We start from the raw sequence: 114,931 nt of genomic DNA, 5'->3' as shown, positions 1-114,931 counted from the left end.
CGAGCAGCTCAAGGATCCCCGCTGCCGCCTGTACGCCAATGGCGGTGACGTTCGCGAGATCGACCTGCTGAACGACGCCATGCAAGGCATGGACGGCGTCATCCACCTGGCCGCCATGTGGCTGCTGCACTGCAAGGACTTCCCACGCACGGCCTTCCACGTCAACGTCGAAGGCACCTTCAACGTTCTTGAAGCCTGCGTGAAGAACAACATCAAGCGTCTGGTCTACTCCTCGTCCGCCTCGGTCTATGGCGACGCAGTGGAAGTACCGATGACCGAAGACCATCCGTTCAACAACCGCAACTTCTACGGTTCCACCAAGATTGCCGGTGAAGCCATGTGCCACGCGTTCCACGACCGCTACGGCCTGAGCTATGTCGGCCTGCGCTACATGAACGTCTACGGCCCGCACCAGGATCAGACAGCCGCCTACACCGGCGTGATTCCGATCATGCTGAACAAGATCGATGCCAACGAAGGCCCGGTGATCAACGGCGACGGCAGCCAGGCTTACGACTTCATCTATGTCGAAGACGTTGCTCGCTGCAACGTCAAGGCGTTGGAAGCGGACGTCACCGACCAGTTCTACAACGTTGGTACTGGCGTACAGACCAGCATCAAGGAACTGTGCGACACCATTCTCGACATGAAAGAGTCCGACCTGGTCGTCCAGTATCGTCCCTACAGCGCTGACGATGCCCGTCGCATGGTACAGAACCGTATCGGCTGCCCGAAAAAAGCGGCTGAAGAACTGGGGTTCACCTACCAGTACGAGCTGCGTGAAGGCCTGCAGAAACTTATCGATTGGCGCACCACGCACGGGGCGGAGTAAACACAATGGAAAAGCGCAACATTGCTATCTCGTTACCCAGCACCGGCGAAGAAGAATGGCAGGCAGCACGTGAGCCGCTGATGACCGGCTGGTTGACCCAAGGCCCCAAAGTGGCAGCCTTTGAAGAAGCCTTTGCCAAGCGCCATCAGGTTCCTCACGCACTGGCAGTGACCTCTTGCACCACGGGTCTGCACCTGGCGCTCGCCGGCCTGGATATCGGTCCGGGCGACGAAGTCATCGTTCCGACCTTTACCTGGATCGCCACCGCCAACGTGGTGCTGTACTGCGGCGCCACTCCGGTATTCGTCGACATCGACCCCCTGACCTACAACCTGGATATCAGCCAGGTCGCCGCCAAGGTCACCGACAAGACTCGGGCCGTCATTGCCGTGCACCTGTTCGGCCGTTGCCTGGATATCGATGCTCTGCGAGCGGCGCTGCCGGCGCAGGTCGCCATTATCGAAGACGCCGCCTGTGCCGCAGGCGCTGACTGGAAAGGCCGCCCTGCCGGCAGCCTGGGCGATGCCGCGGCATTTTCCTTCCACCCGCGCAAGTCGGTGACTACCGGCGAAGGCGGCATGGTAACCACCAGCAACCCGGAGCTGGCTGAACGCATGAGCCAGTTGCGCAGCCACGGTGCCTCGCTCTCCGAAGAACAGCGCCATCTGGGCCCACGCCCCTATCTGCTGCCGGAGTTCAACCTGCTGGGCTTCAACTACCGGATGACCGACCTGCAAGGTGCAATCGGCCTGGTACAGCTGGGCAAGCTGGACGGCTTTATCGACGAACGTGCGCGCTGGGCCCAGTACTACTGCGAACAACTGGCCGATATCGACTGGCTGCGACTCCCTACCACTCCGGAAGGCAGCCGCCACGGCTGGCAGGCATTCGTTACCTACATCGACCCGCAAAAAGCCCCGATGCCGCGTAACGACATGATGGAAATTCTCCAGGCCAAGGGCATCTCCACCCGTCCTGGCACCCACGCCGTGCACATGCTGGCTTACTACCGTGAACGTTTCGGCCTCAAACCCGAAGACTTCCCGGGCGCCCGCGACTGCAACGACCACACCATGGCGATTCCGCTGCACAACAGGATGAGCGAAGAAGACTACGCCTACGTAGTCGAGGCCATTCGCCAACTGCGCTGAGTAACAGCACCTGCATCCCGCTCACTCGAGCGGGATGACCTTTTTCAGGCAACGGAACTGCGCAGACCTGCGCATTTCCTACTGCACTCCCCCCGATCCAAAGGAGCATCAAAACGCATGTGCGGCATTACCGGCCTCATCCATCTCGATAACAACCCGGTATCGCCTGCAGTTCTGCAGCGCATGACGGATGCCATTGCCCATCGCGGTCCCGATGGCGAAGGGCATTGGATTGAAGGCAATGTGGGCCTGGGCCATCGGCGCCTGGCAATCATCGACTTGTCTCCTGCCGGCCACCAGCCGGCCGCCTCCCTCTCCCAGCGCCATGTACTGGTCTACAACGGCGAGGTCTACAACTTCCGTGAGCTGCGCACCGAACTGGAAACCCTGGGCTACCAGTTCCGTTCACGCACTGACACTGAAGTGGTTCTCAATGCCTTGATCGCCTGGGGGGCACAAGCACTGGAGCGCTTCAACGGCATGTTCGGCCTGGCCCTGTGGGATCGCCAGGAACAAACGCTGTTGCTGGCCCGGGATCGCTATGGCATCAAGCCGCTGTATTACGCACATCAAGGGCAGACCCTAGCCTTCGGCTCTGAACAGAAAGCCATCCTGGCGATGCCCCAGTTTCAGCGCAGCCTGGACAAGGAAGCCCTGCTGGAATACTTCACCTTCCAGAACATCTTTACCGACAAGACATTGCTCAACGATGTGAAGCTGCTGCCCGCCGGCCACTATGCCGTGCTGGACATGAAGCGGCGCACGCCGGCCCTGCAATTCACCCAGTACTGGGATTACAACTTCCAGGAACCCAAGGTCAAAGCCAGCGACGAAGAGTACCGTGAAGAGCTGGACCGTTTGTTCCAGCAGGCCGTCAACCGGCAGCTGGTGACTGACGTTGAATTGGGCAGTTATCTGAGTGGCGGAATGGATTCCGGCTCGATCACTGCGATCGCGGCCAAGTCCTATCCCTACATGAAAACCTTTACCTGTGGTTTCGATCTCAACTCCGCCTCGGGTATCGAAATGGGGTTCGATGAGCGCAGTAAAGCCGAATACATGTCCTACCACTTCAAGACCGAACATTACCAAATGGTCCTGAAAGCCGGAGACATGGAAAGAGCCCTGCCCAAACTGGCCTGGCACCTGGAAGAACCCAGAGTGGGCCAGAGCTACCCGAACTACTACGCCGCCCAATTGGCATCGAAATTCGTCAAGGTAGTCATGTCCGGAGCCGGCGGGGACGAGTTGTTTGGCGGCTATCCATGGCGCTACTACCGTGCCGTGGTCAACGATGACTTCGAACACTACATCGATAAGTACTACGCATTCTGGCAGCGGCTGATTCCCAACAATGAGATCAAGCAGGTCTTTGCGCCGATCTGGAAAGATGTAAAGCATGTGTGGACCCGGGACATCTTCCGTGATGTCTTCAAACACCACGCAGACAATCTGTACACCCCGGAAGACTATATCAACCACTCGCTGTACTTCGAAGCCAAGACCTTCCTTCATGGTTTGCTGGTAGTCGAAGACAAACTCAGCATGGCCCATGGCCTGGAAAGCCGTGTGCCATTCCTGGATAACGATCTGGTTGATTTCGCCATGCGCTGCCCGGTTCATTTGAAGCTGAACAATCTGGCCGATGTGATAAGAGTCAACGAGAACGATCAGGGCGATAAAGTCAGCAAGTACTTTGAAAAAGCTCGAGACGGCAAGCAGATCTTCCGCGATGTCATGAAACGATACATTCCGGACGATATCGCCCGGGCTGAGAAACAAGGCTTCTCCGCGCCGGACTCCAGCTGGTTCAAAGGCGAGAGCATGGAGTTTGTCAGAAGGAAACTGCTGAATAAAAACGCACATATCTATGACGTTTTTGACCAGTCCGCACTGACTTCGCTTGTCGAGGAACATCTTTCAGGAAAACAGAACAGAAGGCTGTTGATCTGGTCCCTGTTGAATATGGAAGAGTATATGCAAGGCTGCTTTGCATGATCTTGTTGTACCAGCCTTGACCCGTCATATATAAAGCCGCCGTGTGAAACATCACGATCAAGATCCGGCCATAGCAGCACTGACCCAGCGCTGCTATGGCTGCAGAGTCAGCATGAAAGAAGCAATGCACAGGACGTAAAATGAAAATCATCTTCAAAATAGCCCAATCTGCATGCTTCTTTTTATTCTCGTTTTTTTGCTTTGCCTTATTCCTGCTGCCGGCCCTGGCCATGAGAATCAAGCGCAGTTGCAGCAAGCGGCCGGCAAAACCTGAATATGTCTTTGTCGGCATACACGAGATTGCCAACAACATCAGCGAACTGTCTGCCGCATTGGCAAAACAGCACATTACCGTGCGCAGTGCTCGCTCCCACGCTGGGGTCTTCTACGGAGAAACCGACGCACAAGGCGCCTCTGCCCTGGCCCTGAAAATCCGCCTGTTCAGCGAACCACTCTGTCGTTCCCGACATTTACCCTGGATCCTTTTACGCGCCGATCAGGCCTGGTTCATCTGGTGCACCAGCCTACTCGCGCTGAACCTCGACTACATCCTCTATCGCCTCGCCGGGGTTGACCTGGTTGTTCAGCACTGCGGAGATGATGTGCGTTGCCGCCACCTGCATGACGCATTGTTTGAAAAGTACACGCCCGGTATAGCGATTGGTTCCTATCCCGCACTCCCCCTGGTGGACATGCTGAGAAAGTACTATCGCCAGTTCATGGCCGAGCGCTTTGCCAAGACGATTTCCTCAAGGAACCAGGCGACCTTCCAGACTGGGATGCTGGGACACTTCACGTTCAGCCAGACGTCGCTACTGACCGGCCCGCGTCGTCCGGGAGAGATCCCGGTTCTCGTTCACGCCCCCTCGAACCGGGCAGTAAAACGAACCGACCTCGTGCTGGAGGCAGTGGAAACGCTCCGACAAAAGGGCTACGCGTTCGAGTTTCACCTGCTGGAGCACATCCCCAATCACCAAGTGGTCAGCATGTTGCTGGCAGCGGACATAGTTGTCGACCAGCCAGCCACCTGGCCAGGTCGATTCGGCATCGAAGGCGCTGCCGCATCCTGTGCAATCGTTTCAGGAAACTATGATGTTTTTACTGGCTTGCCGGCCTCTCCCATCATCCAGTTTCCTGTTGATGCGAACCTGCTGACCTCTTGCCTGGAAAAACTGCTGGCCGATCGTGCTTATCTGGAAAGCGTCATGGCCGCGTGCTGGGGGTTCTGGAAGGAAAAGTACAGCGAAGAAGCATTTATCAAAAATTACTTCAAAATCTGGAACAACCAACACGATACATTCCCACCATTACCTGAGCAGAAGGCAATACTCCTGGCTGCCGCAAAAGGCAAACTTCAACGCCTGTTCATCAAGTACTTTTACTTTCCTTCAAACCAGGATAACCGCTAGGGTTTTGCCGACATATGTTCAAGCTCTTTATTCGAGACAGTGTCATTTACGCAATCCCCGCACTGCTTTCGAAGGGGCTCGCGCTATTTCTGGTGCCGTTGTACACCCGAGTGCTGAGCCCGGAAGACTACGGTTCTCTGGACTTGTTGCTGGTTTTCTCAGGCCTTATCGCACTGACCATTGCCCTGGAGGTGTCCCAGGGCATAGCGCGCTTCTATTCAGCGGAAACAGACCCTGATCGCCGTTGCGCCTATGCATCGTCCGCCTTCTGGTTCACTGCCGGGTGCTACTCGCTGTTCGCCGTGATCACCCTGGCCTATGCCGATGATCTGTCCACCTGGATCATGGGGCGCGAAGGACTGACTGGCGCCTTCAAGGTCGGCATTGTCTACATTTTCTTCAACGGTCTGTTCAACCTCATCCAGAACCAGTTCCGCTGGGAATTGCGCAGCAAGCACTATGCACTCGTCAGCATCATTGTCTCCCTGGTCACTGCTGGAGCTGCAGTACTCCTCACCTACGGTGCAGGAATGGGCTTGCAAGGGCTGCTATGGGGCATGAGCGCCGGAGTCATCATTGGCACTGTCTACGGGCTGTATCACCTGCGGCAGAGCTTTCGCTTTCGCTTTGATTGGGCCCGGCTCAAGGAGATGCTGGCGTTCTCCATCCCCTTGGTCCCTGCCAGTGTGACGGTCCTTGCCAGCATTTATATCGACCGTTTGCTGATCAACCACTTTGTGTCGATCGGCGAGGTCGGGCTGTATGGAGTCGCTGTCCGGTTGGCCAGTGCCGTCAGCCTGGTCATGGTCGGTTTCCAAGGGGCCCTGACACCATTGATCTATACCTACTACCGCGAAGCCGATACTCCCAGGCAGTTGGCGCGTATTTTCAGGGTGTTCTGCTGCTTTGCATTACTGACTTACCTGACACTTGGGCTGTTTGCCCATGACGTCCTGGTACTGATGACAACCTCAGACTACTACTCAGCCTCCAAGCTGATTGTCTTCCTGGTACCGTCAATTCTCCTGGCCCAGATGTACATTTTTGCCCCTGGCATCAGCATCGCCAAGAAAACCCACATGACCATCTGGATCAATCTCGCGGGGCTGATTGCCAACATTGCCCTGGGACTGATCTTGATTCCTCGTTTGGGAGGCAGCGGCGCCGCCATTGCAATGCTCCTGGGAAGTTCGCTGACGTTCGTCATCTATATGCTGTGCAGTCAAAGGCTGTATCCCGTGCCGCATAAGTGGTGGCCGCTTTGCGGCTCAATGACTGCAACGGTCGTGGCGCTGTTTCTGGCACTGCGATTGGGTTCAGAACTGGACAGCTACTTGCGTTGGTTGGTCAACCTGATGTTCATCAGCAGCACGGCAGTGATTTTTGTGGCCTTGGGGCTTGTTCAGGTTTCCGAGCTGCGTAAAGCCGGACAGATGGTCCGCAGCCGCCTTAAACTTTTTTCGCAAAGAAGTAGCTAATTTATGTGTGGAATACTCGGTTTCTTCTCCGTCAGCGAAACCCACTCTTACTCCCAGAGTATCGACGCGGCCATTCAGACCTTGCGCCATCGTGGACCGAATGACTTCGGCTACGAAGAGATGCCGGTTGCCTCCAACAAACTAGTGCTGGGTCACACGCGCCTATCCATTATTGACTTGTCCTTAGCCGGCCATCAGCCGATGCACTCCAAGGACCAGCTTTTTTCCATCGTCTTCAATGGCGAAATCTACAACTACCGCGAATTGCGTACTGAGTTGCAAGCCCTGGGGCACGTGTTCCATTCAGACTCCGACACCGAGGTGTTGCTAGCGGCCTGGATTCAATGGGGAGCCGACTCCCTTGCACGCTTGCGCGGAATGTTTGCGTTCGCGGTTTTTGACCGAGTGGCCAACAGGCTCTCCTGCATTCGCGATCCCTTCGGGATCAAGCCGTTCTACTACACCCGTGAAGGCGACAACTTCCTTTTCGCCTCAGAAATGCCAGCATTGAAAGCGTTGAAGCAGAACAAGGTTCAGCTCAACTGGCAACGCGCCTACGACTACCTGGTGCATGGCGATTACGATTCCCAGGCCTCGACCTTTTTCGAAGGCGTGCATCAGCTGATGCCCGGGCACTTGTTGCACCTTGATCTATCCAACGGCCAGCTCAGTGCACCGCAACAGTGGTGGCGACCGAAGGTAGAACAGACGTCAACCCTGAGCTTCTCGGCAGCCGCTGATGAGTTGCGTGAACGTTTCCTGCATAACATCAAGCTGCATCTGCGCAGCGACGTTCCCCTGGGAGCGGCATTGTCCGGTGGACTGGACTCTTCGGCAGTGGTTTGCGCCATGCGCAAGATCGAACCGGATGCAGCCATCAATACATTCAGCTATATCGCCCGCGATAGCGCCGTATCAGAGGAATCCTGGGTCGACCTGGTCAACGCCAAGGTCAACGCCAAGGCTCACAAGGTACTGGTCAGCCCCCAGGAACTGTCCAATGACCTGGATGACATGATTCGCGCTCAAGGTGAGCCCTTTGGCAGCACCAGCATCTACGCCCAGTACCGGGTCTTCAAGCTGGCCAAAGACAACGCCATCACGGTAACGCTCGATGGTCAGGGAGCCGATGAGTTACTGGCCGGCTATCACGGCTACCCAGGAAAACGCATCAAGAGCATGCTCGAACAGGGCCATTACCGGCAGGCTCTGAACTTCGCAAGGCAGTGGTCAAAATGGCCAGACAGAAGTTTGAAGCACTGCTTCAAGACGGTCGTTGCCGAGTGCGCCGAAGGCCCCGTGTACGACTTGCTCAGACGTGGAAACGGCATGCAGGCCAGCCCTTCGTGGATAGATACACAGATGCTGCGTGACGCCGGTGTGCACATCGGTTATCCACAACAGAAATCACCCTACGATCTGCCCGGACGCAAACTGGCCTCCGAGCTGGCATTCTCACTGACCCACCGCGGGCTACAGTCACTGTTGCGCCATGGCGATCGGAATTCGATGCGTTTTTCCATCGAGAGTCGGGTGCCTTTCCTCACCTCCGACATGGCCGACTTCCTGCTTTCCTTGCCAGAAAACTATCTGATCTCGCAATCAGGAGAAACCAAGTCCGTCTTCCGGGCAGCGATGCGTGGAATAGTTCCAGACGCCATCCTGGACCGAAGGGACAAGATCGGCTTCTCTACCCCCGAACAGGTGTGGCTGGTACAACTGGCCGAGCAGATCCGAGGCTGGCTGAAGATTGATCTTGGACTGCCATTCCTGAACCAGCCACAAATCCTTGAAGAGTTCGAGAAAATCATTTCAGGGAAAGCTGCTTTCTCCTGGCAAGTCTGGCGCTGGATCAACTTCACCCGGTGGTATCAACATAACTTTGAACTGCGCTGATTGAGGCAACCCGGCCAAAGCTCGATTAACCCACCGGGGATGGCAGCCAAGTCTTGAGATTGAAAAAGTGAGAACAGTGATGACGATTAAAACTGATTCGCCTAAAGACCCGGGAGCTTCACCAAAGGCTGACGAAGCACTTTTGCAACAGGTAAAAAGAGTAATCAACCAATTACGCGCCGATATATTCTCCAAGTTCAAGAGGCATGTCTCGATAAACGACCTGCTCTCGGATCGCTGGGAGACGGCCAGGTTCTACGGATTTGGAGAAGGGACATCCTGCTACAACAACGTGCTGATCCTGGGTGATGTAAAGGTTGGAAAAAACACCTGGATTGGCCCCAATGTGGTGCTGGACGGCTCCGGCGGGTTGGAGATCGGCAGCTACGTGTCCGTCAGCTGCGGTGTACAGATATACACCCACCACACCGTGGAATGGAGTACATCCTTGGGGCAAGTTGAAGCCAGCCGAAAACCTACGAAAATAGGCGACGGAGTCTACATCGGCCCCAACTCGATCATTCAGATGGGTGTCAGCATTGGTGACGGTGCGATTATCGGCGCCATGAGTTTTGTAAACCGCGATGTTCCTGCGGGTGCAAAATTCTACGGTGCTCCGGCTCGGCAACAGGGGTAATAAGCCGCCTGGGTCAGCATACGTATGTACCCCATTACTGACCGATTGCTGCGCGATAGAACGGTTCTTGATTCTGGATATTTTCCCTCTCCAATGGCAAAATAATGCGTCTGTGCAGCTATTGAGTGCAAGCTATAATAGAGCTCTAAAGTTTGAGTACTCAACAAAGCCTCATATTGATATTCAGAAACTAAACATTAACGTAACGCAATACTGCATACGCCCCATCCAGGACTTGACGACCAGAAGATGAATATAGTTTTTATCGTGCATTATTTCCCACCTATTAATAGTGCAGGTGCGAAACGAATTGAAGCCATCTCCAAATACTTGGCTGCAGAAGGTCATGCAGTCACAGTCATCACGACCAAGAAAACCTCTGCGGATGGGGATTTCAGTGAGTCCCTTCCCGACAAGGTCAACGTTCTGGAACTCGACAAGATGGGGCGAATTTCCACGTCGGAAAAAGCCGATGTAGCTTTTGAGCCCATGTATGTAGGCACTCCCTCCTGGCGGAGAAAACTGAAAAACTATATTCAAAACATACTGGGACAGGTTCCGGACCCAAGACTACCTTTTGCTTTTTCATTCTTGAGTCCATGGTTAGACCCTCAAGCAAAGGCAGCCTTGGCTGCCGCGGATATCGTTGTCGGATCATCGCCCCCATGGCCCATGTTGCTGGCTGCACTGTTCTGTAAAAAAAGATTCAATGTGCCTTGCGTCCTCGACTACAGGGATCAGTTCAGCGAATGTCACGGTATGCCAGGCGGTCCATTTGCCAAATGGCTGGAGTTACGTATCGATCGTTGGTTGGCCCGCAGTGCTGATCATGTGGTTACCATTTCAGAGCCCATGGCCTCTTACTATAAAGCTATGACTACCAATGTGTCGGTCATCATGAACGGCTATGATCATCTGGTCCTAAGTCAGGCTCGATCAACTCCGGTAGTACGTTCGGCCGATAAAGTAACTATCCGCTACATGGGAGTAGTCTCTCCTGAAAGAGTTCCTCACAACATTATGAAGGCACTGGTTCAGTTAAAAAAAGACATTCCTGAAAATTATGAGAAGTTTAATATCGAATATTATGGTCGCGCAGAACTGGTCAAGCAGGCCATTAAAAATCAATACCCATCAATTGCATCCGCATTCAGCTTCAACTCTGCGGTGGCTTACACTCGTTCACTAGAGTTGATTATCCACTCGGACTATCTTTTGTTCGCTGAAACCTCTGTCCGCAGCTCATTGAGCGCACAAGGAATTTTGACAACCAAGCTGTTTGAGTACATCGGCTCAGGGCGCCCGGTGCTCGCAGATATTTCCGCTGACACACTGGCAGGATCGATATTGAAGAGGGCCCATCCCTCAAGTCTTGTAGACGATAACCAGGACAGTTTCCTCAGCGCCTTTAGCCATCCTGACTTTTATCCAAGACAAGAGGATTCACTCTCAGAGTTTTCCCAAGGCTTTTCTCGTCAGTCACAAGCCCTTCAATATGCTGATCTGCTGACCTCCGTAATTAACGGAAAATGAGCTGACGCAAACACACTAGCGGCTTGGAGAACCCTCTCCAGGCCTCTAGTCCTAAGTAACTGCCCTGTATCGTCAGTGGCATCACTCACTGCCACGCAGACCAACGCAAAAGACGTCAGCCCCCATCCACATACTCGTGCAGGCGCCTTCAACTTTCTCCGAAAGTCCATGTTTGCCAGGATGGTTTCAGTGTCCAGACAATGGATAAAGCCTTCCCTCCTCCCACCGCCCTCGCAAGGACGCTCCATGACCGATACACCCCCCCCAGAACAATGGCCTCCCGCCGGCTGCCCTCCCCTGGCCTGGCCGGACCTGCCCGATCAGGCTGCACGGCTGAGCTGGTATCTGGCGGTCATCGGCGCCTACGGTGCGCTGTGGGAAGGCCACGTCAACGAGCCGGAATTGACCCCTGTCAGCGAGGACGCCTTGCAGGCGCTGGAGCAACGCCTGGGCTGCCCGTTGCCGCGGTCGCTGCGCGACTACCATCGGCAACTGGGGGTGCTGTCCCTGGCGGAAATCCTCTGTAGCGTCGAGCCCGGCACTATCCCCATCCAGCCACTGCTGAAAGCCTATCCCGGCATCGTGGACATTCCCGGGACCGATCTGGACCTGTCCCTGGCCCAACAGCTGATCGCCTTCGGCGACTACTTGGGCAACGGCAATATGTTCTGTTTTGAACGCAACAGCGGCGTGGTGTACTACTTCGATCACGACACAGGCATAGCGCTGACACGCTTCTTCGACTCCCCCGAGGAGTACCTGGATGCGCTGATGCTGTTCTGCCTGGCGGAGGTGTATGACGACGATGATGCTGCCGAAGCATTGATCAGCCAGCGCTACGGAGAGGACCTGGTGCGCAAGTGGCGCTACTGAATAACAAGGCCCTCGGTCTCTGCTGAGGCTGATGCCCGTGCACAATCTGCGACTCCTACCCTCGAACAAGGATGCTCCATGCTTCAGCGTGCCCTGATCTGCACACTCCTGGCACTGATTGCCTTACCCGCCAGCGCCGCGCCAGCCAAGGTCGAACGCCGTTGTGGCTGGTTCGAGAATCCGACCCCGGCCAATGCCACCCTCACCGACCGCGACGGCGTCTGGGAAATAGCCACCCAAGGCGGCTATCAGGCCGAGGGCGACTGGCCCACCTTCAACGACCAGCAATGGGTACGCACCAACAACCACTACGGCTACGGCTGTGCCTGCGTCAGCGCCAGTGCTGATCCACAGACCCATCGCCTCGACCAATTGCACAAGGCCCAGGCCCGCCCGCTGTCCGCCTGTCGCAGCGATCCCAGCCTGTATGAACCCTTGCGGGAGGAAGACGGGATACCGGTATTACCCAAGGATTCGCCACGCTTCAACGGACCGGGATTCAGCCTGCAGTACCCCCAAGGTTGGAAGCTCAGCCAGACGCAAAACTGCCTCACCCTGGACCACCCGAAAAAACGCCCGAACGAGGAATACACCCTCCACCTGTGCCTGCGGCAGGGCAGCCTGGAACAGGCCGCCGAAGAGCTGTTTTTCTATCAGGAAAGCGGCGTCTGGATGCGCAGCGCCGGAAGGGATGCACCCAGCCCGGTGCAGGACATCTCAGGCCACGGCTGGAAAGGCTTGCGGGCCTATCAGACCTGCGGCATCAGCGATGAGGAAACCGGCTTTCACGCCTATGGTGGCACCTGCCTGATGGCGTTGCTCGACAGTGGTCGGCGTCAGGTGGTGGCTGACAGCGTGGGGTTCTTCCAGGACTTCGCGACCCTGGATGCGATCCTGCACTCGATCCGCTTCGACCCGGTGCCAGCGGCGCAACAGAACCCGCACTAAGGCACGGCCCTATAGAGGGTCTGCAGGTGGCACAGGCGCAAGCCGCAGTGCTCCAGGTTGCGCCGGCTTTGCGAGTTCACCAGTGCGGTGGCCGCCACACTCTGGGCGCCGAGGGCGACGGCCTGCTGCAGGCGATGGGCGATCAGGGCCCGGTGATACCCCTGGCCCCGGGCGGCCTTGGTGGTAAAGGCGGTGCCCAGGTAGGCCACGCCGTTGTCGGCAATGAATAGCGCCGCACCAGCCACCGCAGCGCCCTGGTCCCGTAGCAGGTACAGATGCCCACGCCCATCCTTGAGCAAGCCGCCGAAGGCCGCCTGGTTGACTGGGCGGGCGGCCGCTGGGGTATTGAAGCCTTCGCGGTGCAGAACGCAGAAACCTTCCAGGGTCGATGCGCTCACCAGCTCGATATCCAGCACCGAAGGCGGCACCACCAACTCGTCCACCGAGGCGAACAGCTGTCCGTGGGTCCAGCCCTTGAGGCGCTGCAAGCGCTGCCCCTCCAGATCCAAGGTGGGCGTCACCTTGGCTGACTCGGTGATCAAGGCGATCGCCGGGGCGTAGGCCGCGCAGGTCTGTAGCAGATCGACAAGACTGCGGGGCTGTTGCGTCCTGTCGCCGTGCACCCGGTTCATCATCGGACTGGGATTGCCGCCCACGACAAAGGCTCCGCAATCCTGATCACCATAGAGCTGCGCCTGATAAGGGTTTCCCGGCAGACTCGCCACGCCCTGGACCCGGGCCCGCAGGTATTGGTGCTCCGCGTATTCAAGCGCCAGGGCGCGGCGGCGATCCATATCAGCGACCGCCTATCGGGGTTTCGCTGACCCAGGGCACCCGAACCTGTTCAGCAATGCTCGCAGCCTGCTGCTGCAGGACCTCGAGTTTGGCTCGACGCCCAAACAACCCGCTGAAGTGCAGCAGCAGGCGCCCGGCAAACCCCAGGGCATCGCCACGCTTGCGCGGGATCAGGTGCAGATGGGCATGGGGGATGTGCTGGTTGGTGGCCCGACCATCATTGACCAGCAGGTGAGTGCCTTCGACGCCGTAGCCGGCACGCCGCTGCGCGGCCACCAATCCATCGAACACCTGATACAGATGCTGACGGACGAAGCCGGGCAATTGATCGAGCTTTTCCACGTGGGGCTGGGGAATCAGCAGGACATGACCCGCCCCCAGGGGATGCACGTCCATGAAGGCCATGCAGTGTTCATCGCGGTAAACCACGGCCGCCGGCAGGGTGCCGGCGACGATCTGACAGAAAATGCAGTTCATCCATGAATCCTCAAGTGACAAGGTGCGTCCTGGCGGGCTACGTCAATGTAACCCACCTTGTCCCTTGAAGGCCTGTCCCTTGAAGCCCGATCTCTCGAGAGTCCGTCCGCAGAACAGTCCTGCGGATCAGTCCAGGGCCAGATAGGCGCCGGCGTCGACTTCGATCATCACCGGCTGTTGGATATCCCTGAGACTCTGCAGCAGTTCCTGCAACTGCGCCGGGCTGTCGGCGCGATGGTGCGCCACATGGAAGCTTTGGGCCATGGCCTGGAAGTCCGGGGTGAGGATGTCCACCCCCAGCGGCGCGATGTCCCGGGCCTGCATGTAGTCGCGGATCTCGCCGTAGCACTGGTTGTTCCACACCAGCAGGATCACGCCGATCTGCGCTTCCCGGGCGGCGATCAGTTCGCTGCTGGCGAACTGCAAGCCGCCGTCCCCCACCAACGCCACCACCGGACGCTCGGGCTGTGCCAGCTTGGCGCCCATGGCTGCCGGCAGGCCGTAGCCCAGGGTGCCGTAACCGCTGCCGGCGTTGAACCAGCTGGCCGGGGCCGGGGCCTGGTAGCCGCAGGCGCCCTGATACACCGGCTGGGTCGAATCCCCCACCAGGATCGGGCTGCCCAGGGTGTCCCGCAGCAGGTCGAGCAAGCCCTGCAAGCCTTGTTGCTTGGGCGTCCAGCCGGTGCGTTCGGCCTGGTTGACCCGCTGTACACTGTCCACCGCCCAACGACCGCGAGAGCTGGGTTGCGTCACTTTGCCGAGCAAGGCTTGCAAGCCTTCCAGGGCGTCGCCCACCAGGCCGACATGGGCCCGTTGCACGCCCATGACTTGCATCGGGTCGATGTCCAGGCGGATCAACGAGCCTTTGAAACGCAGGGGGCCCAGGCCGAAGAAGTCGTAGTCGGTTTCCCCCAGCTCAGTGCCCACGGCCAGCACCACGTCGGCTTCATCGATCAACGCCCGGCCATGGGTCGAAGACTGTACGCCGTCGAGCAACAGCGGGTGGGCGCAGGGCAGCAGACCCCGGGCGTTGGTGGTCAGCGCTACCGGCGCTTGCAGGCGTTCGGCCAACTGACGCAGCGCCTCGGCGCAACCTCGGGCACCGCCGCCGGCCAGGATCAACGGCCGGTGGGCGCTGTTGAGCAAGGTCGCGGCCGCCTCGATCGAGGCTCCGGCCGGGGCCGGAGCACCGGGCAGGCTACGGGGCATCAGGTTGAGGTCAGCAGCGGGCATGTCCAGCACGTCCAGGGGAATCTCGATATGCACCGGTCGTGGCCGCGCGCACTTGAACACGGCAAAGGCCCGGGCCAGAAGCTCCGGCAGTTCCGCAGGCGACTGCAGGGTGTGACTGAAGGCGCAGACCCCGGCCACCATCGCCCGCTGGTCCGGCAGTTCATGCAGATGGCCATGGCCCAGGCGCAGGTGTTCGCGACGGTTGACCGTGGAGATCACCAGCATCGGCACCGAGTCGGCGTAGGCCTGGCCCATGGCGGTGAGGATATTGGTCATGCCAGGGCCGGTGATGATGAAGCAGACCCCGGGTTTGCCACTGGCCCGGGCGTAGCCGTCGGCCATGAACCCGGCGCCCTGTTCGTGCCGCGGGCTGACATGCCGCAGGCGACTGCCGTGCAGGCCGCGATAGAGCTCGACGGTGTGCACGCCGGGAATCCCGAACACCGTGTCCACGCCATAACCTTCCAGCAAACGAACCAGCGACTGCGCACAGGTGGTCATCGACTACTCCTCTTGTTCTTATGCGTCCGGACGACACCCTGCGCCCGGCTGATGTCGAGGGACATTAGTCGCTGCACCCAAGGAGCAACAATCGAAAAAAATCGCGGCGATTGCTCAATAAAATTCACGCTTTGCCGTTGCGTCGCGGCTCCGGGTGCAAGCGAGTGATGCCCTGCAGCTGGGATTTGACCCATTCGCTGAAGGCCAGCACCACCGGGCGCTCGGCCTTGAGCAGATCGGCCACCAGGTAGTAGCCGCGATTGGATTCGATCTCGGTGCCGAAGGGCTGCACCAGTTGCCCCCGAGCCAGGGCCTCGCCGCTGATCAGGTTGTCGCCCATGGCGATGCCCTGGCCGGCGATGCAGGCCGACTGCACGAAGTGCGCGTCGGCGAAGATGATGCCCCGGCGCACATCGACATTCGGCGCCCCGGCCGCTGCCAGCCAGACCCGCCAGTCGGAGTAGTCGATCATGTGCAGGAGCAAAGCGTGATCGAGCGCGTCGAGGGTTTTCAGGCCCCCCATGGCGTTCACCAGGCTCGGGCTGCACACCGGGAAATAACGCAGGGAGACGATCTTCTGTACATGCTGGTTGGGCCAATCGCCCATGCCGTAGGCGACGAACAGATCGACACCGCTGTCACTGGTGTCACCTGGCGTGCGAGGTGACACCAACTGCAGTTCCACCTGGGGATACAGCGCCTGGAACTCGGCGATATGGGTGCACAGCCAGTAGGTGGCGAACCCCGGCGGGCTGCTGATGCACAGCCGACCACTGACCTGCTGGCCATCGGAACGCTGCCCGGCCTCGAGGATGTTGGCCAGCAGCAAGTGAATGTCCCGAGCGTAGCGCTCACCCTGGTAGGTGATGCGAATGCTGCGGCCCAGGCGCTCGGTCAGGGCAAAACCCAGGGTCTGCTCCAGGCTCTTGATCTGGTGACTGATGGCGCTGGGGGTCAGGTTCAGCTCATTGGCGGCTTCGGCGACACTGCCCAGGCGGGCCACCGCGTCCAGCGCGCGCAGGGCGGTCATGGAGGGATAACGCATACCGATCAGGCCTCGACTGCAAAAAAACGAGTGCAAGCACCATAGCTGCAAACGCGATCCGGCAATAGCCTTGTCGGTCGCCGAAAAAAACGTCCATTGCTGAAAAAAATTACCGGGTCCGGCTAAAAATGCTCGATTGACCCCAGGCCATCGATGGCTAATTCTCCAGTCCTACCCTGTGCCGGGTACTGCCCGGCCATCGCACAATAACAAGAGGGTCGACCCTTGCAATCGCAGCCCAACTCCGTCAATCCCGTGGTGGCGATCGATGACTTGCACAAGAGCTACGCCGACCACCACGTGCTCAAGGGCATTGCCCTGCGCGCCAATGAAGGCGAAGTGGTCTCGCTGATCGGTTCCAGCGGCTCGGGCAAAAGCACCCTGCTGCGCTGCATCAATCTGCTGGAGATTCCCTGCAGCGGCAGCTTGCGCATCAATGGCGAAGAGGTGCGCATCAAGACCGATCGCGCCGGCAATCCCCAGGTCGCCGACCCGGCCCAGGTTGCACGCCTGCGCACTCAACTGAGCATGGTGTTTCAGAGTTTCAACTTGTGGCCCCATCGCACCGTGCTGGAAAACGTCATCGAGGCGCCGGTGTATGTCCTCGGTGAAGACCGCAAGGACGCCATCGCCCACGCCGAGCACCTGCTGGAAAAAGTCGGCCTGGCCAACAAGCGTGACGCTTTCCCCTCCTTTCTCTCCGGTGGCCAGCAGCAACGGGTGGCCATCGCCCGGGCCCTGGCCATGCGCCCCCAGGTGCTGTTGATGGACGAACCGACCTCGGCCCTGGACCCGGAACTGGTGGGCGAAGTACTCAAGGTTATCCAAGGCATCGCCGAGGAAGGCCGGACCATGATCCTGGTGACCCACGAGATGGCCTTCGCCCGGGATGTGTCGAGCAAGGTGATGTTCCTCCACCAGGGGTTGGTGGAAGAGGAAGGCCCGCCGCAGCAAGTGTTCCTCGACCCGGTCAGCGAACGCTGCCGGCAATTCGTCATGGCTCAGGAAAACCGCGTCTGACGTCCCGCTTCAATCCTTGAAAACAACAACTTCGATAAAGGGTAAAGCCATGAAAAACCTGCTCAAGGTGCTTGCCACCGGTTGCCTGTTCAGTGCACTGGCCAGCCACGCCGTGGCCGCCGACAAGATCGTCTTCGGCATCGCCCTGGAACCCTACCCGCCGTTCTCGATGAAAAGCGGTAACGGTGACTGGAGCGGCTTCGAACCGGAGCTGATCAAGGCGCTGTGCGAACGCATGCAGGCCCAGTGCCCGCTCAAGGAGGTGGCCTGGGACGGCTTGATCCCGGCCCTGCAATCGAGCCAGATCGACGCCATCCTCAATTCCCTGAGCATCACCGATGAACGCGAGAAGGTCATCGACTTCTCCGCGCCCTACTACCAGACCCCGGCCATGTGGGTCGCCGACCAGAGCCTGGAGCTTGCGACCACCCCCGAAGGCCTCAAGGGCAAGCTGATCGGCGTGCAGGGTTCCACGTCCAACGCCACCTTCGCCAAGACCTACTACGGCAAGACCTCGACCCTGCGCTACTACACCACCCAGGACGACATGATCGCCGACCTGCAGAGCGGGCGCATCGACGTAATGCTGGCCGATGCCCTGACCATCGAGCCGATCCTCAAGACCGCGGCCGGTGCCGGTCTGGCGGACAAGGGCCTGGCGCCGAAAGACCCGCTGTTCGGCTCGGGCATCGGCGTCGGCCTGCGCAAGGGCGACAGCGCCCTGCAGCAGCGGATCAACACCGCCCTGGCTTCGCTCAAGGCTGACGGCACTTACGACAAGATCCGCAGCCGCTACTTCAGCGTCGACATTTCTGCCAACTAAGCCGTCCGGCGAGCCCGCTGCGGCGGGCCGCCGGCGTTGACTGGATACGTCATGATTTCTCTGTCCGACCTTTCCCAACTGTTCGTCGCCGACGGCTGGCTCGGTGCCCTGGCCCAGGGCGCGCTGGTGTCCCTGCAGATTTCCGCCGGGGCCTTCGTCCTCGGCCTGGGCATCGGCTTGCTGGTGGCGATGATCAAGCTCAAGGGGCCGCGCTGGCTGGTGAAGCTGGCCAACGTCTACACCACCCTGTACCGGGCCATGCCCGAGCTGCTGCTGATCCTGCTCCTCTACTACGCCGGTACCGACCTGTTGAACATGGCCATGGCCGCCATGGACCGTCCGAGTGTCACGGTCAACGGCTTTATCGCTGCGGTTCTGGTGCTGGGCATTGTCCAGGGCGCCTATTCGGCGGAGATCATCCGTGGCGCGATCCAGGCCATTCCCCACGGCCAGATCGAAGCGGCGCGCGCCTACGGCATCGAGCGCTGGCTGCTGGTGCGGCGCATCCTGCTGCCGAGCATGCTGCCCTACGCCATGGCCGGGCTGTCGAACCTGTGGCTGGTACTGGTCAAGGACAGTGCGCTGATCAGCATTGTCGGCTACAGCGAACTGCTTTCAGTAGGCAAGCAGGCGGCGGGTTCCACCAAGCATTACCTGGTGTTCTACCTCGCGGTCGCGGCTTTCTACTTCGTCATCACCCTGGTGTCCGGCAGCGTGTTCCGCGTGCTCGAACGACGCACCAACCGCTGGCTGCCCCAGCACTAGGAGACTCGGATGGACTTTTCCTGGATCAACGGTTTTTCCAGCGAGCTGCTGCGCGGCCTGGGTATCACCCTCAAGCTCCTGCTGCTGAGCGGAATCTGCGGCTTTGCCCTGGCAGTAGTGGTGGGCCTGGGCCGGGTGTCGCGCAACCCTCTGATTCGCGCACCGATGCAGTTCTATATCAGTGTGTTCCGCGGTACGCCGCTGCTGGTGCAGATCTACATCCTCTATTACGGGGTAGGCAGCCTGTTCGCCGCCTACCCGCCAATTCGCGGCAGCTTTCTCTGGCCCTACCTGCGCGAAGGTTTCTGGTATGTCGCCCTGGCCCTGACCCTGAGCGTCGGCGCCTATGTCGGCGAAGTACTGCGCGGCGGCCTGCGGGCCGTGCCCCGGGGCGAGCTGGAAGCAGCCCGTGCCTATGGCATGGGTCACTGGCTGACCCTGCGCCGGGTCTGGCTGCCCCGGGCCCTGGAACTGGTGCGCCCGACCCTGGTGGGGGAATGCGTGCTGTTGCTCAAGGCCACTGCGCTGGCGTCCACCGTGGCGGTCACTGATTTACTCGGCGCGGCCAACCTGGTACGCGCCCAGACCCTGAAGGTCTACGAGCCGCTGCTGGCGGTGGCGCTGATCTACATCGTCCTGGCCTTTGTCATCGAACATCTGTGCGCACGCTTGGGCACCGCTTCTCAGAATCAGCGGCCGCAGCGTCAGGCCTGAACCCATTTATTGCGCGGGCAACGAGGCCCGTGAGGAGAACAGCATGCGTTACTCACCTTTCGTTCAGCGCATCAGCGGCGAATCCGTCAGCGCCTGGGATATTCACTACGCAGCCATCGAGGCCCGGGGTCGCGGCGAGGATGTGATCGTCCTCAGCGTCGGTGATCCGGACTTCGCCACCGATGCACGCATCAGTGCCGCTGCCAGCGCTGCCCTGGAGCAGGGCGACACCCATTACACCCACGTCCTTGGCCGCCCGGCCCTGCGTGAGGCCATCGCCGCCAAACAGCGGCGCCTGCTGGGTATCGACGTCAGCGCCGACAACGTGGCCCTGGTGGCTGGCGCCCAGAACGGCCTGTTCGCCACGTCGCTGTGCCTGTTCAGCAGTGGCGACGAAGTGCTGGTGCCGGAACCCATGTACCTGACCTATGAGGCCTGCATCCACGCCTCGGGGGCCAAGATCGCCTGCGTCCAGCAACCGGCGGCCAACGGCTTTCGCCTGACCGCGGCAGCCCTGGAAGCGGCGCTCACCGACAAGACCCGCGGCATCGCCCTGGCTACGCCCTGCAACCCCACCGGCAACGTCTACAGCCGCGAGGAGCTGGAAGCCGTGGCCGAGGTGGCGCGCAAGCATGACCTGTGGGTGATCTCCGATGAGGTCTACGGGCAACTGACCTACGACCGCGAACACCTGAGCATCGCCTCGATGCCGGGCATGGCCGAACGCACTGTGATCCTCAACAGCCTGTCGAAAACCCACGCCATGACCGGCTGGCGCGTGGGCTGGGTCATCGCCCCGCCGGCATTGGTCGGGCACCTGGACAACCTGCTGCTGTGCATGCTCTACGGCCTGCCCGGGTTTATCCAGGAAGCCGCGCTCAAGGCCCTGGAGCTGGATGAAGAAGTGATCGGCAGTGCCCGCGAGGTCTATCGCCGTCGCCGCGACTTGGTGGTGGCCGGGCTCAAGCCGGTGCAGTTGCTCGATTGCCGCGAGCCGGAAGCCGGGATGTTCATGCTGGTGGACGTGCGCCGCACCGGGCTGTCGAGCATGGATTTCGCCTGGCAGCTGTTCCGCGCCACCGGGGTCTCGGTGCTCGATGCCCAGGCCTTTGGTGCCAGCGCCGAGGGCTTCGTGCGGATCTCCTTCACCGTCGCCGACGACGTGCTCAAGGACGCCTGCCAACGCATTGCCGGCTTTGTCGAAACCCTGGGCGCCACCCGCTGAGCGCATTACCCGGGCCGCCCCGCGGCCCTCGTACCTCTGACAAGAACACTGCTGCGCCTTACTTTTTTGCCCACCTTTGAAGGGCCCCCTGCTTGAGAGGTTGACCCCGTGACCGCTTCCGACCAATTCAACTCCACCCATAGCGCCGTCGATCAATATGCCGAACTGGTGCTGCACAACGGCCGGATGTACACCCTCGATCCGGCCCAGCCCTGGGCCGATGCCGTGGCCATCCGCCAGGGCAAGCTGATCGCGGTGGGCAGCCTCGCTTCCCTGGCCTCTCTGATCGGCCCCAACACCCGCCAGCACGATCTGGACGGGGCCTTCTGCATGCCCGGCCTGCACGACATGCACACTCACCCGGACCTGGCCCTGGCGCCGCGCTACGCCGACGACCTGGATGTAGGCATCGAAGACCCGACCCCGGAGCAGCTGACCGCGGCGATCCACGCCTACGCCGACAGCCACCCCGGCGATGGCTGGATCTACGGCCAGTACTGGGTGCGCTACACCTTCCGCGAAGCCGGCCTGACCCCGGGCCGTGAGTGGCTCGACAGCGTCATGCCAGACCGCCCGGTGGCCCTGCTGGATCGCATGTGGGGGACCATGATGGTCAACTCCAAGGCCCTGGAACTGGCCGGTATCGACCGTCACACCAGCGATCCGCGCAACGGTTACCTGGAGCGCGATGAACTCACCGGCGAACCCAACGGCCTGCTGATCGACGGCGCCTACGCACTGATCCACGCCGCCATGCCGCCGACCCCAGTGTCGGTGCTGCGCCGCGCCTATCGTGATGGTGTGCACTTCCAGACCTCGCGCGGGGTCACGGCCACCAAGTACGTGCACGTCTGCGAGAACCGTCTGCAGGCCCTCAAGGAACTGGACGATGCCGGCGAACTGACCCTGCGAGTAGAAGCCGCCATCAGTTGGCAGGACGATATCTTCCCGGTGCGTCGGCGCTGGGAGCTGCTCAGCGGCGAACGGCATTTCTATCGCAGCGCCCGCCTGAGCGCCAACGCGGTGAAGTTCCACTTCGACGGCACCGTGGAACCCAAGTCTTCCTATCTGCTGACGCCCTGGCCGGAAGAGTCGAGCTGGCGCGGCAAGCTCAACCTGACCCCGGAACACATCACCGACATGGTGGTGGACATGGACAAGCGCGGCCTGCGAGTGATCGCCCACTGCACCGGCGACGGCGCCTCCGACGTGTTCCTCGACGCCGTGGCCGAAGCCCGTCGGCGCAACGGCAACAGCGGTATCCGTCACCAATGCGCCCACAGCACCCTGCTGCACCCGGGCAACCTCAAGCGCTTCCAGAGCCTGGACGTGATTGCCGAGTTCTCCCCGGCGGCCTGGTATCCGACCCCATTCGCCAGCGGTGCCCGCTCCGGCTACGGCCAGGAGCGCCTCAAGCGTATCTATGACTTCAAGGGCGTACTGGCAGCCGGTGGCATCGCGGTGTTCGGCACCGACTGGCCGGTGGCGTCCATCGACCCGTGGCTGGCCCTGGAAACCATGGTTACCCGACAGAATCCTTGGAACCAGGAACCCGATACCTTCGGTGACCCCATCAGCCTGGAACAGGCCCTGCAAGTGGCGACCCTCAACGGCGCCCATGCCATGGGCCTGGAACACCTGACCGGCAGCCTGGAGGCCGGCAAGTCGGCGGACCTGATCGTCCTCGACCGTGACCTGTTCGCCCAGGGTGCGCGCAACTACATCCACCACACCCAGGTGCAACTGACCTTCGTCGAAGGGCAACTGGTCTACGACCGCCAGGGCACCTTCAGCGACACACCGCTGCAAGCGGTCTGGGAAGGCCTGCCGCCAGTGATCGAGGGCAAGGAATAATGAACAGCACCCCGAGCATTCCAGTGACCGTGGTTGCCGGCTTTCTCGGCGCCGGCAAGACCACCCTGCTCAACCGCATGGTGCAGCGCGCCGACAGCGGCCGACTGGCAGTGATCGTCAACGATTTCGGTGAGCTGAACATCGATGCGGCGATCATCGCCGAGGTCACCGACGCGGTGTACAGCCTGCAGAACGGCTGCATCTGCTGCACCGTGCAGGAGGACCTGCTGGCGCAGCTGGTGAGCCTGTCCAAGCTGCGCCCGGCCCTGGAACGGATCGTCATCGAGTGCAGCGGTGTCTCCGACCCGCAGCGCATCGTGCAGACCATCGGCTACCCGCAACTGCGCAACCGCCTGCACCTGGACGCAGTGATCACCCTGGTGGACGCCAGCGGCTACCAGGAACTGGAAGGGGAAATGGCTCGGCTGTCCCGGGCCCAGGTGGCCTGCGCCGACTGGGTGCTGCTGAACAAGGCCGACCTGGTGAGTGCCGAGCAGTTGCAGAGCATTCGCGCCAGCCTCGGCGGCCGCGCCCCGGTGTTCGATACGGTGCAAGCCGAGCTGCCGGCGGAGTTGCTGCTGACCCCGCCGGTGCGTTCCACCGAGGTGCTGTTCAAGGCCCTGCCCCAGGCTCACGACCAGTTGTTCGAAAGCTGGGTGTGGAAAAGCTCGCGGCCGCTGCAACCCAAGGCCCTGCGGGACTGGCTGGCGCGCCTGCCCGCCGACCTGCTGCGCCTCAAGGGCCTGGTGCGCCTGGAAGGCAATGAACAACCCTATTGGTTGCAGCATGTGGGCAACCGCAGCCAGTTCACCCTGGCGGCCGATCAGCCCACCGAGCATGCCGCGCAGCTGGTGTTCATCGCTCGCCGGGGCAGCGATCTGCGCCAGGAACTGGAGGCCGGGGTCAGCGATACCCAAGTGATGTAAACGGCGAGCACCGGGAAGCTTCACGGCACGACGGGCCTGGCGCATCATGAGCCGCCCGTTTTCCGCTGAAGCAAGGACGCAGCACATGCTCGACATCCTCCAAGGCACGCCCCTTTGGGTGTACGCCGTCTTCGCCCTGATCTGTTATTACGGCCTTCGCGCAAGAGCCACCACCCGTGAGAGTCGCCGCTCGCTGATGATTGCCCCGGTGATTCTGCTGATCTGGTCGCTGTGGTCAGTGAACCTTGGCCTGCACCCGTTACTCGCACTGGGAGCCTGGATCGGTGGTGCCGTGTTGGGCAGCCTGCTGGCCATGCTGCTGTTTTCCAGCGCCGGGGTGATACTGGAGTCGGGCGGCGAGGCCATTCTGGTTCCCGGCACCCTGAAGATCCTTGGCATCTCACTACTGTTCTTCGCGGTTAAATACTGGATCGGCTATCAGACCGCGGTGCACCCCGAGCACGTTGCCAGCGTCCAGATGCTGAGCATCAGCGGCGCTGCGGCGGGCTTCACCGTGGGTCTGTTCTGCGGCCGGGCCCTGAAGTTGTACCGCCACTGGCTAACCCTCCAGGTCAAGGCCTGAAGGCGCCGGGAGAACGGCGGCGGACGCTGGGGAATCTTCCTCGCAAATGCCGGTCTTTAGGGACAGCGCGGTTGGCTGGTCGCTTGGTCCGTGACAATAGGCCCCGGGTCCAATAGATTAGGCGCCCCCGAAAATCCCCCTGGGCCTTTCGCGCCTCAAACCTGTTAAACCAAGTAGTGGATGTTCAATGCCTGATTCCAACACCGAAGAATCCGTGATCGCCCTGTCCAACAAGGCCGAATACGAAAACGCCATTCATCTTTCCCAGCACGTGTCCCAGGCCAAGACCATCAGCGAGATGGTGCTCGACGCCTTCCACAGCTCGAAAGAAAGTGACCAGATTCGCGAACTGCGTGCTGCGATTCGCCAGGCCCACGACCGCTTTGACGACGACACTGCCTATGAACTCATGGGCCAGCTCAAGCAACTCAAAGACGCCGAGGCCGCCGACCTGGCCGCCCTGGAAGACCTGAGCAAGAAATTCCCCATCAGCCGGATCCTCTCCAGCTACAAGGACGACCCGGACTTCCAGGAGCTGGTCTACGGCCTGGCCCTGAAAGTGCTGAACCAGACTCACCAGGCCATCAGCAACCCCAGCGGCGGCAAGAGCAAGGCACGGCCGAAGAAGGAAATGGAAGTGTTTGCCATCAGCAAGGACGGCATCAGCGTCACCCTGCCGATGCGCCCGCGCTCCAAGGCCAACGTCGACCGTGAAGCCTTTGAGTTTCTCGGCTTCAGCTTTGTGGGTGAAGGCGACGAGGCGGAGCTGGAAAGCGAGACCTTCCTCGACAGCAACGGCAACGAACAGCAAGCGACCCGCAAGAACATCGTCACCGCGATCCAACAGCAGACCGCATTTGCCGGCTACAGCGCGCAACAACAGCTGTAACCCGGCCCTGTAGCGAGCTTGCTCGCGAAGCCGCCAGCCCTGCCTGAACGGCCAAGAAAAAGCCCCGCGCTTCAACCTGAAGTCGGGGCTTTTTCTTGGCCTGCTCCTCAGCTATCCCGATAATCCGCAATGGGATACCGCAAGCACAACGCCTCCACCTCTAGACGGAACATCTCCTGCAACGCCGGCGCGAGGCTGTACTTGTGCTCGCCGAGGGGCGCCACCTTGTCCAGGATCCGGCAAACCAGATCGACGACCTGGCGGCACCCTTGGGAATCGATGTGGCGTTGGGCGATAGAACCGGCGCCGATGCACAAACCATCACCGACAAAGGACGATCGGGTTTCCCCCGGCGCGCGTTTTTTGTTCACGATGATGCCGCACGCCTCCAATGCCGACTCAGCAATGGAGCCGGTGATGCCCCCTCGCAACTGAAGCAGAATCGTGTGGTTCTCCGTCCCGTCGCCCACGACCTCATAGTCCTGGGCCATGAAGGCGCTGGCCATTTCATCCGCGGTGCTCCGAACCCGGCCCATGCAGGCATCGAATCGGGGAGACATGGCATAACCCAGCGCGGCTGCCTTGGCCGCAATCATGTTGACCGCCGGTGCCCCCTGTATTCCCGGGAATACGGCTTGGTCGAGGACAACGCGGAAAGTTGACCTCAAGCCGGGAACCTTGGTGTCCGCATCGCGCCCCGACAGAATCAGGCCTCCGCGCGGCCCCGCGAGCTGCTTGTGGGTGCAGGTCGTAGTGACGTGTGCCGCGTCGATGGGGCTTGGATGCCGCCCCGTGGCCACCAGACCGGCAATATGTGAAATGTCCGCGAGCAGGATCGCCCCGGCTTCATCGGCGATTGCACGGAATCGCTGAAAATCCAGTGCCCGCGAATAGGCAGTCGCACCGCAGATGATGATGCGCGGACGATGGGCGAGCGCCAGCTTGCGCACCTCATCGTAGTCAATGACGCCCTGGGATGTGGTGCCGTAACGAATCGCCTTGTAGTTGGCCCCCGTGAAGGCGAGAGCGCTACTGTGGGTAAGGTGCCCGCCATGATCGAGGGCCATGCTGAGGATCGTATCCCCTGGCTCGGCCAGGGCTGTGAGCACCTGGTAGTTGGCATTGGAGGCCGAGTGCGACTGCACACCGGCATATTGGGCAGCGAACAGTTCCTGGGCCCGACGAATCGCCAGGGATTCAACCCGATCGGCGTTCTCGCACCCGGCGTGATGACGCCGGCCTGGAGTGCCCTCTACGGTGACGTTGAGCAACGCCGATGCCGAAGCCGCCAAGGTCCGTGGGCCGGCCGCGCAGGACGATGAACCCAAGGACAGTGTGCAGTGTTGGCGCGTGACTTCCGCGTCCAGGATGCTTGCCAGTTCGGCGTCTTCAGTACGCAGATCGGCCAAGCCTCGTCGCAGCAGGTCGGCCTGGGTCCTGAGTGGTTCAGTATCAGCTGCCATTATTCTGTGTCCCTTCCTTGTGTATTGCGCGCCACGAACGACAGCACGCTTCCTGAGTTTCACGTTCGTTTATGCGGATCAGGCTCATCCAAGCCTTGGTCCAGACTGTATAAGGCACAACAGGATTAATCAAAGAATTAAACATTTTCCAAATTAAATGATTCTTTTTTTAAGACGAAAGGACACCCGCCTTGCCTCGCTGTGGGGTCTTGGCCGGCGAAGGGCCATCACTACAGTCCTGAGGGGCTTTATTGTGATGGCTGGCGCATGCAACACTTGTCCATTGCGGCGTCCCCCCCGGAATCGGCCCCTTCCACGATTCCAACGCCCTCAATACCGACGGCGAAGTATCCCTGGACGGATGCAGCTGACTAAAGGAGCACTAGCAAGTTGGTACATATCCGTAAAAAGTCTGAAAAAAATCTGCTGCAGTAACCCAGTCACTGGTGCCGAACATCAAGTACGGCACGACCGCTATAAAAATCAATATGTGGCGACTATAAGGAAATGGTGAGCATTTGATGCACAGAAGAGAAAGAACAGAGTATTTAAAGAGCAACATTAAATACCTGATAAAAAGTCGCGGTGAGACGCAACTGTCTTTGTGCAATGCCAGCGGCCTGACCAGAACAACTATTTATAATATTCTGGAAGGTAAGGTAACCAATGTACAGCAGTCCACCATTCGAAAGATTTCCGATTTCTTCGGCGTTTCCTATGAAGAGATCGAAACCATCGACTTTGAAGAGAAGGAGATCATCGAGAGCAGTATCTCCCCTCAAGGCAACATGAATCCGGCTGCCGTACCGATCATCAAGGAGAGTTTGCTGATAGCCAATATGGATAGACGGATCGGTGAACTGGCCACGCTTTACCCATTGACCTATTACTTCGGCACATCCTACAACTTGATAGCGGTGTTGCTGGAGCATGCAATCAATGGCTTGAATGAACCTGGCGATCTCCTGATCGTACAAAAGGGATCCTCGACTGACGATAAAGAGAAGCTGGTTTACGACAGGCTGACAAAGAAGCTGCTCATCATCAATGGCCCGTACTCCGATACCGATCGCCTATCTGTAGTAGGCGACATCATCGAGGAGCGATTCAATGACAGCCTATGAAGCAGAAGCCGAGAACAGCAAGTACAAGTTACTGGGGTTTGAAAATAACAAAAGCCTGGCCGTAATCATGATTATCGCCACAGGCAAGGTCATCAGAATCAAGTTAAGTGAAGTGCTGAACAGCGAAATAATGGACAATCTAAATAAAATGGAAATCAAAAATCTTTACAAGAAATTCTATTCCCAAGGAGGGGCCCTGACTGCGTACGACCTGAACGACCGACACGAGAACTCATGGATGATTTACATCATCCTGAACCTGCTGCTCTTTACGTTCTACATTTTCACCAGTATTGCTGCGACCAAGCCGATTTACCTGGAGACGCTCGATATCATTATCACTCCAGGCACCTTCCTCTATCCTCTGACATTTTTAATCGTTGACTTGCTGAACGAAAACTTCGGGCTCAGGCTTGCAAGAAGAGCCATTTTGTTCGCCTTTGCAAGCAACGCCATGATTATCATCCTGCTCTATGGATCGACCTTTCTCCCCGGACTACCGGGCTGGAAACTCGACACGCCCTACAATGACGTCATCATTCATGTGTCGTCTGTATTGGTAGCCTCCTCCGTCTCTTTCCTTGTTTCTGAGAATATAAATTCATACTTGCTGTGCAAGATAAAAGAGCTGACGAATTCCAGATTTCTATTTCTGCGAATATTTTTGAGCACCTTGTTTGCAGTCATCATCGACAGCTTTGTATTTTGCTACATCGCATTTTATGGAGCGATGCAAAACAGCGACATCCTGAACATGATCTATGTTCAAATCGCGATTAAAGTATGTTTTGCCTTCTTCAACATCCTGCCAGCTTATGGTGCCAGGTCATTGTTCAAGAGATACATCCCGGACGGCCAGAACAAGCAACAGAGTGCCTGATTGTCTCAAGGCATTGGATTCAACACTCATCTGACAGCCAGACGCAGTGTTGAATCCCATTGGCCAGCAATCAAGCCTTTAGCTGAGACTCAACTTGCCTTTCAAGCTATTCATGACCTCTGTCTTGTTCTCCAGATAGCTGTTCAAGCCTCTTGCGCGAAGATTGCACGCATCGCAATTAGCGCAGCCACTGCCCATGATCCCGTTATAGCAAGTCAGTGTTTGTTCACGAATCAGGTCCAGTTGGCTGTGGTAGTCAGCCAACGCCCAGGTTTCTGCCTTGTTCAGCCACATCAGTGGAGTTTCAAGCTGCAGCTTGTACTCCATGCCCAGCTCCAGCGCCTTGTTCAAGGCCTTTACAAACTCATCGCGACAATCAGGATAACCAGAGAAGTCCGTCTCACAGACACCGGTGATGACAGTCTCGGCTTTTACCTGATAGGCATAAATGGATGCCAGGGTTAAAAACAGAATATTGCGTCCCGGCACAAAGGTACTGGGCAGGCTCTCACCTGAACTGTTCACCGTCGGCACCGGGATATTGTCCCGAGTGAGACTGCTGATTGCCAACTCGTTCAGCAGCGAAGCATCCAGCACCTTGTGAACTGTCGCTCCCAGTTGTTTTGCAAGCCGCTGCGCCGTTTCTATCTCTGCGTGGTGCCGCTGACCATAGTCAAACGTAATGCAGTGCACCTCGTCATAAAGCGGCAATGCGTGGATCAAACAGGTTGTCGAGTCCTGCCCGCCACTAAAAACGACGACGGCTATTTTCTTCATCATTCTGCTTCCTGCATAAGTAGAGTCATTTCATGAGTTAAACGGCCCATTGACGGGCTCTGAATAAAATACCCCGCACTTCTCTCGAAGGCGGGGCTTTTTTGTCTAGGACAAAAAATCAAGCCGAGGGGCTGCTACCGGCCATGCGCCGCAGGATATGCGCCTGGCCTTTGACACAGTGCAGGATCACCGCCGCGACATGGCCCACGATCAGTACCAGCAAGGTCCAGCCCAGCAAGCTGTGGAAGTTGTTGCCCAGGTCGGTCATCCACTGGATTTTCGCCCCCTCGAAGCCGCTCATCACCGGCAGGCCAAAGGCGGAAAATGCCCGCCCCGATCCGTACTGGCGCAGCAGTCCGAGAAACGGAATGGCGAACATGCCGACATACAGCAACCCGTGCCCCAGACGCGCGGCGAAGTTCAGGCTCGGCGGCCGGCGATGACGGTTCAACAGGCTCCAGAGCACACGCACCAGCAACAGGCCCATCAACAGCAGCCCCACTTGCTTGTGGGTCGGCCAGAGAAATTCATCCAATGCCGATTCGGCCAGCAGGTAATGTGCACCGGTGGTGCTGTAGATCCAGACAAAGGCCAATGCCATGGCCCAGTGCAATCCGCGACTGATAACGCCATAACGCGCCTGCGAATCGTACATTTCGATACGGCTTTCCATTACATCCACTCAGGTTCATCCACGAGCGAGGCATTTTACCCGGCCATGCAAAGTCATCGGGCCGAAAAGCTTTAAATGATGTGACGGTCCCCCCGAGCGGTATAAAAAAGCCCCGCGCTTCTCTCGAAGGCGGGGCTTTTCTGTGGCCTGGACAGCTTAGTGTGCGTAGGTCAGCAAGAGCTCGGTCGGGGCCTTGAAATCCACCGACATCATCACGCTCAGGGCGGTGATGGTGAAGATCGAGAACACGAAGAGCTTGCGCGCCCACACAGTGTCATCCACTGCCTTGTAGCCGGTCCAGGCCATGTACAACCAGTACATGCCCATCGCCGCCGCTACCGCCAGGTAGCTCATGCCGGCGTAACCGCTGAAGGTCAGCATCAGGGTCGCCACCAGGAATGCCAGGATGTAGAGCAGGATGTGCTTCTTGGCCACGCGAATGCCACGCTTCACGGGCAGCACCGGAATCGATGCGGCCAGGTAATCGTTGAAGCGGAAGATCGCGATGGCGTAGGAATGCGGCATCTGCCACAGGCTGAACATCACCAGCAGGGTCAATGCGGCCATGTCGAAGCTGTTGCTCACAGCCACATAACCGATCACCGGCGGCATGGCCCCGGACAGACTGCCCACCAGCGTGCCGTGAACCGACTTGCGCTTGAGGTACAGGCTGTAGAGACCGACGTAGATGACAAAGCCGATTACCGCGAACAACGCAGCCAACGGGTTGGCCACGTAGTACAGCAGGGCGACGCCGGCGACACCGAGGATGGAGGCATAGACCAGGGCCGCTTCCAGGGAGATCAAGCCCTGGACCAGCACGCGGTTCTTGGTGCGCTCCATCTTCAGGTCGATGTCACGGTCGATGCAGTTGTTGAACACGCAACCGGACGCTACCACCAGCGAGGTGCCGATCATGGCGGCCAGGAAAATGGCCAGATCGACATGCCCTTTCGAGGCCAGGAAAAACCCGCCTGCCACAGAAAGCACGTTACCGAAAATGATCCCCGGTTTGGTGATTTGGATAAAGTGCTTGAGCGACATCGGGTTTACCTCACTTGGCCATCATGACGGTGTGGATGCTGAACATGATCCACAACGACAGACCAACCAGCAGAACAATGACCAACGCGGCGAAGATGAACGCCACCACGTTGTTGCGCTGTGCCGCGGAACGGTCCAGGTGCAGGAAGTACACCAGGTGTACCAGCACCTGGATCACTGCGAATGCCAGGACGATCCACAGGGTCACGTCTTTAGGCAGCGACGGGTACATCACCAGGCCGAACGGGATCAGTGTCAGGATGACCGACAGGATGAAGCCGATGGCGTAGGACTTGACGCTGCCGTGACCGGCTTCGTCGTGGGAGTGTGTGTTGGCCATTTACATAGTCCCCATCAGGTAAACAACGGTGAATACGCAGATCCACACCACGTCCAGGAAGTGCCAGAACAGGCTCAGGCAGCTCAGACGGGTCTTGTTGGTCGCCGTCAGGCCGTTTTTCTGCACCTGATACATCATGATCGCCATCCAGATCAGACCGCTGGTCACGTGCAGACCGTGGGTACCAACCAGGGTGAAGAAGCCGGACAGGAAGCCGGAACGGCTAGGGCCGTAGCCTTCGGAGATCAGCAGGTGGAACTCGTTGATCTCCATGCCGATGAAGCCCAGGCCGAACAGGAACGTCATGCCCAGCCAGCCCAGTACCTGCTTCTTGTTACCCCGGAAGAACGCCAGCATGGCGAAGCCATAGGTGATCGAACTGAACAGCAGCAGAGCGGTTTCGCCCAGTACGTAAGGCAGTTCGAAGATGTCGTGGCCCGATGGGCCACCCGCTACGTTATTAACCAGTACCGCGTATACCGCGAAGATCGACGCAAACAGAATGCAGTCGGTCATCAGGTAGAGCCAGAAACCGAATACGGTCATCTCGCCCGAGTCGTGGTGATGGTCATCGTGCCCATGGTCATCGACATGGGCGTGTCCAGCATTGGTCACTAAGTTCGACATGGATTAAGCCTGTTCCAACGAGGTTTCAACACGGGTAGCCGGGATCTTGTTCTCCGATACCAGACGCTTGTGCTGCTCGGCTTCGATGCGTTCGATCGTCTCGACCGGCACCATGTAGCCTTGATCATCACGGGCAGCGTGGATCGCGAAATAGATCACGGTGCCGGCCAGGCTTGCGATGGCCAGCCACCAGATGTGCCAGATCATGGCGAAACCGAACACGGTCAGCAGTGCCCCCATGACCACACCGGTAGCGGTGTTGTTGGGCATGTGGATCGGCTGATAGCGGCCTGGCTTCGCGTAGGCAGTGCCGTCTTCCTTGGCTTCGGTGAACGGGTCGATGCCTTCGGCTTTCGGCAGTACAGCGAAGTTGTAGAACGGCGGTGGCGACGAGGTCGACCATTCCAGGGTGTGGGCGTTCCATGGGTCGCCGGAGACACACATGTTCTGCTTGCGGTCACGCACACTGACATACAGCTGGATCAGCTGGCAGGCGATACCCACAGCGATCATCAGTGCACCCACCATGGCGACGTACAGGTACGGCACCCACTCAGGGTTGGTAGTGGCGTTCAGACGACGGGTCATGCCCATGAAGCCCAGTGCATAGAGCGGCATGAAGGCGACGAAGAAGCCCGAGATCCAGAACCAGAATGCTGCCTTGCCCCAACCTTCATGCAGCTTGAAGCCGAAGGCTTTCGGGAAGTAGAAGCTGAAGCCGGCGATGTAGCCGAATACCGCGCCGCCGATGATCACGTTGTGGAAGTGAGCGATCACGAACAGGCTGTTGTGCAGGACGAAGTCCGCACCCGGGATGGCCAGCAGTACGCCGGTCATGCCGCCGATGGCGAAGGTCACCATGAAGCCCAGGGTCCACAGAACCTGGCTGGTGATGCGCAGACGGCCGTGGTAGATGGTGAACAGCCAGTTGAATAGCTTCACCCCCGTCGGGATCGAGATCAGCATGGTTGCCAGGCCGAAGAAGGCGTTGACGCTGGCACCCGAACCCATGGTGAAGAAGTGGTGCAGCCAAACCATGAAGCCCAGGATCGAGATCGCGCCGGAAGCGTAGATCATCGAGTGGTGGCCGAACAGGCGCTTGCCCGAGAAGGTCGAGATGACTTCGGAGAAGATACCGAACGCCGGCAGGATCAGGATGTACACCTCGGGGTGACCCCAAGCCCAGAACAGGTTCACGTACATCATCGGATTGCCACCAAGTTCATTGGTGAAAATGTGGAAATCCATGTAACGGTCAAGCGTCAGCAGTGCCAGGGTAGCAGTGAGGATCGGGAACGAAGCCACGATCAGCACGTTGGCCCAGGTGCAGGTCCAGGTGAAGATCGGCATGTCCATCATCTTCATGCCCGGGGTACGCATTTTCAGCACGGTGGCCAGGAAGTTGACCCCCGTCAGCGTTGTCCCCAGACCCGATAGCTGTAGCGCCCAGATGTAGTAGTCCACACCCACGCCCGGACTGTATTGCAAGCCCGACAGCGGCGGATAGGCAACCCAGCCGGTCTTGGCGAATTCACCAACGCCCAGGGACAGGTTGATCAGCACCACGCCCGATACCAGCAGCCAGAAGCTCAGGGAGTTGAGGAACGGATAGGCCACGTCACGCGCGCCGATCTGCAGCGGCACGACAAGGTTCATCAGGCCGGTGAAGAATGGCATCGCCATGAAGATGATCATGATCACACCGTGGGCGGTGAAGATCTGGTCATAGTGTTCAGGTGGCAGGTAGCCAGGCGAACCCTCGGTGGCCATGGCCAACTGGGTACGCATCATGATGGCGTCAGCGAAGCCACGCAGCAGCATGACCATGGCGACGATGATGTACATCACACCGATTTTCTTGTGGTCGACGGACGTCAGCCACTCGGTCCACAGGTAAGTCCACTTCTTGAAGTAGGTGATTGCCGCGAACAGCGCCAGACCACCGAGCGCGATCATGGCAATGGTCACCATGACAATCGGCTCGTGGAACGGAATCGCTTCCAGACTTAATTTACCAAACATCGTTTACTCCTCTGCCCCGGCAGCTGAATGCGAACTCACGTCCATCCCTTCGGTTGCGGCCACTTCCTTTTCTTTCTTCTCGTGCTTGAGCGGCTTGCCCGGTTTCATGCCTTCATACTTGTCGATGATGGTCTGGAACAGGTTCGGCGCGTACGCGGAGTAGAGCTCTACAGGATTGTTCTGGCTCGCCTTGGAAAGGGCTTCGTATTCAGCGGTGTCCAGCTGTTTAGGTGCCTTCTTGACTTCGTTTACCCAGGCGTCGAAATCTTCCTGACTGGTTGCGATCGCTTTGAATTTCATGCCGGTAAAGCCCGCGCCGCTGTAGTTGGCGGAGATACCTTCAAGTTCGGTGTTCTGGTTGGCAATCAAGTGCAGCTTGGTGGTCATGCCCGCCATCGCGTAGATCTGGCCGCCCAGGCCCGGGATGAAGAACGAGTTCATCACGGTGTCGGAGGTCACGCGGAAGTTCACCGGGGTATGGGCCGGGAAAACGATCTTGTTGACGGTGGCGATCCCTTGGTCGGGATAGATGAACAGCCACTTCCAGTCCATGGCGACCACTTCGATGGTGACCGGCTTGGCGTCGGATTCCAGCGGACGGTAAGGGTCCAGGGCGTGGGTCGACTTGTAGGTGACATAACCCAGGGCAATGATGATCAGCACCGGAACCAGCCACACCGCAATTTCGATCTTGGTGGAGTGGGACCACTTCGGCGCGTAGGTCGCGTCCTTGTTCGAGGCGCGGTATTTCCAGGCGAAGGCGAAGGTCATGATGATGACCGGCACAACCACCAGCAGCATCAGAATGGTTGCCGTGATGATCAGGTTTCGTTCATCCAGACCGACCTGACCCTTAGGATCGAGCAAGGTCCATTTGCAGCCTCCCAGCATCAACATGCCGAGCAGCGGCAATAAGCCTAGTAATCTGGGGTACCTGTTTTTACTCATCTCACGACCTCTAAAGCAGCTTGCGCAATGCAGTTGGGTTTTGATCGCCAACACTTCACCCTGCCAAGGGTTGGCATTTTTCTTCAATTGAATAAGGGCCTGCCCGTTGGGTTAAACGCTCAACGACACATCCCGGGCTAGCAGTGGTTCTTATTCGATCTCGTGGTCAAAGGCCTTGTTACAGACCAATTCCATTTGGTGCGGAAGTTTGGAAGGCGCCGACACCCGCAGTCGCATGGAGCGCTCTATCCGCCCCTCGACCGTCCTCGTGTGCTCAGGGATGAGCAGCGTCGGAAATTCAGTGCGGGCGATTGTAGATATGTCGCGTTTTATAAACCATGTCTTATCCCGAAATAATTTTTATCGCTGAGCGCAACAATCGCTCATGATTGTTGCGAAGGATCGCAATCATAACGATTTTCATTATCAACAAAAAGCCCCAAAAAGGACTCCACAGCGCCCGGCTACCGGGCCTCCGCCCGCCCCTGAAAGCCGTCTTTCATATGGCTTCACCCCTTGTAAAACGGGGTCTGTGAAGAATTGTATAGATAGCAGGCTATGGGTTTTCCCCAACAGCGCGGCTTACACAAACTGACAGACTTGCATGGAACCAGTTGCTCGGAATGCAGTCTGTTGCAAGCCCCCGATCGCCCCTCTGCGACTGCGACAGTGTGACAACATGTCGCACTTTTGCCGCACCCCGACTTGCCGCAAATCACGGACTTTTCAGGTGTCGAATGAACGGCATGAAAAAGCCCCGGCCTCTGTTGGGAGACCGGGGCTTTTCCGGGTGGATCAGTAGGTTTTCTTGCGATTGCGGACAATGCCCAGCGGCACCAGGATCACCGTCAGCACGAACGCCAGCAGTGCCCACTGGGCCAGGGACAGCCCAAGAATCGGCGGATATGGCGTGGAGCAGAAGCCATCTACCTGAAAGCCCAGGGGAAAGATCGTCGCCAAGGGCAGGCTGTCGACAATCGGCTGCAGCACGTCAATGCCGCAGCTCACCGCCGGATAGAACTGGGTGTACACATGGTGCCCGGCGACTCCCGCGCCGGCGATGGCACTGATGACCACCAGGGCCTCCATGATGGTGATGCCCCGTCGCGAGCTCAGGGCTGCGCCGATGAAAGCGAACAGTGCAATCAGCAGCAAGGCGTAGCGCTGCAGGATGCACAGCGGACAAGGCGCCTCGCCCAATACCACCTGCATGTACAGGGCCCCGCCGATCAGTGCCAGGCAGATAACCCCCAGCAGCACCAGGAAGCGCCGTTCACGTCCCAAACGCAGTCTGTCGTCACTCATCCCTATTCCTTTTTTCTGTTGTCTGTCCAACCGGGCCGCCAGTGCTGGTCACGGCAGCCCGCGGTTGAATTGCGAAGTTGATCTGATTGCCATCGGGTGCCCGGAAGTCTACACGCTGATCATGACCTTTGAATGCATTGCATCGAAGGCAACACCCCAAGGTTTACGGGCCTGGAGGACGCACAATGAAAGGGCCGGCATGGCACTGCCATGCCAGCATCGAGGGGAATTAACGACAGGCAGGTTAAGCACGGATTAACAGCCCTGCCCCATTGCAGGGCTGACGTTTGTAGGAGCTGGCTTGTGTAGGAGCTGGCTTGCCAGCGAAGGCATCGGTGCCGATAGCACTTGGGTCACCGACGGATGCACCGGCAAGCCGGCTCCTGCAGGCAGGAGCCGGTGACAGGGTTACTCCAGGGCCGCCGCCGGGCCGAAGAACTCATAGCGACTTTGTTGCTCGGGGATGCCCAGGGCCTTCAGGTGGCGCTTGATGGCCGCCATGAACCCCTTGGGACCGAGGAAATAGGCATCCAGGTCACGCTGCTCCGGCAACCAGTCGGCCAACTGCTCCCGGGTCAGCAGCCCCAGTTTGTCCGCCGCGGGGCTGACGCCGTCGTCCTCGGCATAGCAGTAGAAACGCTTGAGCTGTGGATAACGTTGCGCCAACTCGTCGACCCAGTGACGGAACGCGTGCACTTGACCGTTGCGTGCACAGTGGATGAAATGCACCGGGCGTTCGGTAGCCAGCGCTGCCTCCAGCATCGGCAGGGTCGGGGTGATACCGACCCCGCCGCTGATCAGCACCAGGGGCTTGTCGCTGGCCACCAGGGTGAACTCACCCGCCGGCGGAAACAGCATGATGCGCGCGCCCACCGGGCACTGGTCATGCAGGTAATTGGACGCCAAGCCTCCGGCCTCGCGCTTGACACTGATGCGGTACTGGCCCTGGCTGGAAAGCGCCGACAGGGAATAATTGCGCCGCACTTCCTCGCCCTCTATGAAGAGCTGCAAGCCAATGTACTGCCCAGGCTCGGCGGCGAGGATCGGCCCCTGGTCCGATGGTTCGAAATAGAAGGAGGTGATTTCCGCACTTTCCTCGACCTTATCCACCAATTTGAATTCCCGCGCGCCACGCCAGCCACCGGGGGCCTGGGCCTTCTCGTCGTAGATGGCCGACTCGGCGCCGATCAGGATATCCGCCAGCTGGTTGTAAGCCGCGCCCCAGGCATTGATCACTTCAGGAGTGGCGATCTCGCTGCCCAGCACCTGCGAAATGGCCCGCAACAGGCAGGTGCCGACAATGGGGTAATGCTCCGGCAGGATCTGCAGGGCCACATGCTTGTTGATGATCTTGGCCACCAGATCCCCCAGTTGATCCAACTGGTCGATATGCCGGGCATACATCAGTACGCCGTTGGCCAGGGCCCGGGGCTGATCACCGCTGGCCTGGTGTGCCTGGTTGAACAGCGGACGCACCTCGGGGTACTCGGAGAGCATCATCCGGTAGAAATGGGTAATCAGGGCTTCGCCACCGCTTTCCAGCAGGGGCACAGTGGATTTGATGATGGCGCGATCTTGAACGCTTAGCATAGGGACAACTCCTGGACTTTTTGACTGCTTGCAGGTTGCCCTTGTCTAATCAGTTTTCATGCCAGAAATTAAATCCTTATAAATCAATAACTTGAAATATATATGGTCATAAAGACACTTATGCATTTATAGTCATTAGGACAACATGGAGTCCTTATGACTGCAAAATCCCTACTCATGACCCTGCTGCCCCTGGTGACCGACCTGTCTCGGGAACTGCCCGAGGGCGAGCGTTACCGCCGCCTGCTGGAAGCCCTGCGCGCCCTGCTGCCCTGCGATGCCACTGCGCTGCTGCGCCTGGATGGCGAATGGCTGGTGCCGCTGGCGGTCAACGGCCTGAGTACCGATACCCTGGGCCGGCGCTTCAAGGTCAGCGAGCACCCGCGCTTTGCCGCCCTGCTCAGCAGCCCGGGGCCGACCCGTTTTGCCAGCGACAGTGAACTGCCCGATCCCTATGACGGCCTGGTGGAAGGTCTCGACGATCACCTGGAAGTCCACGACTGCATGGGATGTCCGCTGTTTGTCGATGAGCGCCCCTGGGGCCTGCTGACCCTCGACGCCCTCGATCCGCAGCGCTTCGAACCTATTGAGCTGGACGCCCTGCAAGCCTTCGCCAGCCTCGCAGCGGCCACTGTCAGCGCAGCCGAACGCATCGAGCGCCTGGCACTGCGCGCCGAAAACGAGCATCAACGGGCCGAGGTCTTCCGCCAGGCCAGCGGACAGAACCGCGAGATGATCGGCCAAAGCAAGGCCCACAAGCGATTGCTGGAAGAGATCAGCCTGGTTGGCGGCAGCGACCTGACCGTGCTGATCACCGGTGAAACCGGCGTTGGCAAGGAGTTGGTGGCCCAAGCCATTCACGCTGCCTCACCCCGGGCTGAGCAACCGATTATCAGCCTCAACTGCGCGGCCTTGCCCGACACCCTGGTGGAGAGTGAGCTGTTTGGCCACGTGCGCGGCGCCTTTACCGGGGCCACCCAGGATCGTCGGGGTAAATTCGAGCTGGCCAATGGCGGCACCCTGTTTCTCGATGAAGTCGGCGAGCTGTCGCTGACGGTGCAGGCCAAACTGCTGCGGGTGCTGCAAAGCGGTCAGTTGCAGCGCCTGGGCTCGGACAAGGAACATCAGGTAGACGTGCGCCTGATCGCCGCCACCAACCGTGACCTGGCAGAAGAAGTACGCAACGGTCGCTATCGCGCCGACTTCTACCATCGCCTCAGCGTTTATCCGCTGCGGGTGCCGGCCCTGCGGGATCGGGGCCGGGACGTGCTGCTGCTCAGCGGCTACTTCCTGGAACAAAACCGCTCGCGCATGGGCCTGGGCAGCCTGCGCCTGAGCGTCGATGCGCAACAGGCGCTGCTGGCCTACAGCTGGCCGGGCAACGTCCGCGAGCTGGAGCACTTGATAGGCCGCAGCGCCCTCAAGGCCTTGGGCAACTGCCGTGAACGGCCGAAGATCCTCAGCCTGGATGCAACGGACCTGGACCTGCCACGGGTCAGCGAAAAGGCGCCTGCCGTGCCTGAGCAAGCCCTAGAAAGCACGCCCCTGGCCCTCGCCAACGGCGATCTGCGCCAGGCCACCGAGCACTATCAGCGCCAGCTGATCAACGCCTGCCTTGAACGGCACCAGCACAACTGGGCCAGCGCCGCCCGTGAGCTAGGCTTGGACAGGGCCAACCTCAGCCGTCTGGCCAAGCGCCTGGGCCTGCGGTAGACGCCAGGGGCAGGCTCGCAGGAGCCGGCTTGCCAGCGAAGGGCACGCCGCCAATCCAGGGACCTGCGCACCGGCCGACGGAAAGCAGCCTCGCCGCTAAAGCCCGCCCTGAATACGTCGATAACCCGTTATCAAGGGTTATCCGTGGGTCGAGCCACAAGCCAATTTTTTCCAGAGAAGGTTTTTATGTCCTCCAACAAAGCCCGCGCAGACTCGCTTTCGCTTCTGCTGTTTACCTTGCGCAGCGGCAAGCTGATGGCAATCAACCTGCTTAAAGTCAGTGAAATCATCCCCTGCCCGCCGCTGACCAAGCTGCCGGAATCCCACCCCCATGTGAAAGGCATCGCCACCTTGCGGGGCAACTCCCTGTCAGTGATCGACCTCAGCCGGGCCATCGGCGAGCGCCCCTTGGCAGACCCGGACAGCGGCTGCCTGATCGTCACCGACGTCAGCCGTTCCAAACAGGGCCTGCACGTACAGGCGGTGAGCAAGATCGTCCATTGCCTGACCACCGATATCCGCCCGCCACCCTTTGGCTCCGGCGGTATCAAGTCCTACATCACCGGGGTAACCCAGGTGGACGGCACGCTGGTGCAAGTGCTGGATATCGAGAAAGTGATCCACGGCATCGCCCCGGCGCAGATCGAGATGGCGCCCACCGAACTGAGCATGGAAGACGCCGAAGCCCTGGGCAATGCACGCATCCTGGTGGTGGACGACAGCCAGGTAGCGCTGCAGCAATCGGTGCACACCCTGCGTAACCTGGGCCTGCAATGTCACACCGCCCGCAGCGCCAAAGAGGCCATCGACTGCCTGCTGGAGCTGCAAGGCACGGCCAACGAGATCAACCTGATCGTCTCGGACATCGAGATGTCGGAAATGGATGGCTATGCCCTGACCCGGACCCTGCGGGAAACCCCGGACTTCGCCCATCTGTATGTGTTGCTGCACACCTCGCTGGACAGCGCCATGAACAGCGAGAAAGCCCGCCTGGCCGGAGCCAATGCGGTGCTCACCAAGTTTTCCTCGCCGGAACTGACCCGCTGCCTGATCGACGCCGCCAAGGCCATCGCCAGCCAGGCGGCCTGAGCCATGAGCGAGATCCACTGCCTGCTGCTGCGCCGCGATCTCAGCGCTCCCCAGACCACGCCACAGTGGCCGGCGGGTATCACCCTGGAGCACTACAGCCCGGAACTGGCCGAAGCCGTGCATCAACTGATGCACCTGGGCTACCAGGACGGCGGTGGCCGGGTGCCGCCCCTGGAAGACTGGCGCCGGGCCTTCGAAACCGATGCCGAGTACGACCCCCAGCTGTGCCTGGTGGTGCGGGATGCGGAGGGCGTGGTGGCGGTGGCCCAGTGCTGGACCAGCACCTATATCAAGGATCTGGTGGTGCACCCTCGGGCCCGTGGTCAAGGACTGGGCCGCGCCTTGCTGCTACAAGCCTTCCTGATGTTCGCCGAACGCCGGGAAGGCTTTGTCGATCTCAGGGTACTGGAGGACAACCTGCGGGCGCGGCGCTTGTATGAAAGCGTCGGCATGCATATCGTGCGTCGCGAAGTCGTGCCCTAGACGACAGCCATCAAGACCCGACAGCTGGCGTGCAACTTGCTTCGACACGCTCCCTGGCCGCGTCAATAACAGCATTTATGGCGCTATCCCTGTCGACCCAGAACGGTTTACTCGCTCCATGAATACTCAGTTTTCCTGCGTTGGTTGCGGCAAGTGCTGCAACGATCACCATGTGCCCCTGACCCTCACCGAAGCCCGGGCCTGGGCCGCCGACGGCGGTCAGGTGATCGTTCTGGTGGAGGCCTTCCTCGGCAATGGCCTGGGGCTGCCGACGCAACAGCGCGAACACGCCGAGCGCCGTTCCTGCCGGGTCACCAGTGGCAGTACCGAAGCCTACGTGGCGATCACCTTTGCCGCCTACAACGTCGGCCCCTGCCGGAATCTTGACGAAGACCAGCTGTGCCGCATCTATGAGCGTCGCCCCCTGGTGTGCCGCATCTACCCCATGGAGATCAACCCCCATATCCCCCTCAACCCACTGGCCAAGGAGTGCCCGCCGGAATCCTGGGAACAGGGACCGCAACTGATTCTGGGGGGAGCACTGGTGGATAGGGAACTGGCCGAGCTGATCGACCGCTCGCGCCAGGCCGACCGCGATGATATCCATACCAAGGAAGCCATTTGCGCCCTGTTGGGCATTCGCACCACGGCCCTCAAGGGCGACGGCTTCACCGCCTACTTGCCCGACATGAATGCCCTGGCCAGGGCCATCGATCAGGTTCAGGCAGCGCCACCCGCGGCATCGAATCAACCCTGGCGCTTTCACCTGTCCGGAAACGACATCGCCGGCCAGGTCCAGGCTGCCGGCGCCCTGGTGGTCAGCGAAGCCGCCCTGGACTATGCCTTCATCTCGCTGCGCGCCGCCTGACTCCGCAGGATCAGGCTTGCCGGCGAACCGGTGCCCCGCGAACCGGCCTATCCACGCTTGTGCCAGAACTCCTGGGCCAGTTGCCGCAAGTCCCCCGCCAGCCCGGCCACGTCGCCTGAATTGACATGACTGAGCTGGCCGGCACTGACCGTCACTTCACAGGCATTGCGAATACCGATGATGTTGCGGTTGATGTCCTCGCTCACCGCGCTCTGCTCCTCCACCGCTGCGGCAATCTGCAGGCTCATTTCGGTGATCTGGTTGACCCGCTGGCTGATGCCGTCCAGCGCCACCGCGGCGCGCTGGGCCTGATCGACGCTGCTTTCCACATGCTGACTGCTGTGCTGCATGGCCTCCACGGCATTGCGCGCCGCATTTTGCAGGGTGCTGATCATGCGCTGGATTTCGTTGGTGGAATCCTGGGTCCGCTGGGCCAGCCCGCGCACCTCATCGGCCACTACGGCAAAGCCGCGTCCCTGCTCACCGGCCCGCGCCGCCTCGATCGCAGCGTTCAGAGCCAACAGGTTGGTTTGCTCGGCGATGCTGCGGATCACCTCCAGCACACCGGAAATGTCCGCGCTGTGGTTTTCCAACTGATGAATGACCTCGGTGGCCCGCTCCAGCTCACTGGCCAGGCGCAACACCGCACTGCGGCTTTCACCCACCAATAGATGACCTTCGCGGGTTTCGCTTTCCGCCTGATCCGCCGCCACCGATGCCTGCTGGGCATGGGTGGCGACTTCCGCCACGCTGGCGGCCATCTGGTGAATGGCGGCCGCCACCTGATCGGTTTCCGCCTGCTGCTCCAGGGTGCTGTTGTGACTGCTGTGCAGATGCTCCACCAGCTCCGCGGCATGCCCGGCCAATCGCTGGGACGCATCGCCGATCCGCCCCACCACTGCCCCCACCTGGGCCTCGAGCATCTGCAAGGCGAACTCGATACGCCCGAACTCATCGGCACGACCGGTGTAGATGCCCTGGCTCAACGGGTTGTCGCCGATCTGCCGGGCCCGCTCGGTCAGCCGATCCAGCGGCCGCAGCTGGGCACCGACCGCGACCAGGCTCAGGCACCAGCCCATGGCCATCACCGCCCCCTGGACCATCCAGGATTCGGGCAGCAACCACACCGAAACACCGTAGGTACCAACGAAACCGGCGCTGATCGATGCCCACAAGCGCAGACGCAGACTCATGACCGGCAACAGACTCCACCAGGAAGCTCCCGCCCCGTTGAGCCGGGCATAAGCCCGTTGCGCAGCCTCGATCTGCTGTGCACTGGGCTTGGTGCGCACCGACTGGTATTCCACCGCCTGCCCGTCGCGGGTCACCGGCGTGACGTAAGCGCTGACCCAGTAGTGATCGCCGTTCTTGCAACGGTTCTTCACCAGGCCCATCCACGAACGACCGCGCTTGAGGGTACGCCACATGTGGCCGAACGCTGCCGCAGGCATGTCCGGATGGCGCATCAGGTGGTGGGGCGAGCCCAGCAACTCCTCGCGGCTGTAACCGCTGATCTCGATGAAATCAGGATTGGCGTAGGTGATCGCGCTGGTCAGATCGGTGGTCGAGAGGATGTTCGCATCAGGGGCAAAGTCCACGTTTCGCCCAGTAACCGGAAGGTTGATCTTCATGGGAAGCGCGCTCGTAATTGTTAGGAGGAGTCGGCAGGGCTGCTGACTCTAAGCGCACTGATGCCACGAATACTGATCCAGCTCAGGTTTAAAGCAATTAGCCATCATTGCGATTAAAAAGCGCAAATCGAGGCAATGTCTTCGATTGTCGGCGATATCAACGTTTGCCCATGGAGCGCCGAGTGCCGGGAGGCGCTGCGCCGGGGGTCTTGGTGTGGCCATTGCTGGCGCCGTTCTTGTACCAGGGCTGCTGAACGTTTTTTGCCGCGGCGAATTCGGACGGTTTGAAGGGAAACTTGAACGCCGGGATCGCAGCCTTGCCCTCGGTTTCAGGGGTGACCGGCTCGGCCGCAGGATCAACGCTCAGGGCGTCATCCGCAGCAGGTTGTGCAGGGGAAGTCATGGAAACTCCAAGAGAGAAAGAAAAGCCGGGCCGAGGGACGGGCCACAGTGGCCGGCAGTATACCTGTGTGCCTGCGATCTTTGACCTGGATCGCAACGGCTGGCAGGTACTTTTCTGACAGGGCTGACAGCTGGCCGTCACCCTGCTGACCGAGTTAGCGGACTATAACTGTGCACAGATCATGGCCACCCTTCCGACATTACTGCCCGGCGCCCTCCCCTCATGTCCATTGCCAAGAAAACCGTCGTGACCGCAACGCTTCTCCTGGCTGTCGCCGCCGCTGCGATCTGGTTCCTCAACAAACCCACGAGCCCCAGGCTCGCCGCGCCCACGGCGATACCGGTACGAGTGGTGCAAGTGATCCAGCAGGACGTACCGCGCTACACCAGCGGCATCGGCTCGGTGCTGTCGCTGCACAGTGTGGTCATTCGCCCCCAGGTGGACGGCATCCTCACCCGGTTGCTGGTCAAGGAAGGGCAACTGGTGAAAGCAGGTGACCTGCTGGCCACTATCGATGACCGTTCGATCCGCGCCAACCTGGATCAGGCACGGGCCCAACTGGCGCAAAATCAGGCCCAGTTGCAGGTGGCGCAGATCAATCTCAAGCGCTACAAGCTGCTGTCGGTGGATGACGGCATCTCGAAGCAGACGTACGACCAACAGGTGGCCCTGGTCAATCAGCTCAATGCCACAGCCCAGGGTAACCAGGCCGCCATCGACGCCACCCAGGTACAACTCTCCTACACCCAGATCCGCTCTCCCGTCACTGGCCGAGTGGGTATTCGTACCGTGGATGAGGGCAACTTCCTGCGCATGACCGACACCCAGGGCCTATTTTCGGTCACCCAGATTGACCCCATCGCCGTGGAGTTCTCCCTGCCCCAGCAAATGCTGCCGACCCTGCAACAACTGATCCGCGCCCCCGAGCCGGCGACGGTCCAGGCCTACCTGGGCGCCGACAGCAACAACCCCAGCGCTCTGCTGGGCAACGGCCACCTGACGCTGATCGACAACCAGATCAATGCTGGTACCGGCACCATTCGCGTCAAGGCCGAGTTCGACAACGCTCAGCAAAAGCTCTGGCCCGGACAATTGGTGTCGGTGAAGATCCAGACCGCGCTGGACCAGGCCGCGCTCACCGTACCGCCTACCGTGGTCCAGCGCGGCCTGGATCAGCACTTCGTGTTCAGGGTCAAAGGCCGGCAAGTGGAAAGCGTGCCGGTGCAGGTGGTGTATCAGGACAGTGGCCTGAACATCATCTCCGGCGTCCAGGCCGGAGATGTGCTGGTCAGTGACGGTCAGTCGCGGCTCAAGCCCGGCTCCCAGGTCCAGGTGCTGAGCGACCCGCCGCCCCTGGTGCAGGCTTCGGAGTCCAAGCCATGAAGGGCCGTGGCTCGGTGTCCGCCTGGTGCATCGACCATCCGGTCGCCACCGTGTTGCTGACGTTTGCGCTGGTACTGCTGGGGTTGATCGCATTTCCGCGCCTGCCAGTGGCGCCGCTGCCGGAAGCCGAGTTTCCCACTATCCAGGTTTCCGCCGCCTTGCCCGGGGCCAGCCCGGACACCATGGCTTCCTCGGTGGCCACGCCCCTGGAAGTGCAGTTCAGCGCCATCCCCGGCATGACCCAGATGACCTCCAGCAGCGCCCTGGGCTCGTCCCTGCTGACCCTGCAGTTCACCTTGAACAAAAGCATCGACACCGCCGCCCAGGAAGTCCAGGCGGCCATCAACACCGCCGCCGGCAAGCTGCCCAAGGACATGCCCACCCTGCCGACCTGGAAGAAGGTCAACCCGGCGGACAGCCCGGTGCTGATCCTCAGCATCAGTTCAACGCAGATGCCTGGCACCGAACTGAGCGACTACGCGGAAACCCTGCTGGCCCGGCAGATCAGCCAGATCGACGGCGTTGGTCAGATCAACATCACCGGCCAGCAGCGCCCGGCGATCCGGGTCCAGGCGTCGGCAGACAAGCTGGCCGCCATCGGCCTGACCCTGGCCGACATCCGCCTGGCGATCCAGCAGACCAGCCTCAACCTGGCCAAGGGCGCGCTGTATGGCGAGTCGAGCATCTCCACCCTGTCCACCAACGACCAGCTGTTCCATCCCGAGGAATACGGCCAGTTGATCGTTTCTTACAAAAACGGCGCGCCGGTGCATCTGCAGGACGTGGCGCGTGTGGTCAACGGTTCGGAAGATGCCTACGTCCAGGCCTGGTCCGGTGACCAGCCAGGGGTCAACCTGGTGATCTCGCGCCAGCCGGGGGCCAATATCGTCGACACCGTGGACCGTATCCAGGCCGCGCTGCCGGGCCTTGAGGCCATGCTGCCGGCGTCGGTGCAGGTCAAGGTGCTGGTGGACCGCACCCAGACCATCCGGGCCTCGCTGCACGAGGTGGAGATCACTCTGCTGATCGCCGTGCTGCTGGTGGTGGCAGTCATGGCGCTGTTCCTGCGCCAGTGGTCGGCGACCCTGATCGTCTCTGCGGTGCTGGGGGTATCGCTGACCGCCAGCTTCGCCCTGATGTATGTGATGGGCTTCAGCCTGAACAACCTGACCCTGGTGGCCATCGTCATCGCCGTGGGGTTTGTGGTGGACGATGCCATCGTGGTGGTGGAGAACATCCACCGCCATCTGGAGGCCGGCGACGGCATGCGCGAGGCGGCGATCAAGGGCGCCGGAGAAATCGGCTTCACCGTGGTCTCCATCAGCTTTTCCCTGGTGGCAGCGTTCATTCCCCTGCTGTTCATGGGCGGCGTGGTGGGGCGGCTGTTTAAGGAATTCGCCCTGACCGCCACCTCCACCATCATGATTTCGGTGGTGGTTTCGCTGACCCTGGCGCCCACCCTGGCGGCCCTGTTCATGCGCACCCCGGTGCACCCGGCCCATGCCCAGCCGGGCTTCGGCGAGCGCCTGCTGGCCTTCTATGAACGCGGCCTGCGCAAGGCCCTGGCCCATCAGAAACTGATGCTGGGGATTTTCGGCCTGACCCTGGGCATGGCCATTGCCGGCTATATCCTGATCCCCAAGGGCTTCTTCCCGGTGCAGGACACCGGCTTCGTGCTCGGCACTACTGAAGCGGCGGCGGACATCTCCTACCCGGACATGGTGAAAAAACACCAGGCCCTGGCGGAAATCGTCGCTGCCGACCCGGCGGTGCAAGCCTTCTCCCACTCGGTGGGTGTCTCCGGCAGCAACCAGACCATCGCCAACGGCCGCTTCTGGATCTCACTGAAAAAACGTGGCGACCGGGATGTTTCCGCCAGCGCTTTCATCGATCGCATCCGCCCGCAACTGATGCAGGTGCCCGGCATCGTGCTCTACCTGCGGGCCGGCCAGGACATCAACCTCAGTTCCGGACCGAGCCGTGCCCAGTACCAGTACGTGATCAAAAGCAACGACGGCCCGACCCTGAGTACCTGGACCCAGCGCCTGACCGAGAAGCTGCGCAGCAACCCGGCGTTCCGGGATGTTTCCAACGACCTGCAACTGGGCGGCAGCATTACCCACATCAACATCGATCGGACCGCCGCCGCGCGCTTCGGCCTCACCGCCAGCGATGTCGACGAAGCGCTGTACGATGCCTTCGGCCAGCGTCAGATCAACGAGTTCCAGACCGAGATCAACCAGTACAACGTGATCCTCGAACTCGACACCCAGCAACGGGGCAAGGCCGAGAGCCTCAACTACTTCTACCTGCGCTCGCCGCTGACCGGGGAAATGGTCCCGCTGTCGGCCCTGGCACGCTTCGATGCCCCCAGCATCGGTCCTTTGTCGATCGCCCACGACGGCATGTTTCCGGCGGCCAACCTGTCGTTCAACCTGGCCCCCGGCGTGGCGCTGGGGGACGCGGTGATCCTGCTTGACCAGGCCAAGAGCGAGATCGGCATGCCGGCGGCCATCAGCGGCAACTTTCAGGGCGCGGCCCAGGCCTTCCAGAGTTCCCTGGCCAGCCAGCCGTACCTGATTCTCGCCGCGCTGGTGGCGGTCTACATCATTCTCGGGGTGCTGTACGAAAGCTTCGTGCATCCGCTGACGATCATTTCCACCCTGCCTTCGGCCGGGCTCGGCGCCTTGTTGATGCTCTGGCTCTGCGGCCAGGATTTTTCCATCATGGCGTTGATCGGCCTGGTGCTGCTGATCGGCATCGTCAAGAAAAACGGCATCCTGATGATCGACTTCGCCCTGGAGGCCCAGCGCAACCGTGGCTTGCCGCCCGAAGAAGCGATCTACCAGGCCTGTATCACCCGTTTCCGGCCCATCATCATGACCACTCTGGCCGCACTGCTCGGCGCCCTGCCGCTGATGCTCGGCTACGGCACCGGCGCCGAACTGCGCCAGCCCCTGGGCATCGCCGTGGTCGGCGGGTTGCTGGTGAGCCAGGCCCTGACGCTGTTCACCACGCCGGTCATATACTTGTGGCTCGAGCGGCTGTTCCACCGGCCCCAGCCGGCCCTTTCGCCGGCCACCAACACCTGAGGCGGGTCATGCGCGTTCTGATTATCGAAGACGAAGAAAAAACTGCGGACTACCTGCATCGCGGGTTGACCGAACAGGGCTATACCGTCGACCTGGCCCGAGAGGGCATCGAGGGTCTGCACCTGGCCCTGGAAGGCGATTATGCGGTGATCGTGCTGGATGTGATGCTCCCCGGCCTGGACGGCTTTGGCGTGCTGCGGGCCCTGCGTGCGCGCAAGCAGACCCCGGTGATCATGCTCACCGCCCGGGAGCGCGTGGAGGACCGGATTCGCGGCCTGCGCGATGGCGCCGACGACTACCTGGGCAAGCCCTTCTCCTTCCTTGAACTGGTGGCCCGCCTGCAAGCCCTGACCCGCCGCAGCGGCGGTCACGAGCCGGTGCAGATCAGCATCGCCGACCTGTGGATCGACCTCATCAGCCGCAAGGCCAGCCGCGCCGGCACTCGCCTGGACCTGACCGCCAAGGAGTTCTCCCTGCTCAGCGTGCTGGCCCGACGCCAGGGCGAGATCCTGTCCAAGACCTCGATTGCCGAGATGGTCTGGGACATCAATTTCGACAGCGACGCCAATGTCGTCGAAGTGGCGATCAAGCGCCTGCGGGCCAAACTCGATGGCCCTTTCGAACACAAGCTGCTGCACACCATCCGCGGCATGGGTTATGTGCTGGAGAGCCGCAGTGCCGAGTAACTCCATTGCCCTGCGCCTGAGCGGGCTGTTCACCCTGGTGGCACTGCTGATCTTCCTGCTGATTGGCGGTGCTCTCTATCAACAGGTGGACAAGGGCCTGGGCCTGCTGCCGGAAGCCGAGCTGGATGCGCGCTACAGCGTGCTGGAGTCGGCCCTGAATCGTTACGGCACCCCTGAGCACTGGGCCAAGATCAACGCCAAGCTCAAGCTGCTCAGCGAGGAGGACAAACGCATCCGCTTCTGGGCAGTGAGCGGTGACCCCGGTTATGAATACGGCAACCCGGACCCACAGATCCGCGCATTCGCCCAAGGTCCGCTGGGCATGCGCGATCTGATTCTGAGCGATCATCCCTACCCACTGAGGGTACTGGTCAGCCAGTTGCCGGCCAAGGAACAGCGGCCGGCCCTGCGCTTTCTGATTGCCATCGATACCGATACCTTCCACCAGACCCAGCACCAGTTGCTGATCGCCCTGATCGGCCTGGCCATCGTCGGTGTTCTACTGGCCTCGGCCCTGGGTTACTGGGTGGCGCGGATCGGCCTCAAGCCGCTGATCAAGCTGTCCCAGGAGGCGCAGCGCCTGGCTCCGCCGCGCCTCTCCGGACGCCTGCAGCTCTCGCCCCTGCCGCCGGAACTGAGCCAGTTCGTCAACTCCTTCAACTCCACCTTGGAACGGGTCGAGCAGGCCTACTCGCGCCTGGAGTCGTTCAACGCCGACGTCGCCCATGAACTGCGCTCGCCCCTGACCAACCTCATTGGCCAGACCCAGGTGGCCCTGACCCGCGGCCGCTCGGCGGAGCATTACTTCGAGGTGCTGCAATCCAACCTTGAAGAGCTGGAACGGCTGCGTTCCATCGTCAACGACATGCTGTTCCTGGCCAGCGCCGACCAGGGCAGCAAGGCCACCAAGCTCACCAGCACCTCCTTGGCGACGGAAGTGGCCACAACCCTGGACTACCTGGACTTCATCCTCGAAGACGCGCAAGTCAGGGTCGAGGTCCAGGGCGATGCCCAGGTGCGGATCGAGATTGCCCACCTGCGCCGAGCCCTGATCAACCTGCTGAGCAATGCCGTGCAGCACACGGCGGCAGGGGAAGTGATCCAGGTGCGGATTGAAGTGCAGGAGCAGCAAGTGGCGATCGCCGTCAGCAACCCGGGCCAAGGCATCGCCAGCGAACACCTGCCTCGCTTGTTCGAGCGCTTCTACCGGGTCGATGCATCCCGCAGCAATAGCGGCGCCAACCACGGCCTGGGACTGGCCATCGTCAAGGCCATCGCCCTGATGCACGGCGGCGACGTGTTCGTGCGCAGTGACCGGGGCATCAACACCTTCGGCCTGTACCTGCCTCTCTGACTCGGGATTCTCGGATTCTCGGATTCTCGGATTCTCGGATTCTCGGATTCTCGGATTCTCGGATTCTCGGATTCTCGGATTCTGTAGGAGCCGGCTTGCCGGCGAAGGCGTCAACACATCCGGCGCATGACGATATGGCGCGTTCGCTGGCAAGCCAGCCCCTACAAGCCAGCGCCTACTGTTGTTTTTTTGGTAACAGTCCTTATCCTGTTCGGCTCTTTTTCCAGCAGCCTCATGGTTATATTTTTGTCGCACCGAATTGAACTTGCTCAGCAAGAAGGTCTTCAGAAATGTCCAACAGTATGGGTATGGCCAGCGCCTTTGTTTTGTCTTCCCTGTTCGTGGTGCCAATGGCCATGGCCGAAGAATCCCAGGGATTCGTGGCGAGAAATGCCGCACGCGCCGCCGCGTTCGAACAAGCACAGATTGCCCAGGCCGCCCAGCAGCAAAACACTCAGCAAGCCCAGAAGATCACCGCCGAGCACAGTAAGAGCGACGCTCAGAAAGACAGTTGATCCGCGCTACCGACTTGCTTCCCTCGACAACTTCTCTGCTTTCAACCCGGGAGTAAGTTGTCTTAAAGCCGCTGAGTTCAGCGGCTTTTTTTTGCTGTGGAGAAACCCATGGCAAATACGTCATACCCAGAACAAGAAACACCCGAATTCACAATAAAAAACCATGTTCATTCACCAAAGGAGCTACACGTTGTTCAGGACCACGCTGAGAATCAGCCCGCTATTCATTGCAATCGCTGCAACTATTCCCGCCTTGGGCCAAGCGGCCGAAGAGAGCGACAACCAGGGCTTCGTCGCCGGCTCGAGCCTCAAGCTCAACGCCCGCAACTACTACATGAACCGCAATCGCCAGCAGCAGAACAAAGACAACATCGAATGGGGCCAGGGTTTCCTCGGTGTCTTCGAGTCCGGCTATACCCAAGGCACTGTGGGCTTTGGTATCGATGCCAACGCTATGCTCGGCCTCAAGCTGGACGGCGGAGGCGGCACCACCAAGTCGAGCATCCTGCCCCTCAGCGAAGATGGCCGGCACAAGGCGCCCGGCTCGTTCTCAACCACCGGTGCCACCTTGAAGATGCGAGCCTTCGACACCGAGCTCAAGGCCGGCGACCTGTTCCTCAACAACCCGGTGATCGCCGGGGGCATGAGCCGCATGCTGCCGCAGACCTTCCGCGGCGTCAGCCTGACCAACCACAGCTTCGACGGCTGGTTGATCGAAGGCGGCCAGGCCAGCTTCACCAAGCCCTACAACCAGAGCGGTCACAAGCGCATCGGCACCTCCTACGGCGCCCTGCAAAAAGGTGACGAAAGCCTGCACCTGAATTGGACCGGGGTGGCCTGGAGCGGTGTTCCAGGCTTGACCAGCAGCCTGTATGCCTCCGAGCTCAAGGACATCTGGAACCAGTACTACTACGACCTGGACTACACCTACGCGCTCAACGATCTGGTCAGCCTCAATCCGGGCCTGCACTTCTATCACACCCAGGACACGGGCCAGGCGCTGCTGGGCAATATCGACAACAACACCTACAGCCTGCACTTCACCGTGGGCGTGGGCAGCCACAGCGTCACTGCGGCCTACCAGCGGGTCAACGGCAACACGCCATTCGACTACATCGCCCAGGGCGACAGCATCTACCTGGATAACTCCCAGCAGTACTCGGACTTCAACGGTCCCAACGAGCGCTCCTGGAAGCTCAAGTACGCCTACGATTTTGCCGGCGTCGGCCTGCCGGGCCTGACCTCGGCCCTGTCTTACTCCCGGGGCGAGCTGGACCTGACCAAGGTCGATCCGGCCAGCCGCGGCTATGCCAGCTGGTACAGCGCCGACGGCAAGAATGCCAAGCACTGGGAACGTGACCTCGACCTCAAATACGTGGTGCAGGGCGGCACCGCCAAGGACCTGGCCGTGCGCTTGCAATGGGCTACCAACCGTGGTGGCAACGGCTACGGCGCACTGGACAACGACACCGATGAGTACCGGGTGATCGTCGACTATCCGATCAACGTGTTCTAAGCCGATATAAGCAAAAGGCCAGCATGTTTTGCTGGCCTTTTTTTTATTCGGGATTTATACAGGCGCGAAGGCGTGACCGATTTCTGTAGCCCACGTCCACACTAGACTTAAATCTGTCGACGTAGCAGAAATCAAAATCATGAGCGTGAGTAGTGCGACACCCCGCACAGGGAAAATCGCGTCAAATCCGGAACGTCTGTTGGTCCTGGCCAGTTCGCTGATCGTCGTGGCCATTCTCAGTATCGTCACCTACCTGTTGATCCGTGAACACGCTGCTGCCGAACAGGCTGCCACCCGTGCCGCGAACAACATCGTGCAACTGATCGACGCTGATGTACTGCGCAACGTCGAACTCTACGACCTGTCCCTCAAGGGACTGATCAGTGCGGCGCAACGCAACGACCTGAAGGACGTTTCGCTGCCCATCCGCCATCTGGCGCTGTTCGACCGCGCCACCGCAGCGCCCTACAAGGGCGATATCCTGTTGCTGGACAAGCACGGCGATGTGCTGGCCGACTCGGCTTCGCTCGTACCCCGTACGGGCAACTACGCCGATCGCGAGTACTTTCGATCGCACATCGACAATCCAGACCCGAGGATGATGATCAGCCCGCCGTTCCGCGCCCGCACCGCCGAGCATGACTGGCGGATCAGCTTCAGTCGTCGGCTCAGCAACGAGAATGGCGAGTTCATTGGCGTCGCCGAAGCGGCGATGCGCCTGAGCTACTTCAATGAGCTGTTCAAGAATCTGGATATCGGGCGCAACGGCTCGATCAACCTGATCAGCCGCGATGGGGTTCTGCTGGCCCAGCAGCCGCCCCTGGCAGACGACCTGATTGGCAAGAGTTTCAGTAACCGCCCCAACTTCGTCCGCATCCTGCGCGAAGGCAATGGCAGCTTCAGCAGCGTGTCCAGCGTGGATCGGATGCAACGGCTGTACACCTTTTCCCAGGTGGGCGACCTGCCGCTGATCGTGGTCGTGGCACTGTCCATCGATGAGGTCTTTGCTGCCTGGCAACGCACAGCGTTGCTGATCAGCGGCGCCACTGGGGCGCTGTGCATCGCCCTGTTCTGGCTGACCTGGCAACTGTGTCGCGAACTGCGGCGCCGGCAGAATGCCGAGCAGGAGCTGGCGCGCCTGGCAGCCGTCGATGCCCTCACCGGCCTGGCCAATCGTCGTACCCTGGACCAGGTATTGAACAATGAGTGGGCCCGGGCCCGGCGCGCAAACCTGCCCCTGTCACTGCTGATGATCGACGTCGACCACTTCAAGTCGTTCAACGACCGCTTTGGTCATCCGCTGGGGGACCAGGCATTGCGTGTGGTGGCGCAGAACATTGGCGCTTGCGCAGGACGCCCGGCTGACCTGGCGGCACGCTATGGGGGCGAAGAGTTCGCGGTGATCCTGCCGGGGACCGACAGCGCCGGCGCCGCCGTACTCGCCGAGAGAATCCGCGCCAGCATCGCCGCATTGCCGTCCGTCAGCGAACAGGCCACGCCCTTGACGGTAAGCATTGGCATCAACACCTGGTCGGGCAATCCGGATATCAGCCTCGACCAATGGGTGAGCGACGCCGACAAAGCCCTGTATCAAGCCAAGTACAGCGGCCGCAACCGAGTGGTTTCCAACATGTCACGGCGCAGCGCCTGAACCTTGCGGCATAAAAAAAGGCCATCCGGGGGGATGGCCTTCAAAAACAAAAGGAAAGAGAGAGTAATTACACGGCCGCGACCGGACGCATGTAAGAGATCGGTGCAGTGCTGGCATCTTCGAAGGTCACGACTTCCCAGGCATCTTTCTGCTCAATCAACTTGCGCAGTAGCTGGTTGTTCAGTGCGTGGCCCGACTTGAAGCCCTTGAACTCGCCTATCAGGCTGTTGCCCAGCAGGTAGAGGTCACCAATTGCATCCAGGATCTTGTGCTTGACGAATTCGTCTTCGTAGCGAAGACCGTCTTCATTCAGTACGCCATCCGAATCGACCACAATGGCGTTTTCCACGCTGCCGCCGAGTGCGAGGTTGTGCTTGCGCAGGTACTCGATATCACTCATGAAACCAAAGGTACGGGCGCGACTGACTTCTTTTACAAACGAAGTACTGGAGAAGTCCACGCTTGCACTCTGGGTGCGGTCACGGAAAACCGGGTGATCGAAATCGATCTCGAAGCTCACTTTAAAACCATCGAAAGGCACGAAAGTGGCGCGCTTGTCGCCGTCTTCCACGGTCACTTCACGAAGGATGCGGATGAACTTTTTAGCTGCGTCCTGTTCTTCGAGGCCAGCAGATTGAATCAGGAATACGAAGGGTCCGGCACTGCCATCCATGATCGGGACTTCGGACGCGGAGAGCTCGACGTAGGCGTTATCGATGCCCAGGCCAGCCATGGCCGAGAGCAAGTGCTCCACCGTGTCCACTTTGACGTCACCGTTGACCAACGTGGTCGACATCGTGGTTTCGCCAACATTTTCCGCGCGAGCAGGAATCTGCACCACAGGGTCCAGGTCGGCACGACAAAACACAATGCCGGTGTCGACAGGCGCAGGCTTGAGGGTCAGGTAAACCTTCTCCCCGGAATGCAGGCCTACACCTGTGGCACGGATAATATTCTTCAGGGTGCGTTGTTTAATCATGGCTTGGGCCGCTTCAGCGCAAATTGCGAACTGGTATCAACAAAGGCTGGCGATAATAGCAGACCATGCCTTTGCTGAACACCAATCACCCTAATACCCCTGATACATTCCATCAATCGGCCTGACGACGCAGGAATGCCGGGATGTCCAGGTAGTCCAGATCATCTTGCGGATTCAGCTTCGCCGCGGTCGCCGCGTTCGACTGCGCCTGATTGCGCATAACGGTCGGACGATCCAGGTCACGGTAGTTCACCGACGGCAGTTCCTGACGAGCAGCAGCTGGCGCTTGCGATTGTGCGGACATGGAAGTCTGAACGGTGTTGTCGATGACCTTCACAGGCTTCTCGATTTTCGCGCCCAGGCCGGTGGCCACTACGGTTACATGCAGCTCGTCACGCATGTCCGGATCGATAACGGTACCGACCTTGACCATGGCGTGTTCGGAAGCGAAGGCTTCGATGATGCTACCCACGTCGGAGTACTCACCCAGGGACAGGTCAGGACCGGCGGTGATGTTCACCAGGATGCCGCGTGCACCTTCCAGGTTCACGTCTTCCAGCAGCGGGTTGCGGATGGCCGCTTCAGTGGCTTCACGCGCACGGTTCGGACCGCTGGCGCAGCCAGTGCCCATCATCGCCATGCCCATTTCGCTCATCACGGTACGTACGTCGGCAAAGTCGACGTTGATCATGCCCGGACGCTTGATGATGTCGGAGATACCGCGAACGGCACCAGCCAACACGTCGTCAGCCTTGGCAAACGCCGACAGCAGGCTGGCGTCCTTGCCGAGGATGGTCAGCAGCTTCTCGTTGGGAATGGTGATCAACGAGTCGACGCTTTCGCTCAGCGCGCGGATGCCCTCATCGGCGATCTGCATGCGCTTGCGGCCTTCGAACGGGAACGGACGGGTGACCACCGCAACGGTGAGGATGCCCATTTCCTTGGCCACTTCAGCGATGATCGGCGCCGCACCGGTACCGGTACCGCCGCCCATGCCAGTGGTGATGAACACCATGTTGGTGCCCGCCAGTACTTCGGCGATGCGCTCGCGGTCTTCCAGAGCGGCTTGACGGCCGACTTCCGGATTGGCACCCGCACCCAGGCCCTTGGTCACACCGGTACCCAGTTGCAGGATGGTCCGCGCGCCGATGTTTTTCAGCGCTTGAGCATCAGTGTTGGCGCAGATGAACTCGACGCCTTCGATGTTGCTCTTGACCATGTGATTGACCGCGTTGCCGCCGCCACCGCCAACACCGATAACCTTGATTACCGGACTCTGCGGGATGTTGTCTACGAGTTCGAACATTTTCCCTCTCCTTTCATTTCTCTAGTTTTTCGCCTACTGCCTACTGCTTTGAAACGGTGTTGCGGTAAATCTTTAGAAGTTGCCCTGGACCCAGCTCTTGATGCGGTCCAGCAACGCGGTCTTGGGCTCGTCGCTGCTGTAGCTGTCGCGGCTGCCGATGCCGGAGAACGAGATGCCGTCGGACTGTTTCTGCAGTCCGTACAGCAGCAAGCCAACGCCGGTGGAATAGATCGGGTTGCGCACCACGTCGGACAGGCCCTTGACACTGTGGGGCACGCCCAGACGAACCGGCATGTGGAAAATTTCCTCGGCCAGTTCCACCGCGCCTTCCATCTTCGAGGTGCCACCAGTGAGCACGATGCCCGCCGGGATCAGGTCTTCGTAGCCGCTACGACGCAGCTCGGCCTGAATCAGGGTGAACAATTCGTCGTAACGCGGCTCGACTACTTCGGCCAGGGCCTGACGCGACAGCTCACGCGGCGGACGATCGCCAACGCTCGGCACCTTGATGGTTTCGCCGGCACCGGCCAGCTTGGCCAGGGCGCAGGCGTAACGGATCTTGATTTCCTCGGCGTACTGGGTCGGTGTGCGCAAAGCCATGGCGATGTCGTTGGTCACCTGATCGCCGGCAATCGGGATCACCGCGGTGTGACGGATCGCGCCTTCGGTGAAGATCGCCATGTCGGTGGTGCCGCCGCCGATGTCCACCAGGCACACGCCCAACTCTTTCTCGTCGTCGGTGAGTACCGAGTAGGCGGAGGCCAGTTGCTCGAGGATGATGTCGTCGATTTCCAGGCCGCAGCGGCGCACGCACTTCTCGATGTTCTGTGCCGCATTCACCGCGCAGGTCACCACGTGCACCTTGGCTTCCAGACGCACGCCGGACATGCCCAGGGGCTCGCGCACGCCTTCCTGGTTATCGATCACGTAATCCTGCGGCAGGGTATGCAGGACTCGCTGGTCAGCCGGGATCGCCACAGCCTGGGCTGCATCCAATACCCGCTCCAGGTCCGCCGAGCTGACTTCCCGATCGCGGATCGCCACGATGCCGTGGGAGTTCAGGCTGCGAATGTGATTGCCCGCCACACCAACGAACGCCGAGTGAATACGGCAGCCCGCCATCAGTTGCGCCTCTTCCACCGCGCGCTGGATCGACTGCACAGTGGATTCGATATTCACCACCACGCCCTTCTTCAGGCCGCGGGAAGGATGGGTGCCGATGCCGACGATTTCCAGCGAGCCATCGGCCGCGACTTCGCCTACCAGCGCCACAACCTTGGAGGTGCCGATATCCAGGCCGACGATCATTTTGCCGCTTTGCACATTTGCCATGGTCCTGCCTCTTCTTAATTCTTCGCGACGGCAGGTTGCGCCGTCGTGGGTGCCGCCGGATCGCGCCAGCCCACGGCCAGGCCGTTGGCATAACGCAGATCGATGCGCGCGATATTCGTGATCTGTTCTTTCAGCGTTTTTTCATAAATGGCAATGAAGCGGCGCATCTTCTCCACCAGATGATCGCGACCCAGGAGCAACTCGATACCCGGACCGGCACTGCCGGCACCGGTGGTCAGGAACCAGCTGCCGCGCTCGCGCAGCTCCAGACGGGCGATCGAAAAGCCCAGCGGCCGCAGCATCTGGCTCAACACCTGATACTGCTGCATCACTTGCTGCTGGGCCCGCTGCGGCCCGAACAACTGCGGCAAGTGTTCATAGTTCGCCAGCTCACGCGGAGTGAAGGCCTGGCCCTGGTTGTTCAACAGTGCCTCGTCGCCCCAACGGGCTACCGGCAGTTGCTCTTCCAGGCGAATCACCACTTGGTCCGGCCACACCCGACGAACTTCGGCGTGGGCGATCCAGGGCATCTGTTCCAGCTCGGTGCGCATGCTCGCCAGGTCGATGGTGAAGAAGCTCGCCGCGACATAAGGCGCGATCCGCTGCTGCACCGCCTGCTGGCTGATGTAGCTCAAGTCCCCCTGCACCGCGATCTTGGTGATCGGGCGGTCGGCGTACGGCAACAGACGCTGGGCACCTTCATAGGTGCCAAACCCCAGAGCCACCAGCAGCACCGGCCAGAACAGGCTTTTCAGAAAACCAAAGTTGGCTTTCGGCAGGCGCACCGACATCGGCTCTTTAGCCACCATTCGGCTGGCACCCCGCGGCACCGGCTTGCGGCCGGGTGCGGGTTGCTGATGACGAAGCGACGCGCCTTGCATGGACTTAACCTCTCGCCTCAAGACTGGCTGCCAGGATGGCCAGGACCAACTGCTGGAAATCCAGACCGGCCGCACGAGCGGCCATCGGCACCAGACTGTGGTCGGTCATCCCCGGAGCGGTGTTCACTTCCAGGAACCAGAACTGTCCCTGGGCATCCTGCATCACATCGGCACGCGCCCAACCGGCAATACCGAGCGCCTCACAGGCTTTCGCCGTGAGGTCCATGAGTTCCTGTTCCTTGGCGCTATCGAGGCCGCACGGAATCCGGTACTGAGTATCGGAAGCCAGATACTTGGCGTCGTAGTCGTAAAAAGTGTGGGGAGTACCCAGGGCGATCGGGGGCAACACCTGATCACGCAGGGTCGCGATGGTGAACTCCGGACCTTGGATCCATTGTTCGACCAACACTTGCGAATCGTAGGTACTGGCCGCCTTCCATGCGTCGATCAATTCGGGCGCGGAAGTCACCTTGGCCATACCGATACTGGAGCCTTCATGAGCCGGTTTGACGATCAAAGGCAGGCCCAGTTCCGCCACTGCGGAAATACAGTCGGCCTCGGAGCTCAATACTGCGTGGCGCGGCGTCGGAATCCCCAGGCTGTGCCAGACCTGCTTGGTGCGCAGTTTGTCCATGGCCAGAGCCGAAGCAAGGATGCCGCTACCGGTGTAGGGAATCCCCAGGCACTCGAGCAGGCCTTGCATGCTGCCGTCTTCACCGCCACGACCGTGGAGAATGATGAAGGCGCGATCAATCTTCTCGCTCAAGAGGCGCTGCAGCAGGTCGTCGCCGACATCAATGCCGAAGGCGTTCACACCGCCACTCTGCAAGGCTTCAATTACGGCCTTGCCGGACTTCAGCGACACTTCGCGCTCGGCGCTCTTGCCGCCGTAGAGCACGGCAACGCGACCGAAATCGCTCGGCTTCACGGTGGAGAACAGATTGGCGTAGGCAGCGGTCATTTCGCCCCCTTGCCAGCGGCCACAGCACCGGCGAACAGCGGGCTGCTGAGCAATTTAGGCGCAAGACCGCCGATATCACCGGCACCTTGGCACAACAGGATGTCACCGGCGCGCAGCAACGGCTTGACCAGCGGCGCCAGATCGACGCCACGTTCGATGTAGATCGGATCCAGCTGGCCACGCTGACGAATGCTGTGGCATAGCTGGCGACTGTCGGCGCCGGGGATCGGCTCTTCGCCGGCCGGGTAGACCTCCATCAACAGCAGGACGTTGGCATCGGCCAGCACCTGCACGAAGTCGTCGTACAGGTCACGGGTACGGCTGAAGCGGTGCGGCTGGTAGACCATCACCAGGCGGCGCTCAGGCCAGCCACCACGCACGGCCTTGATTACTGCCGCGACCTCGGTCGGGTGGTGCCCGTAGTCGTCCACCAGCATGACGTTGCCGCCTTCCACCGGCAGCTCACCGTAAACCTGGAAGCGCCGGCCCACACCCTGGAAGCCCGACAGGCCCTGGACAATGGCTTCGTCGCTGATGCCTTCGTCGGTGGCGATACAGATGGTCGCCAGGGAGTTGAGCACATTGTGGTTGCCCGGCATGTTCACCGACACATCCAGCGGCTCGCGGTCGCGACGCAGCACGGTGAAGAAGGTCTGCATGCCTTGCTGGCGTACATTGATGGCGCGCACGTCGGCTTCTTCGCTGAAGCCATAGGTCACGGTCGGACGCTTGACCAGCGGCAGGATATCGCGCACCACCGGATCGTCCAGGCACATCACCGCCAGCCCATAGAACGGCAGGTTGTGCAGGAAGTCGACGAAGGTTTTCTTCAGTTTGTTGAAGTCACCGTCGTAGGTCGCCATATGGTCGGCGTCAATATTGGTGACTACGGCTACCAGCGGCTGCAGGTGCAGGAAGCTGGCATCGCTTTCGTCGGCTTCGGCAATCAGGTAACGGCTGGTGCCCAGCTGTGCATTGGTACCCGCTGCATTGAGCCGGCCACCGATGACAAAAGTCGGGTCCAGGCCACCAGCGGCGAACACCGAGGCCAGCAGGCTGGTGGTGGTGGTCTTGCCATGGGTACCAGCCACGGCCACGCCATGACGGTAGCGCATCAGCTCGGCGAGCATCTCCGCCCGCGGCACCACCGGAATACGGCGTTCCAGGGCAGTGGCGACTTCCGGGTTCGAGGTATTCACGGCGCTGGACACCACCAGCACATCGGCATTGGCAGCGTTTTCAGCGCGATGGCCGATGAAAATCTGCGCGCCAAAGGACTCCAGGCGCTCAGTGACCGGCGACGCCTTGAGATCGGAACCGGAGACCTGGTAACCCAGGTTCAGCAGCACCTCGGCAATCCCGCACATGCCCACGCCGCCGATGCCGACGAAGTGGATACGGCGGATGCGGCGCATTTCCGGTTGCGGCATGGCTTTTTGATTCTCAACCATGGGCCACCTCCAGGCAGATATTCACCACATCACGGGTGGCGTCGGGTTTGGCCAGGCGGCGTGCGGCCTGGGCCATGTTGTCGAGTCGTTCTGGTTGCATCAAAACCTCTGTCAGGCGAGCGGCAAGGTCCGCTGCACCAGTCGTTCTTTGCGGCATCAGGAAGGCAGCACCTTCACGAGCCAAATATTCGGCATTGCGGGTCTGGTGATCGTCGATCGCATGGGGCAAAGGCACCAGCATCGAAGGCAGACCGGCGGCAGCCAGTTCGCTGACAGTCAACGCGCCTGCGCGACAGACCACCAGGTCGGCCCAGCCATAGGCTTGAGCCATGTCTTTGATAAAGGGCTGCACCTGCGCCTCGACGCCGGCGGCGCGATAGCGGTCTGCAGTGACTTCATCGTGGTTTTTACCGGCCTGATGGAACACCTCCGGGCGCAGCTCGGGGGCGACCTGTGCCAGGGCTTCCGGCAGTAATTTGTTCAACGGCTCTGCCCCCAGGCTTCCGCCCAGGATCAGCAAACGCGCCTTGCGTCCGGCCAGGGCCTCGCGCGGTGTTTCGAGGAACAGTTCGGTACGCACCGGATTGCCCGTGGTGCGGCGGCTGTCCGAGGCCCCGAAGGTGTCCGGGAAAGCTTCGCAGACTCGGGCGGCCAACGGCACCAGCAGCCGATTGGCGGTACCGGCCACGGCATTCTGTTCATGAACGATGACCGGCACCCCGGACAACTTGGCGGCAACACCACCAGGGCCGGTCACATAACCACCAAAACCCAGCACACAGACCGGATTGAGTTGGCGAATGATCCGCCGCGCCTGGAGCACCGCCTTGATCAGGACGAACGGCGCCTTGAGCAGCGACAGCTTGCCCTTGCCCCGCAGCCCGGTGACGTTGATCAGATGCAGCGGCAAGCCGGCCGCCGGTACCAGTTCGTTCTCGATCCCACGGGGAGTACCCAGCCAGTGCACGCTGTAGCCACGGGCCTGGAACTCGCGGGCACACGCCAGCGCCGGGAACACGTGGCCACCGGTGCCGCCCGCCATGATCAGCACGTTAGCGCCCATGGACTGGATCCTCGGCAAAGTCACTCTCACTGAACTCCATCTCTTCACTGCCCAGGTGGGTTCTGCTCTCCCATTCGATACGCAGCAACAATCCGAGGCAGGCGCAGCAGATCACCAACGAACTACCGCCATAACTGAGGAACGGTAGGGTCAGCCCCTTGGTCGGCAGCAGACCGACGTTCACCCCGATATTGATCAAGAACTGACCAATCCATAGGAACGACAAGCCATAAGCCACATAGGCGGCAAAGAACTGCTTGGCTTTCTCGGCCCACAGACCGATGTACATGCCGCGAATACAGACGAATACGAACAGTGCCACCGTGCACAAGGAGCCCACGGCACCCAGCTCTTCGGCCAATACCGAGAACACGAAATCGGTGTGAGCCTCCGGCAGATAAAACTGCTTCTGCACGCTGTTACCCAGTCCAACCCCCAGCCACTCGCCGCGACCAAACGCAATCAGTGCCTGGGACAATTGATATCCGGCACCGAACTGGTCCGCCCAGGGGTCGGCAAAGTTGGTCAGACGCGCCATTCGATAGGGCTGCATCTGAATCAGCAAGACAACCGCTGCCACTGCCAGGACCACCATCAGGGAAAACCGGAACAGCCCGACACCGCCGAGGAACAGCATCGCCGCTGCGGCCCCCATCATCACCACGGTGGCACCGAAGTCCGGTTCCATCAGCAGCAGGCCCGCCATTGGGAGCAGAACGATGAATGGCTTGAAGAAGCCCATCCAGCTTTCACGCACTTCCTTCTGGCGCCGCACCAAGTAGCCGGCGAGGTAGATCACCACGAACACCTTGGCAATCTCGGAGGGCTGAACGTTAAAGAAGCTGAAACCGATCCAGCGCATCGAACCGTTCACTTCACGGCCGATCCCCGGAATGATCACCATCACCAGCAAACCGAAGGCACCAATTAGCATCATCCAGCCCAGGCGCTGCCAGGTGGCGATGGGAATCATCATGGTAACAATGCAGGCCCCCAGGCCCAGCACGATGTAGATCAGGTGGCGAATCATGTAGTACAGGGCACTGCCCGACTGCGCCGCCGCCACTTCGGTAGAGGCCGATGCAATCATGACCAGCCCCAGGCCGAGCAGCGTCAGGCAGCCGGCGAGCATCGGGAAATCCAGGTCGATGCCACGCCCGGTGATAAGCGGCGACGGATACGGCTTGATGAAATTCCTCAAGTTCATGCCAGCTCCTCCACGACACGGACGAACTGGTGACCCCGGTCTTCGTAATTCTTGAACATGTCGAAACTGGCGCAGGCGGGCGACAGCAACACCACGTCACCAGGCTGTGCAGCGGCGCGGCATTGAGCCACAGCGTCGGCCAGCGAATCGACACGAATCAGCGGCACAGCATCGCCAACCGCCTCACCGATCTTGTCGGAGTCACGGCCCATCAAGATCACCGCGCGGCAGTTGGCCGCTACCGGATCCCGTAGATCCTTGAACTCGGCGCCCTTGCCGTCGCCACCGGCGATCAGCACGATCTTGCCATCGATGTCCGCGCCCAGGCCTTCGATGGCAGCCAAGGCGGCGCCGACGTTGGTGGCTTTGGAATCGTTGTAATAACCCACGCCATCCACGTCGCGAACCCACTGGCAACGGTGCTCCAGGCCGGCGAAGGTGCGCAGAGCCGAAAGCATGGCGTCGAACGGCAAGCCGACCGCATGCCCCAGGGCCAATGCCGCCAGGGCGTTGGACTGGTTATGGGCACCACGGATCTTCAGTTCGCGCACCGGCATCAGGTTCTGGAACTCGAAGGCCAGGTACTTCTCACCCTTTTCTTCCCGCAGGCCAAAGCCCTTGAAATCGGGCTTACCCAGGCCAAAGGTCCAGCACGGCAGGTTCTCACTCAGCAACGGCCGGGACAGCGCATCCTGGCGATTGACCACCACTTGCCGCGCGCCCCGGAAGATCCGGTGCTTGGCCAGGTGATAGGCCGGCAGGCCGCTGTAGCGGTCCATATGGTCTTCGCTGATGTTCAGCACGGTGGCCACTTCGGCGCACAACTGGTCGGTGGTCTCCAGCTGGAAGCTGGACAGCTCCATCACGTACAGCTCGACGTCGTCGCTGAGCAGATCCAGGGCCGGAGTGCCCAGGTTGCCGCCCACGGCGACCCGCTTGCCCGCCGCAGCGGCCATCTCGCCCACCAGGGTGGTCACGGTGCTTTTCGCGTTGGAACCGCTGATGGCGACAATCGGCGCCTTCGCGTTACGCGCGAACAGCTCGATGTCACCGGACAATTTCACGCCACGGGCAGCAGCGGCCTGCAGGGCCGGGGTCGCCAGGGCCAGGCCTGGGCTCACGTAGAGCTCGTCGGCACGGCACAGGAACTCGACATCCAGCTCGCCACAACGCACGTCCACCTGCGGGTAGTCACGACGCAGCGTGGCCAGCTCAGGTGGATTCTCCCGCGTATCGGCCACCGCAAAGGCAACGCCCCGGTTCGCCAGGAAGCGAACCAGGGACATGCCGCTCTTGCCGAGGCCGACAACGATGCGGAAGTGGTCAGAAGCGATCAGAGACACTCGTTCTACCTCAGCTTCAGGGTGGCAAGGCCGATCAACACGAGAATCACGGTGATGATCCAGAAACGGACGATCACACGAGGCTCGGGCCAGCCCTTGAGTTCAAAGTGGTGGTGAATAGGTGCCATGCGGAACACACGGCGACCAGTCAATTTGAAGGAAGCCACCTGGATCACCACCGACAGGGTCTCCATCACGAACACGCCGCCCATGATGAACAGGACGATTTCCTGACGGACGATCACGGCGATGGTGCCCAGGGCCGCGCCCAGCGCCAGCGCGCCGACGTCGCCCATGAAAACTTGTGCCGGATAGGTGTTGAACCACAAGAAGCCCAGGCCGGCACCGATCAGCGCACCGCAGAAGACGATCAGCTCGCCCGCCCCCGGTACATAAGGAATCAGCAGGTATTCGGCGAACTTCACGTTACCCGACAGGTAGCAGAAGATCCCCAGCGCGCCGCCGACCATCACCGTCGGCATGATCGCCAGGCCATCGAGGCCGTCGGTCAGGTTGACCGCGTTGCTCGAACCGACGATGACGAAGTAGGTCAGGACCACGAAACCGATGCCCAGAGGAATGCTCACGTCCTTGAGCATCGGGATCAGCAAGGTGGTTTCCACCGGGCTCTGCGCGGTCATATAAAGGAAGATCGCAGCGCCCAGGCCGAACACCGATTGCCAGAAATACTTCCAGCGGCTGGGCAAGCCACGGGAGTTCTTCTCGATCACCTTGCGGTAGTCATCGACCCAACCGATGGCGCCAAACGCCAGGGTCACCACCAGCACTACCCACACATAGTGGTTGCGCAGGTCGGCCCAGAGCAGGGTGCTGATACCGATGGCGGAAAGAATCAGCGCGCCCCCCATGGTCGGTGTACCCGACTTGGACAGGTGAGATTGCGGACCGTCATTACGCACGGCCTGGCCGATCTGCCGGTTTTGCAGAGTACGGATCATCCACGGACCCAGGCACAGCGCCAAAGACAGCGCAGTCAGTACCCCGAGAATCCCGCGCAGGGTCAGGTACTGAAAGACCGCGAAGCCTTTGTAGAACTGTTGCAGGTACTCCGCTAGCAGCAGCAGCATCAATGTTTCTCCGTGCTCGAGCCGCACAAAGCCGCGACGATGTTTTCCATCACCGCGCTGCGCGATCCCTTGATCAAAATGGTGGTATTTGGGTCTTGCTCGACGTCCAGGGCAGCAATCAGATCAGCCTGGCTGGCGAAGTGGCGCGCGTGTTCGCCGAAGGCGGCGACAGCATGAGCCATCATCGGGCCTACGGCGTAGAGGGCCGAAACCTTGCCAGCGGCATACGCACCTACTTCGCGGTGCCCCTGCTCCGCCCACTCGCCCAACTCGCCGATGTCTCCGAGCACCAGGACGGTGCGGCCGGAAAAGCCGGCGAGTATATCAACGGCGGCACACATTGAGGTGGGGTTTGCGTTGTAAGTGTCATCAATCACCCGCATGCCGTTCTTGGCCAGTTGGGCAACGGTGCGGCCCTTGACCGGCTGCACCGCATTCAGGCCGGTGACGATGCCGAACAGCGAGACGCCCATGGCATGGGCCGCGGCTGCGGCGGCCAAGGCGTTGGCCACGTTATGGGTGCCAAGCAGGTTCAATTGCACCCTATCCACGCCCTTTGGGCTGTGCAATGTGAAGGACGGGCAACCACGGGCATCACGACCGATATCCGAGGCATGAAAATCTGCTGCGCTGTTGTCCAGAGCAAAGCTCAGCACCTGACGACCGGAGGCGCGGGTCTTCCAGATCGGGAAGGCCTTGTCGTCCAGATTCAGCACGGCAATCCCGGCGCTATCGAGCCCCTCGAGAATTTCGCCCTTGGCTTCGACGATTTTCTCCGGGCCGCCGAACTCACCGACGTGAGCGGTACCAGCGTTATTGATGATCGCCACATGGGGACGAGTCATGGCCACGGTGTAGGCGATTTCGCCGATGCGCGACGCGCCAAGCTCGATCACGGCAGCGGTGTGTTCGGGGGCCAGCTCCAGAAGTGTCAGCGGCGCGCCCAGGTCATTGTTCAGGTTGCCCCGGGTTGCCAGCACCGGACCACGGGTACGCAGGATGCTGGCCAGCATCTCCTTGACCGTGGTCTTGCCGCTGGAACCCGTCACCGCAGCCACCGGCCGGGTAAAGGCGCCACGATTCAGAGCGCCCAATTGGCCGAGGGCCAGACGGGTGTCCTTGACCAGCAACTGAGGCAGCGCGCTGTCGGGAACTTCACGTTCGACCAACGCGGCTACGGCACCTTTGCCCGCCACTTCGTTCAAGTAGTCGTGACCGTCAAAACGGGGGCCGGTCAAGGCAACGAACAACTGACCCGCCTGAATCGCCCGGCTATCGATACTGACACCACTGAAACGCACATCGCCCGCGATCAGGCGGGCGTCCAATGGGGCCGATACTTCACTGAGCAGCAAGGCTTTAAGCATGTGCCACCTCCCATGCAGTCAAGGCCTTGTCGGCTTCAGCAAGGTCGGAGAAGTCATGGCGCTGGCCATTGATCTCCTGATAATCCTCATGGCCCTTGCCCGCCAGAACCACCACATCGTCTGCCGACGCGGCGGCGATCAATCGAGCAATGGCGAGACCACGACCGGCTACAAAATCGACCTTGTCTACCGCGCTGAAACCAGCACGGATATCGTCGAAAATCTGCGCTGGGTCTTCGCTGCGTGGATTGTCATCGGTGACTAGCACGCCATCTGCCAGGCGCTCTACCACTTCTGCCATCAGCGGACGCTTGCCGCGATCGCGGTCACCGCCGCAGCCGAACAGGCAGAGCAGGCGCCCCTTGGCGTGAGGGCGCAGGGCCAGCAATACTTTCTCCAGAGCATCCGGAGTGTGGGCGTAATCCACGACCACCAAGGGTTGAGTACCACCCCCCAGGCGTTGCATGCGCCCAGCAGGACCTTCGAGCTTGGGCAGCACGGCGAGAATTTCATCCAGTGCGTACTCCAGGCCCAACAAAGCACCGACCGCCGCCAGCACATTGCTCAGGTTGAAGCGTCCGAGCAAGGTGCTGCGCAGATGGTGTTCACCCTGCGGAGTCACCAGGGTTGCGCGCACGCCGTCGTCATCAAAGTTCGCCTCACGGCAGTACAGATAAGCAGAGGCATCCTCGAGGCTGTAGGTTATCAACCGCGATTCGTGCTTGTCCGCTGCCAGTTGCCGACCGAACTCATCATCGAGATTGATCACCCGGCAACGCAGGTCAGTCCAGTTGAAGAGCTTCGCCTTGGCTGCGCCATAGGCTTGCATGGTTCCGTGGTAATCCAGATGGTCGCGGGACAGATTGGTCAGCACCGCAACATCGAAAGCCAGGGCCGCCACGCGCCCCTGATCCAGACCATGGGACGAGACCTCCATGGCCACCGCCTTGGCACCGGCGTTCTTCAGATCAGCCAGGGTCGCCTGCACCGCGATAGGGTTAGGCGTGGTGTGCAAGCCACTTTCCAGCGCGCCATAGAAGCCAGTACCCAGCGTGCCTACCAAACCGCAACGCTGGCCCAAAAGATCCAGCGCCTGGGCCACCAACTGGGTGACGCTGGTCTTGCCGTTGGTACCGGTCACGCCCACCAGATTCAGCTGGCGGCTTGGATCCCCATAAAAGCGCCCGGCAATATCCGACAACTGCGCCGCCAGGCCCTTGACTGGAATCAGCGGCACATCGGTCAGCGGCAGCACGGTTGCACCTTCCACCTCATAGGCCACTGCAGCAGCACCGCGCTGCAAGGCGTCGGCAATATGTGCACGGCCGTCAAACTTGGCGCCGGGTACCGCCAGGAACAAATCACCGGCACGTACATTGCGGCTGTCCAGCGTCAACTCGCGGATCAGCAGATCGCGGCCGGCGTGGGCGAAAATCTTGTTCAGGCTAAGAGACATTAGCCGCGCCCTCCATTGGCTCGTACTGGGGTACCGGGCGCCGCATTGGCCTGTTGCGTGGCCGGCAGATTATCCGGAGTGATGTTCATCAGGCGCAGGGTGCCGGACATCACTTTGCTGAACACCGGAGCCGATACCAGGCCACCGAAGTAACCGGCCTTGCTCGGCTCGTCGATCACTACCACGATGGCGTAGCGCGGATCGCTCATCGGGCCGAAACCGGCAAATAGCGAACGATAGGAGTTCTCGGCATAGCCCTTGGTGCCTACCGACGTCTTGCGCGCGGTACCACTCTTGCCAGCCACGTGATAGGCCGGGACCTGGGCACGGAACACGCCCCGGGGAGCCTCGATCACCTGCTGCAGCATGCCCTGCATGGTTTTAGCGACGTTTTCCGGAATCACCTGAGCGGTTTGCGGCGTCTTGTCGGATTTGATCAGCGTCAGCGGAGCAATCCGACCATTGTTGGCCAACGCGGAAAACGCGTGGACCAGTTGGATCGCGGTCACCGAGAGGCCGTAGCCATAAGACAGAGTTGCGGTTTCAGCCTTGCGCCACTCACGGTAGTTCGGCAGGTTGCCGACTCGCTCGCCAGGGAAGCCGAGGCCTGTGTCCTGACCCAGACCGATCTTCTGCGCCAGACGGAAAATGGTTTCGCCACCGATATCGAAGGCGACCTTACTCATGCCGACGTTACTGGAGTTGATCAGAATACCGGTCAGATCGAGCACCGGCCCTTCGGTCTTCGACACGTCACGAATGGTGTACTTGCCCAACTGCAGGGTGCCCGGATAAACCTCGACAGTATCGCTGGGCTTCCAGCGTCCGGTTTCCAGGGCGGCACTCATGGAGATCGCCTTCATGGTCGAGCCGGGCTCGAATACGTCGATCATCGCGCGGTTACGCATCATCGCCGGCTGCAGATTGCGGCGATTGTTCGGGTTGTAGGTCGGCTGGTTGACCATGGCCAGGATCTCGCCGGTCTTCACGTCCATGATCACCAGGCTGCCGGCCTTGGCGCCGTTTTCGACAATGGCATTGCGCAGTTCACGGTTGGCCAGGTATTGCAGGCGCAGGTCAATCGACAACGCCAAGGGCTTGCCGGCCTTGGCGTTCTTGGTGACCTGGACATCCTTGATCAATCTGCCTCGCCGGTCCTTGATCACCTGGCGCTTGCCGGGAACGCCGGCGAGCCATTCGTCATAGGCCAGCTCGACCCCTTCGCGGCCACGGTCGTCAATGTCGGTAAAACCAACCATGTGCGCAGTCACTTCGCCAGCCGGATAGAAACGCCGGAATTCCTCGATGCCATAGACGCCCGGCACCTTCAGATCGAGCACCGCCTGGCCCTGCTCCGGAGTCAGGCCCCGGACCAGGTAGATGAATTCTTTATTGGCCTGAGCTTCGAGACGCTCAGCCAGCGCCTTGGGGTCCTGACCAAGGGCCATGGCCAATGCTGGCCAGCGGTCCTTGGCCAATTGCATTTCCTTGGCATTGGCCCAAAGCGTGGTCACTGGCGTACTTACGGCCAGAGGCTCGCCATTGCGGTCGGTGATCAGGCCACGATGGGCAGGGATAGGAATATGCCGGACACTGCGCGCATCGCCCTGCCCCTTGAGGAAGTCACGGTCGACCACCTGCAAATCGATAATGCGCCAGCCAATCGCCGACACCATGATCGCCAGCAAGCCCAGCACCACACGGAAACGCCAAGGGTAGAGAGCGCCTTCAAGTTTCATGGCGCCACCATGCGAACTTCAGCCGCGCCCGGGATGTGCATCTTCAGCTGTTCAGTGGCCAGCACTTCGATCCGGCTATGAGCGGTCCAGGTGCTTTGCTCAAGAATCAACCGTCCCCATTCGGCCTGGGCCTTGTCACGCACACTCAACTCGCCATACAGCGTATTGAGTAATTGACGATTCCAGTGAGCGCTGTAGGACACCGCAATCGCGGAGACCAAAACGCCAACGAATAGCAGAAGCATGAAAAAGCTTCCGCCTGGAAGAGGCTTGGCGAAGAGCTTGCTCACCGAAGCTTCTCCGCAACACGCATCACCGCACTACGGGAACGGGGATTGGCTTTGAGCTCGGCCTCGGAGGCGAACTGCGCTTTGCCATGAATCTTGATTTTCGGCACGAAGGCTTCAAAACGTACCGGCAGGTTGCGCGGCAGATTGTCGGACTCGCCCTTCACCAGGCGCCGCATGAATAATTTGACGATGCGATCTTCCAGGGAGTGAAAGCTGATCACCACCAAGCGACCGCCCACTTCCAGCGACTCCAGCGCCGCCTCAAGGCCGGCCTCGAGATCGCCCAGTTCGTTATTCACATGGATGCGCAATCCCTGGAAAGCCCGGGTAGCAGGATTCTTGCCCTTCTCCCAGGCAGGATTGGCGACTTTCAATACTTCGGCCAGATCGGCAGTACGTTCGAAGGGCTGGATTTCACGACGCTCGACCACGGCTCGCGCCATGCGCCCGGAGAAGCGCTCTTCGCCGTACTCCTTGAACACACGGGCAATTTCCTCGACGGGCGCGGTGGCAATGAACTGCGCAGCGCTAATGCCACGAGTCGGGTCCATGCGCATGTCCAGAGGGCCATCATTGAGAAAACTGAAGCCACGCTCAGGATCGTCCAACTGTGGAGAAGACACGCCAAGATCCAGCAGAACACCACTGACCTTGCCTGCCAGGCCGCGCTCCGCGACCTCCGAACCCAACTCGGCAAAACTGCGCTGTACAACGACAAAGCGGCCGTCTTCGGCCGCTAGCGCTTGCCCGGTGGCAATCGCTTGGGGGTCCTTGTCGAATCCGAGGAGCCGGCCCTCCGTTCCGAGCTTGCTGAGAATCAAGCGGCTATGCCCGCCACGGCCGAAGGTGCCATCCAGATAGCAGCCATCAGGGCGCACGGCGAGAGCCTCGACGGCTTCGTCAAGCAGCACGGTGATGTGGTTAAAGCCGCTATCAATAGTCACAGGATCAAATCACGCAGTTCATCAGGCATGGCGCCCGGTTGTTGAATAGCCGCCAGGTCAGCTGCAGAAACAGCATCCCAGGCATCCTCGTCCCACAATTGGAACTTGTTCAGTTGGCCCACCAGCATTGCGCGCTTATCCAACTTGGCATATTCACGCAGGCGCGGTGGCACCAGAAAACGACCACTGCCATCGAGCTCGAGATCGACGGCATTACCAATCAGCAAACGCTGCAAACGACGGTTCTCTTCGCGAAGCGAAGGCAGTGCGCGCAGCTTGGTTTCTATCAGCTCCCACTCATCGAGGGGGTAAACACACAAACAAGGATCAACCGCGTCGATGGTGACGATTAATTGCCCAGAACTTCGCGAAACGAGCTCGTCACGATACCGGCTCGGCATGGCGAGACGGCCTTTTGCATCGAGACTGATAGCGTTAGCTCCGCGAAACACGTCAGCGTTTCTCCAAATTTTAGCGTTTTGCGCTCAAAAAACCCACTTCATGCCACTTTCCGCCACTTGCGCACACTATAGGAATGCGCCCACACCACCGTCAAGGCGCGCAGCGACGGAAAAGCCTTATAGAACGGAGATTTAGGAGACTAAAAGGAGAGGTAACGAGAATTCGGAGGGCATTCCAGAGCATCAACTTCAGACAGCCCAATAAGCTGCAGCACGAAGTTAAAGTAATTTATTAAGAGTAAGATTTTTTCGGTATTACAAAAACGCTTCTGCTATTGATTCAAGCAGGGAGGGAAAAGGTGGAGAGTCGATCTGTAAGCCGGGTTCTGTCGAGGACAGTCATTCCTCTACGATGGCCATCACTGGACATCTTTAGCAACCTACCCGGTTCCAGCGCGGGCCACGCCTTGGAACCCTATTTGGTCTTGCTCCGAGTGGGGTTTACCTAGCCACGAACTGTTACCAGACGTGCGGTGCGCTCTTACCGCACCTTTTCACCCTTACCGGCACCGAAGTGCTTAGGCGGTTATTTTCTGTGGCACTTTCCGTAGGCTCACGCCTCCCAGGCATTACCTGGCACTCCGCCCTATGGAGCCCGGACTTTCCTCCCCCCTCTAATTTTCATAGAGGGCAGCGACTGTCCAATCGACTCTCCGCCGCGAAGGTTAACGGCAGAGAGGCCCAAGAACAAGCGCTAAAAGCCTTTGGCCACCCTGCTACGCAATTTATTGCTCTTTCTGTTTATTCAGGGCCACCTGATACAGCACATTCTTGCGCTCACCCGTGATCTCAGCCGCCAGCGCCGCCGCCCTTTTGAGAGGCATCTCCTCAAGCAATAGGTCAAGAATGCGCATCGACTCACTACTGATCGCCTCATCGCTTTCCGGCGCCGTCCATCCCGCCACCAGCACTACGCACTCACCGCGCTGCTGGTTGCTGTCGGCCTCCACGAACTGACGCAACTCGGAAAGTGGTAGCCCCTTGAGGGTCTCGAAGGTCTTGGTCAGTTCTCGAGCCAACAGTGCCGGTCGCTCGCCACCAAATACCGTCTCCATATCCTGCAGACACTCAAGAATACGATGCGGCGCCTCGTAAAAAATCAACGTGCGAGGCTCTTCCTTGACCAACTCCAAACGCCCCCGCCGCCCAACGGCCTTAGCCGGCAGAAAACCCTCGAAGATAAACCGATCCGATGGCAGGCCTGCCGCCGACAGTGCCGCGATCAATGCGCAGGCCCCTGGCACAGGAACCACATTGATGCCTGCTGCACGGGCCTGCCGCACCAAGTGATAACCCGGATCGGAAATCAACGGCGTTCCGGCATCGGAAATCAATGCGACATCATCACCCGCCAATAAACGGGTAATGAAACGACTGCCCTCATCACGCTCGTTATGCTCATGGCAGGCTGCCAAGGGCGTGGAGATGCCAAAGTGCTGCATCAGACGCTGTGAGTGCCGAGTATCCTCGGCAGCGATCAGGGACACTTCGCGCAACAACTTCAGGGCCCGGGCACTGATGTCGTCCAGGTTGCCGATGGGCGTCGCCACCACATAAAGCGAGCCAGCAGCGGAATTCAAAGGACCTGGAGCAGTCAAAGCGCACACCTCTTGATCGGCAAAAGCGCCATTGTAGCGCGTTGAAGTCCTCTCAATATGCCTGGCGATCGTTCAACACTGCAGCCCTTTGTGGCCTTTTATGCGCTACAGCAACATTTGCACCCGTTAAATAGACGGTTTATCGCCAGTAACATCGCGCCCCGGCCAGCGCTTGGGTACAATTCCACGCTCATTTGATCGAGTATCAGGAACACTTACATGATCGCTTGCCTGCGGCTGCTTCTTGCCCTCTGCCTGGCTACCCTTTTGGTGGCTTGCGCCAGCTCGCCCTCTTCCAGCCTTGGCGAACTTCCACGGACACCGGATGCCAGCATCGAGCAATTGCTCGAACAGGCCGCCACCAGCAAAAGCCCGGACAAGGCAGCCCTGCTGCGCTTGAGCGCAGCAGACCTGGCATACCGCCAGGGCAACGCCGGACGCGCCGGACAAATCCTCCAGCAAGTGCCGCTGGATCAGCTCAAACCTGCCCAGCAGATCTTCGCCAGCACTCTGTCAGCAGAGCTGGCCATGATCCGCAATCAGCCGAAAGCCGCACTGACTGCGCTGAGCCACCCAAGCCTGCAGCACCTCAGCGAACTGCCTGCAACTCAGCAGATCCGTACCGGCAACGTTTATGCGCGCGCTCTGGAAGCGGACGGCCAGACGCTGGCTGCCGCCAAGCAGCGGATTCTTATCGCGCCCCTGCTGAAAGATGAAGCGGCGGCAAAGAACCATGAGGCCATCTGGGTACTGATTGCCGCGCTGCCCACCGACCAACTGCAATCTGCAGGCAACGATGACCTGGCCGGCTGGTTGAGCCTGGCCTTGGCAGTCAAGACCGCCGGTACTCTGGAGCAACAACAGTCGGCCATTGATAACTGGCGCGCGCAGAATCCAAAGCATCCTGCCGCCATTCAACTGCCTCAACCGCTGACCCAGCTTAAAGAGCTGGCTAGCCAGCCTGTTTCGAAAATTGCCCTGCTACTGCCACAAGATGGGCCCTTGGCTTCGGTTTCCAAGGCCCTGCGTGAAGGCTTCATGGCCGCTCACTACCAGGCTCAGCAAGCCGGGCAAAAGCCACCCAGCATTGAGTTTTACGACAGCTCGCGCCTGAGTTCCCTGGACGACTTCTACCGCAAAGCCCAGGCTGCCGGTGTGCAACTGGTAGTCGGCCCCCTGGAAAAACCACTGGTCAAGCAACTGGCTACACGCTCGCAGCTGCCGATTACCACCCTCGCACTGAACTACAGCGAAGGCGAACAAGGCCCGGCGCAACTGTTCCAATTCGGCCTGGCGGCCGAAGACGAAGCCCGTGAAGTCTCTCGTCGCGCCCGCGCCGATGGCCTGCATCGCGCTGCGGCGCTGGTCCCCAAGGGTGAGTGGGGCGACCGCGTGCTCAAGGCCTTCCGCCAGGACTGGGAAGCCAACGGTGGTAGCGTGATCGGCATCGAGCGAGTCGATCAGCCTGTCGCTCTGGCCCAACAAATTGCCGACTTGTTCCGACTGCGCCAAAGCGAGGGTCGCGCCAAGAGCCTGCAGAGCACCGTAGGCACTCAAGTCGCCGCACAACCGTCGCGCCGCCAGGATATCGAGTTCATTTTCCTCGCTTCCACTCCGCAGCAGGCACAGCAGATCAAACCGACCCTGAACTTCCAGTACGCTGGCGATGTTCCAGTGTATGCAACCTCCAACGTGTTCAGCGCCAGCGGCGATCAGAATCAATACAACGATATGAACGGTGTAATGTTCTGCGAAACACCTTGGCTGCTGGATGCCAATGGCCTTCTGCGCCGCCAGGTCACTGCACAATGGCCACAAGCTGGAGGCAGCCTCGGTCGCCTGTACGCAATGGGTGTCGACGCCTATCGCCTGGCACCACGCCTGGGTCAACTCAAGGCCCTGCCTGACAGCCGGATCGAGGGCGAGTCCGGTAGCCTGGGCATGGCCGCCGGTCAGCGCATTGAGCGTCAACTGCCCTGGGCCAAGTTCGTCAATGGCCAGGTCACCCGCCTGCCCGACACACCGCGCTAATGCTCCAAGGATCACGCCAGCAAAGCGGAAGAGATGCCGAAAGCCAAGCGCTCCGGCATCTCCAACAGCAAGGGCTGCGCCTGCTGGCGCAGAACTGGCTGTGCAAACGCGGCGAGCTTGATCTGGTCATGCTTGACGGCGATACAGTAGTATTCGTCGAAGTCCGCTACAGACAACACACGCAATGGGGTGGAGCTCTGGGCAGTATCGATGGGCGCAAGCGTCAAAAACTGATTCTTGCCGCGCAGACTTTCCTGCAACGCGAGTCACGCTGGTCCAACCACCCCTGCCGTTTCGACGTGGTCGCCATTGAAGGCGCCCCGGGTGCAGAAGCCCGTTTGAACTGGCTACGCAATGCCTTTGATAGCTGAAAGACGCCCTCAGGCCGCACCCATTTTCACTCAACTTTTTTGCTCTTTGCTTTGCGGGCTGCACATTCACGTGCCACCAAGCCGCGCCACTTAAGGTCACACAGATGGACATGCAATCCCGAATTCGCCAGCTTTTTCAGGCCAGCATCGACACCAAGCAACAGGCGATGGACGTACTTGCACCGCACATCGAGCAGGCCAGCCAGGTCATGGTCAATGCCTTGCTCAATGAGGGCAAAATGCTCTCCTGTGGCAACGGTGGCTCCGCCGGCGACGCCCAACACTTCTCCTCCGAGTTGCTCAACCGCTTCGAACGTGAACGCCCCAGCCTGCCCGCCATCGCTCTGACTACCGACAGCTCGACCATCACTTCGATTGCCAACGACTACAGCTACAACGAAGTCTTCTCCAAACAGATCCGTGCTCTCGGCCAACCCGGCGATGTGTTGCTGGCAATTTCCACCAGCGGTAACTCGGCGAACATTATTCAAGCCATTCAAGCCGCACATGATCGTGAAATGATTGTCGTAGCATTGACCGGTCGCGATGGCGGAGGCATGGCCTCGCTGCTACTGCCTGAAGACGTGGAAATTCGCGTACCGGCCACCGTCACTGCACGTATTCAAGAAGTCCACCTGCTGGCGATCCATTGCCTTTGCGACTTGATCGACAGCCAATTGTTCGGGAGTGAAGAATGACCCCTAATCGCCTTGGCCTTCTGGCCTTGACCTTGTGCCTCGGCATCACTGGTTGCAGCTCGGTGATTACCGCCACCCGCGACAAACCAATCGATGACGATCGCGGCACCCGCACCTTCGGCAGCAAGATCGACGATTCACTGATCGAAACCAAAGTCGCCGTGAACGTTGCCAAGGCCAACCCGGACCTGGAAAACAACTCGCACATCGTCGTCACCAGCTTCAACGGTATCGTCCTGCTGGCCGGCCAGACACCGCGCCCCGACCTCAAGGCCATGGCCGAACAGGCCGCCAGCGAGGTGCAGCGAGTCAAGAAGGTACATAACGAACTGCAAGTGCTGCCGCCCTCCGGATTCCTGGCACGGCAGAACGATGGCTGGCTGACCACCAAGATCAAGACCCAGATGCTTACCGACGCCAGCATTCCCGCTTCACGGATCAAGGTCGTGACCGAAAACGGCATCGTCTATTTGCTGGGCCTGCTGACCCAACAGGAAGCCGCCCAAGCCACCAGCCTGGTACAAGGCGTCTCCGGCGTACAAAAAATCGTCAAGCTGTTTGAATATATCGACTGACACAGCACAGCAGCAGATACAAAAAAGGCGATCCATCCGGATCGCCTTTTTTATTACTTGACCACTTTCAGGCTCGGCCGGCCGCTAGGCCGTGGCGGCTCGCTGTCCGGTGGAGGCAGGTCGTCTTCCGGCTCGATATCGTCCTCCTCATCCAGAGGCGATTCCAGATCAAAGACCATGCCCTGCCCATTCTCCCGCGCATAAATCCCAAGGATCGCAGCAACCGGCACGTGCAGACTATGAGGTACACCGCCGAAGCGCCCCTCGAAAGTGACTGCATCATTGTCCATATGCAGATGGCGCACGGCGCTGGGAGATATATTCAGGACAATTTGCCCATCACTGGCGAAACCCTGGGGCACCTGCACAGCCGGGTAATCGGAGTTGACCAGCATGTGCGGGGTGCAATCGTTGTCCACAATCCACTCATAGAGCGCGCGGACCAGATAAGGTCGACTGGAGTTCATAGCGGCTCCTTAAGCCTCAGCGCATATCACGTTCGACACCAGACAAACTCGCCTGGAAAGCCTCACGCGCAAATTGGCGGTCCATATAATCAAGCAGCGGCTTTGCCTGCCGCGGCAGTTCGATACCCAGAATTGGCAATCTCCAGAGTATGGGCAGTAGGCAGCAGTCCACCAGGCTTTGTTCCTCACTGAGGAAAAATGGCTTATCGGCGAACAACGGAGAAACCCCTGTCAGACTTTCGCGTAATTCCTTACGCGCCTGCACCCGCACCGCCTCTTTGGTCCGCGAATCCAGAATCAGGTCCACCTGCCCACACCAATCACGCTGGATGCGATGTATAAGCAAGCGGCTGTTGGCACGCGCAACAGGGTAAACCGGCAGCAATGGAGGATGAGGGTAACGCTCATCCAGGTATTCCATCACCACTGTCGACTCCCACAACGCCAGGTCCCGATCGACCAGCGTTGGCAAGCTCCCATAAGGGTTCACTTCGATCAGTTTCGGCGGCTGACGCCCCGCCTCCACACTGATGATCTCGGCGCTGACACCCTTCTCCGCAAGCACAATGCGCACCCGGTGGGAATAGTGGTCGGCGGGGTCGGAGTAACAGGCCAACCGATTGGTCACGCCCATGGCGATCCTCCTCGCTTGTTGAAATTATCGGAAGCAGAAAAAACAAGCGCGCCCTCAGGGCGCCTCTGGTAACCCCCGAATGATACAGGGTTGTTACAGCTTCAGAGACGCCCTTGGGCGCGCATGTTCAACAACTGACGCTTAAAACGCTATCAATGCACATCCTTCCAGTATTCGCGCTTGAGCAGATAGGCGAATACGAAGAAGAAGGCCAGATACAAGAGTACGTAAGTACCGATGCGCTGGTGTTGCAGCTTGACCGGGTTGGCCGAGTAGGCCAGGAAGGTCACCAGATTCTTGACCTTCTCATCGAACTGCGCCTCATTGAGGGTGCCGGTGTTTTCCTTGATCGTCAGCTGATCACAAGCCTCATGAGTCAGAGGAGTACCGGTCAGCGGATCGTATTGCTTCTTACCGTCTTCGACGATCTGAACCTGTTTGCAGCCAACCACCTGACGGCCTTGCAGACCGACCAGGACGTTAGGCATGCCCACATTCGGGAAAACCTTGTTGTTCACACCCCAAGGGCGAGCCGGATCCTCATAGAAGGATTTCAGATAGCCATAGAGCCAGTCGGTACCACGAACGCGAGCCACCAGGGTCAGGTCAGGTGGCGCAGCACCGAACCAAGTCTTGGCGTCCGCCGGCTGCATACCGATGTTCATGTGATCACCGATCTTCGCACCGGTGAAAACCAGCTTGCTCAACATCAGGTCATGAGGAATACCCAGGTCATCCGCAACTCGCTCATAACGCTGGAACTTGGCGCTGTGGCAGCCCATGCAGTAGTTGGCAAAGGTGCGCGCGCCGTCTTGCAAGGCAGCCTTGTCAGACAGATCGATATCGATCTTTTCCAACTCAGGACCACCGTGCTCGGCCGCGAAAGACAATACAGGCATAGCAGCAAGAATCAGTACAGCAAATAGCTTTTTCATCAGCCAGTCACCCTTTCCGGAACCGGTTTGGTCTTCTCGAGCCTGGTGTAGAACGGCATCAGAATGAAGTAGGCGAAGTACAGGAAGGTACATACCTGCGACAACAACGTACGGCCTGGAGTCGGCGCCAGTACACCCAGCACACCCAGGATCACGAACGAGATGCAGAACACCAGCAGCCAGATCTTGCTCAGCCAGCCTTTGTAGCGCATGGACTTGACCGGACTACGGTCAAGCCAAGGCAATACAAACAGGACAGCAATCGCGGCACCCATGGCAATAACACCCATTAGCTTGTCAGGCACCGCACGCAGAATCGCGTAGAACGGAGTGAAGTACCAAACAGGAGCAATATGCTCAGGCGTCTTGAACGGGTTGGCCGGTTCGAAGTTCGGCTTCTCGAGGAAATAACCACCCATCTCCGGGAAGAAAAATACGATCGAGCAGAAGATGAACAGGAACACCACCACGCCGACAATATCTTTCACGGTGTAGTAAGGGTGGAAAGGAATGCCATCCAGCGGGATGCCGTTCTCATCCTTGTTCTTCTTGATGTCGACGCCATCCGGGTTGTTCGAACCCACTTCGTGCAGCGCCAGGATGTGCAGCACCACCAGACCGAGGATAACGATCGGCAGGGCCACCACGTGCAAGGCGAAGAAGCGGTTCAGGGTGATACCGGAAATCAGGTAGTCACCACGGATCCACTGAGTCAGGTCATCACCAATGACCGGGATCGCACCGAACAGCGAGATGATCACCTGGGCTCCCCAGTAGGACATCTGGCCCCAGGGCAGCAGGTAGCCCATGAACGCTTCGGCCATCAGCGCCAGGTAGATCAACATGCCGAATAGCCATACCAGCTCACGAGGTTTCTGGTAGGAACCGTAGAGCAGGCCACGGAACATGTGCAGGTAGACCACAATGAAGAACGCCGAAGCGCCAGTGGAATGGAGCAGACGCAGGATCGCGCCGTACTCGACGTCACGCATGATGTACTCAACGGAAGCAAAGGCCTCTTCCGCCGAAGGGGTATAGCTCATGGTCAGCCAGACGCCGGTGACGATCTGGTTGACCAGAACCAACAGTGCCAGGGAGCCAAAGAAATAGAAGAAGTTGAAGTTCTTCGGAGCGTAATACTTGCTGAGATGGTCTTCCCACATTTTGGTCGCGGGGAAGCGCGCATCGACCCAATCCATGAACTTGCTCATCACGCTTTCTCCGTGTCGACGCCAATGACAATGATGTCATCCGACTCATAGGAATGCGGGGGTACTGGCAGGTTCAAAGGCGCAGGTTGCGACTTATAGACGCGACCAGCCAGATCGTAGTGGGAGCCGTGGCAAGGGCAGAAATAGCCACCTACCCAGTCCTTGCCCAGATCCGCGGGCGCGACTTCAGGACGGAAGGTCGGAGAACAGCCCAGGTGGGTGCAAATACCGATCAGCAGCAGAATTTCTGGCTTGATCGAGCGCACTTCCGGGTCGACGTAGGTTGGTTGTACCGAATTCTTGGAGTCAGGGTCAGACAACTGGCCCTCGATCTTTTTAAGATTCCCCAGGATCTCCTCAGTCCGGCGGACGATGAATACCGGCTGACCACGCCATTCAGCAATCATCTGCTGACCTGGGTCGATCTTGCTGATATTCACTTTCACCGGTGCACCTGCGGCTTTCGCCTTGGCACTGGGAAACCATGACCCCACGAACGGGACCGCAGCCCCCACCGCTCCAGCAGCACCCACCACGGATGTGGCTGCTACTAGGAAGCGACGCCGGCCTGCATTCACGCCGTCATTGCTCATTCAGTCCTCTCCCATCAGCTTTGTGGCCTGTTAAATCAGGCATCTACTAAGTAAAAATCTGAACTTATAAAAATTTTGCCGAATGGTAATGAAAAGCCCCTATTCTGACAAGGTAATTACCAAGCAGACCCAGCCCGAAGCCTTGTAGTATAGGGCCTCCGCGGATGTGGCAAGTTGTCACAGCGCAAATTCTAGACAATAAAAAACGCCCAGCTCCGCGAGGAGACTGGGCGTTTTTGAACGCAGTAGCGAATTAACGCTTGGAGTATTGCGGACGCTTACGCGCTTTACGCAGACCCACTTTCTTACGCTCAACTTCACGTGCGTCACGGGTTACGAAACCAGCTTTACGCAGAGCGCCGCGCAGAGTTTCGTCGTAATCCATCAGAGCGCGAGTGATACCGTGGCGGATTGCGCCAGCTTGACCACTTACACCGCCGCCGATAACGGTAACGTAGATATCGAACTTCTCAACAGTCTCGGTCAGCTCCAGCGGCTGACGAACTACCATGCGGGCAGTTTCGCGACCGAAGAAGTTATCCAGGGAGCGGTTGTTGATCGAGATGTTGCCAGTGCCCGGACGCAGGAAAACGCGTGCGGTTGCAGTCTTGCGACGGCCAGTGCCGTAATTTTGAGTCGCCGACATAATGAACTATTCCGTTAAATCTTCAGTTCTTGGGGCTGCTGAGCAGTATGAGGGTGAGCAGCGCCCGCATAGACTTTCAGCTTACGGTACATGTCGCGACCCAGCGGGTTCTTAGGCAGCATGCCTTTTACCGCGGTCTCGATCACGCGCTCAGGGGCTTTAGCGATCAGCTTTTCGAAGTTGATCGACTTGATGCCGCCCGGGAAACCGGAGTGGGAGTAGTACATTTTGTCAGTGGTTTTAGCGCCAGTAACACGTACCTGCTCGGCATTGATCACGACGATGTAGTCGCCGGTATCAACGTGAGGAGTGTACTCAGGCTTGTGCTTGCCACGCAGACGGCTCGCGATTTCGGTGGCCAGACGACCCAGGGTCTGACCTGCAGCGTCGACGACGAACCAGTCGCGCTTTACTGTTTCCGGTTTAGCAGTAAAAGTTTTCATTCTTTATAGCCTCAGGGGCCGCCCAGCAAAATAGACGGCGGATCTTACTGAATAGTGCGTACTTTGACAAGGTCAAAGGCAGCCGGACACAGACGCTATCGGGGGCTCGGGTCAGCGCGTCTGAAATACGGCAAGATTCTTCGGCAGGCGGCGCATCACTTCCACTGCAGAAAGAGCTGCCGAATTATGCAGATTGCGAAAAAAATTTCAACCTGCTTTTATGATTGTTTTGCCGAGGGAGCACCCGATGGACTATCGCCAGCTAGGCCGAACCGATCTGAATGTGAGTGCGATTTGCCTGGGAACCATGACCTGGGGCGAGCAGAACACCGAGGCTGAGGCCTTCGCTCAGATCGAGCGGGCCAAGAATGCCGGAATCAACTTCATGGACACTGCCGAGATGTATCCGGTGCCCCCCAAGGCCGAAACCTACGCCACCACCGAACGCTATATCGGCAACTGGTTCAAGCAACGCGGCGACCGCGCCGACTGGGTCCTGGCCAGCAAGATCGCAGGCCCGGGCAACACCATCGACTACATCCGCGATAAGCAGCTCAAGCACAACCGCAAGCATATTATTGAAGCCGTGGATGCCAGCCTCAAGCGCCTGCGGACTGACTGGATCGACCTCTACCAACTGCACTGGCCCGAGCGCAGCACCAACTTCTTCGGCCAACTGGGCTACAAGCACCAGGCCGACGAAGACTTCACCCCGCTGGAAGAAACCCTCGAAGCCCTGGACGAGCAGGTCAAGGCCGGCAAAATCCGCCATATCGGCCTGTCCAATGAAACACCCTGGGGGACCATGAAGTTCCTCGCCCTGGCCGAAAGCCGCGGCTGGCCAAGGGCCGTTTCGATCCAGAACCCCTACAACTTGCTCAACCGCAGCTTTGAAGTGGGCCTGGCGGAAATAGCCATTCGCGAACAGTGCGGCCTGCTGGCCTACTCGCCCCTGGCGTTCGGCTTTCTGTCCGGGAAGTACGAAGATGGCGCCCGCCCAGCCAAGGCGCGACTGAGCCTCTACAGCCGCTTCAGCCGCTACTTCAACCCACAGTCGGAAGCCGCCTGCAGCCGCTACGTGGCTCTGGCCCGCGAGCACGGCCTGGATCCGGCACAAATGGCCCTGGCCTTTGTCACCCAGCAGCCGTTCGTGACCAGCAACATCATCGGTGCCACGACCCTGGAACAGCTCGACAGCAACATCGCCAGCGCCGAACTGAAGCTGTCGGAAGAAGTGCTGGCCGGAATCGAAGCAATCCATAAGGACCACCCCAACCCCGCACCATAACGCTCCCGCAGGAGCTGGCTTGCCAGCGAATGAACATAACGCGCAATGCGCTTCGTTCGATTCGCCGGCGAACCGGCTTCTACAATGAACGAGCGATGATTTCCTTCATGATCTCGTTGGTCCCCGCGTAGATACGCTGCACCCTGGCATCCGCCCAGGCCCGGGCGACCGGATACTCCCACATGAAACCGTAGCCACCGTGCAACTGCACGCATTCATCGAGCACCTTGCACTGCAGGTCAGTTCCCCAGTACTTGGCCATAGCGGCAGTCGGCACATCGAGCTTGCCTTGCAGATGCAGCTCCAGGCAGCGATCGACAAAGACCCGGCCGATCTGAATTTCCGTGGCCATTTCCGCCAGCTTGAAGCGGCTGTTCTGGAAATCGGCAATTGCCTTGCCAAATGCCCTGCGCTCACGGGTGTACTCCAGAGTCCATTGCAAAGCGGCCTCAGCGCTGGCCAGCCCGCCAATCGCCACAGTCAGGCGCTCCTGAGGCAATTCCTGCATCAGATAGGCAAACCCCATCCCGGCCTGCCCCAAGAGGTTTTCCTTGGGCACCCGCACATCCTGGAAGAACAGCTCCGAAGTGTCCTGGGCCTTCATCCCGACCTTCTCCAGTCGCTTGCCCTTGGAGAACCCCGGAGTGTTGGCCTCCACCAGAAACAGGCTGGTGCCCTTGGCTCCCGCCTTGGGATCGGTCTTGGCCACCACAATCACCAGATCGGCCAGAAAGCCATTGGTGATAAATGTCTTGGAGCCATTGATCACATAGTCGTCACCATCAAGCACCGCGGTGGTCTTCACCCCTTGCAGGTCGGAGCCCGCCCCCGGCTCGGTCATGGCGATAGCGGTGACCATCTCACCCGACACCAGCCTGGGCAGGTACTTCAATTTCAACGCTTCACTGCCGTAATGCAGGATATAGGGAGCGACAATGTCCGAATGCAAGGAAAAGCCAATGCCGGTCAACCCCAAGCGACCGACCTCCTCGATCACTACAGTGCTGTAGAGAAAGTCAGCACCCAAGCCGCCGTACTGCTCCGGGATGTGCGAACAGAGCATCCCTGCCTCCCCCGCCTTGCTCCACAGCTGACGGTCGATATAGCCCTGCTTTTCCCAATCGCCATGGAAGGGCACCGCTTCCTTCTCGAGAAAGCTGCGCACGCTGTCACGGAAGAGTTCGTGCTCGGAACTGAACAAAGTTCTGGGAATCATGCAGCCACCTGTGGTTGTTGTTGATCGGGATTGGCTGCCAGAGCCTAAGCCCAGGCACCTGCACGGGACACTGGACACATCCGACAAAAAATAAGACGATCCAGCCGTCTGGTGACCACTTTCCCCTATAAGAACAATTGAATTATGTCTAACCAAACCTCCACGCCCTTGCGGCGCGTCAGCATCCTGGCTATCGACCGGGTTTTCGCTTCCACCCTCATGCAGGCCAAGGATTTTTTTCATCTGGCCAGCCTGCGTTACGGCAAACAACTGGGCCAAGGCCTGACTCCGGCGTTCGAAACTCGCCTGGTCAGCCCCGACGGCCAGCCGGTCTGCAGCTTCAGCAATGTGATCATGCCGGTGGATGGTGCGCTGGAAGATGCCGAAGTGATCATTCTCCCGGCCTTCTGGGATGACTTCGACACCCTGTGCCAGCGTTACCCACAGATACTGCCCTGGCTGCGTACCCAGCACGCCCGCGGCGCGGTGCTTTGCGGTGAAGCCACCGGGGTTTTCTGGTTGGCTGAAGCCGGATTGCTCGACGGCAAGGAAGCCACCACCTACTGGCGCTTCTTCAGCACCTTCAACGAACGCTTCCCCAAGGTCCAGCTCAATCAGGACAAGCACCTGACGGACGCTGACAACCTCTACTGCGCCGGCGGCACCACCTCGGCCTGCGACCTGTACATTTACCTGATCGAGCGGTTCTGCGGAGCCAACGTAGCCCAAGCAGTAGCTCGGGACATCCTCTACGAAGTGCAACGCAGCTACGCCCCCGGGCGCATCGGCTTCGGCGGCCAGAAGCTGCACCAGGATGTGATCATCCTGCAGATCCAGCACTGGCTCGAAGAGCACTTCGCAGACAAGTTCCGCTTCGAAGACGTGGCCCGCGAACATGGCATGAGCATTCGCAACTTCATGCGCCGCTTTCAAACCGCTACCGGTGACAAGCCCCTGCACTACCTGCAGCGTCTACGCATCGAAACCGCCAAGGGTCTGCTTTCAGGGACCCGCAAGAGCATCAAGACCATCAGCTATGAAGTCGGCTACGACGACGCCAGCTTCTTCGCCCGCCTGTTCCGCCAGCACACCGAACTCTCCCCCAATCAATACCGCCAGCAGTTCCAGCAACAGGCGGCATAAAAAAAGGGCCTGCAATGCAGGCCCTTTTTCATTGGCTCGAGATTATGGCTTGTGCGCCCGCGACAGAAACTCGTGGGACTGCATCTCCAGCAACCGGCTGAGGGTGCGCTGGAACTCGAACGTCAGGCGCCCTCCGGTATAGAGGTCCTTGAGTTCGACCTCGGCGGAGATGATCAGCTTGACGTTACGGTCATAGAACTCGTCGACCATGTTGATGAAGCGCCGAGCGATATCGTCCGTGGTGACGCTCATCTGCTCCACGCCGCTGAGCAGTACCGCATGGAAGATCTTGCCCAATTCGATGTAGTCGTTCTGGCTACGAGGGCCATCGCACAGTTCGCGGAAGTCGAACCAGGCCACGTCATCACAGGTGCGCAGCGCACGAATTTCTCGGTTCTCGATGATCAACACATCGTTTTCCACTGACTGAGTGCACTCTGGCGTCAGCGCACGGAAGCTCTTGCGCAGGCTTTCATGGGCAGCTTCGTCCAATGGATAGTGAAACAGCTCCGCCTGCTCCAGATGCCGCAGACGGTAGTCGACGCCACTGTCGACGTTGACGATCTCCGTGTTCTGCTTGATCAGGGCGATGGCCGGCAAGAAGCGCGCACGCTGCAGACCGTCCTTGTACAAACCATCCGGAACGATGTTCGAAGTCGCCACCAGGGTCACACCGTTCTTGAACAACTCTTCCATCAAGGTGCCAAGAATCATCGCGTCGGTAATGTCAGACACGAAGAACTCATCAAAACAGATCACCCGCGCCTCTTGTGAGAAACGCTTGGCAATGATGGTCAGCGGATTCTTCTCGCCACCCAGAGTTTTCATTTCTTCGTGTACGCGCTTCATAAAGCGGTGAAAGTGCGTACGAACCTTTTCCTTGAACGGCAAGGCTTCGAAGAAGGTGTCCACCAGATAAGTCTTTCCGCGCCCTACGCCCCCCCAGAAGTACAGACCCTTGACCGGCGTCTGATCCTTCTTGCCAAAGAGCTTGCCGAGCAGTCCCGGCTTGTTTTGCTCGGCCGCGATCAGATCCTCATACAGGCGCTGCAGATGACGCACAGCGGTTTCCTGTGCCGCGTCATGAAAGAAGTCCGGGCGTTTCAGATCTGCTTGGTATCGTTCTAGGGGCGTCATAATTCGTTAGCAAGGCAACAAAAACGGGCCGTCACTTTAGCGACGGCCCTGGGGAATGGCAATCAGCCCTTGGTCGGGAAGATTCCGATTAGTCCTGCGCCGGGGTCAGCGCAATCCGCAGTGCATCTATGGCTGCGTCACGCGCGGCAGTGTCAGCGAAGGCTGGGCTGTCAGCCACGCAGGCGCCATCCAGCCAAACGCTGAAACTGCCGGCTTCGCTACGCAGATCCAGCTCCTGCCCCGATTGCAGCAGTTTGGTCACCGCACCGGCGGCCTTACCGTCGGCGAAGTTGCGCGACAGCAGCAACTGCTCACCATCGGCGGACAGCAAGCGGAAACGGAAGCTACCATCGTCTTCACGGAAGCTGATGAAGCGCGCGGCCTTGGCGGTCTTTTTCTTGGTCGTGGCGGCAACCTGCACCTGGCTGGCAAAGGAACGCAAGCCCACGGCTTCACGCAGCTCGGCAAGGAACGGCGTGGCCACGGCACGAGCTTTAGCGGCACCGGCACGCAGAATGTCTTCCAGGTCCCCGGGACGGGCGATCAACTGGTGGTAGCGCTCACGGGCCTCACCCAATTCGCCATCCAGCAACTGGAACAGACGGTTCTTGGCTTCGCCCCAGCCCAGCCCCTGCAACAGCTCAGTACGGAACTCGGCGGTCTGCGACGGGGTAGAAAACGCCTGGAACAGAGTGAACAGATGGGAGTTGTCCGGGTCCTTGGCCTCACCCGGCGCCTTAGAATCGGTGACGATCCGCGAGATCGCATCCTTCATGTCCTTGGCACTGGTGAACAGCGGAATGGTGTTGTCGTAGCTCTTGGACATCTTGCGACCGTCCAGGCCAGGCAGGGTGGCAACACTTTCCTCGATCAATGCCTCGGGCATGGTGAAGAACTCCTTGCCCTGACCAAACAGATGGTTGAACCGCTGACCGATGTCCCGGGCCATTTCCACGTGCTGGATCTGATCACGACCCACCGGCACTTTGTGTGCGTTGAACATCAGGATGTCCGCAGCCATCAGCACCGGATAGCTATAGAGCCCCATGGTGATGCCGGCATCCGGGTCTTCACCGGTTTCGAGGTTCTTGTCCACCGATGCCTTATAAGCATGGGCGCGATTGAGCAGACCCTTGGCGGCGACACAGGTCAGCAGCCAGGTCAGTTCCGGAATCTCCGGAATGTCCGACTGACGGTAGAAAGTCACACGCTCCACATCCAGACCACCTGCCAGCCAGGTAGCCGCGATTTCCTGGCGCGAACGCTGAATGCGCAACGGGTCATCGCACTTGATCAACGCGTGATAGTCGGCCAGGAAGTAGAAGGAGTCGGCATTGCTGTCGCGGCTGGCGAGGATCGCCGGGCGAATCGCGCCGGCGTAGTTGCCCAGATGCGGGGTGCCGGTGGTGGTGATGCCGGTGAGGATACGCGTACGAGTAGTCATGGGTAATCGCTTATCAGACTGCTATCAATTCGAAAGTCGCGGCAGCACCAGATCCTTGAGATCAGTGAGCTTGCCATGAAAAAAGTGCCCGCATTCTGCCACTTTCAGCAGCTCATGGGGGCGAACAAGCGCGTCGGACCAGTCATAGACCGCTTGAGGGTCAATGACTTCATCGGTTTCTGGCTGGATCAGGGTCAGCGGGCAGTTTTCCGGCAGCAGGTCGGTATCGCGCAGACGGGTCACCGCCGCCGCCACCATGAACAGGTGCTTGAGCTGCACGCCCTGGGCCTCCAGGCGCCCGCCAAGGCTGGCGGCGACAAAACCGCCGAAGGAGAACCCCAGCAGGGTCAAGGGCAGCTCCGGATGCTTGGCCTGCAACCATTGGGCGGCAGCCTGGGCGTCATCGACTTCGCCACTGCCCATGTCGTGACTGCCTTCACTGGCACCAACACCTCGATAGTTGAAACGCAAGGTGATCAGACCGGCATCCCGTGCGGTGCGCTGCAAGGTGGACACCACCTTGTTGAGCATGGTGCCGCCCTGCACCGGGTTGGGGTGACAAATCAGTGCCACGCCGCGAGGATCGGGCACCTCCAGATACAGGGCTTCCAGTTGGCCCACCGGGCCGGCAATCACTACAGGGGTTTCACGCATTAGCAAGGAAGGAACTCCGTGACCTCGAAGGGGGTCGACTCGTCTAGCAAATGGTCTGTGCCAATCTATTGCGAGTGAATCGCGGTATACAGCGCAGGTTCGAGCCGTTAACGTAAAGCAAAGCCGTTTATAGAGGAAGGACTCGTGGAACACTCGCTCTTAGTTTGGTTGTTGCCGACTCTTGCCCTGGTCGCGGGTGTCGCCATTGGATTCCTGGTTGCTCGCCTGCTGCCCAATGCCGCGCCTAACCGCACGCAGCGTCAGTTGGACGATATTCAGGAACGTTTCGACAATTATCAGAATGAAGTGGTCACCCATTTCAACAGCACTGCCACCCTGGTGAAAAAGCTCACCCAGAGCTATCAGGAAGTGCAGGACCATCTCGCCGAGGGTGCCAATCGCCTGGCCCTGGACGAGCTGACCCGGCAACGCCTGCTGGCCGCACTGCACTCGGAGTCGGCACAAGCTCCGCGGGAGCGTCTGACTCCACCTAGGGATCAGGAGCCACCACGGGACTACGCACCGAAGACACCAAACGCTCCGGGCATGCTCGACGAGCAATACGGCTTGAAGAAGTAATCCGCTTCAGTCATTAAAAAGCCCGCCCGATTTGCATCGGGCGGGCTTTTTTATATCTGGGATTCCAGTCGACTCAATCAGTACTGCTGACCTTGCTGCTGGTAGGGCTGCTGGTATTGCTGACCAGGCTGCTGATACTGCTGGCCCGGGATTGCCTTGAGGTTGACCTCTACACGACGGTTCTGTGCTCGGCCGTTGACGTCGGCGTTGCTGGCGATCGGATTATCCGGACCAGCACCGCGAGCGGATAGGTTGGCACTGCTCACACCCTGGGAAGTCAGGTAGGTCGCCACGCTCTGGGCACGACGCTGGGACAGGTCCATGTTGTGCTGACGGCTGCCGGTGCTGTCGGTGTAGCCGACGATCTCGATCTGATTCTGGTTGAACTCGCGCAGGGAGTTGGCCAGGTTGTTCAGCGGTTGGTAGAAGCTTGAGGCGATGTTCGCCGAGTCAGTGGCGAACGTGATGTTGCCCGGCATGATCAGCTTGATCTGATCACCCTGACGCTGCACTTCAACCCCGGTATTGGCCATGCTGGCGCGCAGTTTCTTCTCCTGCTGGTCGGCGTAGTAACCGTAACCGGCGGCGGAGGCACCCACTACGGCGGCACCGATCAACGCGCCCTTGCCACGGTTGTTGTGGTCAATGGCAGCACCGGCCAATGCACCAGCCAGGGCACCCAGGCCACCGTATTTTGCAGTTTTGCTCATGCCCGACGAACCGCCGTCGGCCTGCCCCTGGTTGTCATAGGGGTTAGGCGAAGCGCAGCCGGACAACAAGGCCACAGCAGTAGCGACAATAATCAAACGACGCGAGGTGAACATGGAAAGCTCCTACATTTTGCATTCTGTGGTGCAGCGGACGTTGGCAACAGACCTTTGCTGGCGTTGGAACACACAGAGCGGCAAAAATTCCGTCAGCGACCAGGCAAAAAGTCAGGCTCTCACAAACGGGTTCTGGCGCATCTCATCGCCCAATCGAGTGTCTGGGCCGTGCCCGGCAATCACTGTGGCGTCTTCATCGAGGGTATACAGACGCTGCTTGATCGAACGCACCAGGGTGGCCTGATCACCGCCCCACAAGTCCGTGCGCCCGACCCCGCGCTTGAACAGCGTGTCGCCAGCAATCAGAAGCTTAGCCTCAGAAAACCAAAAGCTCATGGAACCTGGGGTATGCCCGGGAGTATGCAGAGCCACGCCGCAACCACAGGCCAGTTCCTCATCGTCGTCCAGCCAGCGGTCCGGGGACGGGACCGGTGTGTAGGGCACGCCAAACATGCTGCACTGCATCTCCAGGTTGTCCCACAGGAACTGGTCGTCCTTGTGCAGATGCAAGGTGGCGCCGGTCTTTTCCTTCATCTGCCCGGAGGCGAGAAAATGATCCAGGTGCGCATGGGTATGAATGATGCTCACCACCTTCAACCCCAGGGAATCGAGGCGGGCCATGATCAAATCGGGATTGCCTCCCGGATCGACAACTATGGCTTTCTTGGTCAGCGGGTCGCCAATGATGGTGCAGTTGCACTGCAGCGGGCCGACGGGGAAGGTTTCACGGATAAGACTGGGTTTGGCGGCGTCCATGGAAGGGTTCCAGAAAAAAACGATGACGCATTCTGGCACAGCTCGCCGCCAGCACTCACTCAGAACGCCAGTTGCAGCGTCTCCTCGCCTTCCAGCGCCAGCAGGAACTGCTTGGCTTCAAGCCCCCCGGCAAACCCGGTCAGGCTCCCCGAAGCGCCGATCACTCGGTGACAGGGAGCCACAATCGAGATCGGGTTACGGCCATTGGCTGCGCCCACTGCCCGCACCGCCTTGGGACTGCCGATCTGCCGGGCAATCTGGCTGTAGCTGCGGGTTTCACCGAAAGGAATGGTCAGCAACGCCTGCCAGACCTTGCACTGAAACTCGGTACCGGCGAAATCCAGCTCAAGCTCGAAGCGCTCACGGCTGCCAGCAAAGTACTCCCGGAGCTGACGCTCGGCTTCCAGCAGCAGAGGATGGTCAACCGCCTCCTGCAAAGGCCCGAGACGTACCCGGTTCTGCCGTTCGTGCTCCCAGAGAATCGCTGCCAGCTTCGTCCCTCTGGCCACCAGAGTCAGTTGGCCAACGGGGGACGCCATCAGTTTGAATACGCAGGACATCTCAGGTCTCCTTCAATCCGCCAGTGGAATCGGACCCGGAACCCTGTGGTTCATGGCCTTCCTCTCAGTACACCGACACTGTAAAGCGAGATTCAAGCGCAAGAACCACGTTTCTTGCGCTTGAACTCGACGGCGAATCATTCTGAGTGCCGGGCAGAGCCGAAGCTAGTCGTCCTCATCCACCAGGAAACAGTTGTCACTGCTACTGCGCTGGCCATAGGGATCGACAATGAAGGCCCCGCGCCCCTGGCCGCATTCGAGCAAGCGCACCGGAGACAGTTCGCGCTGCCGGTCGATCTGCGCATTGAAGCGCATGATGTAGACCCCCAGGGAAATCGATACACAGAGAATCAGCACCAGACACAACACCAACTGATCAGTGTAGCTGGCGCCGGCCTTATCAGCATGCACTGATGACATGATCGGATCCTGCCTGCTCAACGCTGTGGCCAATCAGTAACCAGTTCAGGGGGCCGCCCCCTCCCAGGCGCCCCCAAGGTGCCTGGGAAGGCAGGGCGCAGGCCATCAGGACGAGAAGAATCAGAACCAGCAGGATTCCTTTGACCACCGAAGTCAGGTTCATGGCGGTGCCACGCTCTGGAGTTAAGAAGAGCCCCAGCTTAGAGACGGCCGGGTTAACACCGGGTAAACATCGGCAGAAAGCCGCCCGACTCCGCTATCCTTCGGCCCATTGAGCGCCAAGGGTCCAAGGGGACGTTTCCGTGCATATTCAACTGCTACTGGTCGAGGACAACCTCGACCTGGCCAATACTGTCATCGAGTATCTGGAAATCAGCGGCATCGTCTGCGACCACGCCAGCAACGGTCAGACCGGCCTTAACCTGGCTCTAAGCCAGCACTACGACGTTATCCTGCTGGACATCATGCTGCCGCGACTGGACGGCCAGCAGCTGTGCCAACAGTTGCGCCTGCAAGGCAGCCAGACACCGATCCTGATGCTTACCTCGCTGGATGCCCTTTCCGACAAGCTCGCCAGCTTCGCTGCCGGGGCCGACGACTATCTGGTCAAGCCCTTTGAAATGGCGGAACTGGTGGCCCGTATTCGCGCCCTGAGCATGCGCCGCAGCGGCCAGGCGAGCCGCCTGCAAGTGGCCGACCTGGTGATGGAGCTGTCTACCCGCAAGGTCAGCCGCGCCGGCCAGGAGCTGCATCTGTCGCCCATTTGCTGGACCCTGCTGGAGTGTCTGATGCGTGCCAGCCCGGAGCCGGTGACCCGGGAACGCCTGGAGGCAACAATCTGGGGCGACGAGCCACCGGACAGCAACACCCTCAAAGTGCACATGCACCGACTGCGCAAGACCGTGGACAAGTCCTTCGGCCAGCCGCTGATCCACACCCTCCCCGGTATTGGTATCCAACTGAGGTCACATGCGTAACGGTTTGGGTCTGAAATGGGTGATCAGCGGCAGCTTCCTGCTATTGATCGCCGTGGTGTTGTTGATCTACAGCCTGCTGCTGCCGGAATACAGTGTCCGCGGCCTGCTCTATACCGCCAGCGCGATGATGGAGGAGGAAGCCCAGTACTTCGCCAGGCATTACAAGAAAGATCCGAACACCCCACCGCCGCACAACTACTTCTATACCAGCGTCATCGGCAAAGAGGCGCTGCCAGAGAAAATCCGTCAGATGCTGGACACACCACCCAGCCTGTCCTTCGGTGCGGTGCAGGTGTTTGGCGACCTGGAGTCCGATGATGAGGATGAAGGGCGGGCGATCCTGGCCCAGCCCCTGGCTGACGGCAAGACCCTGTACATGTACGACGTCGACCACGACCAGGAAGAAGGCGGCGAAGTCGAAACGCCACTGTCCGATGCCTACCTGGATCATGAGCTGCGAGGCGTCATCTTCATCAGCCTCGCGGTGTTTATCCCGGCGCTGATCATCATTGCCCTGCTGGTCTGGTGGCTGGTTCGTCCACTGGGGCGACTGGCCCAGTGGTCCACGACCCTGAAGGATTCGGAGTCCAGCCAACGGCCGAATTTCAGTTTCAAGGAGTTCAATATGCTGGCCGACGCCCTGGCCCAAAGCGTGCAGCAAGTTCAGGCCGCAAGCCTGCGCGAAGGTCGCCTACTGCGCTATACCAGCCATGAACTGCGCACGCCGCTGGCGGTGCTCAAGGCCAATATCGAACTGCTGACCCTGCAATCCGGCGGCGTCCTGCCCCCGCCCCTGCAACGCATCGAGCGCTCGGTGCTGAACATGCAGCGCATCGCGGAAACCTTGCTGTGGATGAGCCGTGAACTGCCTGAGCCCTTGCCGGAGGAAGCCATCGACATGAGCGGCCTGGTCAATGAACTGATCGAGGAACACCGCTACCTGATCGGCACGCGGGATATCGAACTGATCCTCGACATCAGTAGCGAACCCTGCCGCCTGCCCCTGACCGCCTGCCGCATCGTGGTGGGCAACTTCCTGCGCAATGCCTTGCAATACGCCGATGAAGGCAGTGTCGAGATCAGCTTCGAGCACCCGCAGTTGCGTATCGTCAACCGCATCCGCGAAGCCAAGCAGTTGGAGCCCTCCAGCGACTTCGGCTATGGCCTGGGCCTGGAGTTGATGTGCCAGCTATGCGCACGGCTGGGCTGGCATATCGAAGTGCTCGACGAGCAGCAGCACTTTACTGTCACCCTGAATTTCGAAGCTGCTCCATCCCCCGAGCCGTTACCGGCTCCAGAGAGCCCGCCCGACGCCAACGGATAAGCCTCGTGTTCCTGGTCCAGGACCCGGAAGGCGAGGAAATATGTCTTCGCAAGCGATGAAAATACTGCCTAAACCTCGCCCTTTCCAACAGCGCTTATGGGTATTGTTGAGGGACAAAAAATCATGCCTGGGGCTGGCCGGTGCATAACTTGCTTGCATGGAGCGAAATGCGATTGGCGTGATGCAATCAAGCGCCGGGTCAGTACGCCCCATCCCCGTGCCCAGGCAAAGAATGAGGTTCGCTGTGGCCGCCTACAATCTGCGTCAACTCAAGTACTTCATCACCACCGTCGAATGCGGCAGTGTCGCTGAAGCGTCACGCAAGCTGTACATCGCCCAGCCGTCGATCTCCACCGCCATCAAAGGCCTGGAGGACAGCTTCGGCGTGCAGTTGCTGATCCGCCATCACGCCCTGGGCGTATCCCTGACACCAAGTGGTGCACGCTTCTACCGCAAGGCCCAGGAGCTGCTGCGCATGGCCAAGGAGTTCGAGCAGAACGCCCTGGCGGACAACGACGTGGTGGCCGGACAGATCGACATCGGCTGCTTTGAAACCGTCGCGCCTTTGTACCTGCCACAACTGATCGCCGGCTTCAGTGCCCTGTATCCCGGGGTGGAGATCCGTATCCGCGATGGCGAACAGCAGGAACTGGTACAGGGCTTGACCGGCGGCGCCTTCGACCTGGTGATCCTGTACGAGCACGAACTGGACGGCACCATCGAAACCGAGCCGCTGATGCCACCGCAAAGGCCCTACGCGTTGCTTCCCGCCGACCACCGCTACGCCCAGCAAGCCCAGGTTTCACTGCGGGACCTGAGCCTGGAACCGATGATCCTGCTGGATGTGCAGCCGAGCCGGACCTACTTCGTCAGCCTGTTCGAGGAGCTGGGATTGACGCCACAGATCGCCTTCAGCTCGCCCTCCATCGAGATGGTGCGGGGCATGGTGGGCCAAGGCTTCGGTTTTTCGATTCTGGTAACCCGCCCCCACTCCCAGTGCTCCTACGACGGCAAGCCGGTGGTGTGCGTGGACATTGTCGAGGACGTGACCGGCTCCGGGCTGGTGGCGGCCTGGCTCAAGCGTGGCCAATTGACCAAACCGGCGCGCCTGTTCGCCGATTACTGCAAACAGCACCTGGCCCGATAACCCCGGGCCCGGCGCAGTGTCAGGACGCAGATGCTGCCAATCGGCCCACAGCGATGGGCCAGCAGAAGGCCTCGCCAGCAGAGTGGCGCCTAACCCAGCAACCCCAATTCCTGGGCCCGCGCCACAGCCTGTGTACGGCGTTCCACCCCCAGCTTGCTGTTGATATGGCTGGCATGGGTTTTCACCGTATGCAGCGAAATGAACAAGCGTTCGCTGATTTCCTGATTGGAACAACCCTGGGCAATCAATTGCAGCACCGACAGCTCCCGGGAACTCAACGACTCACTGTGAGCCGCCACCTCAGGAAGCTCACGGAGGGCTGCAGGCAAGCGCTCCAACAGGGCCTGGGTCAAGGCGGTCGACACGCAGTGCTGCAGTTGCTCGCGCATCCAGCAGGGGTGACTGCGGATCAAGCTCTCGAAAGGTTGCACCGCGCCCCCCACCGCCGCTTCCAGGGCCCGGGCAAAGTCCTGTCGTGCCTCTGGGCCGCGCCCGGACGCCAGTAACAGCAGGGCTTTCTGGGTCAGGGCCATAACGCTCAACAACTGCCGACCGCTTTGCTGGCCATGTTCCACCAATCGATTCAAGCGCTGTTCGGCCCGGGCAGAGTCGCCCTTGATGGTTTCCAGCTGGGCCTGCTGCAATTCGATGTGCAAGGGCAACTGCGGATGGAACTCCGGCGGCGCCGCTGCCTGTTCCCCGGTGTAGGTCTGGCCCAGCCTCGCCAGCCAGGCCTCGGCCAGGTCGGTGCGGCCCTGGGCCAGCCAAAGTTCGCATTTCACCAGGGTGATCATCGCCAGGTAGTAGATCGGTGGCACGTCCCAGATATGCATCAGGCGCTCGGCCTCGGCCAGCTCGGCAAAGGCCCGGGAAAACTCGCCCCGCAGGCCCTCCTGCTTGGCGATCACGCAATGAGCGATCAGCACACTGATATCGCGACAGGCCCGGGCCTCCACCAATCCGGCTTGTAAACGCACCAGGCCGGCCTCGGGCTGGGCTCGCAAGGTCAACAGATAACCCTCATAGAGGGTCAGCCGGGCCCGCACTGCGTACAGTCTTTGAGCCGACAGACCCTGCAGGCGCCGTAATCCCTGATGCACCTCTTCCAGGGCCCGTAGCACTTCACCCCGGGCCTGCAGAACCCGCGCCCGATCATAGTGGGCCAGGGCCTCGAACAACGGATTGCCGACCCGCTGCGCCAGCTCCAGAGACTCGCGATTGAGGCTGCGGGCGCGCCACAGATCGGCGTCGGTAATCGCCAGGTTGGACAAGGTCGACAGGCACATCAGGCGTTGCCCGTAGCGCTTGTGCGGCAGGCTTTCCAGGGCTTCGCTGCAGTAGGCCAGGGTCAGCTCCCGTTGCCCGCGCCCGCGAGCGATGATCCCGCTCAACGCCAGCCATTGCGCCAGCATCGACTTCTGCGCAGTGGCCGAAGGCGCCGGCAGGAAACGACTCAGGTGATCCGCCAGCTCCTCTGCCGCATCCAGCTGGCAGGCCAGGCCCAGGGCCCAGCTGTAGAGCACGATCAGCCTTGGTGTGCTGATGAGCAGGCTGTCAGGCAGGTCCATCTTCCAGCGCAGCAGCATGCCGACATTCTGCTCAGCCAGCAGTTGCTCCTCCGACAGGTTCTGCACCAGGTTGGCCGCCACATCCAGGTGTCCGGCGCGCAGCGCCTGCTCCACGGCCTCGTCCAGCAGCCCTTGAGCGTTGAACCAGCGACAGGCCCGCAAGTGCAGGCTGGCGGCCGGCACCAGGGTATTGGCCGTGGGCCGGGTGCGCAGCAGATCGGAAAACAGATGGTGATAGCGATACCAGTGTCCGTGTTCGTCCAGGGGCACCAGGAACACTTGGTGGGCCTGCAGAAAACCCAGGATCTCGGCACTGTCATGGGCTTCGCGCAGGGCGTCGCAGAGCTCGGCGCAAAAGCGCTCCTGGGGCGCCGTGTCATAGAGGAAAGCCTGGACTTCGGCGGGCAGGCAGTCGATGACTTCTTCCAGCAGGTAGTCGCGGATCAGCCCTTCGCCTCCATGCAATCCCTGGGGCAAGGTGCCCAGCGCACCCGCCTCGGACGCTGCCAGTAGCCAGAAACGCAATCCGGCAACCCAGCCCTCGCTGCGCTGGATCAGGCTTTCCAGAGCCTCGCCGCGCAAGGAGCTGCTGTGGCGGTCCAACAAGCTGAGGGATTCGTCATGGGTCAGGCGCAGATCCTGCTCATTCAGCTCCAGCAACTGTCGTGAGAGCCGCAGCCGCGCCAGATGCCAATCCGGACGCTGACGACTGGTGACCAATACCAGCAGACCATCGGGCAGGTGATTGAGAAAAAACTGCAGGCAACGATCGAGCACCGGCCCCTGGGCCAGGTGATAGTCGTCCAGGACCAGCAACAGCGGCGTGTTGCTGGACAGGTGAATCGCCAGTTCGTCCAGCAAGCCATCCAGCCACTCTTCAAAGGCGAAAGGCTGATGGCGCTGGCGCATTTTCAACAGACCGAGAGACTGCCGGCCCAATTGGGGATAGTACTGCTGCAAACCGGCCAGCAAGCGTTCGAGGAAGCGCCCGGGATCACTGTCTCGGCGACTCAACCCCAGCCATAGGCTCTGCCAGTTGTCCGGCAAACCCTGGCAGAACTCCACCGCCAGCGAGCTCTTGCCGAACCCGGCCGGCGCACTGACCAGCAACAGTCTTCCCTTCAACCCGGCACTCAAGCGCTCGCAAAGACGCGGCCGCTGCACGTATCCGTCGGGCAGAGGGGGTCGATAGAAACGCCCTTCCAACGCAGGAATCACCGCGCTGGCAGACCGTTGAAGGGGGGACAGCTCAGTCATGGCCAACTCTTATTGATGTAGGGTTGTCGGCGTAGCAGATGCCCGCAGACTAGCGGTAAAAAGCGACCTGTTGAAGATTTTTGCGACCATTCGAGTGAAAAAGACTATGACCAAATGGGTCAGATACATCTGATTTATCAGCCGACATTTCAGTTATTTATCCGGCAACCTGCTAATTCGCCTAGAGAAAGCCCGCCGGAGCAGCCTAGATTGTTGTGCATATCTGCGAATGCACAATTTTTCAGGCAAAAAAAAGCCCCGAACCAGTCGGGGCAATTTCCGAGGATGCGGCCTCTATTGACAGCGGATCAGCGAACTCCGTCCTGACGCAGGGCGGCTGGAGTGAAGTCACTGGTGGTTGCGGTGAAGCCGAAGTCATACGCCTGCTTCTCTTCGTTCTTCATGCCCAGTGCCAGGTAGCGGCCGGACTGCAGGTCGTAGAGGGTTTCCAGGGCATACCACGGCACTTGCTTGTCGTAGTAGTTCTCGGCGTGGGCTTCGGCCACACGCCACAGTTGGCCACGACCGTCATAGTGGTCGATCACCGCAGCTTGCCAGGTGTCTTCGTCGATATAGAAGTCACGCTTGGCGTAGATGTGGCGCTGGCCTTCCTTCAAGGTGGCGACCACATGCCAGACCCGGCGCAACTCGTAACGAGCCAGGTCCTGGTTGATGTGCCCGGCCTTGATGATGTCGGCGTACTTCAGGCTCGGCGAGTCGAGCTTGTAGCTGTCGGAGGCGATGTACATCTCCTTCTTGCCTTCCAGTTTCCAGTCGTAGCGATCCGGCGCACCGTTGTACATGTCCAGGTTGTCGGAAGTCCTCAGACCGTCGGCGGCGGTACCCGGGCCGTCATAGGAGACTTGCGGAGCACGACGCACACGACGCTGACCGGCGTTGTAGACCCAGGCCGAACGCGGTTCCTTCACTTGGTCGAGGGTTTCGTGGACCAGCAGCACACCACCGGCCAGACGCGCCGGGGCCGTCACTTTCTGCTTGAAGTAGAACAGGATGTTGCCCGGGTTCTTCGGATCGTAGTCCTTCATCTTGTCGCGGAACACGAACTGGTCCTGGAAGTACACCAGGCTGTAGGAGCCGTTGGCCTGCGGCGTGGCCTGGGTCACCAGACGGGTCACGCTGCCACCGCGATAGCGGGTGATGTGGTTCCAGATGACTTCCACACCGCTCTTGGGAATCGGGAACGGAATCGCGGTTTCGAAGTTCTCCAGGCCGTTGCCGCCGGACACCAGATTGGTGCTGGTGGCATTGCGCTTGATGGCGGCGAACACGTCAGCCGGCACCGTGGCCCCGCGATGGGACGGATAGACCGGCATCTTGAAGGTTTCCGGGTAGCGCTTGAACATCGCGTACTGCCCCGGGGCCAGCTTGTCCTTGTACTGCTCGACGTTCTGCGCGGTGATGGTGAACTGCGGCTGCTCGCTGCCATAAGGGTTGGACAGGAAACCCTTGCTGTCCACGGTGCCGGCGTTGGTTGCCAGGGGCTTCCAGGCGGGAATGGTGCCGGCAGCGTTACCGGCCATTTCCGCGCCCATCGGCGTCAGGCTGGTGCCCAGCTTGGCCGCTTCATCGGCCGAGACCGCGGCCATGACCCCGGTCGCTAGCAGTGACAGTCCCAGCACACCGACGTGCAACAGACTCTTGGTGATTTTCATATTGTTGTTCTTCCTGAAAATGCAGTGTGCTTAGAAGTTCACGCCAACGCTCAAGGCGAGGAAGTCCCGGTCATCCACGGTGCTGTAGTCGCCACCGAAGAAGTTGGTGTAAGCCAGGCTCGCGGTGTAGGTGTTCTGATACTCGGCGTCCAGGCCCAGGCTGATGGCCTTGCGACCTTCCTCGAAGTTGGCGCCAGGACCTGGCGAGTAGCCCTTGACGTCGTGGGACCAGGCCACGTTCGGCTTGAGGTTCACACCGGCGAATACATCCGGGTATTCCCAGATGGCCCGACCGCGGTAGCCCCAGGAGGTGGCGGTGGTGAAGCCGTCGTTGTTGCAGTTGCTGCTGAGATTGCTGGCATCTGCGCCCGGTCCTGCGCCGGCGATGGTGGTGGAGTTGAGTGCGCGACAGGTGTTTTGCCCGCCGGTGGCTGGCAAGGCGCCAGGACCAAACACCGGATCACGTCCATAACGGACATCCGACTTGCTCTCCAGACCGCCGACGTGGGTAACCCCCACCTCACCCACCAGAGTCAGACGGCTGGCGCCCATGACCTGATCAAAGAAGTGCGTGAAGGTGGTCTGGAATTGAGTGATTTCCTTGCGGCGATAGCCATGCAGGTCCTGTCCAGGAATCCCGTCGAGCAAGGAGGCGTTGGTGTAGGCCCCCCCCAAGCGCCGAACAGCGGAATAGAGAATATCGGTACTGTTCAACTGCACCGGCGCATTCGGCCGATAGCTCAGTTCGCCGCTCCAGGCGGTACCTGTAGGCAAAGTGGTGGAGAAGCTCAGTCCGTACAGGCGGATGTCTTCCGGATACTCGATAAAGTACTTCGAGTTACCGGCAATCCACACCGGCGCCAATGCGCCAAACGCTCCGGCGATGTTGTATGCCGACTGAGGAGCCCCCGTAGCACTGAAGATCGGTGCACGGCTGTGATAGTTCATGAAGTAAGCGCCGAACTCAGTGTCCAGCGGCTCGAAGTTGTAACGGAACGCCGCGCCAAACTGACCACTGTCACGGGCGTCACGGTCGCCACTACGGCGCACCAGAGCACCCTCCTCGTTTATATCTACTCCACGTGCGGTAAGGTTCGCCAGGCCAGCAGGGCTCAGCCTGGCAATGGTCGAACGCTTGGACAGGAGTCGCAGATTGTCGTCACAGCCATCGGAAATGTTGTCCGGCTGGGAGAAGAAGGTGCCGCAGTTATCGGTAACGGTCTGGTCCCATTCCAGCTGGTAGAAGGCTTCGGCCGACAGGTTCTCGGTCAGGTTCTGGGAGATGTAGAACATGTTGACCGGGATCAGGCCTTCCTTGACCTCGGCACCGGGACGGCGGAACGCCGACACGTCGATGGGGTTGATCGAGTTGATACCGCCGCCGATGAAAGTACTTTCACCCCAGCTTACGACCTGCTTACCCAAACGCACCGAACCCGGCTCATCGGCAATGGAGTAGTTGTGATAGACGAAGGCATCGAGGATCTGCCCGCCGGAGGACTTGGCGCCTTCCTTGCGGTTGTTGTCGCTGATGTTCTTGAAGTCCATGTCTTCGTCTTTGAGCTTGAAGTCATACCAGTACTTGCCACGAACAAACACACCGGTATCGCCGTACTTCAACTCCAGGTCATGGATGCCCTTGAAGATCTTCGAGAAGGTCTGGCCCTTGTTGAAGTTCAAGTGGCCGTCATCGGTGGTCTGGGACAGGCCCTTGCCGCCATTGTTGACCCCGATCAGGTCCTTGTTGCGTCCGGCGGTCGACCAACTGGCCCCCACCGACAGGGACGAATCGAAGCTACCTTCGATTTCACCGATATTGAAGCTAACGCCGAATGCAGGCCCGGCGAGCGTGGAGGCGAGACCGACGGCCAGGGGCAGTTTCGCCCGGCGCCAGAACTGGTTTGCTGATGTCATCGACGCTACTCCATGTGCATTATTGTTATGGCAGTACGCTTTTCTGAAAACGCTTCGAATACCGGTTGGATGAACACTTGTCCCGGCTCCGAAGTTGCGTGGCGCGAGCACCCCGCAATGCTCCGTCGTTCAGAAAAATCCGTGAACGGACTATATCCAGCAGGGATTACTGCTTGATCCCTCTAAAGTGTGATTTGCAGCCACCCACCGCACTGGAACAGCCCTTTGCCACAACCTTTGAAAAACGGCGCGGCAAGAATGACTGAAAAATCCGTGAGTACAAGGCAAAGGCTTGCCGGGTGGGCATGCCGTGCCCTGGCGGGCACGGCAGAGGACGCTCAAAGCGTGGAGAGGAAGGTGCTGTTACTGGCTTGCCATTCGCTGATGTCGACACGGATGCGCTTCTTGTCGAGCTTGCCAACGCTGGTCTTGGGAATTTCAGTAACAAGGGCAATCTGACTGGGAATTGCCCATTTGCTGAGGTGCCCCAGTTCCACGAACGGCTTGAGGTGTTCCTTGAGCTCACGGGCACCAATCTCATGGCCTTGGCGGATCACCAGCAAGGCAAACGGGCGCTCGCCCCACTGCGGATCGGCAATGCCCACCACTGCTACCTCACGTACCGCCGGGTGGCGACTGATGAGGTCTTCCAGGTCCAGGGACGAGATCCACTCGCCACCGGTCTTGATCACGTCCTTGATCCGGTCGCGGATGTCGATCACCCCCATGCTGTCCAGGGTCGCCACATCGCCGGTGTGCAACCAGCCGCCGTCCCAGAGCTCGGCGCCCTTCTGCGGCTCGTTGAAATACCCCTCGCTCAGCCAGGGCGCCCGCAGCACCAACTCGCCCTGGGACTCACCGTCCGCCGGCAGGAAGTTGCCCTCGGCATCGATGATCGCCGCTTCCACCAAGGGCCCCGGCACCCCGGCCTTGATCCGGTAGGTGGTGCGTTCATCCTCGCTGCCCGCCATCAACTCCTCGTTGAGGTGGGCGCAGGATACCAACGGGCCGGTTTCCGACATGCCGTAGGCGGCGGTCAGCTGGATGCCCTTGGCCTTGGCCGCCTCGTACAGCGCACGGTTCAACGCACTGCCGCCAATGACGATCTTCCAGCCACCGAAATCGGTGTTCTGGGCCGCCTTGGCATTGAGCACCATCTGCAGGATGGTCGGCACACAGTGGGAGAAGGTGACCTTCTCCCGGCGCCACAGCTCCACCAGGTACTCCGGGTCGTAACGCCCGGGATAGACCTGCTTGAGCCCAAGCATTGTGGCCACATAGGGCAGCCCCCAGGCGTGCACATGGAACATCGGCGTAATGGGCATGTACACGTCGTTGGTGCCCAGCAGGCGCACGCTATCGATAGAGCCCATGATGGTGGACACACCCATGGTGTGCAGCACCAGTTGCCGATGGGTGAAATACACACCCTTGGGATTGCCGGTGGTCCCGGTGGTGTAGAAGGTGGTGGCCACCGAGTTTTCGTCAAAATCCTCGAAGGAGTACTGGGGGCTGGCAGCGGCCAGCAGGGTCTCGTACTCGCCCACCAGATTCGGCAAATCGGCAGTCTTCTCCGGCGCGTCGGTGAGCAGCAGGGTTTTCTCCACCGTGGTCAAGTGCCCGGCGATGGCCTGGTACAGGCCGACGAACTCGCTGTTGACCAGCACGAAGCGGTCCTCGGCGTGGTTCATGGTGTAGAGGATCTGCTCCGGCGACAGACGCACGTTGATGGTGTGGATCACCGCACCGATCATCGGAATGGCAAACATGCATTCCAGGTAACGATGGCTGTCCCAGTCCATGACCGCCACGGTATCCCCAGCCTTGACCCCGGCCGCAGTCAGTACGTTGGCCAGGCGCGCCACCCGTTCGATCAGGGTCGGGTAGGTGTAACGCAACTGGTCACGGTAGATGATCTCGCGGGTTTTCTCGTAACGGCTGCCGGACATCAGCAACCGTTTGATCAGAAGCGGGTATTGGTAAGCGCCTTCGGCGGGGGGAATAACACGAGTCTGCAACATAAGAATCCCTTTTCTGACGGCTCGGTCGTGACTGGAGGATACCCACTCTAGAGTTCCCGAGCGCCGGCTAAATCAGCCAAAGGGATGATTTGCAGGGCCGCACCAATACTAGCTCCAGGCCAGTATCGGTGCGGCTCAGGTGATCCTGTGTGTCCCGCCCGAGCAGCGCGATCAATGCATCTCGGTGAACGCCAGTTTTACGCCAATGGCGATCAGCACCGCGCCCATGGTGCGGTCGAACCAGTGCCCCATGCGAGCGAAACCGGCACGCACCCGTTGCTGGCTGAAAAGCATGGCTACCAGACAGAACCAGACGGCAGTGGCCGCCGCCAGATACACCCCGTAGCCAGCCTGGATCGCCAGGGGCGTGTGCGGGTTGATCACCACGGTGAACAGGGAGAGGAAGAACAGGGTCGCCTTGGGGTTCAGCCCATTGGTGACAAAACCAGAAGTAAAGGCGCCGCGCGCGGTACGCACTCCGGCTTCCTTGTGCAGGTCGTCCGCTGCCGGCTTGGCCGGCTGGGCGCGCAGGGCCTTGTAGCCGATGTACAGCAGGTACGCCGCCGCCAACCACTTCAGGGCGTTGAACAGCACGATGGACTGGGAAACGATCAGGCCGATCCCCAGCAATGAGTAACCCACGTGCAGGAAGATCGCACAGCCCACTCCCAGGGCAGTCCAGGTACCGGCGCGGCGGCCGTGGGTCACGCTTTCGCGCACCACCACGGCGAAGTCCGGGCCGGGGCTGGCCACCGCCAGCAAGTGGATCAGGGCAACGGTCAAGAACTCGGTGAGGTACATGCAGGCTCCTGTGTATGTCTAATTATTTCATCTGTTAGGCTCGGGAGATTACGCCTTAGATCCCTCGTGCAAAAGGTACAGTTCATGATCAACAATCGCCGCGCCGTCTTCCTCGATCACAGCTCACTGGACCTGGGTGACCTGGATCTGAGTGCGCTGCATGACTGCTTCAGCCCCCTGCAAGTGCATGCCCACACCCCCGCGGACCAAGTGATCGAACGCCTGCAGGGGGCTCAAGTCGCCATCAGTAACAAGGTGGCCCTGAGCGCCGAAACACTGGCGGCCTGCCCTGATCTGCAACTGATCCTGGTGGCCGCCACCGGCACCAACAATGTCGATCTGGCCGCTGCCCGTGGGCAAGGCATCAGCGTCAGCAACTGCCAGGGTTATGGCACCCCATCGGTGGCCCAGCACACCTTGATGCTGCTGCTCAATCTTGCCACTCGGGTTGCCGACTACCAAAAAGCCGTGGCTGCCGGCCGCTGGCAGCAGGCCCAGCAGTTCTGCCTGCTGGACTACCCCATCATCGAACTGGCGGGCAAGACTCTGGGCCTGCTGGGCAATGGCGAACTGGGCAGCGCCGTGGCGCGCCTGGCCGAAGCCTTTGGCATGCGCGTGGTATTGGGGCAGATCCCTGGACGACCGGCCCGACCCGACCGCCTGCCCCTGGAGGAACTGTTGCCCCAGGTGGATGCCCTGACACTGCACTGCCCGCTCAACGAACACACCCGGCACTTTATCGGCGCCCGGGAGCTGGCCCTGCTCAAGCCCGGCGCCCTGATCGTCAATACCGCCCGTGGCGGCCTGATCGACGAACAGGCCCTGGCCGATGCGCTGCGCAGTGGTCATCTGGGGGGCGCAGCCACCGACGTCCTGAGCGTCGAGCCGCCGGCCAACGGCAATCCACTGCTGGCCAGCGATATCCCGCGCCTGATCGTCACGCCGCACAATGCCTGGGGCAGCCGCGAAGCTCGCCAGCGAATCGTCGGGCAACTGACGGAAAATGCCCAAGCCTTCTTCAGTGGCGCCCCACTGCGGGTCGTGAGTTGATAAACTTCGCCACTTTTTTCGGGGGCGACCATGGACACACGCAGTGAAGTACTGTTACGCCAGGCTCAATTGTTTCAAGGCTCACTGCTGCTGGCCGGCCTAACCGCGGATGACCTGCTGGGTCGCCTGCCCAACGCCCGAGGCTGGAGCTGGCACGCCGGCGATCAGGCAGCCCTGGAGGCACGCTTTCCAGGCCGCAGCCACTTTGGCGTAGCAGCACCGGCAGAATCCTTCGACAGCGCCGTGCTGTTCCTGCCCAAGTCCAAGGACCTCACCGACTACCTGCTCAACGCCCTGGCCTCACGCCTGGCCGGACGCGAGCTATATCTGGTGGGCGAGAAACGCAGCGGCGTGGAGAGCGCCGCCAAGCAACTCAACCCTTTCGGCAAGCCGCGCAAGTTAGACAGTGCTCGACACTGTCAGCTATGGCAGGTGACGGTGGCCAACGCCCCCACGCCGGTAGCGCTGGAGAGCCTGGCCCAGGAGTACGAGCTGCCCCTGGCCGAAGGTCCATTGAAAGTCGTCAGCCTGCCCGGCGTATTCAGCCATGGGCGCCTGGACCGCGGCACCGCGCTGTTGCTGGAGCATCTGGATCACTTGCCCGCCGGCCACCTGCTGGACTTCGGCTGTGGCGCCGGGGTACTGGGAGCCACAGTGAAACGCCGCTACCCGGACAACAGCGTGACCCTGCTCGATGTGGACGCCTTCGCCGCCGCCAGCAGTCGCCTGACCCTGGCCGCCAACGGTCTTGAAGCCGAGGTTCTGACCGGCGACGGCATTGATGCCGCGCCCATGGGATTGAACTGCATCCTGACCAATCCCCCCTTCCATACCGGGGTCCACACCGACTACCAGGCCACGGAAAACCTGCTGCGAAAAGCAGCAAAACACCTGCAAAAAGGTGGCGAACTGCGAGTAGTTGCCAACAGTTTCCTGCGCTATCAGCCACTGATCGAAGAGCACCTTGGACCTTGCGCGATCAAGGCCGAAGGTCAGGGCTTTCGGATTTATCGAGCCAAGCGCGGCTGACATTCTTTTTCGCAAACAAGGCTTGCCGAATGGATTTTGCCTAGGCAGAATCCGCTCCGTCCTAGGGGAGTAGTCTCCCACGAGCGCCACGCTCGTCCGGCATGCGTCAACATACTTGGTCCTCAGACCATGGCGCATGCGACCCAAGAGTCCGCACAGACGGACCGCAGGGTTTGACAAGACCTATGACACGCACACCTTACCCGGGGCGGGAAGGCTGTACGTGTCATAGCCGTGTCGACCCGCCCCTTAGGAAAACCCTGATGATGCTGGATTCTCTCCTCGTTCCCACCGCAATCGTTGCCTTGGCCGAAATCGGCGACAAGACGCAACTGCTCGCCCTGATTCTGGCCGCCCGCTTTCGCAAACCCTGGCCCATCATCGCCGGTATCGTCGCCGCGACCCTGGCCAACCATGCGGCCGCCGGCGCGGTAGGTGCCTGGTTCGGCAGCTTCTTCTCCGACGCAACCCTGCACTGGATTCTTGCCGCCAGCTTCACCGCCACGGCCCTGTGGACCCTGGTTCCGGACAAGATGGATGACGATGAGGCCACTACCGCCCGCAAGTTCGGGCCCTTCCTCACGACCCTGATCGCGTTCTTCCTGGCTGAAATCGGCGACAAGACCCAGGTCGCTACGGTCATGCTGGCGGCGCAATATCCGGATCTGTGGCTGGTGATCATCGGCACCACCCTGGGCATGCTGATTGCCAACGTACCGGTGGTTCTGGCGGGTAACTTCGCTGCGGACAAGCTGCCCCTGACCCTGATTCGTCGACTGGCGGCGACGGCCTTCTTCATCCTCGCCGTGGTGGCGGTGTACAAGGCCATGCAGATCAGTGGCTGGCTGTAAATGAAATCGCCGGCAAACCGACTCCCACACAACCTGTAGGAGCCGGCTTGCCGGCGAAAGCCTCAGCGAAAATGAGGCGAAGGGATCAGGACTTCTTGGCCTGCTCATACAGCGGCATCACCTTCGGAATCGCCGCCTGCAAAGACGCGATACGGCTGGTGGAAGCCGGGTGAGTACTCATGAACTCGGGCGGCGCAGAACCACCGGCAGCCTGACCCATCTTGTTCCACAAGCTGATGGCCGCGTTCGGGTTGTAACCGGCGCGGGCGGCCAGCTCCAGACCAATCAGGTCCGCTTCGTTTTCGTTCTCGCGGCTGTTGGGCAGAGTCATCAGCAGGCTCACCCCATTGTCACCCAGGGCAACCGTTTCCTGGGAAACCCCGAACAGGGTAGCGATCTGCTTGCCTGCACCGACCGCGTACTGCTTGGACATCGCCTCACGACCATGCTCACGCAGGGCGTGTGCAATCTCGTGGCCCATTACCGCAGCAATTTCATCGTCGGTCAGTTTCAGTTTTTCGATCAGACCGGAGTAGAAAATGATCTTGCCGCCAGGACCGCAGTTGGCGTTGAGTTCGTCGCTCTTGATCAGGTTGACTTCCCACTTCCACTGCGCGCAGTCGGGGCGGAAGGTCGGCGCCTGGGCGATCAGGCGGTTGGCGATGACCTGCAGGCGCTTGGCGTTGGCACTGGTCTTGTCCAGCACGCCCTGGCTGCTGGCCTCTCCCAGGGTCTCCTGGTAGGACTGGGCATAGGACTGATTGACCTCGGCACTGGACACCATGCTGAACATGGATTGCTTGCGATCCACACCCACCACGCCACCGCTGGTGGTGTTGACCGTTTCACAGCCGGTCAGCAAAACAGCGGCGCTCAATGCACATACGAGTAACGACTTCTTCATCATGAAACCTCCCTGAAAACATGGCGCGTATCCTAAGGGCGGAACTGTGTCCGCGCCAGATGCAAAACACGCATTCAGTCGCAATTCAGATACATCCAGACCCTGACAAAAAAACTTCACATACCGCCCAAGGCCTCCAACCGCCTGCAACACGTCCCCGCCAATCACGACCTCTACCCATCTGAAACAGGCATTTCGCCTCTCAAGGCTAATGACCGGTGAGGCTGCGGCCGATACAGCACGGCAGACCTAAATTCCTGCGCCCGGAGCCTCTATGAAGTTCAAGTCGATCCAGTTTTCCGTCGCCGCCCTGGCCGGTGCCATTGTCCTCAGCGTGGTTGCAGCCCTGGTGCTGTACGCCCTGTTCTCCGGCGCCAGGACCCAGCAAATGGTGCAAGAGCGGACCCAGGCCCAATTCGAGCAAGTCATCGAACAGCGCCTGAGCGGCCTGGCGCAGACTCAGGTCAGCCAGATCCAACGGGAACTGGAAGCGCCACTGCTGATTGCCGGCGGCCTGGTGCGGGTCAATGCCCTGATGGGCACCCAGGACTCCCAAAGCCATGCCGGACTCAGCCTCACCCGTGAACAGCTGATCGCCCTGATCAAGGAAAACGTTACCCAGAATCCGAAGATCCTCGGCGCCTACATCGGCTGGGAGCCTGGCGCCATCGACCACAATGACGCGGCCTACGTCGGCACCTCGGTGGTGGGCATCGACGCCGCCAACGGGCGCTTCCTGCCCTGGTGGTTCCGCAACGAAGACGGCAGCCTGGGCCTGGACAAGCTGGCCGACGTCAACGACCGGACCCTACTCTCCACCGGCGTGCGCACCAGCGAGTACTACCTGTGCTCCCAGGACAGCCTCAAGTCCTGCGTCATCGACCCCGCCCCGTACAAGGTCGGCGACAAGGTGGTGATGCTCGCCTCCTTTATTCAGCCCATCCTGCTCAACGGCAAATTCCAGGGCATCGTCGGCGCCGACCTGTCGGTGAACTTCATCCAGGACATGCTGGTCGCTGCCAATCAGAAGCTCTACAGCGGCGCCGGAGAAATGGCCCTGATCGGTGGCAATGGCCGTCTGGTGGCGTACACCAAGGATTCAAGCAAGTTCGGCGAGAAGGTCAGCGATGTTCTGCGCCAAGACACCGTGGCCAGACTGTCCAACCTCAAGCGCGGCGAAGTGACCTACAACGTCGACCAGGCCAACGGCCAGATTGCCCTGTACCTGCCGTTCGGTATCGGCCAGACCGATGCCAACTGGACGTTGATGCTGCAACTGCCCTTGGGGGCGGTGATGGCCGATCTGGACAAACTGCAGGGCGACCTGGCTGAACAGCGCAAGGCCGACACCTTCGGCATGGCCATGGTCGGCCTGGTGATTGCCGGCCTCGGCCTGCTGGTGATCTGGTTGGTGGGGCATGGCATCGCACGTCCGCTGCGGCAAATGGTGGCCATGCTCGATGATATCGCCCAGGGCGAAGGTGATCTGACCCGGCGCCTGACCAGCGACCGAGCCGACGAGCTGGGCTCCATCGCCAAAGGCTTCAACACCTTCCTGGCCAAGCTGCAGGCAATGATCAGCCAGGTGGTGACCTCGGTGCAGAGCGTCAGCGACTCCTCGGAACACACCGCCGATATCGCCATTCGGACCAACCAGGGCGTGCATAAACAGATGGTGGAAATCGATCAGGTGGCCACCGCGGTGCATGAAATGACCGCCACCGCCCAGGACGTGGCACGCAATGCGACCCAGGCCGCGCAAGCGGCCAGCCATGCCGATCAGGCCGCCAGCCAGGGCATGCAGATCGTCCGCGACACATCCAGCGCGATTGGCGCCCTGGCCGAGGAAATCGGCCGTGCAGTCGGCGTGGTGCAGACCCTGGCCAAGGACAGCGAAAACATCAATGCCATCCTCATCGCCATTCGCGGGATTGCCGAGCAGACCAACCTGCTGGCCCTTAACGCAGCGATCGAGGCGGCAAGGGCCGGCGAACAGGGCCGCGGCTTTGCCGTGGTCGCCGACGAAGTGCGCAACCTGGCACAGAAGACCCAGCAGGCCACGGAAGAAATCCAGTCGATGATCCAGCAACTGCAGCAGGGCACCCGGGAAGTGGTGCGGGTCATGGAGGACAGCCAGCACAAGACCGACCAGAGCGTGGAGCATGCAGCCAAGGCGGCCCAAGCCCTGGAAACCATCACTCAGGCGGTGTCGGTGATCAACGACATGAACACCCAGATCGCCAGCGCCGCCGAGGAGCAGAGCGCAGTGGCCGAGGACATCAACCGCAACGTGATCAACATCGGCCAGGTGGCCAACGAAGTGGCCGGCGGCGCCGACGAATCCAGCGCCGCCAGTGCCGGGCTGACCAAGCTCGCCGAACAGCAACGGCGCCTGATCAACCAGTTCAAGGTCTAATCACGGACCTGTAGGAGCCGGCTTGCCGGCGAAAGCGATCCTGGCTTGGGCAGCAAACCAGGGGGCCTCTTCGCTGGCAAGCCAGCTCCTACAGCCAGCTCCTGCAGTTGATGCTTCAGGCGGGGGTCAGGCACTCGGGGCCGTTGAGCTTAGGGTCGTTGACCAGATTGGCCAGGACCCGCTCGCGCAAGGCGGCAGGCGGGCTGGCGAGCAAGGCTTGCAAGGCATGCAGCGGTGTCTCGGGATCGAGCCAGACTTCCTGGGCGCCAGCATCCAGGATCAACGGTCGACGCAAATTGGAAGCGGCCTGAGTCACCACGGCAGTGCTCAGCCAGACCTGTTCCTGTACCGGATAGGCCTCCCAGATCGCAGCAAAGAAGATCGACGACCCCTCGCCTGGCGTCAGCCAATAGGGGCGTTTGCGACTCCCTCCGCGCCATTCATAGAAGCCGTTGGCCGGTAGCAGGCAGCGGCGCTCACGGAATGCCTGGCGAAACATCGGCTGCTCCGCCAGGGTTTCCGCCCGGGCATGGGCCGGCGTACGCGACAGGTCTGTCAACCAGGGCGGGGTCAGGCCCCAACGAGCCCGGGCCAGAGCGCGCTGGCCGTTTTCGGCCCGCTGGATCAGCACCGAATCATTGGGCGATATATTCCACTGCGCGCGCTGATCCTCGGGAAATCCCGGCAAGGCGGCAAATGCAGGGTTCCAGCGAAACAGGGCATAACGTCCACACATGGGGCAATACAACTCTCGGCAAATCGGCGCTCAGCCTAACAGACCAGCACCCCGGCAAAACTATCCGGTTCTTCAAAGGGCAACGGCAGGGCCGCATTGTACGCAGCGATCAACTCCCGCGCCTGCTGCGCCTGATCGTTCTCCACCGTCAGCCCCAGCAGCCCGAACAACGGCAACTCCCCCGCCCCACCCAGCAGGTCGCGCCCTTGCAGGTGCGCCTCGATGCCCTCGCTCGCCAGCATGCACTGGAGCAACTCGCCTTCCATCAGATTTTCCGGCTCGTAGATGCGCTGCATAAGGACCACTCCCCACTCAGTCATTTTCACTGTGGACGTCGAGCATCCATTCCCGACCATCGGTTTGTAGCGTGAAGACAATGGGTCGGCAGCACACCGGACAGTCTTCAATATAGGTCTGGTCGCCAGCGGACAGGTCCAGTACAGCTTCCGCCTGTTCGCCACAGTAGGGGCATTGATAATGGTCGGTTTCCAGCATCGCCGTCTCCAGAGTGACTTATGCGTATAATCGCCGGTCTATTTGCAGGGCTTTTTTTGTTTGAGCTGAACTTTCAGACCATGCCCGGCTTTTTTCGATACAAACCTTTTCTTACCCTAGCCGTTTCTAACAAGAGAGCATGATGGGCGAATTCGATGCCATCCGACCTTACCACGACAGCGAAGTACCAGCGGTGCTGGCCCGGCTGCTCAGCGACAAGGCGTTTCTAGATATCCTCACCCACTTTCGCTTCCCGCGTTTTGCCCATACTTTCGGCTGGCTGCTCAAACCCCTGATCGCCCATCGCCTGCGCCGCGAATTCGCCGGAGTCACTTCGGTGGCGACCCTGCAGGACAAGGTCGAGTTTTACGTCGACCACACCATTGAACGTGCCACCGACGGCGTGACCTATACCGGCGTCGAGCAGTTCAAGTCCGGCACCGCCTATGTGTTTCTGGCCAACCATCGCGACATCGTCATGGACCCGGCCTTCGTCAACTACGCGGTATATCACGCCGGCCTGCCGACACCGCGCATCGCCATTGGCGACAACCTGCTGCAGAAGCCGTTCGTCAGTGACCTGATGCGCCTGAACAAGAGTTTCATCGTCCACCGCTCCATCAGCGGGCGCCGGGAAAAACTCGCGGCCTATCAACTGCTCTCGGCCTACATCAACCATTCGATCCGCAACGACGGCCAGTCGATCTGGATTGCCCAGGCCGAAGGCCGGGCCAAGGATGGCGACGACCGCACCGAGTCGGCGATCCTCAAGATGTTCCACATGAGCCGCAAGGATGAACCGTTCGGCGAAGTCATCCAATCGCTGAACCTGACCCCGGTGTCCATCAGCTACGAATATGACCCGTGCGATCAGGCCAAGGCCCGGGAGCTGTATATCCGCGCCACCACCGGCAGCTACACCAAGGCGCCAGGGGAGGATGACGTGAGCATCGCCAAAGGCATCACTGGCTATAAAGGCCGGGTCCACGTGAATTTTGCCGCCCCCATCAGCGAACTGTTCGAAGACACCAAGCAATTGGCCATGGAAATGGACCGGCAGATTCTCGGCGGCTATCGCCTGTTCCCGGTGCATTACCTGGCCTATGCCCAGTGGAACGATGCCGACCCGCAACTGCAGGTACCGAGCGCCGCCGAGGTCTTTGCGCCCCAGGAACTGGCCAAGGCCGAGGAAGAATGGCAGCGCCGACTGGACGCCTGCCCACCGGAGCACCGCCCTTATCTGGTGCTGCAATATGCCAATCCGGTGCGCAATCAGTACCGGGTCAAGGCAGGCCTGGCGCTGTAATCGCGGCACTGCAATGCACAACGGCGCCTGCGGGCGCCGTTGTCATGTCTACGGTTCAAGGATCGATCAGAAACGCGTACTGATCCAAGAGACCAGCAACGCCAGCCCCAGGCAGGCAAAACCGAAGCGGTAGAAGAATCGGTTCATTCGCAAAGTGGCGGGGTCCAGCATCAGCAGAGGCTGATCCACGGCCCGGCCTTCACTCTGGACTGCAAGGTTGGCCAGGGCCCGCCGTTCACGGCGACGAGTGGCGTGCAGCAGCCAACTGCCCGGGCAAGCGAACAGCAACGCCAGCAGGTTGATCAATTTGGCAGGGTGGGCGTTGAACATCGACCAGATCAGTTGCAGCGACATCATGAACCTCGAATGAAACCTGTATTCGGGCCGTCGAGTGCACCCGCGGCGCGGATTCTACTCAATCCCCGAATAAACGCGGGGGGCTTTCCGACCAATAACGAGGCGTCGATCAATTAATTTAAAACGTCATCTTTTCGTCATCTAAACAAGCCAGTCTGTTGCCCCTCGATGCCCCACGGAGCTTGTCATGCTGCACGCAGAAAACCAGGATCGCCTTTATCTGATCGCCCCT

General features: G+C 60.1%; 106 protein-coding genes, 1 other RNA gene, 2 pseudogenes and 1 riboswitch (2 of these 110 running past the window's edge). Of the genes and pseudogenes, 49 read left to right on the top strand and 60 right to left on the bottom strand.

Annotated elements, in window-relative coordinates; all coding sequences use genetic code 11:
* The 10 genes from FW796_RS06090 to FW796_RS06045 all read left to right on the top strand — a co-directional run.
* A protein-coding gene (locus FW796_RS06090) for an NAD-dependent epimerase/dehydratase family protein (protein WP_346633909.1) crosses the window boundary here: on the top strand, positions 1 to 832 show its 3' portion. 143 nt of this gene lie to the left of the window's left edge; only the last 832 of its 975 coding nucleotides appear in the window; its start codon lies beyond the left edge, outside the window; the stop codon is at positions 830 to 832.
* Positions 833 to 837: 5 nt separating this feature from the next.
* On the top strand, positions 838 to 1,983 hold the full coding sequence (locus FW796_RS06085) for a DegT/DnrJ/EryC1/StrS family aminotransferase (protein ID WP_346633908.1): 1,146 nt from the start codon (positions 838 to 840) through the stop codon (positions 1,981 to 1,983).
* Between the two features lie 117 nt (positions 1,984 to 2,100).
* Positions 2,101 to 3,981: an asparagine synthase (glutamine-hydrolyzing) gene (gene asnB, locus FW796_RS06080; RefSeq protein WP_346633907.1), complete on the top strand. Its 1,881-nt coding sequence runs from the start codon at positions 2,101 to 2,103 to the stop codon at positions 3,979 to 3,981.
* Between the two features lie 140 nt (positions 3,982 to 4,121).
* Positions 4,122 to 5,390, top strand: coding sequence for a hypothetical protein (locus FW796_RS06075; protein WP_404937607.1), 1,269 nt, complete (start codon positions 4,122 to 4,124; stop codon positions 5,388 to 5,390).
* 14 nt (positions 5,391 to 5,404) lie between these two features.
* Positions 5,405 to 6,868: an oligosaccharide flippase family protein gene (locus FW796_RS06070; RefSeq protein ID WP_346633905.1), complete on the top strand. Its 1,464-nt coding sequence runs from the start codon at positions 5,405 to 5,407 to the stop codon at positions 6,866 to 6,868.
* 3 nt (positions 6,869 to 6,871) lie between these two features.
* Positions 6,872 to 8,764: an asparagine synthase (glutamine-hydrolyzing) gene (gene asnB / locus FW796_RS06065; protein WP_404937608.1), complete on the top strand. Its 1,893-nt coding sequence runs from the start codon at positions 6,872 to 6,874 to the stop codon at positions 8,762 to 8,764.
* 79 nt (positions 8,765 to 8,843) lie between these two features.
* Entirely contained in the window at positions 8,844 to 9,401 is a 558-nt protein-coding gene (locus tag FW796_RS06060; protein ID WP_346633903.1) for an acyltransferase, read from the top strand.
* 249 nt (positions 9,402 to 9,650) lie between these two features.
* Positions 9,651 to 10,934: a glycosyltransferase gene (locus tag FW796_RS06055; RefSeq protein WP_346633902.1), complete on the top strand. Its 1,284-nt coding sequence runs from the start codon at positions 9,651 to 9,653 to the stop codon at positions 10,932 to 10,934.
* Positions 10,935 to 11,180: 246 nt separating this feature from the next.
* Positions 11,181 to 11,807, top strand: a complete 627-nt coding sequence (locus FW796_RS06050) for an SMI1/KNR4 family protein (protein ID WP_446439143.1) — start codon at positions 11,181 to 11,183, stop codon at positions 11,805 to 11,807.
* Between the two features lie 78 nt (positions 11,808 to 11,885).
* The gene (locus FW796_RS06045) at positions 11,886 to 12,755 is read left to right on the top strand and encodes a DUF4087 domain-containing protein (protein WP_346633900.1); all 870 of its coding nucleotides are present in this window, start codon (positions 11,886 to 11,888) and stop codon (positions 12,753 to 12,755) included.
* Here the strand turns inward: FW796_RS06045 and FW796_RS06040 are convergent.
* The 4 genes from FW796_RS06040 to FW796_RS06025 form a co-directional block, all read right to left on the bottom strand.
* On the bottom strand, positions 12,752 to 13,549 hold the full coding sequence (locus tag FW796_RS06040; RefSeq protein ID WP_346633899.1) for a GNAT family N-acetyltransferase: 798 nt from the start codon (positions 13,547 to 13,549) through the stop codon (positions 12,752 to 12,754). The genes FW796_RS06045 and FW796_RS06040 overlap by 4 nt on opposite strands.
* A gap of 1 nt (position 13,550) precedes the next feature.
* Positions 13,551 to 14,027 carry an HIT family protein gene (locus FW796_RS06035; protein ID WP_346633898.1) on the bottom strand — a complete coding sequence of 159 codons (477 nt, stop codon included), beginning with the start codon at positions 14,025 to 14,027 and terminating at the stop codon, positions 13,551 to 13,553.
* Between the two features lie 126 nt (positions 14,028 to 14,153).
* Positions 14,154 to 15,761, bottom strand: a complete 1,608-nt coding sequence (locus tag FW796_RS06030; RefSeq protein ID WP_346633897.1) for a 5-guanidino-2-oxopentanoate decarboxylase — start codon at positions 15,759 to 15,761, stop codon at positions 14,154 to 14,156.
* 124 nt (positions 15,762 to 15,885) lie between these two features.
* Positions 15,886 to 16,806 carry a LysR substrate-binding domain-containing protein gene (locus FW796_RS06025; protein ID WP_346633896.1) on the bottom strand — a complete coding sequence of 307 codons (921 nt, stop codon included), beginning with the start codon at positions 16,804 to 16,806 and terminating at the stop codon, positions 15,886 to 15,888.
* A 225-nt stretch (positions 16,807 to 17,031) separates the two neighbouring features.
* Here FW796_RS06025 and FW796_RS06020 point away from each other — a divergent pair, with 225 nt between their 5' ends.
* The 9 genes from FW796_RS06020 (at position 17,032) to FW796_RS05980 (ending at position 25,605) form a co-directional block, all read left to right on the top strand.
* On the top strand, positions 17,032 to 17,826 hold the full coding sequence (locus FW796_RS06020; protein WP_404937611.1) for an ABC transporter ATP-binding protein: 795 nt from the start codon (positions 17,032 to 17,034) through the stop codon (positions 17,824 to 17,826).
* Positions 17,827 to 17,875: 49 nt separating this feature from the next.
* The gene (locus tag FW796_RS06015) at positions 17,876 to 18,649 is read left to right on the top strand and encodes a transporter substrate-binding domain-containing protein (RefSeq protein WP_346633895.1); all 774 of its coding nucleotides are present in this window, start codon (positions 17,876 to 17,878) and stop codon (positions 18,647 to 18,649) included.
* 51 nt (positions 18,650 to 18,700) lie between these two features.
* Positions 18,701 to 19,414, top strand: a complete 714-nt coding sequence (locus tag FW796_RS06010) for an ABC transporter permease (protein WP_011063272.1) — start codon at positions 18,701 to 18,703, stop codon at positions 19,412 to 19,414.
* Between the two features lie 9 nt (positions 19,415 to 19,423).
* Positions 19,424 to 20,128 carry an ABC transporter permease gene (locus tag FW796_RS06005; protein WP_346633894.1) on the top strand — a complete coding sequence of 235 codons (705 nt, stop codon included), beginning with the start codon at positions 19,424 to 19,426 and terminating at the stop codon, positions 20,126 to 20,128.
* Positions 20,129 to 20,171: 43 nt separating this feature from the next.
* Positions 20,172 to 21,353: a pyridoxal phosphate-dependent aminotransferase gene (locus FW796_RS06000; protein WP_346633893.1), complete on the top strand. Its 1,182-nt coding sequence runs from the start codon at positions 20,172 to 20,174 to the stop codon at positions 21,351 to 21,353.
* A 108-nt stretch (positions 21,354 to 21,461) separates the two neighbouring features.
* On the top strand, positions 21,462 to 23,207 hold the full coding sequence (locus FW796_RS05995) for an amidohydrolase (RefSeq protein ID WP_346633892.1): 1,746 nt from the start codon (positions 21,462 to 21,464) through the stop codon (positions 23,205 to 23,207).
* The gene (locus FW796_RS05990) at positions 23,207 to 24,133 is read left to right on the top strand and encodes a CobW family GTP-binding protein (protein ID WP_446439142.1); all 927 of its coding nucleotides are present in this window, start codon (positions 23,207 to 23,209) and stop codon (positions 24,131 to 24,133) included. Before FW796_RS05995 ends, FW796_RS05990 begins: the two co-directional genes overlap by 1 nt.
* A gap of 85 nt (positions 24,134 to 24,218) precedes the next feature.
* Entirely contained in the window at positions 24,219 to 24,716 is a 498-nt protein-coding gene (locus FW796_RS05985; RefSeq protein ID WP_346633890.1) for a hypothetical protein, read from the top strand.
* 187 nt (positions 24,717 to 24,903) lie between these two features.
* Positions 24,904 to 25,605, top strand: coding sequence for a hypothetical protein (locus FW796_RS05980; RefSeq protein WP_123724742.1), 702 nt, complete (start codon positions 24,904 to 24,906; stop codon positions 25,603 to 25,605).
* A 107-nt stretch (positions 25,606 to 25,712) separates the two neighbouring features.
* Here the strand turns inward: FW796_RS05980 and FW796_RS05975 are convergent, their stop codons facing one another.
* Entirely contained in the window at positions 25,713 to 27,068 is a 1,356-nt protein-coding gene (locus FW796_RS05975) for a serine hydroxymethyltransferase (RefSeq protein ID WP_446439141.1), read from the bottom strand.
* A 521-nt stretch (positions 27,069 to 27,589) separates the two neighbouring features.
* Between FW796_RS05975 and FW796_RS05970 the strand changes: the two genes are divergently transcribed.
* Both FW796_RS05970 and FW796_RS05965 read left to right on the top strand, forming a co-directional pair.
* Complete coding sequence (locus FW796_RS05970) at positions 27,590 to 28,192, top strand: helix-turn-helix transcriptional regulator (RefSeq protein WP_346633888.1); 603 nt, start codon at positions 27,590 to 27,592, stop codon at positions 28,190 to 28,192.
* Complete coding sequence (locus FW796_RS05965; RefSeq protein ID WP_346633887.1) at positions 28,179 to 29,072, top strand: queuosine precursor transporter; 894 nt, start codon at positions 28,179 to 28,181, stop codon at positions 29,070 to 29,072. The genes FW796_RS05970 and FW796_RS05965 overlap by 14 nt, the downstream gene beginning before the upstream one ends.
* A gap of 78 nt (positions 29,073 to 29,150) precedes the next feature.
* On the opposite strand, the gene queC is transcribed toward FW796_RS05965, so the two are convergent.
* From queC to hmpA, 9 genes are all read right to left on the bottom strand, one after another.
* Positions 29,151 to 29,849: a 7-cyano-7-deazaguanine synthase QueC gene (gene queC, locus FW796_RS05960; protein WP_346633886.1), complete on the bottom strand. Its 699-nt coding sequence runs from the start codon at positions 29,847 to 29,849 to the stop codon at positions 29,151 to 29,153.
* 118 nt (positions 29,850 to 29,967) lie between these two features.
* Complete coding sequence (locus FW796_RS05955) at positions 29,968 to 30,522, bottom strand: cytochrome b (protein WP_446439140.1); 555 nt, start codon at positions 30,520 to 30,522, stop codon at positions 29,968 to 29,970.
* A gap of 156 nt (positions 30,523 to 30,678) precedes the next feature.
* Complete coding sequence (gene cyoE / locus FW796_RS05950) at positions 30,679 to 31,566, bottom strand: heme o synthase (RefSeq protein WP_123724747.1); 888 nt, start codon at positions 31,564 to 31,566, stop codon at positions 30,679 to 30,681.
* Positions 31,567 to 31,576: 10 nt separating this feature from the next.
* Positions 31,577 to 31,906, bottom strand: a complete 330-nt coding sequence (gene cyoD, locus FW796_RS05945; RefSeq protein WP_092310581.1) for a cytochrome o ubiquinol oxidase subunit IV — start codon at positions 31,904 to 31,906, stop codon at positions 31,577 to 31,579.
* Positions 31,907 to 32,533: a cytochrome o ubiquinol oxidase subunit III gene (locus FW796_RS05940; RefSeq protein ID WP_025129487.1), complete on the bottom strand. Its 627-nt coding sequence runs from the start codon at positions 32,531 to 32,533 to the stop codon at positions 31,907 to 31,909. It lies immediately after the preceding gene.
* A 3-nt stretch (positions 32,534 to 32,536) separates the two neighbouring features.
* The gene (cyoB, locus tag FW796_RS05935; protein WP_346633884.1) at positions 32,537 to 34,555 is read right to left on the bottom strand and encodes a cytochrome o ubiquinol oxidase subunit I; all 2,019 of its coding nucleotides are present in this window, start codon (positions 34,553 to 34,555) and stop codon (positions 32,537 to 32,539) included.
* A 3-nt stretch (positions 34,556 to 34,558) separates the two neighbouring features.
* Complete coding sequence (gene cyoA / locus FW796_RS05930) at positions 34,559 to 35,503, bottom strand: ubiquinol oxidase subunit II (RefSeq protein ID WP_346633883.1); 945 nt, start codon at positions 35,501 to 35,503, stop codon at positions 34,559 to 34,561.
* A gap of 795 nt (positions 35,504 to 36,298) precedes the next feature.
* Positions 36,299 to 36,808 (bottom strand): disulfide bond formation protein B, encoded by a 510-nt coding sequence (locus tag FW796_RS05925; RefSeq protein WP_346633882.1) that lies wholly within the window; start codon positions 36,806 to 36,808, stop codon positions 36,299 to 36,301.
* Between the two features lie 408 nt (positions 36,809 to 37,216).
* On the bottom strand, positions 37,217 to 38,398 hold the full coding sequence (hmpA, locus tag FW796_RS05920) for an NO-inducible flavohemoprotein (protein WP_404937614.1): 1,182 nt from the start codon (positions 38,396 to 38,398) through the stop codon (positions 37,217 to 37,219).
* A 156-nt stretch (positions 38,399 to 38,554) separates the two neighbouring features.
* Here hmpA and norR point away from each other — a divergent pair, with 156 nt between their 5' ends.
* The 4 genes from norR to FW796_RS05900 all read left to right on the top strand — a co-directional run bounded on the left by norR (position 38,555) and on the right by FW796_RS05900 (position 42,551).
* On the top strand, positions 38,555 to 40,111 hold the full coding sequence (gene norR, locus FW796_RS05915) for a nitric oxide reductase transcriptional regulator NorR (RefSeq protein ID WP_346633880.1): 1,557 nt from the start codon (positions 38,555 to 38,557) through the stop codon (positions 40,109 to 40,111).
* Between the two features lie 186 nt (positions 40,112 to 40,297).
* Positions 40,298 to 41,200 carry a chemotaxis protein CheV gene (locus FW796_RS05910; protein WP_123724752.1) on the top strand — a complete coding sequence of 301 codons (903 nt, stop codon included), beginning with the start codon at positions 40,298 to 40,300 and terminating at the stop codon, positions 41,198 to 41,200.
* Positions 41,201 to 41,203: 3 nt separating this feature from the next.
* Positions 41,204 to 41,683, top strand: a complete 480-nt coding sequence (locus tag FW796_RS05905; RefSeq protein WP_346633879.1) for a GNAT family N-acetyltransferase — start codon at positions 41,204 to 41,206, stop codon at positions 41,681 to 41,683.
* Positions 41,684 to 41,801: 118 nt separating this feature from the next.
* Entirely contained in the window at positions 41,802 to 42,551 is a 750-nt protein-coding gene (locus FW796_RS05900) for a YkgJ family cysteine cluster protein (protein ID WP_346633878.1), read from the top strand.
* Between the two features lie 47 nt (positions 42,552 to 42,598).
* On the opposite strand, the gene FW796_RS05895 is transcribed toward FW796_RS05900, so the two are convergent.
* From FW796_RS05895 to FW796_RS05885, 3 genes and pseudogenes are all read right to left on the bottom strand, one after another.
* Positions 42,599 to 43,654: a methyl-accepting chemotaxis protein gene (locus FW796_RS05895; RefSeq protein WP_404940100.1), complete on the bottom strand. Its 1,056-nt coding sequence runs from the start codon at positions 43,652 to 43,654 to the stop codon at positions 42,599 to 42,601.
* Positions 43,655 to 43,900: 246 nt separating this feature from the next.
* A pseudogene (locus FW796_RS05890) lies at positions 43,901 to 44,182 on the bottom strand (PAS domain-containing protein); the annotation flags it as partial.
* 157 nt (positions 44,183 to 44,339) lie between these two features.
* Positions 44,340 to 44,585 carry a hypothetical protein gene (locus FW796_RS05885; RefSeq protein WP_346633876.1) on the bottom strand — a complete coding sequence of 82 codons (246 nt, stop codon included), beginning with the start codon at positions 44,583 to 44,585 and terminating at the stop codon, positions 44,340 to 44,342.
* 222 nt (positions 44,586 to 44,807) lie between these two features.
* Here FW796_RS05885 and FW796_RS05880 point away from each other — a divergent pair, with 222 nt between their 5' ends.
* The 7 genes from FW796_RS05880 (at position 44,808) to FW796_RS05850 (ending at position 54,782) form a co-directional block, all read left to right on the top strand.
* A complete protein-coding gene (locus tag FW796_RS05880; protein ID WP_446439139.1) occupies positions 44,808 to 45,968 on the top strand; it encodes an efflux RND transporter periplasmic adaptor subunit in 1,161 nt (386 codons plus the stop codon).
* Positions 45,965 to 49,060: a multidrug efflux RND transporter permease subunit gene (locus tag FW796_RS05875; RefSeq protein ID WP_446439138.1), complete on the top strand. Its 3,096-nt coding sequence runs from the start codon at positions 45,965 to 45,967 to the stop codon at positions 49,058 to 49,060. Before FW796_RS05880 ends, FW796_RS05875 begins: the two co-directional genes overlap by 4 nt.
* A gap of 8 nt (positions 49,061 to 49,068) precedes the next feature.
* Complete coding sequence (locus FW796_RS05870; protein WP_346633873.1) at positions 49,069 to 49,746, top strand: heavy metal response regulator transcription factor; 678 nt, start codon at positions 49,069 to 49,071, stop codon at positions 49,744 to 49,746.
* Positions 49,736 to 51,100, top strand: coding sequence for a heavy metal sensor histidine kinase (locus FW796_RS05865; protein ID WP_346633872.1), 1,365 nt, complete (start codon positions 49,736 to 49,738; stop codon positions 51,098 to 51,100). The genes FW796_RS05870 and FW796_RS05865 overlap by 11 nt, the downstream gene beginning before the upstream one ends.
* A gap of 290 nt (positions 51,101 to 51,390) precedes the next feature.
* On the top strand, positions 51,391 to 51,615 hold the full coding sequence (locus FW796_RS05860; protein WP_346633871.1) for a hypothetical protein: 225 nt from the start codon (positions 51,391 to 51,393) through the stop codon (positions 51,613 to 51,615).
* A gap of 190 nt (positions 51,616 to 51,805) precedes the next feature.
* Positions 51,806 to 53,131: an OprD family porin gene (locus tag FW796_RS05855; RefSeq protein WP_346633870.1), complete on the top strand. Its 1,326-nt coding sequence runs from the start codon at positions 51,806 to 51,808 to the stop codon at positions 53,129 to 53,131.
* Positions 53,132 to 53,270: 139 nt separating this feature from the next.
* Entirely contained in the window at positions 53,271 to 54,782 is a 1,512-nt protein-coding gene (locus FW796_RS05850; RefSeq protein WP_346633869.1) for a sensor domain-containing diguanylate cyclase, read from the top strand.
* Between the two features lie 67 nt (positions 54,783 to 54,849).
* Here the strand turns inward: FW796_RS05850 and lpxC are convergent, their stop codons facing one another.
* The 18 genes from lpxC to rsmI all read right to left on the bottom strand — a co-directional run bounded on the left by lpxC (position 54,850) and on the right by rsmI (position 74,230).
* On the bottom strand, positions 54,850 to 55,761 hold the full coding sequence (lpxC, locus tag FW796_RS05845; protein ID WP_011063304.1) for a UDP-3-O-acyl-N-acetylglucosamine deacetylase: 912 nt from the start codon (positions 55,759 to 55,761) through the stop codon (positions 54,850 to 54,852).
* Between the two features lie 112 nt (positions 55,762 to 55,873).
* Positions 55,874 to 57,067: a cell division protein FtsZ gene (gene ftsZ / locus FW796_RS05840; RefSeq protein ID WP_346633868.1), complete on the bottom strand. Its 1,194-nt coding sequence runs from the start codon at positions 57,065 to 57,067 to the stop codon at positions 55,874 to 55,876.
* Between the two features lie 72 nt (positions 57,068 to 57,139).
* The gene (gene ftsA, locus FW796_RS05835) at positions 57,140 to 58,399 is read right to left on the bottom strand and encodes a cell division protein FtsA (protein WP_346633867.1); all 1,260 of its coding nucleotides are present in this window, start codon (positions 58,397 to 58,399) and stop codon (positions 57,140 to 57,142) included.
* Between the two features lie 14 nt (positions 58,400 to 58,413).
* Positions 58,414 to 59,280 carry a cell division protein FtsQ/DivIB gene (locus FW796_RS05830; protein ID WP_016966667.1) on the bottom strand — a complete coding sequence of 289 codons (867 nt, stop codon included), beginning with the start codon at positions 59,278 to 59,280 and terminating at the stop codon, positions 58,414 to 58,416.
* Between the two features lie 4 nt (positions 59,281 to 59,284).
* Positions 59,285 to 60,241, bottom strand: coding sequence for a D-alanine--D-alanine ligase (locus FW796_RS05825; RefSeq protein ID WP_404937621.1), 957 nt, complete (start codon positions 60,239 to 60,241; stop codon positions 59,285 to 59,287).
* Complete coding sequence (murC, locus tag FW796_RS05820) at positions 60,238 to 61,692, bottom strand: UDP-N-acetylmuramate--L-alanine ligase (RefSeq protein WP_346633865.1); 1,455 nt, start codon at positions 61,690 to 61,692, stop codon at positions 60,238 to 60,240. Before murC ends, FW796_RS05825 begins: the two co-directional genes overlap by 4 nt.
* On the bottom strand, positions 61,685 to 62,755 hold the full coding sequence (gene murG / locus FW796_RS05815; protein WP_446439137.1) for an undecaprenyldiphospho-muramoylpentapeptide beta-N-acetylglucosaminyltransferase: 1,071 nt from the start codon (positions 62,753 to 62,755) through the stop codon (positions 61,685 to 61,687). The genes murC and murG overlap by 8 nt, the downstream gene beginning before the upstream one ends.
* A complete protein-coding gene (gene ftsW, locus FW796_RS05810) occupies positions 62,745 to 63,962 on the bottom strand; it encodes a putative lipid II flippase FtsW (protein ID WP_404937622.1) in 1,218 nt (405 codons plus the stop codon). The genes murG and ftsW overlap by 11 nt, the downstream gene beginning before the upstream one ends.
* Positions 63,959 to 65,305, bottom strand: coding sequence for a UDP-N-acetylmuramoyl-L-alanine--D-glutamate ligase (gene murD / locus FW796_RS05805; RefSeq protein WP_346633863.1), 1,347 nt, complete (start codon positions 65,303 to 65,305; stop codon positions 63,959 to 63,961). Before murD ends, ftsW begins: the two co-directional genes overlap by 4 nt.
* 5 nt (positions 65,306 to 65,310) lie before the next feature.
* Entirely contained in the window at positions 65,311 to 66,393 is a 1,083-nt protein-coding gene (mraY, locus tag FW796_RS05800) for a phospho-N-acetylmuramoyl-pentapeptide-transferase (RefSeq protein ID WP_102860321.1), read from the bottom strand.
* Complete coding sequence (locus FW796_RS05795) at positions 66,393 to 67,760, bottom strand: UDP-N-acetylmuramoyl-tripeptide--D-alanyl-D-alanine ligase (protein WP_446439136.1); 1,368 nt, start codon at positions 67,758 to 67,760, stop codon at positions 66,393 to 66,395. The genes mraY and FW796_RS05795 overlap by 1 nt, the downstream gene beginning before the upstream one ends.
* On the bottom strand, positions 67,753 to 69,216 hold the full coding sequence (locus FW796_RS05790) for a UDP-N-acetylmuramoyl-L-alanyl-D-glutamate--2,6-diaminopimelate ligase (protein ID WP_346633861.1): 1,464 nt from the start codon (positions 69,214 to 69,216) through the stop codon (positions 67,753 to 67,755). The genes FW796_RS05795 and FW796_RS05790 overlap by 8 nt, the downstream gene beginning before the upstream one ends.
* Entirely contained in the window at positions 69,216 to 70,955 is a 1,740-nt protein-coding gene (locus tag FW796_RS05785) for a peptidoglycan D,D-transpeptidase FtsI family protein (protein WP_446439135.1), read from the bottom strand. Before FW796_RS05785 ends, FW796_RS05790 begins: the two co-directional genes overlap by 1 nt.
* The gene (gene ftsL / locus FW796_RS05780; RefSeq protein ID WP_003188663.1) at positions 70,952 to 71,245 is read right to left on the bottom strand and encodes a cell division protein FtsL; all 294 of its coding nucleotides are present in this window, start codon (positions 71,243 to 71,245) and stop codon (positions 70,952 to 70,954) included. Before ftsL ends, FW796_RS05785 begins: the two co-directional genes overlap by 4 nt.
* Positions 71,242 to 72,189 (bottom strand): 16S rRNA (cytosine(1402)-N(4))-methyltransferase RsmH, encoded by a 948-nt coding sequence (gene rsmH, locus FW796_RS05775; RefSeq protein WP_162884089.1) that lies wholly within the window; start codon positions 72,187 to 72,189, stop codon positions 71,242 to 71,244. The genes ftsL and rsmH overlap by 4 nt, the downstream gene beginning before the upstream one ends.
* Entirely contained in the window at positions 72,186 to 72,641 is a 456-nt protein-coding gene (gene mraZ, locus FW796_RS05770; RefSeq protein WP_019693566.1) for a division/cell wall cluster transcriptional repressor MraZ, read from the bottom strand. Before mraZ ends, rsmH begins: the two co-directional genes overlap by 4 nt.
* A gap of 308 nt (positions 72,642 to 72,949) precedes the next feature.
* Positions 72,950 to 73,303: RNase P RNA component class A (rnpB, locus tag FW796_RS05765), an RNA gene on the bottom strand.
* A 72-nt stretch (positions 73,304 to 73,375) separates the two neighbouring features.
* Entirely contained in the window at positions 73,376 to 74,230 is an 855-nt protein-coding gene (gene rsmI / locus FW796_RS05760; protein ID WP_346633991.1) for a 16S rRNA (cytidine(1402)-2'-O)-methyltransferase, read from the bottom strand.
* Between the two features lie 237 nt (positions 74,231 to 74,467).
* On the opposite strand from rsmI, the gene FW796_RS05755 reads away from it, so the two are divergent.
* The 4 genes from FW796_RS05755 to FW796_RS05740 all read left to right on the top strand — a co-directional run bounded on the left by FW796_RS05755 (position 74,468) and on the right by FW796_RS05740 (position 77,923).
* Complete coding sequence (locus tag FW796_RS05755; RefSeq protein WP_404937624.1) at positions 74,468 to 76,279, top strand: penicillin-binding protein activator; 1,812 nt, start codon at positions 74,468 to 74,470, stop codon at positions 76,277 to 76,279.
* Positions 76,279 to 76,650, top strand: a complete 372-nt coding sequence (locus FW796_RS05750) for a YraN family protein (RefSeq protein WP_446439134.1) — start codon at positions 76,279 to 76,281, stop codon at positions 76,648 to 76,650. The genes FW796_RS05755 and FW796_RS05750 overlap by 1 nt, the downstream gene beginning before the upstream one ends.
* A gap of 104 nt (positions 76,651 to 76,754) precedes the next feature.
* A complete protein-coding gene (locus tag FW796_RS05745; RefSeq protein ID WP_015636934.1) occupies positions 76,755 to 77,348 on the top strand; it encodes a phosphoheptose isomerase in 594 nt (197 codons plus the stop codon).
* Entirely contained in the window at positions 77,345 to 77,923 is a 579-nt protein-coding gene (locus FW796_RS05740) for a BON domain-containing protein (RefSeq protein WP_346633858.1), read from the top strand. The genes FW796_RS05745 and FW796_RS05740 overlap by 4 nt, the downstream gene beginning before the upstream one ends.
* Before the next feature lie 53 nt (positions 77,924 to 77,976).
* On the opposite strand, the gene FW796_RS05735 is transcribed toward FW796_RS05740, so the two are convergent.
* The 7 genes from FW796_RS05735 to rplM form a co-directional block, all read right to left on the bottom strand.
* Positions 77,977 to 78,390: a ClpXP protease specificity-enhancing factor gene (locus tag FW796_RS05735; protein WP_346633857.1), complete on the bottom strand. Its 414-nt coding sequence runs from the start codon at positions 78,388 to 78,390 to the stop codon at positions 77,977 to 77,979.
* A 16-nt stretch (positions 78,391 to 78,406) separates the two neighbouring features.
* Positions 78,407 to 79,024 carry a glutathione S-transferase N-terminal domain-containing protein gene (locus FW796_RS05730; RefSeq protein ID WP_102860311.1) on the bottom strand — a complete coding sequence of 206 codons (618 nt, stop codon included), beginning with the start codon at positions 79,022 to 79,024 and terminating at the stop codon, positions 78,407 to 78,409.
* 152 nt (positions 79,025 to 79,176) lie between these two features.
* Positions 79,177 to 79,959 (bottom strand): cytochrome c1, encoded by a 783-nt coding sequence (locus tag FW796_RS05725; RefSeq protein ID WP_346633856.1) that lies wholly within the window; start codon positions 79,957 to 79,959, stop codon positions 79,177 to 79,179.
* A complete protein-coding gene (locus tag FW796_RS05720) occupies positions 79,959 to 81,170 on the bottom strand; it encodes a cytochrome b (RefSeq protein WP_404937625.1) in 1,212 nt (403 codons plus the stop codon). Before FW796_RS05720 ends, FW796_RS05725 begins: the two co-directional genes overlap by 1 nt.
* Positions 81,170 to 81,763, bottom strand: coding sequence for a ubiquinol-cytochrome c reductase iron-sulfur subunit (petA, locus tag FW796_RS05715; RefSeq protein WP_011063329.1), 594 nt, complete (start codon positions 81,761 to 81,763; stop codon positions 81,170 to 81,172). Before petA ends, FW796_RS05720 begins: the two co-directional genes overlap by 1 nt.
* Positions 81,764 to 82,016: 253 nt before the next feature.
* Complete coding sequence (gene rpsI, locus FW796_RS05710; protein WP_003205364.1) at positions 82,017 to 82,409, bottom strand: 30S ribosomal protein S9; 393 nt, start codon at positions 82,407 to 82,409, stop codon at positions 82,017 to 82,019.
* 14 nt (positions 82,410 to 82,423) lie between these two features.
* On the bottom strand, positions 82,424 to 82,852 hold the full coding sequence (gene rplM / locus FW796_RS05705; RefSeq protein ID WP_007928449.1) for a 50S ribosomal protein L13: 429 nt from the start codon (positions 82,850 to 82,852) through the stop codon (positions 82,424 to 82,426).
* A 247-nt stretch (positions 82,853 to 83,099) separates the two neighbouring features.
* On the opposite strand from rplM, the gene FW796_RS05700 reads away from it, so the two are divergent.
* Complete coding sequence (locus FW796_RS05700; protein WP_346633854.1) at positions 83,100 to 84,140, top strand: NADP(H)-dependent aldo-keto reductase; 1,041 nt, start codon at positions 83,100 to 83,102, stop codon at positions 84,138 to 84,140.
* 79 nt (positions 84,141 to 84,219) lie between these two features.
* Here FW796_RS05700 and FW796_RS05695 read toward each other — a convergent pair whose 3' ends face one another.
* Positions 84,220 to 85,356 carry an acyl-CoA dehydrogenase family protein gene (locus tag FW796_RS05695; RefSeq protein ID WP_402884852.1) on the bottom strand — a complete coding sequence of 379 codons (1,137 nt, stop codon included), beginning with the start codon at positions 85,354 to 85,356 and terminating at the stop codon, positions 84,220 to 84,222.
* 243 nt (positions 85,357 to 85,599) lie between these two features.
* On the opposite strand from FW796_RS05695, the gene FW796_RS05690 reads away from it, so the two are divergent.
* Positions 85,600 to 86,499: a GlxA family transcriptional regulator gene (locus FW796_RS05690; protein ID WP_346633990.1), complete on the top strand. Its 900-nt coding sequence runs from the start codon at positions 85,600 to 85,602 to the stop codon at positions 86,497 to 86,499.
* Positions 86,500 to 86,541: 42 nt separating this feature from the next.
* On the opposite strand, the gene zapE is transcribed toward FW796_RS05690, so the two are convergent.
* From zapE to FW796_RS05675, 3 genes are all read right to left on the bottom strand, one after another.
* A complete protein-coding gene (zapE, locus tag FW796_RS05685; protein ID WP_346633852.1) occupies positions 86,542 to 87,636 on the bottom strand; it encodes a cell division protein ZapE in 1,095 nt (364 codons plus the stop codon).
* An 88-nt stretch (positions 87,637 to 87,724) separates the two neighbouring features.
* On the bottom strand, positions 87,725 to 89,080 hold the full coding sequence (locus tag FW796_RS05680; RefSeq protein WP_346633851.1) for a tryptophan--tRNA ligase: 1,356 nt from the start codon (positions 89,078 to 89,080) through the stop codon (positions 87,725 to 87,727).
* 24 nt (positions 89,081 to 89,104) lie between these two features.
* A complete protein-coding gene (locus FW796_RS05675) occupies positions 89,105 to 89,734 on the bottom strand; it encodes an alpha/beta hydrolase (RefSeq protein ID WP_346633850.1) in 630 nt (209 codons plus the stop codon).
* A 144-nt stretch (positions 89,735 to 89,878) separates the two neighbouring features.
* Between FW796_RS05675 and FW796_RS05670 the strand changes: the two genes are divergently transcribed.
* A complete protein-coding gene (locus FW796_RS05670; RefSeq protein ID WP_123724784.1) occupies positions 89,879 to 90,313 on the top strand; it encodes a YhcB family protein in 435 nt (144 codons plus the stop codon).
* A 77-nt stretch (positions 90,314 to 90,390) separates the two neighbouring features.
* On the opposite strand, the gene FW796_RS05665 is transcribed toward FW796_RS05670, so the two are convergent.
* The 4 genes from FW796_RS05665 to FW796_RS05650 form a co-directional block, all read right to left on the bottom strand.
* On the bottom strand, positions 90,391 to 91,137 hold the full coding sequence (locus tag FW796_RS05665; RefSeq protein WP_346633849.1) for an OmpA family protein: 747 nt from the start codon (positions 91,135 to 91,137) through the stop codon (positions 90,391 to 90,393).
* 111 nt (positions 91,138 to 91,248) lie between these two features.
* Complete coding sequence (locus FW796_RS05660; RefSeq protein ID WP_404937627.1) at positions 91,249 to 91,893, bottom strand: MBL fold metallo-hydrolase; 645 nt, start codon at positions 91,891 to 91,893, stop codon at positions 91,249 to 91,251.
* 59 nt (positions 91,894 to 91,952) lie between these two features.
* Positions 91,953 to 92,453, bottom strand: coding sequence for a methylated-DNA--[protein]-cysteine S-methyltransferase (locus FW796_RS05655; RefSeq protein WP_404937628.1), 501 nt, complete (start codon positions 92,451 to 92,453; stop codon positions 91,953 to 91,955).
* 165 nt (positions 92,454 to 92,618) lie between these two features.
* Positions 92,619 to 92,873 carry a hypothetical protein gene (locus FW796_RS05650; RefSeq protein WP_346633846.1) on the bottom strand — a complete coding sequence of 85 codons (255 nt, stop codon included), beginning with the start codon at positions 92,871 to 92,873 and terminating at the stop codon, positions 92,619 to 92,621.
* Positions 92,874 to 93,175: 302 nt separating this feature from the next.
* Here FW796_RS05650 and FW796_RS05645 point away from each other — a divergent pair, with 302 nt between their 5' ends.
* The 3 genes from FW796_RS05645 to FW796_RS05635 all read left to right on the top strand — a co-directional run bounded on the left by FW796_RS05645 (position 93,176) and on the right by FW796_RS05635 (position 96,321).
* A complete protein-coding gene (locus tag FW796_RS05645; RefSeq protein ID WP_346633845.1) occupies positions 93,176 to 93,850 on the top strand; it encodes a response regulator transcription factor in 675 nt (224 codons plus the stop codon).
* Positions 93,843 to 95,174 carry a sensor histidine kinase gene (locus tag FW796_RS05640; protein WP_446439133.1) on the top strand — a complete coding sequence of 444 codons (1,332 nt, stop codon included), beginning with the start codon at positions 93,843 to 93,845 and terminating at the stop codon, positions 95,172 to 95,174. The genes FW796_RS05645 and FW796_RS05640 overlap by 8 nt, the downstream gene beginning before the upstream one ends.
* A gap of 244 nt (positions 95,175 to 95,418) precedes the next feature.
* Positions 95,419 to 96,321: a LysR family transcriptional regulator gene (locus FW796_RS05635; protein WP_102860294.1), complete on the top strand. Its 903-nt coding sequence runs from the start codon at positions 95,419 to 95,421 to the stop codon at positions 96,319 to 96,321.
* Between the two features lie 89 nt (positions 96,322 to 96,410).
* Here the strand turns inward: FW796_RS05635 and FW796_RS05630 are convergent, their stop codons facing one another.
* The 5 genes from FW796_RS05630 to FW796_RS05610 all read right to left on the bottom strand — a co-directional run bounded on the left by FW796_RS05630 (position 96,411) and on the right by FW796_RS05610 (position 105,555).
* Positions 96,411 to 99,146, bottom strand: a complete 2,736-nt coding sequence (locus FW796_RS05630) for a LuxR C-terminal-related transcriptional regulator (protein ID WP_446439132.1) — start codon at positions 99,144 to 99,146, stop codon at positions 96,411 to 96,413.
* A gap of 308 nt (positions 99,147 to 99,454) precedes the next feature.
* Complete coding sequence (locus FW796_RS05625) at positions 99,455 to 100,819, bottom strand: DUF1329 domain-containing protein (protein ID WP_402884835.1); 1,365 nt, start codon at positions 100,817 to 100,819, stop codon at positions 99,455 to 99,457.
* Between the two features lie 30 nt (positions 100,820 to 100,849).
* Complete coding sequence (locus FW796_RS05620; protein ID WP_346633841.1) at positions 100,850 to 102,733, bottom strand: DUF1302 domain-containing protein; 1,884 nt, start codon at positions 102,731 to 102,733, stop codon at positions 100,850 to 100,852.
* A 338-nt stretch (positions 102,734 to 103,071) separates the two neighbouring features.
* Positions 103,072 to 104,754 carry a fatty acid--CoA ligase gene (locus tag FW796_RS05615; RefSeq protein WP_346633840.1) on the bottom strand — a complete coding sequence of 561 codons (1,683 nt, stop codon included), beginning with the start codon at positions 104,752 to 104,754 and terminating at the stop codon, positions 103,072 to 103,074.
* Positions 104,755 to 104,925: 171 nt separating this feature from the next.
* Positions 104,926 to 105,555 (bottom strand): LysE family translocator, encoded by a 630-nt coding sequence (locus FW796_RS05610; protein ID WP_346633839.1) that lies wholly within the window; start codon positions 105,553 to 105,555, stop codon positions 104,926 to 104,928.
* An 84-nt stretch (positions 105,556 to 105,639) separates the two neighbouring features.
* Here FW796_RS05610 and FW796_RS05605 point away from each other — a divergent pair, with 84 nt between their 5' ends.
* From FW796_RS05605 to FW796_RS05595, 3 genes are all read left to right on the top strand, one after another.
* The gene (locus FW796_RS05605) at positions 105,640 to 106,605 is read left to right on the top strand and encodes a 2-hydroxyacid dehydrogenase (protein ID WP_446439131.1); all 966 of its coding nucleotides are present in this window, start codon (positions 105,640 to 105,642) and stop codon (positions 106,603 to 106,605) included.
* Between the two features lie 30 nt (positions 106,606 to 106,635).
* On the top strand, positions 106,636 to 107,634 hold the full coding sequence (locus tag FW796_RS05600; RefSeq protein WP_404937631.1) for a methyltransferase: 999 nt from the start codon (positions 106,636 to 106,638) through the stop codon (positions 107,632 to 107,634).
* Positions 107,635 to 107,685: 51 nt separating this feature from the next.
* Positions 107,686 to 107,809: riboswitch (yybP-ykoY riboswitch) on the top strand.
* Between the two features lie 91 nt (positions 107,810 to 107,900).
* Complete coding sequence (locus FW796_RS05595) at positions 107,901 to 108,485, top strand: TMEM165/GDT1 family protein (RefSeq protein ID WP_102860988.1); 585 nt, start codon at positions 107,901 to 107,903, stop codon at positions 108,483 to 108,485.
* Positions 108,486 to 108,570: 85 nt separating this feature from the next.
* On the opposite strand, the gene FW796_RS05590 is transcribed toward FW796_RS05595, so the two are convergent.
* Complete coding sequence (locus tag FW796_RS05590; RefSeq protein ID WP_346633989.1) at positions 108,571 to 109,389, bottom strand: M48 family metallopeptidase; 819 nt, start codon at positions 109,387 to 109,389, stop codon at positions 108,571 to 108,573.
* A gap of 274 nt (positions 109,390 to 109,663) precedes the next feature.
* Here FW796_RS05590 and FW796_RS05585 point away from each other — a divergent pair.
* Both FW796_RS05585 and FW796_RS05580 read left to right on the top strand, forming a co-directional pair.
* Positions 109,664 to 110,950: pseudogene (locus FW796_RS05585) on the top strand (HAMP domain-containing protein); the annotation flags it as partial.
* A 12-nt stretch (positions 110,951 to 110,962) separates the two neighbouring features.
* Entirely contained in the window at positions 110,963 to 111,805 is an 843-nt protein-coding gene (locus FW796_RS05580) for a methyl-accepting chemotaxis protein (RefSeq protein ID WP_371261320.1), read from the top strand.
* A gap of 115 nt (positions 111,806 to 111,920) precedes the next feature.
* On the opposite strand, the gene FW796_RS05575 is transcribed toward FW796_RS05580, so the two are convergent.
* From FW796_RS05575 to FW796_RS05565, 3 genes are read right to left on the bottom strand one after another with little or no spacing between them, the layout of a single operon-like run.
* A complete protein-coding gene (locus FW796_RS05575) occupies positions 111,921 to 112,541 on the bottom strand; it encodes an SOS response-associated peptidase (protein WP_346633835.1) in 621 nt (206 codons plus the stop codon).
* A 35-nt stretch (positions 112,542 to 112,576) separates the two neighbouring features.
* Positions 112,577 to 112,837: a putative signal transducing protein gene (locus FW796_RS05570; protein WP_123724797.1), complete on the bottom strand. Its 261-nt coding sequence runs from the start codon at positions 112,835 to 112,837 to the stop codon at positions 112,577 to 112,579.
* Positions 112,838 to 112,853: 16 nt separating this feature from the next.
* Entirely contained in the window at positions 112,854 to 113,036 is a 183-nt protein-coding gene (locus tag FW796_RS05565; protein ID WP_016967048.1) for a CPXCG motif-containing cysteine-rich protein, read from the bottom strand.
* 139 nt (positions 113,037 to 113,175) lie between these two features.
* Between FW796_RS05565 and FW796_RS05560 the strand changes: the two genes are divergently transcribed.
* Positions 113,176 to 114,342 carry a 1-acyl-sn-glycerol-3-phosphate acyltransferase gene (locus FW796_RS05560; RefSeq protein WP_346633834.1) on the top strand — a complete coding sequence of 389 codons (1,167 nt, stop codon included), beginning with the start codon at positions 113,176 to 113,178 and terminating at the stop codon, positions 114,340 to 114,342.
* 66 nt (positions 114,343 to 114,408) lie between these two features.
* Here FW796_RS05560 and FW796_RS05555 read toward each other — a convergent pair whose 3' ends face one another.
* Positions 114,409 to 114,696, bottom strand: coding sequence for a hypothetical protein (locus FW796_RS05555; protein ID WP_346633833.1), 288 nt, complete (start codon positions 114,694 to 114,696; stop codon positions 114,409 to 114,411).
* 190 nt (positions 114,697 to 114,886) lie between these two features.
* Here FW796_RS05555 and FW796_RS05550 point away from each other — a divergent pair, with 190 nt between their 5' ends.
* Positions 114,887 to 114,931, top strand: the beginning of a protein-coding gene (locus FW796_RS05550) for a hypothetical protein (protein WP_159898299.1). 162 nt of this gene lie beyond the right edge of the window; the window shows 45 of its 207 coding nt (coding positions 1–45); the start codon lies at positions 114,887 to 114,889; the stop codon falls past the right edge of the window.

It is taken from the genome of Pseudomonas sp. 910_21 (assembly GCF_052850735.1).
This window is presented reverse-complemented; position numbering and strand designations above follow the sequence as displayed.

Bases quoted from the DNA above. Each gene is read 5' to 3' on its own strand.
- FW796_RS06085 (WP_346633908.1), top strand. From the start codon at position 838: ATGGAAAAGCGCAACATTGCTATCTCGTTACCCAGCACCGGCGAAGAA.
- asnB (WP_346633907.1), top strand. From the start codon at position 2,101: ATGTGCGGCATTACCGGCCTCATCCATCTCGATAACAACCCGGTATCG.
- FW796_RS06075 (WP_404937607.1), top strand. From the start codon at position 4,122: ATGAAAATCATCTTCAAAATAGCCCAATCTGCATGCTTCTTTTTATTC.
- FW796_RS06070 (WP_346633905.1), top strand. From the start codon at position 5,405: ATGTTCAAGCTCTTTATTCGAGACAGTGTCATTTACGCAATCCCCGCA.
- asnB (WP_404937608.1), top strand. From the start codon at position 6,872: ATGTGTGGAATACTCGGTTTCTTCTCCGTCAGCGAAACCCACTCTTAC.
- FW796_RS06060 (WP_346633903.1), top strand. From the start codon at position 8,844: ATGACGATTAAAACTGATTCGCCTAAAGACCCGGGAGCTTCACCAAAG.
- FW796_RS06055 (WP_346633902.1), top strand. From the start codon at position 9,651: ATGAATATAGTTTTTATCGTGCATTATTTCCCACCTATTAATAGTGCA.
- FW796_RS06050 (WP_446439143.1), top strand. From the start codon at position 11,181: ATGACCGATACACCCCCCCCAGAACAATGGCCTCCCGCCGGCTGCCCT.
- FW796_RS06045 (WP_346633900.1), top strand. From the start codon at position 11,886: ATGCTTCAGCGTGCCCTGATCTGCACACTCCTGGCACTGATTGCCTTA.
- FW796_RS06040 (WP_346633899.1), bottom strand. From the start codon at position 13,549: ATGGATCGCCGCCGCGCCCTGGCGCTTGAATACGCGGAGCACCAATAC.
- FW796_RS06035 (WP_346633898.1), bottom strand. From the start codon at position 14,027: ATGAACTGCATTTTCTGTCAGATCGTCGCCGGCACCCTGCCGGCGGCC.
- FW796_RS06030 (WP_346633897.1), bottom strand. From the start codon at position 15,761: ATGACCACCTGTGCGCAGTCGCTGGTTCGTTTGCTGGAAGGTTATGGC.
- FW796_RS06025 (WP_346633896.1), bottom strand. From the start codon at position 16,806: ATGCGTTATCCCTCCATGACCGCCCTGCGCGCGCTGGACGCGGTGGCC.
- FW796_RS06015 (WP_346633895.1), top strand. From the start codon at position 17,876: ATGAAAAACCTGCTCAAGGTGCTTGCCACCGGTTGCCTGTTCAGTGCA.
- FW796_RS06010 (WP_011063272.1), top strand. From the start codon at position 18,701: ATGATTTCTCTGTCCGACCTTTCCCAACTGTTCGTCGCCGACGGCTGG.
- FW796_RS06005 (WP_346633894.1), top strand. From the start codon at position 19,424: ATGGACTTTTCCTGGATCAACGGTTTTTCCAGCGAGCTGCTGCGCGGC.
- FW796_RS06000 (WP_346633893.1), top strand. From the start codon at position 20,172: ATGCGTTACTCACCTTTCGTTCAGCGCATCAGCGGCGAATCCGTCAGC.
- FW796_RS05990 (WP_446439142.1), top strand. From the start codon at position 23,207: ATGAACAGCACCCCGAGCATTCCAGTGACCGTGGTTGCCGGCTTTCTC.
- FW796_RS05985 (WP_346633890.1), top strand. From the start codon at position 24,219: ATGCTCGACATCCTCCAAGGCACGCCCCTTTGGGTGTACGCCGTCTTC.
- FW796_RS05980 (WP_123724742.1), top strand. From the start codon at position 24,904: ATGCCTGATTCCAACACCGAAGAATCCGTGATCGCCCTGTCCAACAAG.
- FW796_RS05975 (WP_446439141.1), bottom strand. From the start codon at position 27,068: ATGGCAGCTGATACTGAACCACTCAGGACCCAGGCCGACCTGCTGCGA.
- FW796_RS05970 (WP_346633888.1), top strand. From the start codon at position 27,590: ATGCACAGAAGAGAAAGAACAGAGTATTTAAAGAGCAACATTAAATAC.
- FW796_RS05965 (WP_346633887.1), top strand. From the start codon at position 28,179: ATGACAGCCTATGAAGCAGAAGCCGAGAACAGCAAGTACAAGTTACTG.
- queC (WP_346633886.1), bottom strand. From the start codon at position 29,849: ATGAAGAAAATAGCCGTCGTCGTTTTTAGTGGCGGGCAGGACTCGACA.
- FW796_RS05955 (WP_446439140.1), bottom strand. From the start codon at position 30,522: ATGGAAAGCCGTATCGAAATGTACGATTCGCAGGCGCGTTATGGCGTT.
- cyoE (WP_123724747.1), bottom strand. From the start codon at position 31,566: ATGTCGCTCAAGCACTTTATCCAAATCACCAAACCGGGGATCATTTTC.
- cyoD (WP_092310581.1), bottom strand. From the start codon at position 31,906: ATGGCCAACACACACTCCCACGACGAAGCCGGTCACGGCAGCGTCAAG.
- FW796_RS05940 (WP_025129487.1), bottom strand. From the start codon at position 32,533: ATGTCGAACTTAGTGACCAATGCTGGACACGCCCATGTCGATGACCAT.
- cyoB (WP_346633884.1), bottom strand. From the start codon at position 34,555: ATGTTTGGTAAATTAAGTCTGGAAGCGATTCCGTTCCACGAGCCGATT.
- cyoA (WP_346633883.1), bottom strand. From the start codon at position 35,503: ATGAGTAAAAACAGGTACCCCAGATTACTAGGCTTATTGCCGCTGCTC.
- FW796_RS05925 (WP_346633882.1), bottom strand. From the start codon at position 36,808: ATGAGTGACGACAGACTGCGTTTGGGACGTGAACGGCGCTTCCTGGTG.
- hmpA (WP_404937614.1), bottom strand. From the start codon at position 38,398: ATGCTAAGCGTTCAAGATCGCGCCATCATCAAATCCACTGTGCCCCTG.
- norR (WP_346633880.1), top strand. From the start codon at position 38,555: ATGACTGCAAAATCCCTACTCATGACCCTGCTGCCCCTGGTGACCGAC.
- FW796_RS05910 (WP_123724752.1), top strand. From the start codon at position 40,298: ATGTCCTCCAACAAAGCCCGCGCAGACTCGCTTTCGCTTCTGCTGTTT.
- FW796_RS05905 (WP_346633879.1), top strand. From the start codon at position 41,204: ATGAGCGAGATCCACTGCCTGCTGCTGCGCCGCGATCTCAGCGCTCCC.
- FW796_RS05900 (WP_346633878.1), top strand. From the start codon at position 41,802: ATGAATACTCAGTTTTCCTGCGTTGGTTGCGGCAAGTGCTGCAACGAT.
- FW796_RS05895 (WP_404940100.1), bottom strand. From the start codon at position 43,654: ATGGTCCAGGGGGCGGTGATGGCCATGGGCTGGTGCCTGAGCCTGGTC.
- FW796_RS05885 (WP_346633876.1), bottom strand. From the start codon at position 44,585: ATGACTTCCCCTGCACAACCTGCTGCGGATGACGCCCTGAGCGTTGAT.
- FW796_RS05880 (WP_446439139.1), top strand. From the start codon at position 44,808: ATGTCCATTGCCAAGAAAACCGTCGTGACCGCAACGCTTCTCCTGGCT.
- FW796_RS05875 (WP_446439138.1), top strand. From the start codon at position 45,965: ATGAAGGGCCGTGGCTCGGTGTCCGCCTGGTGCATCGACCATCCGGTC.
- FW796_RS05870 (WP_346633873.1), top strand. From the start codon at position 49,069: ATGCGCGTTCTGATTATCGAAGACGAAGAAAAAACTGCGGACTACCTG.
- FW796_RS05860 (WP_346633871.1), top strand. From the start codon at position 51,391: ATGTCCAACAGTATGGGTATGGCCAGCGCCTTTGTTTTGTCTTCCCTG.
- FW796_RS05850 (WP_346633869.1), top strand. From the start codon at position 53,271: ATGAGCGTGAGTAGTGCGACACCCCGCACAGGGAAAATCGCGTCAAAT.
- lpxC (WP_011063304.1), bottom strand. From the start codon at position 55,761: ATGATTAAACAACGCACCCTGAAGAATATTATCCGTGCCACAGGTGTA.
- ftsZ (WP_346633868.1), bottom strand. From the start codon at position 57,067: ATGTTCGAACTCGTAGACAACATCCCGCAGAGTCCGGTAATCAAGGTT.
- ftsA (WP_346633867.1), bottom strand. From the start codon at position 58,399: ATGGCAAATGTGCAAAGCGGCAAAATGATCGTCGGCCTGGATATCGGC.
- FW796_RS05830 (WP_016966667.1), bottom strand. From the start codon at position 59,280: ATGCAAGGCGCGTCGCTTCGTCATCAGCAACCCGCACCCGGCCGCAAG.
- FW796_RS05825 (WP_404937621.1), bottom strand. From the start codon at position 60,241: ATGACCGCTGCCTACGCCAATCTGTTCTCCACCGTGAAGCCGAGCGAT.
- murC (WP_346633865.1), bottom strand. From the start codon at position 61,692: ATGGTTGAGAATCAAAAAGCCATGCCGCAACCGGAAATGCGCCGCATC.
- murG (WP_446439137.1), bottom strand. From the start codon at position 62,755: ATGGGCGCTAACGTGCTGATCATGGCGGGCGGCACCGGTGGCCACGTG.
- ftsW (WP_404937622.1), bottom strand. From the start codon at position 63,962: ATGAACTTGAGGAATTTCATCAAGCCGTATCCGTCGCCGCTTATCACC.
- mraY (WP_102860321.1), bottom strand. From the start codon at position 66,393: ATGCTGCTGCTGCTAGCGGAGTACCTGCAACAGTTCTACAAAGGCTTC.
- FW796_RS05795 (WP_446439136.1), bottom strand. From the start codon at position 67,760: ATGCTTAAAGCCTTGCTGCTCAGTGAAGTATCGGCCCCATTGGACGCC.
- FW796_RS05790 (WP_346633861.1), bottom strand. From the start codon at position 69,216: ATGTCTCTTAGCCTGAACAAGATTTTCGCCCACGCCGGCCGCGATCTG.
- FW796_RS05785 (WP_446439135.1), bottom strand. From the start codon at position 70,955: ATGAAACTTGAAGGCGCTCTCTACCCTTGGCGTTTCCGTGTGGTGCTG.
- FW796_RS05755 (WP_404937624.1), top strand. From the start codon at position 74,468: ATGATCGCTTGCCTGCGGCTGCTTCTTGCCCTCTGCCTGGCTACCCTT.
- FW796_RS05750 (WP_446439134.1), top strand. From the start codon at position 76,279: ATGCTCCAAGGATCACGCCAGCAAAGCGGAAGAGATGCCGAAAGCCAA.
- FW796_RS05745 (WP_015636934.1), top strand. From the start codon at position 76,755: ATGGACATGCAATCCCGAATTCGCCAGCTTTTTCAGGCCAGCATCGAC.
- FW796_RS05740 (WP_346633858.1), top strand. From the start codon at position 77,345: ATGACCCCTAATCGCCTTGGCCTTCTGGCCTTGACCTTGTGCCTCGGC.
- FW796_RS05735 (WP_346633857.1), bottom strand. From the start codon at position 78,390: ATGAACTCCAGTCGACCTTATCTGGTCCGCGCGCTCTATGAGTGGATT.
- FW796_RS05730 (WP_102860311.1), bottom strand. From the start codon at position 79,024: ATGGGCGTGACCAATCGGTTGGCCTGTTACTCCGACCCCGCCGACCAC.
- FW796_RS05725 (WP_346633856.1), bottom strand. From the start codon at position 79,959: ATGAAAAAGCTATTTGCTGTACTGATTCTTGCTGCTATGCCTGTATTG.
- FW796_RS05720 (WP_404937625.1), bottom strand. From the start codon at position 81,170: ATGAGCAAGTTCATGGATTGGGTCGATGCGCGCTTCCCCGCGACCAAA.
- petA (WP_011063329.1), bottom strand. From the start codon at position 81,763: ATGAGCAATGACGGCGTGAATGCAGGCCGGCGTCGCTTCCTAGTAGCA.
- rpsI (WP_003205364.1), bottom strand. From the start codon at position 82,409: ATGTCGGCGACTCAAAATTACGGCACTGGCCGTCGCAAGACTGCAACC.
- rplM (WP_007928449.1), bottom strand. From the start codon at position 82,852: ATGAAAACTTTTACTGCTAAACCGGAAACAGTAAAGCGCGACTGGTTC.
- FW796_RS05700 (WP_346633854.1), top strand. From the start codon at position 83,100: ATGGACTATCGCCAGCTAGGCCGAACCGATCTGAATGTGAGTGCGATT.
- FW796_RS05695 (WP_402884852.1), bottom strand. From the start codon at position 85,356: ATGATTCCCAGAACTTTGTTCAGTTCCGAGCACGAACTCTTCCGTGAC.
- zapE (WP_346633852.1), bottom strand. From the start codon at position 87,636: ATGACGCCCCTAGAACGATACCAAGCAGATCTGAAACGCCCGGACTTC.
- FW796_RS05680 (WP_346633851.1), bottom strand. From the start codon at position 89,080: ATGACTACTCGTACGCGTATCCTCACCGGCATCACCACCACCGGCACC.
- FW796_RS05675 (WP_346633850.1), bottom strand. From the start codon at position 89,734: ATGCGTGAAACCCCTGTAGTGATTGCCGGCCCGGTGGGCCAACTGGAA.
- FW796_RS05665 (WP_346633849.1), bottom strand. From the start codon at position 91,137: ATGTTCACCTCGCGTCGTTTGATTATTGTCGCTACTGCTGTGGCCTTG.
- FW796_RS05660 (WP_404937627.1), bottom strand. From the start codon at position 91,893: ATGGACGCCGCCAAACCCAGTCTTATCCGTGAAACCTTCCCCGTCGGC.
- FW796_RS05655 (WP_404937628.1), bottom strand. From the start codon at position 92,453: ATGTCCTGCGTATTCAAACTGATGGCGTCCCCCGTTGGCCAACTGACT.
- FW796_RS05650 (WP_346633846.1), bottom strand. From the start codon at position 92,873: ATGTCATCAGTGCATGCTGATAAGGCCGGCGCCAGCTACACTGATCAG.
- FW796_RS05640 (WP_446439133.1), top strand. From the start codon at position 93,843: ATGCGTAACGGTTTGGGTCTGAAATGGGTGATCAGCGGCAGCTTCCTG.
- FW796_RS05630 (WP_446439132.1), bottom strand. From the start codon at position 99,146: ATGACTGAGCTGTCCCCCCTTCAACGGTCTGCCAGCGCGGTGATTCCT.
- FW796_RS05625 (WP_402884835.1), bottom strand. From the start codon at position 100,819: ATGAAAATCACCAAGAGTCTGTTGCACGTCGGTGTGCTGGGACTGTCA.
- FW796_RS05620 (WP_346633841.1), bottom strand. From the start codon at position 102,733: ATGACATCAGCAAACCAGTTCTGGCGCCGGGCGAAACTGCCCCTGGCC.
- FW796_RS05615 (WP_346633840.1), bottom strand. From the start codon at position 104,754: ATGTTGCAGACTCGTGTTATTCCCCCCGCCGAAGGCGCTTACCAATAC.
- FW796_RS05610 (WP_346633839.1), bottom strand. From the start codon at position 105,555: ATGTACCTCACCGAGTTCTTGACCGTTGCCCTGATCCACTTGCTGGCG.
- FW796_RS05605 (WP_446439131.1), top strand. From the start codon at position 105,640: ATGATCAACAATCGCCGCGCCGTCTTCCTCGATCACAGCTCACTGGAC.
- FW796_RS05600 (WP_404937631.1), top strand. From the start codon at position 106,636: ATGGACACACGCAGTGAAGTACTGTTACGCCAGGCTCAATTGTTTCAA.
- FW796_RS05595 (WP_102860988.1), top strand. From the start codon at position 107,901: ATGCTGGATTCTCTCCTCGTTCCCACCGCAATCGTTGCCTTGGCCGAA.
- FW796_RS05590 (WP_346633989.1), bottom strand. From the start codon at position 109,389: ATGAAGAAGTCGTTACTCGTATGTGCATTGAGCGCCGCTGTTTTGCTG.
- FW796_RS05580 (WP_371261320.1), top strand. From the start codon at position 110,963: ATGATCAGCCAGGTGGTGACCTCGGTGCAGAGCGTCAGCGACTCCTCG.
- FW796_RS05575 (WP_346633835.1), bottom strand. From the start codon at position 112,541: ATGTGTGGACGTTATGCCCTGTTTCGCTGGAACCCTGCATTTGCCGCC.
- FW796_RS05570 (WP_123724797.1), bottom strand. From the start codon at position 112,837: ATGCAGCGCATCTACGAGCCGGAAAATCTGATGGAAGGCGAGTTGCTC.
- FW796_RS05565 (WP_016967048.1), bottom strand. From the start codon at position 113,036: ATGCTGGAAACCGACCATTATCAATGCCCCTACTGTGGCGAACAGGCG.
- FW796_RS05560 (WP_346633834.1), top strand. From the start codon at position 113,176: ATGATGGGCGAATTCGATGCCATCCGACCTTACCACGACAGCGAAGTA.
- FW796_RS05555 (WP_346633833.1), bottom strand. From the start codon at position 114,696: ATGTCGCTGCAACTGATCTGGTCGATGTTCAACGCCCACCCTGCCAAA.